Raw genomic sequence first — 92,195 nt, 5'->3', positions numbered from 1 at the left:
GACGGAGGATCCCCGGCAACTGCTCACCCTGCACGGCTGGGCGGCCTCATTGGAGGCCGGTCCCGAAATGGCCTCCGCATTCGGCCCGCTGCTGGCGTTCAGCCCGGCATTCCTGAGTGGACTCGGCCATGCGGGTCTGGCGCAATTGCGCGCCACGAAACCCGAACCCGGAACGCTGCGGCAGATCGAGGTGAACCTCGAAGTGGACATCCGGGACGAGCTGAGCGGTGTCGTCGCACCGACATTGGTATGTGCGGCGGCACTCGGCCCGCTCATTGCCGAGCACACCGACATCCCGGCGGGCGTGCTCAATATCGTCACCTCCGATGACCACACCCTGGGGGCGCGGCTGGTCGAGGATCCGCGGGTCGACATGATCACCTTCACCGGATCGACCCAAACGGGGCGATCGGTGATGGCGGGTGCGTCGGCCTCCCTCAAGCGCACGTTCCTCGAGCTCGGCGGCAAATCTGCCGCCATCGTCCTCGACGACGCCGACATCGCGGGCGCCGCGAGCTATACCGCGTTCTCGGTCGCCCTGCACGCCGGACAAGGCTGCGCGTTGACCACTCGCATGCTGGTGCCGCGCGCGGCCTACGACGAGGCGGTCGCCGCGGCGGCCAAAGCGCTGTCCGGCATCCGGGCCGACGATCCGACCAAGCCCGGGACCGTGTGTGGGCCTTTGATTTCCGCACGCCAGCGCGATCGGGTGGAGCGCTATCTCGACATCGCCCGCGCCGAGGGCGGGCGCATCGTGGTCGGGGGCGGTCGGCCGTCAGGCAAAGACCGGGGCTTCTTCGTCGAGCCGACGCTCATCGCCGGGCTCGGCAACACCGCCACCGTCGCCCAGGAGGAAATCTTCGGTCCGGTGCTCGTCGTGATTCCGTACGACGGTGACGCCGATGCGATCCGGCTGGCCAACGAATCGCCCTACGGTCTTTCCGGTTCGGTGTGGGGCGCCGATCCCGAACGCGTCGACCGGGTGGTCTCTGGCGTGCGCACCGGGACGCTGAGTGTGAACGGCGGGCTCTGGTACCACGCGGACGCGCCGTTCGGCGGCTACAAGCAATCCGGCATCGGCCGGGAGATGGGCGTCGCGGGCTTCGAGGAATACCTCGAAACCAAATTGATCGCCACCCCTGCCTGAACTCACCGACATCCAGCACGAGGAGCTGAACACACATGGCACGTTTCACCGGTCGCACCGCGATCGTCACCGGCGCGGCACAGGGCATCGGCGCGGCGTACGCCAAAGCGCTTGCCGCGGAAGGCGCGAACGTCGTCGTCGCCGACCTCAACGCCGAGCGCGGCGAGGAGGTCGCAAAGCAGATCACCGCCGACGGCGGCACCGCGGCCTTCCAGCGCGTCGACGTCTCCGATCCCGAATCCGCCACCGCGCTCGCGGAATTCACTGTCGCCCAGTTCGGGGCCGTCAATCATCTGGTCAACAATGCCGCCATCTACGGCGACATGAAGCTCGACCTGCTGCTCACCGTGCCCTGGGACTACTACAAGAAGTTCATGGGCGTGAATCTCGACGGCGCGCTCAATGTGACGCGCGCGGTGTGGCAGCCCATGGTCGCCGCGGGCGGCGGGTCAATCGTCAACCAGTCCTCTACGGCCGCCTGGCTGTACTCGGGCTTCTACGGTCTGGCCAAGGTCGGCATCAACGGCCTCACCCAGCAGCTCGCCACCGAGCTGGGTGGTTCGAAGATTCGCGTCAATGCCATCGCGCCCGGGCCGATCGACACCGAGGCCACCCAAACCGTCACCCCCGGGAACATCGTGAAGGACATGGTGTCTCGCATTCCGATCAAGCGCATGGGTACGCCAGAGGATCTAGTGGGCGCCTGCCTGTACCTGCTCTCCGACGACGCGGGCTGGGTCACCGGTCAGATCCTCAATGTCGACGGCGGGCAGATCATCCGATGACGACCGAATCCTCCAGCCTCCCCGTGGGATTCATCGGGCTGGGCAATATGGGCGCGCCGATGGCCAAGCGGCTGTTGGAATGGCCCGGCGGACTCACCGTCTGCGACGTCCGGCCCGAGGCGAACCTGCCGTTCACCGAGGCCGGTGCTCGCTCAGCCGCCGACCCGGCCGCGCTGGCGACGAAGGCGCGGGTGATCTGCGTGACCGTCATCGACGACGCACAGGTCATCGACGTCGTCACGGGCCCAGCCGGCATTCTGAACACCGCCGCGGCGGGCACCGTCATAGCCGTACATTCGACGATAAGCGACCGGACCGCGGAGAACCTCGCCGCCGTCTGCGCCGACCGCGCCGTCGAATTCGTCGACGCTCCCGTCAGTGGCGGCGCGACGGCCGCCACCCACGGCGGCCTGGCCGTCATGGTCGGCGGCAGTGATGCCGCGGTGGAGCGCGTCCGAGCGCCGTTCGGCTGTTTCTCGGATCTGATCGTGCACGCCGGTGCGGTTGGTGCGGGGACACGAATGAAGCTGGCGCGCAATCTTCTTCACTTCGTCGCGTTCACCGCGGCCACCGAGGCACAGCGACTGGCGGAGGCGGCCGGGCTCAACATCTCCGAACTCGGCGAGGTAGTACGGCACTCCGATGCCGTGACCGGAGGACCGGGCGCGATCATGCTGCGCGACACCACTGCGCCCATCGACCCGAACGACTTCTGGTTTCCCATTCTCGGCCACGTACGCAACCTCGGCGAGAAGGACCTGTCCCTCGCGCTCGAACTGGGCGACCGGCTCGCGGTACCACTGCCGCTGGCGCAACTCGCCCTGGGGCGACTTGCCGAGGGGCTCGGCGTCGGAGTGACGCTGCTCGACAAGGAGGCATCATGACTAGTGAAAATGCCAACGACGACAATAGTATCCGGCAGCGTGGACTGGCCAAGATGGGTGAAGTGTACGGCTGGGACTTCGCTGACGGCCCCGGCGACCTATTCGGTGTCACCGCGGATCATCTGTTCGCCGAAATCTGGTCTCGTCCCGCGCTGACGGTGCGGGACCGGCGGCTGCTACTGCTCGGAGCGCTCAGTGCGCAAGGACTGTTCGACGTCGCCGAGATCCAGCTCGGCGCGGCGCTACGCAATGGTGAACTCGCCGAGGAGCAATTGCGTGAGGTCGCGCTGTTCCTGTGTCACTACATCGGATGGGCGCCGGGCACCAAGCTCGACAACGCGGTCGGTGCGGTGCTGGCGCAGGAACGCCGCAAGCAATCGTGAGTGAGCCGGGCGTGAATCATATTGAACCCGAAGCGAGAGGGGCGCAGCCGACCATGTTTGACGCGAATGACCCACAGCCACAACGGGTATCGGATGTCTCCGAGTGGAGCGCCCGCGCGGATGTCGTCATCGCCGGTTACGGCATCGCCGGAGTCTGCGCGGCGATCGAAGCCGCTCGATGCGGCGCCGACGTCCTGATTCTGGAACGCACCGGAGGCTGGGGCGGGGCCGCGGCCCTTGCCGGTGGCTTCGTGTACCTGGGAGGCGGCACGCCGCTGCAGCGGGCGCTCGGATTCGACGACAGCGCGGAGAACATGGAGCGATTCCTGCTGGCCGCCGTCGGTCCCAACGCCGATCCGGCCAAGATCGCCGACTACTGCCGGGGCAGTGTCGATCACTACCACTGGCTCGTCGACTGCGGGGTCAGGTTCAAGGAGGAGTTCTGGGGCGAGCCCGGCTGGGAACCACCTCACGACGAGGGCCTCATGTACTCCGGCGGAGAGAACGCCGCACCGTTCAACACGGTCGCGACGCCCGCGCCCCGCGGTCACGTTCCGCAGATGCAGAACAAGCGTACCGGGGAGAAGGGCGGCGGCTACATGCTGATGAAGCCGCTGGTCGAGACCGCTGAAAAGCTCGGCGTCCGAGTGGAATACGACACCCGAATCCAGCGGCTGATCGTCGACGACGACCGGCGGGTGGTCGGCGTGGTCGCCCGCCGCTACGGTCAAGACCTCACGGTCGCCGCGGACCGCGGTGTCGTGCTTGCCACGGGAAGTTTCGCCTACAACGAGGAGATGGTCGCCGCGTATGCCCCGCGCCTGATCGGACGCCCGGCCGCCGCGATCGAGGAGCACGACGGCATCGGCATCCGGGTGGCACAGGTGGTGGGCGGGCAGGTGCAGGCCATGGACGCCACCGAGGTCGCCTTCTTCGGCGATCCGCAGATGCTCGCCCGCGGCATCGTCGTCAACGGCCGCGGACAGCGCTATATCGCCGAGGACACCTATCCGGGCCGGATCGGGCAGGCCACCCTGATCGAGCAGGACAATCAGGCCTTTCTGATCATCGACGACGAGGGGCATGAAGCGGCGCTGAAAACGGTGACCTCGACGCCGTTCTTCCGGCAGCAGCCAACCTGGGTCGCGGAATCGGTCGCCGAACTAGAAGCCGAGATTGGGCTTTCCGAAAACGCTCTGCAGGAAACGGTCTCGTACTACAACGAACACGCCGCCAAGGGCACCGATCCGCTGCTGGGCAAGAAGCCGGAATGGCTGAAGCCGATCGGGTCCCCGGTGGCAGCGTTCGACATGCGCGGGTTCACCGCGGGATTCCCGCTCGGTGGACTGCAGACCGATCTCGACGCGCGGGTCCTGGACGAATCGGGTGAACCGATTCCGGGCCTCTACGCGGCGGGCCGCTGTACGGCGGGCATCTGCACCGGCGGCTACGCCAGCGGCGCCTCACTGGGTGACGGCAGCTTCTATGGGCGTCGCGCCGGCCGGGCGGCCGCTCGCCGATGACCAAAATGAACACGAAAGAGGTAGCGCCCGTATGCGATTCGGAATAGTAATGTTCACCAGCGACCGCGGCATCACACCCGCGGACGCTGCCAAGGCCGCCGAAGAGCGCGGCTTCCGGTCGCTGTTCGTACCGGAACACACCCACATCCCGGTCAAACGCGAAGCCGCACATCCCTCGACCGGCGATGCCTCCTTGCCCGACGACCGCTACACCCGCACCCTGGACCCCTGGGTGTCGCTGGCCATGGCGGCAGCGGTGACCGAACGGATCGAACTGTCCACCGCCGTAGCCCTGCCGGTTGAGCACGACCCGATCACGCTGGCCAAAACCATCGCGACGCTCGATCACCTTTCCGGCGGCCGCGTCACCCTCGGGGCCGGATTCGGCTGGAACACGGACGAACTCACCGATCATGGGGTACCGCCGAACAAGCGGCGCACCGTATTGCGCGAGTACGTCGAGGCCATGCGGGAGCTGTGGACCCGGGAGGAAGCGAGCTACGACGGCCAGTACGTGAGCTTCGGTGCCAGCTGGGCCTGGCCCAAGCCGCTGCAATCCCACATCCCGGTGCTCATCGGGGCCGCCGGCACCGAGAAGACCTTCCAGTGGATCGCACGCAGCGGTGATGGCTGGATCACCACCCCGACCGAGACCGACATCTCCGCCAGACTCGAACTGTTGCACAAGATCTGGGCCGATGCCGGCCGATCGGGACGCCCCCGGGTCGTCGCGCTGGACTTCAAACCGGATCCGGACAAGCTCGCGCGCTGGTCCGCCGAGGGGGTCACCGATGTGCTCTACGGGCTCCCGGATCGATCCACCGAAGAAGTCCTGCACTATCTCGATCGCCTGAGCGCGAAGCTGACCGCCTTGGATCTGCCATAGCCGCCTGTGACGTACTGACAAGTCCATGTCGCCTGTGTGGAACACGCGGCAGTGAGGAGCGGAGATGTCCGAAGACCAGCTACTTGCCGGCCGTGGGGCCGTTGTCGTGGGCAGCGGCAGCGGCATCGGCCTGGCCGTCGCGAGTGAACTGGCTGCCCACGGCGCGGGCGTCGTGGTCAATTCGCGCAGTGAAACGGCGGTGGGCCGAGCGACCGAAACCATTGCCCGCAGCGGTGGAAGGGTGCTGGGCATAGCGGGTTCCGCAGCGGACGAGGTCGTCGCCGAACGGCTGGTCTCGACCTGCGAGTCAGCCTACGGTGGAATCGATATCCTGGTGAACTGCGCGGGAATCGCCGAATCGTTCGGATCTTCCATACTGACCGTGACCACCGCGGAGTGGCGCGAGCTTCTCGATTCGCACCTGACGACGGTCTTCAACACCTGCCGCGCGGCGGTGCCACTGATGGCGGCGCGGGGTGCCGGTTCGATCATCAATACCGGATCGTTCGCCTACCTCGGTGATTACGGGGGTACCGGCTATCCCGCCGGCAAGGGCGCGGTCGCGAGCCTGACCATGGCGATGGCCGCGGAACTGAAGGACTCCGGTGTTCGAGTGAATGCCATCTGCCCAGGGGCGAAGACTCAGCTGTCCTCCGGCCCCGATTACGAAGCGCATATTCGTCAGTTGCATCGGCGGGGTCTGCTCGATGAGTTGAGCATGCGCGGATCGCTGGACGCACCGCCACCGGAATACGCCGCTGCGCTCTACCTCTATCTGGCCTGCGATGTCGCTCGTGCCGTGACCGGTGAGATCTTCATTGCCGCAGGCGGATTCGTCGGCAGGTTCGAACGCCCGGTGACGACGCCGCTGGGTTACCGCGACCATGCGCACGAGCAGCCGTGGTCGGTGGAGGATCTGAACCACATGATCGGCCGGCGTTGATGCGGTACGAGGTATCGGCTACGTGCATCGAGAAGGCACTTCGAGGACGAGGTAATCAATTATGAGCGAATCGTCGTTCAAGCGGTCCCGGCGTGGGGCTGCGACCGATGCTGACTATGTCGTTGTGGGCGCCGGTAGCGCGGGGGCGATCGTTGCCGGCCGGCTGGCTGAGGGTGGCGCCAGTGTGATCCTGCTGGAGGCTGGGCGCAGGGACAACACGCGGTTGGTCAGCATGCCGGGATCCGTTGCGATGGTTCATACGGTTCCGCAGTTGAAAAAGCGGGTGACCTGGAAGCAGTATTCGACCCTGCAGAAATACGCGAACGGCAGGAAGATCCCGATGACCCGTGGCAAGGTCCTCGGTGGATCCAGCTCGGTCAACGGAATGCTGTTCGTGCGGGGCAATAAGGCCAACTTCGACTCCTGGGCCGCCGAGGGCTGCGCAGGCTGGAGCTATGCGGAGGTGCTGTCTGCGTATAAGCGTCTGGAGAATTGGGAAGAAGGGGCCAGCGAGCTTCGCGGCGCCGATGGTCCCATCGAGGTGACGCGGCAGCAGAATCTGACTCCGATCGCTCGACAATTCGTAGAAGCGGCCACCGCTACCTTCGGAGTCTCTGAGATCGCGGACTACAACGGCGAATCGCAGGAAGGCATCAGCACTTTCCAGCAGAGTGTGCGCCACGGCCTGCGCTACAGCTCCGCCCGCGGCTATATCACCGACCGGCCGAACCCGAATCTGACGGTCGTGACCGGCGCCCATGTGGCCCGGATCGTCATCGCCAACGGCCGGGCAACCGGCGTCGAGGTGATTGACAACAAGGGCCGTTACCAGATTCGGGCCGGCAAGGAAGTTGTCGTGTCCGGCGGCGTCATCGGTTCACCGCAGATTCTGATGCTGTCGGGTATCGGCCCGGAGAGGCATCTGCGTGAGCTCGGCATCGAGGTGCACGCGGACCTGCCGGTCGGGCAGAATCTGCACGATCACCTGTTCGTGCCGATGACGTTCGTGTCCAAGAAGGCCGTGCACCGCAGCACCCTGACTCATTTCGCGCCGGCGATCCTGCGTGAGTTCTACCACCCGGGCAGTTCCTGGTTCGGCCGCACCATGTTCGAGATGGTCGGATTCGTGAAAACCTCCTTCGCTCAGGACATCCCGGACCTGCAAATACACACGCTGCCGTGGGCGTATCCGGTGCCGAATCAGGACGAGGACAAACTTCACACGGTGGACCGGCGAGCGTCGCTGACGATCTTTCCCACCCTGATATACCCGAAGAGCCGGGGCGAATTGAGGTTGGCGTCGGCCGATCCGCTCGATTCCCCGCTCATCGATCCGGGCTATCTGACAGACCCTGCCGATACGGAGTTCCTTATCGAGGGATTGCGGATGATTCGAGAGGCGATGGCACACAAGGCGATTGCCGATGATCTCATCGAGGAGTTCACGCCCGGCCCGGCCTACCAAGACGAGACGGCATTGCGGCGGGAGTTGCCCAACCGGGTGCACTCGGTCTATCACCCGGTCGGCACGTGCCGGATGGGGGTTGACGAGCGCGCGGTGGTGGACCCGCAATTGCGGGTGCGTGGGATCGAGGGGCTACGTGTCGCCGATGCCTCGATCATGCCCAGCATCACGGGCGGAAATACCAACGCGCCGTCGTACATGATCGGCGAGAAGTGCGCTGAATTCATCACCGCTCCTTAGGGTCCAGCGCCGCGATGCGCGGCGGGCTCTACCAGCCGCTGGGTAGTGTCGTGAAGTCGGGTTCTCTGCCTTCGGCGAATGCTGCGAGTGCCTCATTGTTGGCGGGCCCGCCCATTAGTTCGACAAAGCTGTTGTTTTCGCGTTCGCGTGCGGCGGCGATCTCTTGGCGCAAGGGTGCGGTCATGCAGCGTTTGACTGCGATGAGGCTCGATATGGGTTGCGCGGCAAGGATTTCGGCGTGATTTCGGGTGGTTTCGAGGAGGTCGTCGGGTTCGCAGACCTGCCACGCCAGCCCCATGTGGTGTGCTTGTGTGGCGGTTATCCATTGCGAGGACAGCAGTATCCATGCCGCGTTCTGACGTCCGAGCAATTGCGGGAACAAGTAGGACGATCCGGCTTCGGGGGCGACTCCCAGGCTGGTGAACGGGCACTTGAGACAGGCGGTGGAGGCGATGAACGACAGGTCGGCGAAGCCGAGAATTGTGGCACCGATACCGAGTCCGAGCCCGTTGACCGCGCAGATGAGCGGTTTGGGGAAGGCGGTCAAAGCGTCGATGAGACCGAGGAATCCGTGTTTTCCCGCGACGAAGTCCGGGTTGGCGACGCGTTCGGCCATTTCGTTGAGATCGGTTCCCGCGCTGAATGCACGGCCGTTGCCGGTGAGCACGACGACGGCGACGGAGGGGTCGTCGGCAGCATCGTGGAGTGCTTCGGTGAGCGCGTCGTAGAGCGCTTCGTTGAAGGCGTTGAGCGAGTCGGGCCGGTCGAGGGTCAGCCAGCGCACGCGTCGGCTTGTGCGGGTCTGCAGAGTCATTGGGACACAACGCTTCCTGTGATCAGCGGCAGGTCGAGAGCGGTGCGGATGCCGGCGGGGGCGGCAACGACGGCGGGGATTGCGTTGACGATCCGGCCGGCCGCTGCCACGATCGCGGCGTGATTGTGGTCGCCGTGGCGGCTGGTGGGGCAGATGTCGACGGTGTAGGAGGGTTCGCCGACGATCTCGACTCGGTAGGACCCGCCGGGCTGCGCCGGCTGCGGCCAGTCGGGCCGCAGGTCTCCCCGCAGCCGGGTGGTGTGCTCGACGACGATGACGGGTCGTCCTTTCACCAGGCCGCGGATCTCGAAACGTATCGCGGCGACCGATCCCTCGGGGATATGTCCGGCTGCGATGTCGAAGCTCTTCGGCGCCGGTTCGCGTTCGTAGGAATCGGTGATTTCGTCGACAGTGATTCCCAAACCTGCTGCGAGTTGTCGGATCGTCGTACCCCAGGCCATACCCAGCACGCCCGGCTGCAGGAGCATGGGGACCTCGTCGAGGGGTTTGCCGAATCCCATAACGTCGAACATGACCGTCGCGCCGTCGTAGGTTGCGTAGTCGGCGATTTCCGAGCAGCGCACCTGTTCGATGTGCTGGCAGGTGCCGGCGAAGGCGAGGGGGATCAGGTCGTTGGCGAAACCGGGATCGATTCCGGTGATGAACACACTGGTCTTGCCCGCGAGCGCGGCCTCTTCGATGGGGGCGAAGTACTTGTCGGGCAGCACCTGCCAGGGGTATTGCAGCAGTCCGGGAGCGGAACCGACGATGTTGACACCAGCGGCGAGGATGCTGCGGCAGTCCTCCAGTGCTTCTACCAGCCGGGTGTCGCCCATGGCGCAATAGACCGCGCATTCGGGCTGAAGGGCGAGAACGGTTTCGAGGCTATCGGTGGCCTCGATGCCGGTGGTGATGTTCAGGCCTGCGAGCTCACCGGCATCCTTGCCGATTTTCTCCTTTGCCGATACGCACACTCCCACCAGTTCGAACTGCGGGTTGGTGAGCAGGCCGGCCAGCGCGAGTCGGCCGACATTGCCGGTGCCGATGTGCACGACACGGATGGGCATGTTTTCTCCTCGTGTGAACCCACGGCTGTCGCCGAGGGGCGGGTCAGCTGCGCGCAGCCGCGACCATCTCGGCTACCCGGGTGAACTTCATCCGCGGCCGTCCGGCCGCGGCGCCGGCGGCTTTCTCGGCGCGGTCGATCGCGGTCCACCCGTCGCGGTCGACGATGTCGGGGCAACGCTGATCAATCAACGCCGCCAACGCTTCTCGGTCCTGCCCTGGCGCGCTCAGTTGTCCGGACATGAAGTCGTCGACCAGGGCGCTCACCGTCTGCTCGGCGTCACCGCGGTTGCTGCCGATGACGCCACGCGGGCCGCGTTTTATCCACCCGGCCACATAGGTGCCCGGGGTCGGCGTACCAGCATCGACTACGCGTCCGTGATCATTGGGGACGACGCCGGCGGCCTCGTCGAACGGGACATCAGGGATGGGCTTCCCGCGGTAGCCGATGGCGCGCAAAACCAGTGAGGTCTCGATGGTTTCGACTTCCGCCGTCGGCCTCGCGACCAGACCGTCCGGGGTCGGGTGCATTTCGTTGCGCACGCAGTCGATGCTCCTGACCCGGTCAGGGCCGGATAATGCCGCGGGCGAGGTGAGGAATCGGAAGACGATGCGCTTGTCCGCACTTCGATCACGCTTGGCGTAGTCGGTGGCCAGGTCGAGTTTGAGACGCAGCGCGGAATCGGTGGTCGGATCATCGAGCGCCGCACGGACGCCGTCGTCGATATCGGTGGGATCGATGACGATCGCGGTATCGGGCAGGTCGCTCAAGGCCAGAAATTCCGGTCCCGAAAACGAGGCGTTCGCCAGTGGGCGTCGGCCGAGGAGAACGACCTCGCGAATGTTGCTGCGGCGCAGCGCCTCGATGGCATGAACGGCGATGTCGGTGGCCGCGAGCTGGTCGGGATCGGTGGTGAGAATCCGCGCCGCATCCAAAGCGACGTTGCCGTTGCCGACGATGACCGCTCGTTCTCCCGAGAAGTCGAATTCGTAGTCGGCGGAGTCGGGGTGCCCGTTGTACCAGGCGACGAATTCGGTGGCCGACCAGCACCCGGGCAGATCCTCGCCCGGCACGCCCAGCTGGCGGTCGCTGGACGCTCCGACCGCATAGATCACCGCGTGGCAGTGTGCCAACAGCTCGGCGTGCGAGATGTCCCTGCCTACTTCGACATTCAGGTGGAATCGCACCGCATCGCGTTTGAAGGCCGCGGCGAACATGTCGGTGACCCGTCGGGTCTCGAAGTGGTCGGGCGCCACACCGTAGCGGGCAAGCCCCCACGGTGCCGGAAGTCGATCGAACATCTCGATCTCGACGTTGCCGCGGCTGAGCAGATTCTCCGCGGCGTAGCACGCGGCAGGTCCGGTGCCGACGATCGCCACCCGAAGCGTTTCGAGATCCCGGGGCAGCCGCTGTGGCGGGTCGGCGGAGGAGACGGTTGTGTCCAGCGGATTCTGCGCGAAATACGCGGCATTTATCTCGGCATACCGCGCAAGCCGAGTCGGAAGGTCGTCGTCGGCGTAGATCGCATCCACCGGGCACGCTTCCACGCACGCACCGCAATCGATGCAGGTGCCGGGATCGATGTGCAGCATTTCCGCGGTAGCGAATTCAGGGTCTTCCGGACGCGGGCGAATGCAGTCGACAGGACATTCGGTGACGCAGCTGGCGTCGTTGCAGCACCGTTGTGTGATGACGTAAGCCATGGCTCTCCGATAGATCCGACGCCTTCACCACTGTGACGCGCCTCAGTAGCCGGGTTGCCCGGCCTGGACAGCGCATTCGTACGGGTGCGTCGGCGTTCATGTGTTTGGAGCTCTGCCCGGACACAGAGCTGGACATATGTATGGACAGTACTATGGCGGCATTGCAGTGACAACAGGCACCCCGGTGTCGTCGTGCGCTCGACGTTGGAGTTCTGGCAGTTCAGCCGGTTCGAAGTGCGGATCGACAGCGGCCGCGAAGGCGTGAATGCGGCTATCGCGCCCGAGTCCGCCGCCGGCTCGTGTGGTTCCGGGGCCGGTGCTGGATGATCTGCCCGGTATCCGACAAGATTGTCTAGTCATACACAGTGAACTGATGTGTATGATTATGTCTCGACAGTCAGGGCTACAGACAGTGAACAGAAACTCGTTCGATCTTCGCGGCGGCCCTGGCGGCGGCACGGTCATCCGGCGGGCAGTCATCTGCCCGCTGAGCGCGTCATGTGCGAAGGCCGTGCCGATATCGCCGTAGATCAGGAGGTGCATCGTGGCACAGCAATTACTACCCGCAGGTCTGGATTTCGCTGATCCCGACCTGTGGGCCGACAGAACGCCGGTCCAGGAATTCGCCCTGTTGCGGCGCACCGCACCGGTGTGGTGGAACGCGCAGAGCGACGAGATGAGCGCCCCCTACCGCGACGGCGGTTTCTGGGTCGTCAGCCGGCATGAAGACATCCGCGAGATTTCCCGGAAGCCGGATCTGTTCTCCTCCAACGCCAATGGCGCGATTATCCGCTTCCCCGGCGACGTGGAACCCGAGGCGTTCGAGATGACCAAGACCATGCTGATCAACATGGACCCCCCCAAGCACAGCCGGGTCCGCCGGATCATCTCGAAGGGTTTCACCCCGCGTGCCGTCGAGAGCCTGCGCATAGCGCTGACCGAACGGGCCGAGGCGATCGTGCACGCGGCCAAGAAAACCGGCGGCGGAGACTTCGTGGAGCAGGTCGCCTGCGAGCTGCCGTTGCAGGCGATCGCCGAACTACTCGGAGTGCCTCAGGCAGATCGGGGCAAGCTGTTCGATTGGTCGAACCAGATGCTCAATTTCGATGATCCGGAGTACGGCGACCCGGTCGCCGCTACCGCGGAGGTCCTCGGTTACGCATGGCAGATGGCCGAGGCCCGCCGGGAGTGTCCGATGGACGATATCGTTTCCCAACTGGTCACCGCCGATGTCGACGGCGAGTCGCTGACATCGGAAGAGTTCGGATTCTTCGTGATCCTGCTGACCGTGGCAGGTAACGAGACGACCCGCAACGCCACAACTCATGGCATGAAGGCATTCGTCGACCATCCCGAGCAATGGGAGCTCTACCAGCAGCAGCGACCACGCACAGCACCGGACGAAATCGTCCGCTGGGCCACCCCGGTCACCGCATTCCAGCGTACCGCCACCGAGGACGTGGAACTCGCGGGGCAATCGATCCAACGCGGCCAGCGGGTGGCAATGTTCTACAGCTCTGCCAATTTCGACGAGGAAGCCTTCGACGATCCCTTCACCTTCGACATTCTGCGCGACCCCAATCCGCACCTCGGATTCGGCGGCACGGGTGCCCACTACTGCGTCGGCGCCAACCTTGCTCGTTTGCAGCTGGATCTCGTGTTCAACGCAATTGCCGACGTGATGCCGAACCTGCAGCAGGTCACCGAGCCGCAGCGCCTGCGATCGAGCTTCATCAACGGCATCAAACACTGGGATGTCCGCTACCAGTGAGCGCGAACCCGAACCGAGGAGAGCCTCATGGCTATCGTCCGCCCACTCCCTGACTCCGTCGACGGTCACCGTCGCCTCGCGCTGGACAGCCCGATAGATCGACAGCCGATTGACGAGATCGAAGTCGGTACTACCGAGGACGTCGAACGTGTCGTGGCGAAAGCCCGTGTTGCACAGCCTGATTGGGCCGCGCTGAGTGTGCGTGAGCGCGCGAGGATCGTGCGTTCAGCGGTGCAGATACTCGTCGATTGCCGCGAGGAGATCATCGGCACTGTCTGTGCCGAGACCGGCAAGCCGCGGATCGAGGCGCTGATGGTGGAGATTGTTCCCGCCTGCGACTTCCTCAATTACTGGAGTCGATACGCCCACCGGGTTCTGCGGCCGCATCGGCAACGATTGCACGGCTCACTTCGCCCACTGAAAAAGCTCTACATCCATCACCAACCGCTGGGTGTCGTCGGGGTGATCACGCCGTGGAACGCACCGTTCGTGCTGTCGCTCAACCCGGTCGTGCAGGCACTGCTGGCGGGCAACACCGTCATCCTCAAGCCTTCGGAGGTGACGCCGCGATCGGGCGAATGGGTAGCGCGTATCTTGCACAAAGCGGGCGTGCCCGACGATGTGGTCCAAGTGCTGCACGGTGACGGCGAAACCGGCGCAGCGCTGGTCGACGCCGACATCGACAAGGTGTGTTTCACCGGAAGTGTCGGCACCGGGCGCAAGATCGCGGCCTCATGCGCGCCCCGGCTGGTGCCCTGCACCCTGGAATTGGGCGGCAAGGACGCCATGATCGTCTGCGCGGACGCAGACCTCGAACGCGCCGCGGCTGGCGCTGTCTATCTGTCGATGTTCAATACCGGCCAGGTGTGCATGAGCATCGAGCGGGTCTACGTCGTCGACAGCGTCGCTGACGAATTCATTCGGCGGGTAACCCAACGCGCCGCCGCCGTCACCTACGGTGCCGGCGACGCCGATATGGGGCCCTTGTTCTGGGATCGCCAGCTCGACGTCGTCACCCGGCATATCGACGACGCCAAGGCCAAGGGCGCCGATATCGCTGTCGGCGGTGCGCCCGTAGCCGGGAACGGTCTGTACTTCCAGCCCACTGTCGTCGTCGGCGCGACCCACGCTATGCAACTCATGACCGAGGAAACCTTCGGTCCGGTAGTGGCGATCACCCGCGTTCGCGACGAAGACGAGGCGATCCGCCTCGCTAACGACAGCCATTACGGTCTGAGCGGTTCGGTGTTCACCAAAGACAGCGACAAGGCGCGTCGAATCGCTGCGCGGCTCACCACAGGATCAGTTGTCCACAATGACGCGGCAGTGATCTACGGGGTACCCGAAGCGCCGTTCGGCGGGCGCAAAGACAGTGGCGTCGGCCATGTCAACGGAACAGACGCACTGCGCGGATACACCCAGCCCCAGCCGATACTGCTCGATCGCTGGCAGACCGAGCGCGGCAGCGTCTGGTATCCCTACTCGCAGAAGACGATCCAAAGCCTGGAGGCGGTGGTCAAGTACGGCTTCGGTACCAAGCTGGGACGGTGGCTCACGTCCTGATGACGCGCCGTGCGGAGCAGTGCGATCCAGCAATGAGGCGAATGTGCGGCCGAAAGGCTGAGGAGGGCAGTGGGGTTCGATTCCAGTGACATGAATGACCGCGGGACCGCCCATGGGTGGGAATCGCGAAGAGATGCACATATGGCGTTCCCGATCGGTTCGGAGAGTCAGGGTACCAGGCACAGGGTCCCGACTGCTGCCACCTCGGTCCCGCACACTGGTGATATGAGTCGACGACCGGCATGGAACGGATCGCCTCCACGCGATGACGCCGAGGCCAGGGAACGCATTATCGACGCAGCGATGCGGTGTATCGACAGACACGGTGCGCGCAAGGCGACTCTGTCCGATGTGGCGGCCGAGCTCGGGGTGATCCGGCAGACGGTCTATCGCCACTTCTCCAGCACCGAGGACCTGTTCGCAGCGGTGGGGTACGCCGCGGCCGATGGGTATCTCGATCGGCTGCTTGCTCATCTCGCAGGGATCACCGATCCTGCGGATCTGGCTGTCGAGGCTATCGCCTACACAGTTGAACGCGTCCCGCACGACCGATACCTCGGTCTTTTGCTGTCGACGGGCCGGCCGGCAACGTTCTCCCGGGTCGCGATGGGCGAGGCCGCCTTCGAGGCATGCCGCACGGTGCTCGACCGCTCCGACGTCGACTGGGCCGCATCCGGATACACCGGGGATTCGCTGACCGAAATGATCGAATACCTGCTGCGGATCCTGCTGTCATTCGCCGTCGACCCGATGTCTGGTAGTCGAGCCGGTGCCGAATTGCGTCGGTTTCTACGTCGATGGATAGCGCCGAGTATCGGCGTTGCTTCGCAGGTGGCCCCGGCCGCCGTAGATGAGCCTGCGAGCCAAGGAGGACACGTAATCACGGCGAACTCTTGACATCGTCGGCCCGCCACGAGTGCGACCAGTCCGGGCAAGGCGGATTGGGTACACATCGAAATTGTCGGGGCGGGAATATCGTCATGTCATTTGTTGCCGGGCAAGACGCTCGCGCGGGGTGCCCGATCGATGCGTCTGTTCTGTTCGGGTGGTGTCTGCACGATTGACTGTGGGGCCCGGGGGAGCAGGTGGCCCGCACCAGCGGGGGGTAAACGGAGCTGATCACTTTGCGGGGGAGGATTTCGCGGTCACTGCGAGTTCGTCTGGTGGGAGAAATTGTCGTGGCTGCTCCGGATTGTCCCGCTCGTGACAGCGATCTTCGCGGGTCGTTTCGTGGGACCGGAAGGTCGCGGCATCGCTGAGTGTCCGGCTGATGGTGGAGCGGCTCTTGTTCAGTTCGGTGGCGATGCGGGTGGGATTCCAGCCGTCGAGATGGTGATGGGCGAGTGCTCTGGCGACTGGGTGGACGTATGCTCGATCCCATCGCGGCCCAAGCCGGATTGGTTGACGCCACCGAAAGGGGCTACGGCATTGGAGATTACCGCCGGTGTTTGGTCCATGAGCCTGAACTCGAGGCGGTCGCCGACACGGCAGCGCACCCGCTGCGGATGCGTACGCCGAGATCATCGGCACGCAGCCCGAGTGTAATTGGCTGACCCGAGCGTCTTCATTGCGACGCAAGGCCTATGGATCGCCACCCAGGGAATATCGAAATCAGCTGCTGAGATCCGCGGCGTCGGTATCGATCTCAGCGCGTTGATTTCCCTGTCTGGGCGCTCCGGCGCGCAGACCGTCCATGACGAGGTCCAGGAGCCGAGCGGTCTTGGCTTGCCAGTCTCCGCGGGTATCGATCTGCCAGAGGCCGGCGATGGAGAGGATGAAGTCGTCGGCGGTCACCCCGGGACGGATGGTGCCTGCCTCGTGATTGGCCGCGAGCAGAGTCTCGATCGTCTCGACTACTCGTGCGTATCCCGGCTGTGCTGGGGCGTCGGTCGTGCCGATGAACCGACGCATGGCATCCGACAAACCGACCTTGGTGACGGCGAAGCGGGCGAGCCGCTCCATCCATTCACGCAGGGCCTGGTCGGGCACCCGGTTATCGAGCAATTCTGTCGCAGCATCGGTGAGTGGTTGCACCTCATGGCGGTAAATCTCCAGAACGAGCGCTTCACGGTTGGGGAAGTTGCGGTAGAACCTGCCTTGCCCGACCCTGCCTTTTTGGCGATCGAACTCAGCGGGGCATCCGCGTCGCGCGACAACTCGGCCAGCGCCACCGCCAGGATTCGCTCGCGATTGCGCTGTGCATCCGAGCGTTGCGGTCCGTCGTTCCCGGACTTCATTTCGCTCCAACCAGGTTTGGAGCCACAACCTCGCACGGCACCGTCCGAGAACCGGACATCAGTCCGATTAGCTCCACAATAGCGTCGGCTACTGCCGGGGACCGCTCGTGGCCACCCTTGTCGGCAGCGGTGCGCAGCACGCGGATTCGAGGCCGCCACCGGATCGGTCACCGGTGACTGTGTGGGCTCACTCTTGTGTCATGCGAGGTTGGAGAGATCTTCCGGGGTGAGGGTGATCGCCCCGGCAATGTTCTCGGCCAGATGGGGGGAGACCCGGTGCCGGGGATGGCGAGGGTGACGGGGGAGGAGGCGAGGAGCCAGGCCAGGGCGATCTGCGCGACGGTGGCGCCGTGCCGTTGGGCGGCCATGGCCATGCGGTTACCGGTGAGGTCGATCGTGCCGCCACCGAGCGGGAAGAACGGCACAAAGGCAATACAGGCTTCCTCACAAGCCCTCAGGAGCTCGGTGTCGTCGCGTTTCCCAGCGTGGAAATGGCTCTGCACGGCCGCGACGGGCGCGATTGCCCGGGCCTCCGCGAGCTGGTCGGTGTCGACGTTGCTGAGGCCGTGGTCTGCTGCAGTCCGCCCTCTGGGGTCTGCGCCGGGCCGACCTTGGTGGCGACGACCATGTCGGTCGGGTAGGGGTGAAGGTCTCGCGGATCGGGGCATTTGCGCTGACGGTGCCGTCGCTGCTGGCGTAGAACGCGGCAGTGGTCGCGCCCTTCGAGGGCTACACCGACGGCCGCTACAAGCAGATCATCGACGGGTACATGTCCACCGGAGATACCGAGTAAGGGATTCCGAGGGAGATGCCGCAAGCGAATATGCTGCGCGTCAATGGGCACGCTGGGGCCGCCGATCGCTGCCCAGAGGATAGCGAATCGAGGATTTCGTCCCAGTGTAAAACTGCAGGACAGGTATGCATTTTCGTCGTTGGATGGCGGCGGGAATCACGGCGCCCCACCCGGCGTCATTCGACCATCCGCGGTCATGGGAGCGCCGGAGTCAGGACCCGTTACCACCGCCGCAGGCGGCGGGTAGGCCTGCCGGATATCGTCCACTTCCTGTTTTTCACAGGGGATTTCGGCGAGTATTTGCCAGAGTCGTTCGATGAACCGCCGCGGGCGCATCCCGAATTTGATGAAGGTCTCCTCCTCCGGCAGACCGCCGAACGGTGCCCAAAGGCGGGCGAAAGCGAGGAAATCTTCTACTTCTTTTGGGTGTTTGCTGAGCTGTTTCAGGCGATATCGTTCGGCATCTCGTCGTCGTTCGCGCCGTCGACGGTAGCGCCGGATATCTGACTCCACCGGATCGAATCCGCTCGGTACAGCGGTGCCGGAGTGATCCGGGCTTTCCCCCAGGTGTGCCCCCTTGTTGCGTATGGACATTGGTTTCTCTGTTCGGCAGGCAGCTGGCTGTGCGGCCGGTCTGAGGTACGGAAACGGCCGGAGGGCGAGAGGGGTCGGCGCCCGCCCGCCAGGACGGGGTGCGTTCACGAACAATGGTCAGCCTGAACGGGTCCGGTGGGCGATCGGAGTCTGGTGAATTCTCTCCTTCGGTTCTGCGTCGGGAATCATGGTGCCGAGTACGCAACCGATCCGCTGCCAGCGATCATCGGTCCGAGGGCAGAGTCCGCATCCGGCACCGCACGGCACTAGGGCAGCCGTTGGGTGGTGCGGGCTTGTGGGTTGGCCAGGTGTTCGGGACGCAGGATGTCGCCGAGGTCAGCGGCGGTGAGCAGTCTGCGCTCCAGCACGAGTTCGGTGACGCTGCGCCCCTCGGTCAGGGCCTGCCGGGCGATGGAGGTTGCCGCGTCGTAGCCGATCAGCGGGTTGAGGACGGTCACGACTCCGATGCTCGCCTCGACCTGGAAGCGTAGGAAGTCCTTATTGGCGGTGATCCCGTCGATGCAGTGGTCGGCCAGGCTGGTGCATGCGGCGGTGAGAGAGGACAGGCTGGCGAACAGTGAACGCGCAATGATCGGTTCGAAGGCGTTCAGCTGCAACTGCCCGGCCTCTGCCGCCATGGTGACGGTGAGGTCGTTGCCGATGACCTCGAAGGCCACCTGGTTGACCACTTCCGGTATGACCGGGTTGACCTTTCCGGGCATGATGCTCGATCCCGCCTGTCGTGGCGGGAGGTTGATCTCGGCGAGGCCGGCCCGGGGGCCGGAGGACAGCAGCCGCAGGTCATTGCAGATCTTCGACAGTTTCACCGCGACTCGTTTGAGCATCCCCGAGAACAGCACGAAGGCTCCGCAGTCCTGGGTGGCTTCCACCAGGTTGCCGGCCGTCACCAGCGGCAGGCCGGTGATGCGTTGCAGGTGCGTGCATGCACGGGCGGCGTAGTCGGGATGGGTGTTGAGGCCGGTACCGATGGCGGTTGCCCCCAGATTGATCTCATGCAGGTGGACCAGCGCTTCGCGGATTCGACGTTCATCCTCATCGACCATCACCGCATAAGTGCTGAACTCCTGACCGAGGGTCATCGGCACCGCGTCCTGCAGTTGAGTTCTGCCGACCTTCACCACATCGTCGAACTCGACGGCCTTGCGCGCCAAGGCCAGGCGAAGATGGGCCATGGCGGCTGACAACTTTCGGGTGCCCTGGATGGTCGCGATCCGAATCGCGGTGGGATAGACGTCGTTGGTGGACTGGCCCATGTTCACGTCGCCGTTGGGGTGAATCCTGGAGTACTCGCCCTTGTCGAACCCGAGGATCTCCAGTGCGCGGTTGGCGATGACCTCGTTGGCGTTCATATTCGTCGAGGTGCCGGCGCCACCCTGGATGACATCGACCACGAATTGGTCCAGCAAGCGGCCCTGTTCGATGTCCTCGCAGGCCTTACCGATGGCGTCCTTCTTCACATCGTCGATAAAGCCCAGATCGAAGTTTGCCAATACCGCTGCATGCTTGATCTGCGCAAGTGCCTCGACGAGCAGTGGATACGAGGAGATCTCCGTACCGGTGATGGCGAAGTTCTCTCTGGCACGGAGCGTCTGGATACCCCAGTAGGCGGCAGCCGGGATTTCCCGAGCACCCATGAAGTCTGTTTCGATCCTGCGTCCATCGGCTTCCAATGGGGACGGTGCGGTCATCTGTGCCATTGCTCTCGGTTCTCGCGATGGTGGTCTCGGGTGAATTGGAGGGATGCTGCGGGTGGGTGATCACGCGATGTAACGGGCAACCGCCGGTGTGGCGCCGTATTGTGCGGGCCGCCGAATGCACCGAATTCAAGTAGCGGGGACGAATCCGAGCGCCTTGTCCACGACATTTTCCAGTGGTTCGCTATTGCAGAACCGGCATAGATTGTCGACGAAGAGTTGGCCGAGATCGTCCAGATAGTCTTCGGTGTCCCCGCTCATGTGCGGGGTGATGATGACATTGTCCATGCCCCACAGAGCGTGTCCGTCGGGCAGCGGCTCGGGATACACGACATCGAGGGCGGCGCCGGCAATCGAACCGGACGCCAATGCGTCGGTCAGGGCACCGGTGTCCACGAGTTCTCCGCGCCCGACATTGATCAGCCGTGCGGTCGGTGTCATGGCCGCGAGCACGTCGGCGCCGACCACTCCCCTCGTGTCGGCGGTCAATGGCGCCGCCAGCACGATGTAGTCGTACTCACCGGCAATCGTGGCCAAGTCTGCGGAGGAGTGGATCTGGTCGAAATCGGCATCACCGGGCCGGCGGGAGCGGGCGGCGCCGCTGACCTCGATACCCACGGCACGAAAGAGGCGGGCGATTTCGCGGCCGATGGACCCGGTGCCGACCACCAGCGCGGACTGCCCCTGGATCTTGCGGGTAACCCGGTGTTGCCAGCGGTTTTGCTGCTGCAGCCGGAACGAGGTCTGCGCATCCTTGGCCATATCCAGCACGAACCCGAGCGCGAACTCCGCGATGGCCCGGCTCAGCACGCCTCGGGAGTTGGTATAGACGATGTCGCTGGCGACCAGTTCGTCGAACAGAAGTTGACTCACCCCCGCCGCGGAGACATGGACCCACTGCAGGGATGTGGCGGCATCCCAGTTCTCGCGCAGTGTCGGCGAGAACGAATGCCACTGGTACAACACGTCCGCGCCGTCGAGGGCTTCGGCGAGACCGTCGGCTTTGGTCAACCGAACCTCGGAGATCTCCGCGATCTCCGCCAACCGGGGCGGCAGGGCCTCCCGGTAGAGGACAGCGACGACGGGCCGGGTGCGTTCGGCAGCGGTCGTCATAGCACCGTTTGTGTGGTGGCGGCCGCCGGATTCGCGGCGATGGCATCGATGGCGGACAGGACCGCGGACGTGAACTCGGACGTCGACGAGGTTCCACCGACATCGCGGGTACCGAAGCCCTCGCGCAGAGCCGACTCGAAGGCGGCCTGCAGGTGGTCGGCGGCCTCGGGGTGGCCGAGGTGCCCGAGCATCATCGCTCCCGACCAGATCTGCCCCACCGGGTTGGCCAGACCCCGTCCGGCAATGTCTGGAGCCGACCCGTGCACCGGTTCGAACAGTGACGGGAAGTCGCCTTCCGGGTTGAGATTGGCGCTCGGTGCCAAGCCGATGGAGCCGGTGACGGAGCTTCCGAGATCGGAAAGGATGTCCCCGAACAGGTTGGAGGCGACGATGACATCGTAGGTCCAGGGTCGCAGGACCAGATGTGCTGCCAGGGCGTCAACGAGTTCGCTGGTCAGGCTCACCTCGGGGTAGAGCCCCGCGGTCTCCGCCACGACTTCATCCCAGAACGGCATCGTATGGATGATGCCGTTGCTCTTGGTGGCCGACGTCAGGTGCCCTCGGCGAGAGGCAGCCAGAACGGCGGCGTAGTGCGCGACCCGGGTAACCCCGAGTCGGGTGAAGATGGTTTCCTGCACCGCGCTCTCGTGCGGCAGACCGCGGTACATCCGGCCGCCGACCTCCGAATATTCCCCTTCGTTGTTTTCTCGCACGATGAGCAGATCGATGGAGTGCTTCACCGCCAGCGGAGAGGTGACACCGTCGAGGGTTTTCACGGGCCGGAGGTTGATGTATTGCTGGAATTCCCGGCGGATGGGAATCAACAGGCCCCACAGTGATTCGGTATCGGACACCTCGGGTGCACCCACCGCTCCCAGGAAGATCGCATGGTGGTCGGCGAGCTGCTCGAGGCCGTCGGCGGGCATCATTCGCCCGTGTTGCACGTAGTATTCCGAGCCCCAGTCGAAATACGTGAACTTCAGATCGAGAGCATGAATTTTCGCGATACGCTCGAGGCAGGCGATCGCCGCCGGGACCACTTCCTGCCCGATGCCGTCGCCGGCGATGACCGCGATCTTGTGCGTGCTCATGAGGCTGTCCGCTCTGGCCGCCCGCCAAGCAGCTGCAGGCGTGCCTCCGATTCACCGAGGTTGACGATGGTGCTCTTGGGTTCGGTCATCGCGTGGACCGCGTACCGCACTCCTTCGCGGCCGACTCCGGACTTCTTGAAGCCGCCGAACGGCATCGAATCGATGCGGACATCGCTGGTTTCGTTGATGACCACGGCACCGACGTGCAGGTGCTCGGCAATGGTCAAAGCAAGATCCATCGACTGGGTGAAGATGCCCGCTTGCAGTCCGTACTCGGAATCGTTGGCCGCGTGGACGGCGTCGGAGACCTCGACGAAAGGCATGATCGTCACGACCGGGCCGAATACTTCGTCACGGATCACCCGGCACGCCGCCGGAACATCGGTCAGGACGGTGGGTTCGTAGAAGGCGCCCCGCCGCTGTCCTCCCGCGTGGAGCGACGCCCCCGCCGCAATGGCCTCGTCCACCCATTCCTCGACGCGCCTGGCCTCGGCCTCGGAAATCAGCGGACCAACATCGGTGCCGCGGTCGAACTTCGGCCCCATCCGCAGTGCCCGCGTGCCCCGGGTGACCTCCGCGACAACCCGCTCGAAGAGCGAGGTGTGCACGTACACCCGTTGCACCGACAGGCAGTTCTGCCCGGCGACCCCGAACGCCCCGGTGACGATCGCGTCGGCGGCGGAGACCGCATCGGCGTCGGCGCAGACGATCGTGGCATTGTTGCCGCCGAGTTCGGAGAGGACCTTCTTGGCACCGGCGGCGGCGGCGATCCGTTCGGCTGTCCGGGGTCCGCCGGTGAAGGTGATCAGGTCGATCTGATCGTCGGTCACGAGCGCTTCGGCCACACCGGGACCGCCGACGATCGCCGCGATCCGTCCCGACGGCACTCCCGCTTCGAGCAGTAACTGAACCAGGGCCAGCCCGCTCGTGGGGGTCTGCTCGGAGGGCTTGAGGACCACGCCGTTGCCGGCGATGAGGGCGGGGCCCAGCTTGTGCGCGACCAGGTTCAGGGGATCGTTGAACGGTGTGATCGCCGCGACGATGCCCACCGGTTTCCGGCTGTACCAGCCGATCTTGTTCGCGGCCGCGGTGCTGTCGTCGAAGTCCAGGGTCGATCCGGACAGTTCGCTGGCGGCGGCGGCCGAGAGTCGCAGCGTCTCGATGCAGCGGACAACCTCACGCTCGGCCTCGGTGATGGTCTTGCTGCTTTCGGCGGCAATGATGGTGGCGAATCGCGCGGACCGTTCGTCGAGCAGCCGGGCTGCCTTCTCGAGCGCCTGCCGGCGAGGGCGCAGCGGCCACGGATCGGTCTGCAGGTGGCGGTGGATGTGCGCGATCGCGCGCCGCACGTCCTGGGCCGTCGAGCTGCACACCCGGCCGAGCAAAACCCCGTCCTCGGGATCGCGCACGTCCAAGGTCATTTCGGCGGCCTGCCATCGGCCCTCGAGGAAGGCCCCTCCGGGCATAGTGGCAATTCCTGACCGACGAACATCTGGTTCCGGGAGCGCGTCAACGACAGTTGTGGATGAGAGCATGAGATTGCCTCCCTGCCTATTTGATGCGGTCGATGATCTTCGCGGCGCCACCGATGATCGGCAGGAACCACGGGGGCCCGAAATGTCCGGGGACGGGGGGATTCTTCAAGTCTTCCCAGACGTTCGCGGTCTTGTCGCCACTCATGTAGTGGACCATCTTCTTGCCCATGTGGGCGGCCATCTGGACACCGTGGCCGCTGTAGCAGAGGGAGTAGAACACTCCGTCGTGCACGCCGGCGTGGACCATCTGGTCCATGGACAGATCGACCAGTCCACCCCATGTGTAGTCCACCTTGGTGTTCGACAGATACGGAAACAGCTCGATCATGGCCTTGCGCAGAATCCTGCCGCTCTTGATATCGGAATCCGGGCTCGAGAGCGCGAAGCGGGCGCGGCCGCCGAACAGCAGCCGGTTGTCCGGAGTGATGCGGAAGTAGTAGGTCAGCATCTTGCTGTCGGAGGCCTGGCGGCGGTTCGGCAGAATTCGGTCGACCACCTCGCCCGGCAGCGGTTCGGTGACGATGATGAAGCTGCCCACCGGAATCACACGTCGCTGCAGCCACGGCGTCACAGCGCCCGTGTAGCCACTGGTGGCTACCAGCACCTGTTTCGCCCGGACGATGCCGCGGGTGGTGTGCACATCGTGCACGGTCCCCGAGACCTTGTGCAGTTCTGTGACCGCAGCGTTTTCACAAATGACAGCTCCGGCGGCAACGGCTGCCCCGGCCAGGCCGTGCGCGAACTTTCCGACGTGCATCCCGGCACCGAGCGGATCGAGCATCGCTCCGTGATAGAAATCGGAGCCGATCTCACTGTGAATTTCGGACTTCGGGATGGTGAGAACCTCGTAGTCGGCCAAGGCGGCCAGTTGCTCCTGCGACTTCAGCATTCCCTCGTAGTGGGAGGGATGAAAGGCCAGCGACAGTTTCCCGAACCGCTGGAAGTCGCAGTCGATGCCATAGTTGTGCACCAATTTCTCGATGGTGTCGATGGCATCGTTGTATTCCCGGAACATTTTCACGGCCCGGGTGCCCCCGTACCGTTTCACCGCGGTGTTGAAGCCGATCGCCAATCCCGTGGTCGCCATCCCTCCGTTGCGGCCGGAGGCACCCCAACCCACCGTATGGCGGTCGAGGACAACAACGCTCGCGCCGTGCTGGGCGAACTCGACCGCCGCCGAGAGACCGGTGAATCCGGCGCCGATGATGGCGACGTCGACCTCGTCGGGCACCGGCGTCCGGCGGTAGTCGCCGGAGGGTTCGGAGGTGTCCAGCCAGTAAGGGATGAGTTTCACGATTGACCTTTCGCCTTACCCGTGGTTCAGAGGCCGAGGAGTTTGTTGAGCTCGTCGAGAGAATCGACGGTGGTGTAGTCGTAGCCCGCGGTGATGGGGTCATAGCCACGGTCCAGCAGCACCAGGTTCCGGAAGCCCATATCGTGCATCGGCATCATGTCGTACCGCGTGTGCGAGGAGACGTGCAGGAAGTCCTCCGGCTTGGCGTTCAGGGTGTCGAGCATGTACTCGAATGCCTGGTAGCGCGGCTTGTAGGCCTGGGCCTGCTCGGCGGTATGGACGGCGTGGAAGTCGGCACCGAGCTTCGGAACGCTGATGTCCAGGAAGCTGTCGTCTGCGTTGGACAGGATCACCAGCTTGTAGTTATCGCCCATCGTCTTCAGCGGAGCCGGCACGTCCTCGTGGGCAACCCAGCCACGTACAGCCTCAGCGAACTGTGCGCCGGCGCCTTCGGTCGGCCCAATGCCCCACCGCTTGCACACCCGGTCAAAGGAATCCTGAAGGATCTGCTCGTAGGGCTTGTAGTCGCCGCAGACCTCGTCGTACCGATACCCGCGGAACACCTTCTTGAACGCGGGCCACTCGTCCTCATGAAGACGGTCCCCGAGCAGCCGACGGGTGGTGGGATCGATGTCGAAGTTGATCAGCGTGCCGTAGCAATCGAAAGAGACGTACTTCGGCCGGAAAGTCGTGTCTGCCATGATCATCCGTTTCATTGAAGGTGAGGGCGGCGACAGTTCGGGAAGCACTGCCGTTCCGGGGAGGATGCGGAGTTGCGGGCGGTCGTCGCCACCCTCACTCAGGACTCCGTTGCCTGCTGATTCGACCCTAAACCGCAGAATTGTCAATTGTCAACAGTTTGCTATCGGCGTAGTGTGACGCAGCACACCTCCGGCACGAACTGTGAAGGAGATAGCTGTTAACTGTCGACAATCTGGTGTGGAAGTGGTTGTATGAGCCCTATCCGGACGTGCAGATGCCCTGCACGCACACCCCGCCACCTGCGGCGACGGGATACCTGGCCGGGAGTCTGAGAACCCGCGATCCGTTCAGCGAATCTCTTTTCGCTGAGATCCTCGAAGGAAAACCATGAAGACAAGAACAAGAATCCAGGCCGCAGCTGTCGGCTTCGCCCTCCTTGTGACCCTGAGCGCGTGTGGCACCTCCGATAGCGATGGGGCCGCGGGCTCGACGTCGAATACGGGCGATATCTCCGAGGGCGTACAGCCGGACCCGGCCGCTGTCGCCCTGCTGCCCGCCTCCTACAAGGACAAGGGCGAACTGGAGGTGGCGATGGACCTGCACTACCCGCCGACCACTTTCCTTGCCGATGACAGCACCACTCCGATCGGACTCAACCCGGACGTGGCCCGCCTGGTTGCCAAGAAGCTCGGGCTCAGGCTGAAGTTCGTCAACACCAGTTTCGACACCATCATTCCTGGCATCGATGGGGGGCGATACGACTTCACCGCCACCTCCATGTCACCCACACCCGAACGGCTCGAGGTCCTGGACATGATCGACTATTTCAACAGCGGGGTCTCCGTGGCAGTGGCGGCCGGAAACCCGCTGGGCCTGAGCAACGACAATCTGTGCGGCAAGAACATTGCCGTGACGAAGGGCTCGAACGCGCAGCTCAAGCACCTGCCCAACATCTCCGAATGGACGTGCGTGTCGCAGGGCAAGCCGGCGATCAACGGCATCACCCTTCCCAATGTCCAGGAAGCGCTGACCCAGCTGGCCTCCAAGCGGGTCGACGGCGTCTTCTACGACACCTCCGCCCTGGCATGGGCACAGAAGCAGCAGCCCAAAGTGATCGCTGTCCTTACCCCGCAGGTCGACACGCGCTCGGATCACACCGTCACCATCGCCCTCAAGAAGGGATCACCGCTGACTCCCGCGCTGCAGGCGGCCGTTCAGTCGGTCCTCAACAGCCCCGAATACCAGAAGTCGCTCGCCAACTGGGGTCTCACCGCTGGGGCCGTTTCCGACGCCAAGCTCAACTAGGGAGACACCATGGGGCAATCGACTACCCGCGGAAGTAACCCGACGATGGACAAAATGGATCCCGCCCTCAAGCCGAGGCTGAGGCGCAAAAGTGCGTTCGAGTACGCGGCTTGGGTGATATGCATCCTGCTCGCCCTGGGCCTAGCCGTTTCCGTCTCGACCAACCCCAACTTCCAGTGGGATGTGGTCACCAAATACTTCACCAATGAATCGATCCTGCGCGGGCTGGTCCTGACGATCTATCTGACGGTCATCAGCATGGTCCTCGGTACGCTGCTGGGGCTTTTTCTGGCGATCATGCGGTCCTCGAGCATCAAACCAATTGCCGCAACGGCAGGGGTGTACATCACCTTCTTCCGTGGCACCCCGGTGCTGGTCCAGCTGATCTTCTGGTTCAACATCGCCGCGCTGTACCCGAACCTGTCGATCGGTGGCATGGGCATCGACGTCAATGCCCTGATCACCCCCATCACGGCTGCGGTCATCGGCCTGACGCTCAATCAAGCGGCGTACATGGCGGAGATCATCCGCGGCGGATTCTCTGCGGTCCCCACGGGCCAGATCGAGGCTGCCGACTCACTGGGCATGAGCGGCGCGATGAAGATGCGCAAGGTCATCATTCCCCAGGCGATGCCCTCGATCATTCCGGCAACCGGAAATCAGGTCATCGGAATGTTCAAGGAGACCTCCCTCGTCAGCGTGCTGGGCGTCGCCGAGCTGCTCCAGAGCGCGCAACTGATCTACGCCCGCACCTACGAGACCATCCCACTCTTGATCGTTGCCAGCCTGTGGTACCTCGTGATGACTCTGATCCTGAGCTACCCGCAATCCCAGCTCGAGAAGAAGTACTCCCGTTCGGCTTCCCGGCTTCCCTGGAAAGCGAAGCAGGTTGTGCTGACAGACCCGGAAGGTATTGCCCGATGATCTGCGACGGTACTATCCACGGTCGAGGAATCCGTAAATCCTTCGGCTCCAAGACAGTTCTGAAAAACATCGATGTCGATATCGCCAGCGGTGAGATCTGTTGCATCATCGGCCCCAGCGGCTCCGGAAAATCCACATTGTTGCGCTGCGTCAACGGCCTCGAGACCATCGATCTCGGAGTGTTGAAGGTCAACGGAGAACACTTCGGCTACTACGAAACAGACACCGCTTTCCACGCTCTGAGCCGCAAACGCCTGGCCGAGCAGCGCACCAAGGTCGGCATCGTTTTCCAGCAGTTCAACCTGTTCCCCAACATGACCGCCCAGGAAAATGTCATGGCCGGCCCCATACTGGTCAAGCGCGGCGACAAGCAACAGGCAGCCGAGCAAGCGCAGCAACTGCTGGCCAGCGTTGGGCTCAGTGGCTTCGGTGGGCACTATCCCGCGCAGCTGTCCGGAGGACAGCAGCAGCGTGTGGCCATCGCGCGGGCGTTGGCCATGGATCCGCAGATCATGCTGTTCGACGAGCCGACCAGCGCCCTGGATCCCGAAAAGGTAGGTGAAGTCCTCGCCGTCATGAAGGACCTGGCACAAAAGGGCATGACCATGGTCGTGGTCACCCATGAGATGGGCTTCGCACGGGAGGTGGCAGACACCCTGCTGTTCATGGACGAGGGATGCATCGTCGAACGCGGAGACGCCCGCGAGGTCCTCGCCAACCCGAAGGAACGACGGACCCAGGCCTTCCTGGAGAAGGTGCTCTGAACACATGGATGGACAGCTTGCCGTCATCGGCCTAGGCAGCATCGGAAGCATGGCATTGTGGCAGGCTTCCCGCTCGTCCCACTCGGTGGTCGGGTTCGAGGCACAAACGCCAGGCCATGCCCGCAGCGCCGTCGGCGGGGACACCCGCCTGTTCCGCATGCTGTATCGAGGAGCAACTGACTATTACCCCATCCTCGAACGCTCCCGCCGCCTCTGGGCCGAGCTGGAGGCCGACTCGGGTCAACACATTTTGACGCGGTGCGGCGGATTGTCCATCGGGACCGTGGACGGCCCCTATCTTCCGCACCTACTCGAAACCACCCGGGCGAACGGGGCGGACCACGAAATACTCAGCCGCGGCGCGATGACCGAGCGGTACCCACAACATCACCTCCGCCCGGACGACCTCGCGGTGTTCGATCCCCATGCCGGCGCCCTGCGGACCGACCGCGCGGTCACCGCGGCGGTGGCGGCCGCGCAGGCGAACGGGGCAACGGTCCTGGACCACACTCCGATCGACGACATCCGCGAAACCGACGACGGCGTGGTCGTCACCGCCGGCAACAATGCCTGGAAGTTCGAGCGCGTCATCGTCTCCTCGGGCGGCTGGTCCCGCCGCCTAATGCCCGACTACCTGAACGCAGTCACCGAAACACGGCGGATCTTCCTGTCCTGGTTCGTGGCCCGGGACCCCTCCGAATTCTCGCCGGACAGATTCCCTATCTTCATCCGCATCTCTGGAGATCGTTCCATGTACGGGGCCCCCAGCATCGACGGAGTGACCGTCAAGGCAACCCTGGACGGTCGCGGAGCACCCACCCCCCGCGCCGACGCGGTGCCCAGAGATCTCACGGCGGAGGAAATCGCGGAGACCACCGAGACGGTCACCGAGTTCCTGCCAGGACTTTTTCCGAACATCGTCCGCTCCGATGCCTTCCCGGATCTCTTCACCGCAGACAAGAACCCCCTGCTTGGCCGCCCGCGGGAGAACAGCAGAATCTACTGCGCCACCGGATTTTCCGGCGCCGGCTTCAAAATGGCCTCCGGCTTCGGCGAGATCGCCGCGCACGAGGCCCTGGGCACGCGGTCCTTCCACGGACTGGATTTCCTGCGGCCTCAGCGGTACCGATCATCCACAGCGCGCGACTGCCAGGACCCCACCGCCGAGGTGTCCGGTGGAAGCCGGCGCGTGGGGTCATAAGGCTCGACCTAGTCCCGATGTAATCCTGCGAGACAGGACGCGGCTGCGTGCCGCGCCCGCATCAAACCAGCCAGCAAATTGCCGATTGTTGACAATTAACAATTCAGTAGGAAAGTATGAGTCCATGGCAGCTCTCAGTCCCGTTCTCAAGCAGGCCACACCAGTCGTCGTCGACTATGCGGCCGGTAGTTGGGTGTACGCCACAGACGGCAAGAAGTACCTCGACTTCACCACCGGCATCGGTGTGACCAGCACCGGTCACTGCCACCCGGACGTCGTCGCCGCGGCCCGCGAGCAGGTGGGCAAGATTGTTCATGCCCAGTACACGACGGTGATGCACAAGCCGCTGCTCGAGCTCACCGACAAACTCGGCGAGTTCCTGCCCGCGGGCCTGGACAGCGTCTTCTACGCCACCTCCGGCTCCGAAGCGGTCGAGGCCTCAATTCGTCTGGCGCGCATGGCGACCGGACGTCCCAACATCATCTCGTTCCACGGAGGCTTTCACGGCAGGACCGTGGGTGCCGCCTCGCTGACCACCGCCGGCACCAAGTTCCGCTCCGGATTTTCGCCGTTGATGGGCGGAGTGCACATCGCGCCCTTCCCGCACGCATTCCGCTTCGGTTGGGATGAAGAAACGGCAGTTGCATTTGCCCTGAAGGAACTCGATCACCTCCTGCAGACGATCAGCACCCCCGCCGACACGGCTGGGTTCATCATCGAGCCGGTCCTCGGCGACGGCGGCTATATTCCTACCCCTCCGGCCTTCCTGCAAGGTTTGCGGGAACGCGCCGATCAGCATGGCGTCGTGCTGATCGTGGACGAAGTCCAGGCAGGTGTCGGACGGACCGGTAAGTTCTGGGGACACGACTGGGCCGGGATCCGGCCGGACATCGTCATCACGGCGAAGGGCCTGGCGAGCGGATTCCCCATCTCCGCGATAGCGGCCCCCACAGAGTTGATGGCCAAGGCATGGCCGGGCTCTCAGGGCGGTACGTACGGAGGCAACGCCGTCGCCGCCGCTGCCGGCGTCGCGACGCTGGGCGTCATCGCACGCGAGAACCTCGTGTCCAATGCCCAGCTCCGGGGCGACGAGCTGCGCTCGGGCCTGGAAAGCCTCGCGACCGAGTTCTCCGGAATCGGGAACATTCGAGGCCGTGGCTTGATGCAGGGCGTCGAATTCACCACCGCCGACAACACCCCGGACGCTGCCACGGCGCTCGCCGTGCAACAGGCCGCCGTCGACGCGGAGCTGCTGCTTCTCACCTGTGGTCCGTACGGAAACGTCATTCGCATCATTCCGGCTCTCAACGTCACCAGCGACGAAATCCGAGTCGGCCTCACGAAATTCACGCAGGCGCTGAAGACCGCAAACACCTAGACATCCCACATGGATTCCGCCAGACGACGAACTGATCCCCACCTGGGGAACCCGTCCCTCGATCACCGAAAGTGCGACAATGAGCTCCTCCCTTGACCCCACCACTCTGCACACCGACCTGTTCATCGACGGCTCCTGGCGGAAAGCAGCGGGCGAAGCCACCTTCACCGTGGAAAACCCGGCAACGCACGAAGTCATTGCCGAGGTGGCCGACGGTGGGCTCGACGATGCTCTCGAAGCCATCGCGGCAGCCGGTCGCGCACAGGCGACGTGGAGCAAATCCACCCCGCGCGAGCGCGCGGACATCCTGCGCCGCGCCTACGACCTCGTTATCGCCAACACCGACCGGCTGGCCGCCATCATGACCGCGGAGATGGGCAAGCCCCTCGCTGAAGCCAAAGGCGAAGTGGCTTACGGCGCCGAGTTCCTGCGGTGGTTCTCCGAGGAGGCCATTCGTATCGGCGGAGACCACACCACCTCCATCGATGGCAACACCCGAATCCTGATCAGCAAAGAGCCGGTCGGGCCGTGTGTATTGGTGACGCCGTGGAACTTTCCGCTGGCGATGGGGGCCCGCAAGATCGCCCCGGCGGTTGCGGCCGGGTGCACGATGGTGTTCAAGCCCGCCGAGCTGACACCGCTGACATCGCTCGCTTTGGTCGATATCTTCCGGCAGGCCGGACTGCCGGACGGGGTTCTCAATGTCGTGACCACCGCCAGCCCCGCCAGCGTGGTGGAGGCGTGGATGAACAGCGGTATCGCACGCAAGGTCAGTTTCACCGGATCCACCGAGGTCGGCAAGATCCTGCTGCGGCAGGCAGCGGAAAACGTCATGCGTGCCTCCATGGAACTGGGCGGCAACGCGCCGTTCGTAGTCCTGCCCGACGCCGACCTCGAACGAGCTGTCGCCGGGGCCATGCAGGCCAAAATGCGCAACATGGGAGAAGCATGCACGGCAGCGAACCGATTCTTCGTCCACCGTTCACTCGCTGAGGAATTCGGAGAAAAGCTCGCCAAGCGGATGGCCGAACTGCAGGTCGGCAACGGCGCCCTGGAGGGGGCCGATGTCGGCCCCCTCATCGAACAGAAAGCCCTGGACAAGGTCGAGGGATTGGTGGCCGACGCGCTCGCCAAGGGCGCTCGCATCCTCACCGGCGGCAACCGTCCCGAAGGCCCCGGATACTTCTACACTCCCACCGTCCTGACCGACGTTCCCCTCGATGCGGAACTGATGACAACCGAGATCTTCGGACCGGTCGCGGCCATCACCCCCTTCGACAGTGAGGACGAAGCGGTGCGCCTGGCAAACGACACGAACTGGGGACTTGTTGGCTACGTATTTACCGAGAGTGTAGACAAGGCAATGCGTTTCTCTTCCGAACTGGAAGTAGGAATGGTCGGCCTGAATACGGGTCTCGTGTCGAATCCAGCGGCGCCGTTCGGCGGCGTCAAACAGTCTGGCCTAGGACGCGAGGGCGGCAAGGTCGGCATCGACGAGTTTCTCGAATACAAATACACCGCAATAGCGCGTTAGGCGCGCTTTGCGTTCGAGAAGTGGTAAGGAAATTTCCATGGCGTCACCGGAGGGAGTGCTTGTATTAGAGGGACGACCCACAGCACAATTGATTGCCGATCACCTGCGGGAACAAATTATACAAGGGGTTTTCCGCCCCGGGCAGCAAATCAACGAATCCGTCCTGGCAGGTCAGCTGCACACATCCAGGGGCCCAGTTCGTGAAGCACTGCAGCGGCTGGCCCAGGAAGGGATCCTCGTCAGTCTGCGGAACCGCGGCGTCTTCGTGCCTGAATTGTCGATCGATGACATCAAAGAGATCTACGCGGTGCGAGAGGCCGTGGAATCAGCATCCGCGAATATCCTCCTGTCAACCGGACCGGAACAAATCGCTCGCACCTGCCGGTCAGTGGAAGTAACCCTGACAGAAATGGCAGCGCAAGTAGAATTATCGGACTGGCAAGCGCTCACCCGACTGGATATGAAGTTCCACACCTCACTTGTCGAAGGGACAGGAAATTCGCGTTTGATTCGGATTTACGACACATTGGCAGCCGAATCCAGAATGTGCATCCTCAACCTCCGAGTTTCCTATCCCCGAGTGGGTGCCCTAGTGCAGGAGCACCAGAATCTCCTGGACTTATTGGCAGCGGGCGACAGCGAAGGGCTGAAACAGGCCATCAGTCGTCACTTGCGCAAGGCCGTTGATGATCTCACCGCAATAACACTTCAGGAGTAGTCGGGCGAAAGCGTTGGTCATTGCCTGGGCGGGACTGATTCGCCGGTCGGTCCCCGCTCGGACGATGTCACCGGATCGGCTGGCCGGAAGGGGTTGCTGCCGTGCCCAAATCGAATAGCGAAAATTTAAGGGGGAGAAAGCGATTCCAGAACCGAGCTCTAGCTAGATTGTAAAACAATCGCACGGATAGGTTCCGTGCCACCCCAGCCAAGGCATGAGCCACGCGTACCCCAGAAACGGAGTAACCATGGGCAAGGCGACCGTCATGAGTAACGCAACAACCGAGAACCCTGGGAACCACATCCCTAAGGCCACATCCACGACGCCCGGTCAGACCGAAGCCTCCCTGCGGCTTTGGGATGGAAACGGTCTGCGGACAGGAATCTGGGAGGTCACCCCGGGAACGTTCACGAGCACCCGGGATGGCTGCAACGAGATCTGCCAGATTCTCAGTGGAACCGCCACCATCACCGAATCCAACGGCAACAGCTTCGACATCGGTCCGGGTTCGTTGTTCGTGACCCCCGCCGGTTGGGAGGGCACCTGGACCATCCACACGCCCCTCCGCAAGATGTGGGTTGTGCAGGACCTTTCGGGCGCGGTCGACTGATCAGCGAAAATAACAGCACATCGCCGGAGGGCAGCCCAGATCCCGTGGATCGCGCCTGCCCTCCGGCGGTGCATGCCTTGCCCCCAGAACTAGGTCGGCAGACGGAAAACCGACGGCACAGGGGGTGCAGGCGAAATCAGCAAGGGCCTCCCGCGAATCGAACTTGATTGAACGGATTGGGATCTCGGGGACTGGCTCTGCGCCGACGTATCCGCAGGTTGTGCCGCGGTGCGCGGCGGGCCACTGACGCCCTTTGGCGCTGAAGGTGTAATATCGCCAACTGTCAACAATTCACAAGTCAGCAATAGCCGTTCATCAGGCACGGTTGACGGTGCATTCGGGGAAAGGCAGCAGCAACACATGGCCGGCGTCGACAACATGGTCCCCATGCCTCTTCGGGTCACCTCTGCGGTGATCGCGGAGCAGCTGCGGGAACTGATCCTGGATGGCAGCTTCGCCCCGGGGGAGCAGATCAGCGAATCGCAGCTAGCCGCCCGACTGCAGATGAGCCGCGGTCCCGTCCGAGAGGCCGTCCAGCGCCTCGCCCAGGAGGGACTCCTGGTCAACCACCGCAACCGCGGTGTCTTCGTCATCGAGCTCGACATCAGCGACATCGAGGACATCTATCGTGGCAGGCGCGCCGTCGAGAAGGAAGCGGCGAGCACCGTGTACGAACGCGGGATTCCGGCCGAACTCGTGGATCGTCTCCAGGAAATTCTGCAAAACATCGCCCAGTACATGAACGCCGGCGACTGGAAAAAACTCGCCCGCGAGGACCTCCATTTCCACGAAACGATGGTTGAGGCCGCGCAAAGCCCACGGCTGAGCCGTATGTTCTCCACACTGGCCGCCGAGACGATGCTGTGCATGTCGGCTTTTGACGCGCGGTACATCCGGCCGCCTACGGCGATCGAGGAACACCAGCGGTTGCTCGACCGGTTGCTCGGGGGTGATCTCCCCGAGATGCTGGCAGAAATCGATCGGCACATGACCGACGCGGTCGACTCGCTGACAAGTGCACGCCGCGAACGGGACGGCGACGGGTAGGCCCTCGATCTCCTGCCGGGGCAGGGTCGCTCGCGTGTCGCTGGTTCGTCGTCGCAGCGAGATGGTCTCAATGGCGTCCAGCTCGGCGCCCACTCACATCCCCGATCTCCGATTTACCCGGACACACCCAACGACGGTCGGACCGAAGGTGTAGCTGAAGCCATCACCGCGGTCCGATTCGTACGCCAGATTGCCGGACGCAAACCCGGGCGTATACCTCCCGTCCATCGTTCGGCCGTTCTTCCGAATCTCCATAAGGCTCAAGGGATTCGGGTTAGACATGTCGGTCAGCTCTATATCGACACGGTCAGAGTCCCACTGGTGCGCTGAACGACTCACCAGCCGGCCACGGGCGCCACACCTCATCCTGACGGGCAGCAGACATGCCGTAATCCCGCACCCAAACCTCCACGCCGACATGGTCGTCCACGCGGCGATGCAGTGATCCCTCGAGCCCAAGATCGATTTTCGACAATTCAGGTGTGTTCGCCGGTTGCTTCCTACCGGACCGCCTTTGCCAACGCACCTAGGCTCATGTTTACGCCTCCAGTCGTTGACAGCCGACAAGCATGGTGCGTATTGTCGACAATCGACGATCTCGTCGACAATCGACGACAGCCGGACGAAGTAATGGAGGAGTCATGGCATTCGAAACCAAACCGAAGTTCGTTACGTTCGACATGAACGGAACGCTGATCCACTTCCGGATCAATGACGCGATCCGTGAGATCTTGGGCGACCGGCTGCCGGCCGAAATCGCCGATAACTACTTGCAGGCCTGCAAGGCGTACCGGATCGACGAGTGCATGGGCGACTACAAACCATTCCACCAGATCGTCGCCAACTCCATGGAACGCGCCGCCCGTAGGGTCGGCATCGAGTACCGTGCGCGCGACGCACGGGCGGTCTACGAGATCATCCCCACCTGGGTTCCCTACCCCGGTGTCACTGAGGCACTGAACCGCCTGGCCGAGGAAGTCCCGCTGGTCATCATCACCAACAGCGACGACGCGCATGCGACGGACCTGGTGGAGAACCTCCAGGCTCCGTTCGAAGTCGTGATTACTGCCGAGCAGATGGGCGTCTACAAGCCACGGCTCCGTGCCTTTGAGTACATGTTCGACAAGCTGGGCGCGGCACCCGAGGAGATCGTGCACGTCTCGGCGAGCCCGATGTACGACCACCGATCCGCGGCCATCATGGGTATCAAGAACAAGGTGTACGTGGACAGGGGCTTCGAGGCCGACGAGCACTGGCTCGGCTACGAACGGATCACCGACATCGCCGACCTCCCTGTCCTCTTCGGGCTCCCACGTCCTACCGCTTAGTGGATAAGTACCAATGATCGTGATCCACGCAAGGGCGGTGGGGGCGTGAGTCCGCCACTACCTCAAACCGTAAAGGGCGGCTCGGCTTCAGACCGGCTCCGAACCCTCGGTTTGAAGCTTCCCGTCCTCGAGGGTAACGCGTACTTCGTGCATCACCGGGCGGTGGGCTCCAGCATCCATATCTCGGGCCAACTGCCGTTCAAGGACGGTGAGCTGCTGGGGCAGGGCGTTGTCGGCCGGGACGTGGAGCTGGAGACTGCGCAGGAACTCGCGCGTCATGCCGCGCTCAACTGCCTTGCCGCCGCGGCGGAGGCGGTGGGAGATCTGGACCGGGTCCGGATCGTGCAGATGCTGGTCTTCGTGGCCAGTACGCCGGACTTCGGTCTGCAGTCGCGGGTCGCCAACGCGGCCAGTGATTTGCTCATCGAGGTGTTGGGCGAGAACGGACGGCACGCCCGCACCGCGATCGGAGTCGCCGGGCTACCGCTCAACACCCCTGTAGAGATTCAGATGGTCTGCACGCCCGCTTAGGCGGCACGCGGGGGCGTTGTGCGGGACCCGCTGTACGGGTCCCGAACTTGCGGCAATCGAGGGAGTGCCTACGCACTCTTTTACCACTCACAGACAGATTCATGAGGAACAGCGTGAACCGGCTCCAACGAGCACTCGACGCTCTAGTCGAGCGGGTCGACACCCCCGCACCGATTGTGCTGGTCGACGTGATGCAGGGCAACATCGACCGTATGCAGGGCCTTGCCACCCAGCTGAACGTGGACGTCAGGCCACATGTCAAGACGCACAAATGCGTCGAAATCGGTCGGCGCCAGGTCGAGGCCGGAGCGGTGGGAATCACCGCAGGCAACGTGGGTGAGGCTGAGGTCTTCGCCGCAGCCGGGTTCGACGACATATTCATCGCCTACCCGATCTGGCCCGCCGGAACTAAGGGTCCGCGGATCCGCCGACTCGCCGAGACCACCCGGCTGCGGCTCGGCGTCGACAACTTCGCTGCGATCGATGCCATCGCCGACGCGATGGGAGACGAAGCGGAACGGCTGCAGGTCGTGATCGAGATCGACTGTGGCGCACGACGTTCCGGTGCGCCGCCCGAAGTCGCGGGAGACCTCGCGGTCACCGCCCGCAAGCGCGGCCTGGTGCCGGTGGGCGTCTTCACGTATCCAGGTCACGGCAGCTCCAGCCGGGACGCTCGCAAGCGCGCCGCGCGGGACCAGGACGTCGCGCTCACCACCGCAGTGCGCAGCCTCAACGCGGTGGGTATCAGCGCAGAGGTGGTAAGCGCGGGCTCCACTCCCACCGTCGAGTTCTGCACCAGCAGCGTGATCACCGAGATCCGTCCCGGCGAGTATGTGTTCAACGACTTGAACAACACCCGGCTCGACGCTTGCACCGAGGATCAGATTGCTCTGTTCGTCGCTGGCACGGTCGTGAGCGACTGGATCGAGGGACAGTGCATCCTCGATGTGGGCACCAAAGCCCTCGGCCGCGAAGGCAGCCTCGAGATCGGCTACGGTGCCGTCCCCGGCACGACGGCCGTCCTGGCCAAACTCAACGAATACCACGGATTTCTCCCGCTGCCCCCCGGCGATTTCCGCCCCGGCATCGGCACCGTGCTTCCGGTAGTGCCAAACCACGTCTGCCCGGTCGTCCTCAATTTCGAGGAATTGATCATCACCGACAGCACGGGCACGTCGCTGGAGCGGTGGCCGGTCGACGCCCGCGGATTCCTCAGCTAATCCGTCCCGGAGGAAACCTGGACCGAGCAAACAACCCGAGCAACATATCTCACGAAAGGGTGTCTGACATGAGACTTGACAAGGCCACGGCCCTGGTCACCGGCGCCAGCAGCGGAATCGGGGAGGCCGTGAGTTCCCACTTCCGCCGCGAAGGCGCGCGACTGCTACTCACCGGGCGCAAGGAACGAATCGACAGTACCCAGCCTGAAGACCTGTACGTCCCCGGAGACCTCAACGACGAGGCGTTCGTCGAGGGCCTGGCCCGCCAGGCCGCCGAGGCGTTCGGCGCCATCGACGCCGTTGTCCTCAACCACGGTCTGCAGGTCAGTGGCCCGCTCACGGACATGGCCTACGACGATGCGAAGGATGTGCTCCACAGCAACCTGCTCAGCGCCTTCTTGGTGATGAAGCACTTCGCACCGCTGATGCCCGCCGCAGGAGGTTCGTTTGTCTGCGTCGGTTCCCGGCTCGGCATGGTTGGCAAGTCCGATGAAGTCCTTTACTCCGCGGCCAAAGGAGGTCTCATCATGCTCGCCAAGGGCGCCGCGATCGAATGGGCCTCACGCAACATCCGCGTCAACGTCGTCGCTCCAGGGCTGACCGCAACCCCGGTCATCCAAGCATCGTTCCAGCGCAGCCCTGACCCCGAGGCCCAGCGCCGCCGGCGCGAGGCCCAGATACCGCTCCAACGCCTCGCCACCCCCGAAGAGATCGCCGACGCCGTACTTTTCCTGGCATCGTCGGAATCGTCCTATATCACCGGCGCGGTCCTCCCTGTCGACGGCGGGTACACCGCCTTCTGAACACCACGCCGTCCAGCGGAGGACAGCCGGTACTGTGCCGAGGCTCTCTGGGCGGTGGCCCCGTCCGGCTATTAGTTCAACGGTGCCCACGCAGAGAGGACAAGATGAAAGCGCTTGCGGCAACACTCCGAAACGGAGAACTCGGCTACTGGATGGCCGGACTCGCGGACAAGAGGCCCGCCTACCCTCGTTTCACGGACCAGGATTCCGTGGACCTGGCAATCATAGGTGGTGGCTACACAGGCCTTTGGGCCGCGTACTTCGCCAAGAAAATAGAACCCTCACTCTCGGTCGCGGTATTCGAGGCAGAACAGATCGGCTATGGCGCGTCCGGACGCAACGGCGGCTGGCTGTCGGCGCTCATTCCAGGAAATCGAGCCACTTTTGCTCGCATATCCGGGGGCGGCGAGGAAGCGAGCCGTGCACTGCAGCAGGAGTTCATCGCCGGCGTCGACTCGGTGCTGGATATCCTTCGAGCCGAGGGCATCAACGCGGATCAGCACAAAGGTGGCACCCTTACGGCAGCCCACACCCGGGCGGGGCTCGGCAGGCTGGTAACCCGACGTGAAGCCGATTTGAAATATGGGTTGACCGCGGACGAGGTGCAACTGCTCGCCCGGGACGAGTTTCAAAGCAGAATCAACATAGCCACCGTCCATGGCGGTCTCTATTACAAGCATTGCGCGCGGCTCCACCCGGCGAAACTTGTCTATGGCCTTGCTGACACGCTCACAGACATGGGTGTCGGCATCTACGAAGGCAGCCGGGTCCACAGCATCGATGGGACGACGCTCAGCCTGGTCGGCGGGCGGGTGGCCGCGGCTAAAACGTTCATCTGCACCGAAGGATATTCGGGTCAGCTGCTTGGTCGCAGGACTCTGATACCGATCAATTCCTCGATGATCGTGACCCAGCCGCTATCGAAGGACGCGTGGCAGCAGATCGGCTGGAACGGCCTGCAGTGTCTCAGCGACTCAGCACACACTTTCATCTACGCCCAGCGAACATCGGACGGCCGTATCGCGATCGGCGGGCGGGGCGCGCCCTACCGCTACGCGTCCGGCACGGGCGACACCGGTTCCACTGCCCAGTCCATCATTGACCTGCTCTCTGCAAAGCTCGGCTCGTTCTTCCCCGGTATCGATTTCGAAGTGGACCACGCCTGGTCTGGAGTCCTCGGGGTTACCCGTGACTGGAACGGCGGGGTGCATTGGGATCCAGCGTCCGGGATTGGATCTTCTGCCGGCTACGCAGGACACGGCGTGACGGCAGCCTACGTCGGCGGGCGCACTCTGGCGGAGCTGGCTTTCGAACAAGAGACAGAAAGGACGACACTTCCCTGGGTCGGCTACCGCGCACGGAAATGGGAACCGGAGCCCATCCGCTGGCTAGGTGTTCACGCAATGTACCGGCTTTTTGGTCTTGCTGATCAATGGGAAGAGCGCAGAGATTCCCACAAGACGTCGCTCTTGGCCAGATTCGGCAGCAGACTCGCTGGACTTCACGAATAGTGCAACGAACCAGGCTTCCCGCAGCTGCGCGATGCGCTCGAGGTGCGCCCGGACCCGCTTGGGCTCGAAACAGGCGCCATCAGTGATGCCGAGATCGGCTGAGGGAGTAGACCCGTGCTGCCGACAGTTACCGATAGAAATGACGCTAAAATGAGTGAATTGGATCCTGCACTCGAGCCTGGGCTGCAGTCTAGAAGCATCTTTGAATACGTGGCATGGGGCGCCTTTTGCCCGCTTGGCCTGGGCCTCCGCTTTCCGTTGCGACCAATCCGAATTTCATGTGGGGATGCGGCAGCGAAGTATTTCATGCACGAGTCGATCCTTCGCGGCCTGTTGCTCACGATCCTTCTTGCCGACCGCAGAGAAGCCGCCTCGGATGATTTCCGCCTTGTAGGCGGCCTGGGGCAAACCGACCAATGCTGCCGTGATGGCCGCCATCAGGACATTGATGCCCAGTCGTTCCTGGAAAAGGTGCTGTAGAACATGGATGGAAAACTCGCTGTCATTGGCCTGGGCAGCATCGGCAGCATGGCACTGTGGCAGGCCTCGCGCCTGACCGACTCCGTCGTCGGATTCGAGGCACATTCGCCCGCCCACGGACGCAGCGCCGTGGGTGGGGACACCCGTCTGTTCCGCATGGTCTACCGCGGCAACCCCAGCTACTACGCCATTCTGGAACGCTCACGGGATCTCTGGGGCGAACTGGAAGCGGATACCGCACAGGACATCCTGACCCGCTGCGGCGGACTCTCCATCGGAACCGCCGACGGGTCCTACATCCGCAGCCTCCTCGAGACCACCAGAACCAACGGGGCCGCTCACGAAATCCTCACCCGCGGGGAAATGGCCGAACGCTACCCGCAACACAACCTCCGGACTGACGACATCGCCGTCTACGACCCCAACGCCGGGGCTCTACGCACCGATCGTGCCGTCACCGCCGCCGTTACCGCAGCCCAGGCCAACGGCGCGCAAGTCCAGACCCACACCCCCATCGACGCCATCCAAGAAAACACACACGGGGTGGTTGTGACTTCGGGTGAGAAATCCTGGACCTTCGAGAACGTCATCGTCTCCTGCGGCGGATGGTCCCAACGCCTCATGCCCGACCATCTCGCGGCTGCCACGGAAACCAAACGGGTCTTCCTGACCTGGTTCGTCGCCCGCGACGCAGCCGAGTTCACACCGGATCGTTTTCCCGTTTTCAGCCGGCTCTATGAGGACCGCTCAATGTATGGGGCCCCCGCCGTCGACGGGGTCACAGTCAAAGCCACTCTTGACGGCCGGGGGACAGCAACGCCCGACCCCGGCGGCGTCCCCAGGGAACTCACCACAGCCGAAATCACCGAGACCACCGAAACAGTCTCGGAATTCTTCCCCGGACTCATCCCGACGATCGTCCGCTCAGACGCCTTCCCGGACCTCTACACCGAGGACCGGAACCCGCTGGTGGGCCGATTCAGCGAGTCAAGCAGGATCTACTGCGCCACCGGCTTCTCCGGCGGCGGATTCAAAAATGCCACCGGGTACGGCCACATTGCCGCGTACGAAGCGCTCGGCAAACAGTCATTCGAAGGCCTAGAATTCGTACGCCCTCAACGGTTCAAGACGGGCTAGACCACTCTGTCAGTGAGTAGTACGGGTCTGGCATCGCACAGTGTTGCAATACGCCTGTGCTTTCCTCCGAGGACTGCGGGAATGGGCAGACCGGCACGGCCTCGTACATGTCCTCGACGAGGTCCAAGCCGGCGTGGGTCGCACCGGCAAGTTCTGGCCGACGACTGGGCCCTAACGGTATGCGGAGGGCGAGGAGGACAGCTCAAACGCTGCACTCACGATGTCGCTTTGGGCGAGGAGTTGCGGGGGCAGCATGCACTGCAATGCCCGACAGCGGCGCACGACACAGGTCCCACGACGTCGGGGGCCTGTATAGTCGACAATCGACAAAGAGAGGGCCCGATGGACCGCAAGTTCAAGTGGCAAGAGCAGCGGACCACGACGCCGGACGGCGTCTACCGCTTGCTGCGTACCGCCATCCTTGACGGAACTGTGCCTCAAGGCGGACAACTGCGCGAGACGCACATTGCTGAAGATCTCGGGATCAGTCGGTCCCCACTACGCGAGGCGCTGACCAGGCTCGAGGAGGAGGGGCTGGTCGTGAAGATCCCCTTCCGGGGGGCGTTCGTTGTGGAGGTGACTGCACGCGACGTCGCCGAGATCGCATCGATCCGGGTACTTGTCGAGCCGTACGCTGCTGAGCTCTCGGCCGAAAAGCTGTGTGGTCCTGAGCGGCCTCGGCTAATGCAAACCATCGAGGAACTCCACCGCGCCACGGACACGAACGATATCCCGGCCAGCATTGACGCTCATCTTCGCTTCCACCGGCTCTTCTACGACTCTTCGGGCAACGCCGCTCTGCGAAGTCTTTGGAATGGTTGGGAGACCAAGCTGCGTCTCTACCTCGCAGTCGACCATCGTACTTACAGCAACCTGCATGACATTGCCGTTGAGCACGAGAGACTAGCTGCGCTTGTTTTGGAGGGTGACATCGATGGCTTCCGTGAAGAGTTGGTCAGTCAAATGCAAAATGCGCTCCGAGCCCAACTGTAAACGAGACCGACTGTGAATCCGCCCGGTTAGTCCGGGGACTCTGATGTACCCCGGTTTTCGCGGAGTCGGGATGCTGGACTCTAGGCCACGGGTTGGATTGACGGTTGCATCATCTCGTACTCGATCGGGGTGCGCATGCCCAGGGACGAGTGGCGGCGCTGGCGGTTGTGGAAAATCTCGAGGTATTCGAAGATCGCGTTGGCCAGCTCAATTCGAGTTTTCCACCGCTGCCGGTTCAGCAACTCGGTTTGCATTCTGCCCCAAAAGGATTCGATGACAGCATTGTCGTAGCAGTCGCCGATGGATCCCATTGATGGCACCAGCCCGGACTTGCGCGCCCGTTCGGTGAAGGCCCATGAGGTGAACTGCTCAGCGTGATCGGAGTGGATGATCGTGCCCGGCTGCGGTGACCGGTTGGCGATCGCCATCCCGAGCGCGTTGGTGACCAGCGCCGACGTCTGAGTCGAATCGATCGACCAGCCCACGACCCGGCGGGAGTAGACATCGAGCACGACCGCGCAGAACACCTTTCCCTCGCGGGTGTGATGTTCGGTTATGTCGGTGACCCACAAGCGATTTGGTTCGGTCTGGGCGAACTTACGACCGATGAGGTCACCGGCAGTCGGGGTCTGGTGTTTCGGGCGAGGGCGCCGGTTACCGGGGAGCCCCTTGATCCCGGCGCGGGCCATCAGCAGCTCGATTTGGCCATGGCCGACCGCGATCCCGCGGCCGAGGGTCAGCTCGGCGTGCACCCGCAGCGCGCCGTAGGTGCCGCGGGAGGCGGCATGGATGGCGCGAATCTGTTCGAGCAGAAACGCGTGCCGCAATTCCCGCTGCGACGGCGAACGGTTCTTCCATTCGTAGTACCGAGATTCGGCGACTCCGAGTAGCCGACAGGCCCGCTGCACCGGGAGCCCTTCAGCGGCCATGGTGGCTATGGCCGCGTATCGCCTTTTGGGTTGGGCTCCTCCCGCAGCAGCTCACGAGCGCGTTTGAGGATCGCGACCTCTTGTTCGAGCTCCCGGATCCGCCGCTTCGCCGCGGCCAACTCAGCCTGTTCGCCGCGGTTCATCCCAGGCGCTCGGCCGGTGTCGATCTCCTCTTGCCGGCGCCAGGTGTAGATCGTCTGACCGCTGACACCCAGATCCGCGGCGACCTGAGCGATCGGTCGACCGGCCGCCACCAGGTCGAGCACCTTACGACGGAACTCTTCGGGATAACGCTTGGCCACGAACACATCTCCTTCGACGATGCCGTGACCCAGAAGTCAACCAAACCGACTCCGGAAAATCCGGGGTACATCAACCTGTTCACTGGCGGCCAGCAGTGTCGTGATCAGCAGTGCAGCAAGAGGACTGGTGAGGTCGATCGCCCATCGCAGTTCGATCGCCGTCTCGCGGGCCCGGTCGATCACCGATTCGATAGAGCGCTGATCGTTGCCGATCTTGCCCGCCCAGCATGGCTTGCCGCGGTCGTCGACCACGCAAACATGATGGCTGGCCTTGCCGACATCGATGCCGATCCAGACCCGTTGGCGCAGTGCCACTCCCACACTCCTGTCGTCGCAACCCTAGGCCCACGGACAACCCCGCCATCAGGTCCCTAAACAGCGACGATTCGCATCGGATCTCAATGAGTGGCCGGAGCGTCCAGTGCGGCGGGGCGGCCATTCCTTCAGAGCCACAACACCTGCGCGGAGTCGTCAGCCACACCCCACCGCCCTGGGCATCCGGAGCACTCACCCCGGACAGCTACAGAACTTAGGGATGGAGTCGTGTCGAGGAGGAAGTACCCGGCCGAACTGCGTGAGCGGGCCGTGCGGATGTTTGTGGAGATCCGTAATCAGCATGGTCGGAGTGGGCGGCGATGCGGACAGTAGCCGAGTTGTTGGGAATTGGCCACCCGGAGACGGTGCGGATGTGGGTGCGCCAAAGTGAGGTCGACACCGGTGCGCGTCCGGGTGTCCCGACCGAGGAGTCCGAGGAACTGAAGCGACTGCGGCGTGAGAACGCAGAACTCAAGCGCGCCAACGCAATTCTGAAAGCGGCTTTCTTCGCGTCAATGTAAGGATGATCAAGCCTGGCGGGGTTCGCTCGTTTTTCGCTGCCCCGGCTGTTTGATGCTGGTGGCTTGTCACGATGTGCGGCCCCGCCGGGTTCCGGCCGGTGGGGTTCGTGGCCTGATAGGAGCGCGCTCGATGCCCGATTGACGCGTGCCCGTCCTCACTCGGCTCGCCAGATTCCGAGCTCGTGGAGAGGATGAAACCCTTTGAGCCAGGTCGTTGTTGGTGTGGACGCCCATAAGCGGAGCCATACTTTGGTGGCCGCTGACGCGGTCGGTCGCTGACTCGCGGAGAAGACGGTCGGGACGACCAGCGAAGACCATTTGAAGGCGGTCGAGTGGGCCGCGCAGTGGCCGGAGGCGAAGTTCGCCCTGGAGGACTGCCGCCATGTGACACGCAGGCTCGAACGCGACCTTCTCGCAGCAGGATTCGAAGTTGTTCGGGTGCCGACGCACTTGATGGCCGCTGCTCGTCGTGGTGGCCGGGAGCAGGGCAAGTCCGACCCGATCGACGCCCTCGCCGTCGCGCACGCGGCGCTGCGCGAGCCGGACCTCCCGATCGCCCGCCTGGACGGTTCAGCACGGGAGGTGAAACTGCTGTCGGACTACCGGCATGTCCTGGTCACCGAGCGGACGGAGCTGATCAACCGGCTGCGCTGGCACCTTCACGAACTCGACCCCGGTCTCGAGATTCCGGCTCGTGGGCTGCGCCGCTACTGCGTCATTGACGACCTCGCCGAACGCCTCACCAGCTTCAACGGGTTGGTCGCCCAGCTCACGCGAGAGATGACTGGCCGCTGCCGCGAGCTGACCCGTCAGATCAACGATCTGGAACGGCAGCTGCGTGACCGGGTCCGGCTGCTGGCACCAGGCCTGCTCGCCGTCCCGGATGCGGGGTGCTTTCGGCGGCAGTGATCATCGGCGAAACCGCTGGGGCACAACGGTTCCGGAATAAAGACGCCTATGCGCGATTTACAGGGACCGCGCCGATCCCGGTTTGGTCGGGCAGCACGCCGGGCAAGGTCCGGCTCAACCGCGGCGGGAACCGCTGGATCAACTGTGCCCTGCACATGATCGCGCTTACCCAAGCCCGTGGCCTCGGCCCCGGCAATGACTACGTCGACAAGCTCACCGCTCGCGGCAAGACCGCGTCGAGGCTATGCGCCTGCTGTGCCAGCGGCTGTCCGATGTCGTCTACCGCGCTTTGATCACCGACGAGCGAGCCGCCGCTCAGTCGCCATCGAGCTCACGAAACCGGTTGTGTTGCAGGCGGCTTGACATAGGAGCATCGTCGAGATAGACCGGCGACAGCGCTGATAATCGGGTTCATCACCGAACACCAGGGCCGCCGCGAGAGCGGCGGCCTGCGGCGGGGCGTCGAGTCTCTCTGCGCCGGGCTCACCGAGCTCGGAGTGAAAGTCGCCTCATCAACGTATTGCGAATGCCGCAACCACACCGTCACGAGACAGGATCCATGGCCGCCCCGCTCGACACCAGCGGCATCCTCGGATAGAGGTCGGCGTGCTGGCGCCTTGTCTCCTGCTTGCTCGTGCTGACGCAAACGAGCCCCACCAATGCCATTTCGTGTGGCTCGCCTGTGTGCAGTTCCCGACGACGTGCGCGCGGAATTGCTCGTGCATGCGTCCGTCTCAGTCGTGCTGCTGCCCCACGTTAGAGAGGGGGCGAGCGGACTCCCGCTCGCGCACGCAGAGGTGTCGACGGTGACGGAACTGTGTGCTGCGAGCGGCTTTGCTGTCTGATCTCGGCCAGGTATGACTGCCTGAGCGAGGGCGAACGTGCGCGAGGAGGTGATCGAGCACGTATTTGCATCAAATTTGATGCAAATACGTGCTCGAGTAATGCGCGAGAGGGGACTTATAAACGCACTTCGGTTCGCACATGACACATCGGCGTGTTTGAGAATTATTGACTGTCAGCGCTCTTCGGAATTCGAAGAGCGTCGACAATTGACCCTGATCACGATAGGGCAGGAGCAAACCGAGGTCAAATATCTCTCCCTGTCTGGCTCACTTCATGTAATTGGTTGGTAGCATTGCGATTTGACTCTACTTCTGCGCGGACGTCGCGGACTATGTATCGTGCCTCGAGGTTTCCGTTATTGTGTGGCGAATTCGGGTCCGATGTTATGGACGTGCAAAACGACCAGGCCGCCGCCGAGGCATTCTCGCGCATCGGCGACCCATCTGATCATGTGCGGGGCACGGCCGAACAGGTTGCCGGTGACGTCGCGGATACCTGCGAGGGTCGCTTCGACCGCGCTGACCGGATGGACGGGAGTGGTGCTCGATCCGAGTCATGGAAGTCATCAGTGGCGGCGGGTCAGGGCGTGCGTTTCCGGTGCTGCCTTCCCGATCAACGAGGCGTATCCCACCTGTCGAAGACATCTTGTCGAAGCGACCGACCGTCCGCGTGTGCAAGGATCACGCGAGCCATCATGTCGGTCAGTTCCCCCTCCGCCGCGCGTAGTACGACTGCCTCCATTGCCCTCGTCACCGGCTCGTGACGTTCAAGGATCGCCTCCCGTTGTCCGAGGTCTACCTCACTTCGAATTGCCCACAGCGTGAGGCCTATGTATGTCCGCCATGGACTGAGGTGACGGCCATGATGCTCAACCAGCTGGTCCGCCAACGCCGATGAGGCGGTATGGATCGCGGCACCCGGGCTTACCTCGAGATCAACCTGCGAGAGAATTTTCGCAGCCGAGCCATATATTTCTCGCAGCAGATTCTCCTTCGAATCGAAGTAATAGTGGACCAGGGATGTCGGTACGCCGACCGCTTTCGCGATATCGCGCACCGAAGCCGCAGGACCTCGCGCCGCGACTATTTCGATTCCGGCCGCGACCATCGCCGATCGTCGATCGTTCTGTCGAACGGTGAGGCCGCTACGCAACGACGGCACCGAGCTGGCTCGCAGATTCAGACATGCGCAAGATCTCCCGCATGATCGGGCTGCTCCTCGGCTTGCGCACGCAGGCGCAAGTACTGCGCCGAAACCGTCACGACAGCGGCGAAGACGATCATGGCGATCAGCATGCCGATCGAGACCCAGAACATCCGGTCGTAGAGAGCGATGTCGCAGCGAATGATTGCTCGCCGGGCAAAGGTCATCGGGCTGATGTTCTCGAAAGGTTCGAATGCCGATGGCGTCGTCCCCGGCGGGAAAACGCCACCGAAGGCGAAGATCTGGAACATATAGAAGCCGAAGGCAGTGATGCTCCCTGCGAGGCGCCCCAGCAACACCACGAACATATGAGTAGTGACAGCGGCTGTGATGCCGACCAGAATCACGACGGCGATCATCGAAGGCCAATTCTGTGGCTCCCAGCCGACCGATTTTCCATAACCTGCCGCAGCAGCGGCGGTAACGATCCCGGCGACAACTCCTTGAAGTGTCCTGCCGCGTACTGTGTGCAACGCGCGATGCCGGATCGAGCCACCGATCGTGCTGCTGCGCAGCGGTTTCAGCAACATCCACACGACGATCGCAGCGAGAAACGTTGCGAGGATCACGATCACCGGACCCGCGCCGCCGGCGATGATCTTGCGGCTGCGGTCGCCACCGACAACCAGTTCACTGGGCTCCTGATTCCGAACGTCGATCGTGAATGGCTCGCTGAACATCATGGCGGAGGCATTCCTATCTACGACGTGTGGCGCGGCGGCCGACCCATCCCGCAACCCGACGTCCAGTTGTCGCATGCCGTCGTTCAGTTGTGCAGCCCCGCTTTGCAGTTGGTGCCCGCCGACGGAAAGCTGCCGGATCCCGGTGGCGAGTTCATTCATGCCGTGGTCGATCGCGGTCGACCCGTCGCGTAGTTGAGTCGCTCCGTTGGCCAGTGCGAGGACTCCTGCGCGGTAGTCGGCGTGGGGATCGGTCAGTTGTCGTGCGAGTTCGCGTGTTCCGTTGTGCAACTGGGCAAGCTGGGCGGTGATGCTGCTGGGGTCAGCTCGGCGGACCTGGTTGATGAGTGCCCGAAGCTGGGTAGCAGCGGCGGTCAGCGACGGATCGGAGCTGTTCGCCAGCTGATCGAGTACCGGCGCCAATTCTGTCGTGAGCTGATCCAGGGGATCGAGGACGGCGAGTACCGGCGTGACGATCTGGTCCACCCCGTCCTGTATCTGGACGGCGCCGGAGCCCAGTTGGTCTGTGCCACCGACCAGCTGAGTCGCCCCGGTCGCCAGCTGCGCAGTTCCGGCTCTGAGCTGGCCTGTGCCATCGACCAGAGTTGTCGCGCCGACGAAAGCCTGGTCCAGTCCGGTCGCCAGCTGAGCGGAGCCGTCGGCGAGCTGATTGCTGCCAGATGCTGCTTGGGATACTCCCTGCGACGCGTCACTGAGCCCCGCCCCAAGGCGGTTGATACCGACGAGAAGTTGTCCGGCATATTCACGTCCGATCGACGCGGTGATCTGCCGTTCGGCGTCCGCTACCACACCGTTGGCAACCGAGGGCCCCAGCGTTCCGTTGAAGTCGTTGTACCACACCATGATTCGCGCGTGGACCGGCTCGGGGTCTGTAATGGTCGAGATGTCGCGTGTGAAGTCGCTGGGAATGATGACGGAAAACGCGTACCGGGATTCGCGCAGTCCGTCCAGTGCCTCGGCGCTGCTGACGCGGTGGAACTGCAGATCGTTGCCCGATACGAGACTGTCCAGGATCCCCGCGCCGATGTTCTCAGGTTTACCGTCGACTACGGCACCGAGATCGTCGCTTGCGACCGCGACGGGAACCTGTCGCAGGTATACCTCTGGATCCCACATCACCCACATGTAAATGGCGGAAATCAGCGTCGGCAATACGAGCCCCAGAATTAACAGCACGCGGGCGGGGCCGGATTTGGGGAATGCTTTGAGCCAACTTCCGACTCGAGTTGCGAGTGAATTGCGCGCCATGACGGTCCTTTCTGCGCCCAAAAAACATGTGGGTTATCCGCGGTGCCCCGGCCCAGCAGAATGATGATCAGCCGACTGTTGGCGATTTTCGTCATCGGGCGCCATCGGACCGCCCACGACGCTAGTGACGCGGAACACCGGCGGGTGCACCGAGGACGCCATGTTGGCGGAACTGCCCCTCTCTGTGTCTCCTTTGCCCCTGCGGCGGATCAGAAGTCGTGGCCACCCGAAGATATGGAATCCGGCGCGGCTGCCGATTCGAGCTCGGCTCGCCGCTTTACGAGTGGGCTGCCCCCGCTTGGTATTCGCTCGGTTGCGAGATGTAAGGAAACCGATGCCAGCGTGAGCCAGTCGAAGCTGGAGTGGCGGCGGTGCCGCCTCACTGTTACCTGAATACGCGTGGGTGTGGTCGTCCCAGCATTTAGATCCCTGAAACGATCACTCGGTTGCCTACGGGTCGCCCGCCCCTTTCGTCAAAGAATTATTTCAAGGGCTCGTCGGCCGCCAATGCTGTTAAGTATCACGTGGAAGGCCCTGCAGGTCGGTGTACCGTCGCCGGAGAATGCGAAGCATTTGAGGTTCGATGGGGTTCAACGAGCAGTACAGGCGAACAGGAGATCGGTTCCTTTCCGGGTTCCTGAATCGCATATGACAGTGTGGAGGCGATGCGATGTCCGATATCCCGGCACCGGAATTCTCGGGTACCAACCGCAGCACCTCGGCCACGGTGCCGCCGACCATCCTGCGATACCTCGCCGTTACCGCCATTGAGGACGGGGTCGATCTGCGCCCGCTGTTCGCGAACGTGGGCCTGGACGAATCCGTGCTGCGCTCGCCCGCCTGGCGGGTCTCCTACCGGCAGGGCGCGGCGGTGATTCAGCGGGCCTTGGCGCTGACTGGGGATGAACATCTGGGTCTGCGGGTGGGTTCGGTGCAGGGTCCGACTTCATGGGGATTGCTCGGCTTCGCCATGATGGCCTGCGATACGTTGGAGCACGCAATCTCGGTCGGCGTGAAGTATCAGAATCTGTCGGGTGCGATGCTTATGTGGTCGGCGTCCTGGGAGTCCGATGGGTTCGTGGTGCGCGTGGAATTGCCCGATCCGGCCCTGTACCCCGCTGTGGCGGTCTTCCTGATCGAGGAGGCATTCGCCAGCGCTGTCGCTCTCGCGCGACTAACGGTGGGCCCACAGTTCAGTCCGCGGCGCGTTGGCTTCACCTTCCCGACCCCGCGCGAGACAGAGCCATTCAGCCGGTTGTTCGGCTGTCCGGTGGAGTTCGGAGCGGCACACAACCGCTTCGTGTTCGGTCGGGCTTGGGCTCGCATGGTCCTGCCGGGCCATGACCCGGTCACCTTTGCATCGACGCTAGAGCTTTTGGACGCTGAAATGGCTGCCCGCCGCGACCGCCAGGAATTGCTGGAGCTGCTGGAGGTATCGATCGCCCAGTCCTTGCCGACTGTCCCCTCGTTCGCCGAGCAGGCTCGCCGTAACTCTGCCAGCGAGCGCACGTTGCGCCGGCGGCTGGCCGAGTGTGGTACGACCTACGAACAGTTGGTGGACGGGGTCCGGCGGGAACGGGTGGAGTTGCTGCTGCGCCGACCGGAGCGCACGCTGCGCGAAATCGCCCACCAGGCTGGGTTCTCCGACGAGCGGGCGCTACGGCGGGCGGTGCGGCGGTGGTACGGCATGGCACCCTTGGAATTGCGCAGGCAGATCCAATAATCGGACCGAAAAGCCAAGCCGCGGTGCGTGATTCAGCGAGTGCGGATCCAGACCGTCTTTTCCCTGGTCCATTGATCGAAAGCCGTCGTGGACTTCTCCACGCCCCCGAATCCGGATTGCTTCCAGCCACCGAAGGGCGCCGTGATGTCGCCCTCGCTGTAGGCATTGACGGAAACCATGCCAGCTTCGATGCTCCGCGCCAGGCGCAAAGCGATGTCGAGGTCACGAGTCCAGACAGAGGCCGCCAAGCCGTACGCGGTGGAGTTGGCCAAGTGGATCGCTTGGGCTTCGGAGTTGAAGGTCTGCAGGGTGACCACTGGTCCGAATAATTCGTCGGTGAGAACCGCGCTGCCGTCCGGAACCTGGGTCAGGACAGTCGGTGGGTAGTAGGCGCCGTGTGGGTGCAGACCGTCGGGCAGCTCTTGTGCGTGGACGTCGGCTCCGGCGGATCGAGCTGCGTCCACCGCTGCCGCGACCCGGTCGCGGGCGGCTCGGTTGATAAGCGGTCCGATGCGGGTCGTGGGGTCCGCGGGATCGCCGATCGTGAGTTCCCCGGCCGCTGTGACGAACCGTGCCAGCACCTCCTCGGCGATGTCCCGGTGGACCAGGATCCGCGAGCCAGCGGTGCAGTTCTGGCCCATCGTCAGGAAGGCCGCCTCGATCATGTTCTCGATGAGTTCGTCACCGAAGTCGAGCGCATCGGCCATCAGCACCTGGGGACTCTTGCCACCCATCTCCAGGGATACCCGCTTGAAGTTGGTGTCGGCGGCTTCGGTGAGGATGCGCCGTCCCGTCGCGGTGGAGCCGGTGAACGAGAGCGCGCCGACCAGGGGGTCTCGGGCCAGGGCGGTACCGGTGACCGGCCCGGGGCCAGTGAGAACGGTGAGCACTCCGTCGGGGATTCCGGCTTCGGTCGCCAGCCGGGCCAGGTGGAGCGCGGAGCGGGGGGTTGCTTCGGCGGGCTTGAGCAGCAGGCTGTTACCCGCGGCCAGGGCCGGTCCGATCTTCCAGGCCGCCATGGCCAGCGGATAGTTCCACGGCAGGATTGCCGCGACTACGCCCATCGGCTCCCGGGTGACCAGTCCGAGATGCTCCGGTCCTGTTGGAGCGATGCGGCCGAACAGCTTATCGGTTGCTTCGGCGAAGAACCGGGTCGACTCGATCGCGCCGGGGACATCGCCCACGAGGCACTCGGTGATCGGCTTGCCGGCGTCCTCGCTGTCCAGCCGTGCCAACAACTCGGCATCGCGTTCCATGAGTTCCGCCAGTCGCAGCAGGACCGCGGCTCTTTCCCTTGGCGGACGCCAGGACCAGACCCCCGAGTCGAATACGTCTCGGGCATGCGTGGTTGCCGCAGCGACCTGTACGGCGTCGAATATGGGAACGGTGGCCATGACTTGCCCGGTGGCCGGGTTGACAACATGCATCCCGGTGGGATCGGCTGTTTGTGCCGGGGTCATGCTTCCTCCACGAGTTCCCAGCGTCCGTCGGTCTGGCGGGCCAGCCCGCGGCGGCGCAGTTCGTCCAGGTAGCGGGCCATTCCGCGCGCGCCTTTCTTGCGAAACAGTGGGATGAGCCGTGGTAGCAGGTTTGGTTCGAGCATGGCCAGGCGCACCAGGTAGGACTCGCTCGACTTGGGGTAGACCTCGAGCACGGGGCGGTCCAGCAGCCGCTGCACTGCCGCCACGACGTCGGAGGGTTGCTGGGGCGGGTCCTGGAACTGCAGGACGTTGCCGCCGTCGACGGCTTCTTCGCGCAACATGCGAGTGTCGGTCGCAGACGGCAGTACCGATCCGGCTGTGATCCCTTTGTCCCGCAGGTCGAGAGCGATCGAGAGCATTGCACCGCGCAAGCCGAATTTGGAGGCGCTGTAAATAGGAGTTTCCCCTTGCGGGAAGATGCCGGCCAGCGAGACGGTAGTCACCACGCGGGGGTCGGGTGCGGCGCGCAGCAGCGGAATCGCGATCCTCGTTGTGATCAGCGGGGAGAGCAGGTTCAGCTCGATCTCCTGCCGGATACTCGCGACACTTCGCACGTCGAACCGTTCGGCACTGGTCATGCCCACGTTATTGACGAGTACGTCCAGTCTGCCGTGGGCGTCCGATACCTCGTCGAACAGCCGCTCCACCGCCGTCTGGTCCAGAAGGTCACAGCCGATCCCGCTGTGCCCGCCGCCCGGTAGTCCGTTCGCGATCCGCTCGGCGCGGGCCTGGTCGATGTCGACAACGAGGCACACCGCCCCCTGGGTGGCGAATCGGTGACATAGGGCGCTGCCTATACCACCGGCGCCGCCGGTCACCAAGATCACTTTGCCGCGGAATTGGTAGGTCATGGCGCGACCACCAGTGACCCGGCCGGTTGCGCCGAGGGCGCCTGCCCCTGTGTGCGCCAGCCCATCCGCGAGGCGACCTTTGCCAGGTACTTCACGAAAGCGCCGCTGTCGACGTATCCGGTGTGCCGGGGTGAGTCGACGAATTTCAGACCGCTGGTCAGGTCCGGGCGGTCGGTACGGATCATCTCGGCGAAGCGGCGGGCGCCGGGCCGCTGGTGCCGCTGGTCGTCGATAAATCCTGCGATCAGCTGAGCCTGGGTGTCGAACAGTTGGTAGGCGCCCGAGTTGGTCTCCACGAAGCCCCCTCCGAACAAGCCCTGGTGCTCACGGGAGAACGCCGAGAGGTACAGGTCGGGGTGCTGCTCGCCACCGAAATACTTCTGAGCTACCGGCACCTTGTGGACATAACCGGTGGCCAGCAGGATCAGGTCGAACTCGTCACTGCTGCCGTCGGTGAAGTAAACCGTGTTCCCCGCGGTACGCTCCAGGCCCGGCTTCGCGGTGATGTCCCCATGCTGTAGGTGATGGATCAACAGTGAGTTGACGGCCGGGTGCGTCTCGAACAGTTTGTGATCCGGCTTCTGCAGCCCGAGTCGGAGAGGATTTCCGTTGAGCAGACGCAGCAGAGCGCCGAAGACACGCTGTTCCAGCCACATCGGAAGCTTCGGACCGACATGCGCGAGCGTATCCACCGGGCGGCCGAAGACGTGCTTGGGGATGAACCAGTAACCGCGGCGCATGCTGATCACGGCGTGGTCGGCCGACCGCGCCGCGTCGCAGGCGATGTCGCAGCCCGAATTGCCGGCACCGACAACCAATACCCGCTTGCCGCGCAACTCGTCCGCACTGCGGTAGGAGGCTGTATGCCGAATCTGTCCGGCGAAGTTGCCGGGCAGCTCAGGAACGTTGGGATGCCACTGCGCGCCGGTGCAGACCACGACCTGCCGGTGCACGGTTACCCGGCCGTCGTCCCGGGTCACCGTCCACGTGGAGTCGGCGTTCTTCTCCACGGACCGCACTGCGACCCCGAACTCGATCCGCTCGGTGAGCCCGTAAGCATCGGCGAAGGACCGCAGATACTCAATGATCTGCTGCCGCGGCGGATAGTCGGCGAAGTGGTCCGGCATCGGATATCCACCGAAGCCTGACAGGGTTTTGCTGGAGATGAAGTGAGCCGACTCATACATCGGGCTGCCAGGGTTTTCGATGTCCCACAGACCGCCGACACCGGTGTGACGCTCGATGTGGGTGTAGGGGAGATTCCGCTCCGCCAGAGCCCTGGCCACTGCCAGTCCGGCCGGTCCCGCCCCGATTACGCAGGTGTCATACGTTGGGTCCGACATCGTCCCCACCTCCTTCTTGCTGTGCATTCGGATGTGGGATGACTTTATGTACGCGACGCCGGGAGAGAACTGGCTCGCGCGGCCACTCAGGGGGCCTCAGCGGCCATTTCCCTGCCGACACCCAGCAGAGGGGCATCTCAGATCGGCGCGAACATCGACCATCCAACCGATCACCGTTGGGTCGATCGAGTAGTCGTTACCCAGAACACGCAAGTAGGCGCGGCAGGTGAACTCAACCGCTGGGCCAATCGGCGGCAGGGCCGTCATCGCGGCTCGGTCAGTGTCGACCAGTTCGGTCGGACGCGTCGAAAGTCGCCGGACGCGACGGGAATTCGCGATCGGCAGCCAGTAAGTGAGCTGGATGTTGAAGTCGGCCGGGGAATCGAATGACCGGCCCGGCAGAAACCAGGTCTCGAGTTATCCGTTGACCCGCTCCACGATGCCTTTCGAGAGCAGACCGAACCCGTGGCTTTGCCTAGGGTGATCTGTTACGATCTGGTCAGGCGACCAGTTGGCTGGCAAATGCTCGCGGATTCGTTGCCGACGGCATGCGGGAGGTGCATGCTGTGTTCCGCGCCGCGCCCTCCGAACAGGTCGGGGCCGTCGACGCGACCAGCACCGACAACCGACGCAATGGATGCTGTCGGCACAACGCAGGTCCTGCCAAGGCTCGCGTAGACACGCCAAGAGCCAACACTCTTGGCTCAACGTCCAAATGGCTGCCGACATCCGAGGATATCGGGGCCATGCTAGAACCAGGATTCCGCATATGCCGAGTCGCAGCCATACCACGAACGTGGGCCTTCGCCCGGACGATGACCCGACCCTGCACGACGCACGAATCCCCCCGAGCGTTATCACCGGCGTCCTCGATCTCGGCGAACAGCGGGAGATGAACACAGAGTCGTGGTTCGCCGGAAGCGGATTCACACGTTCTCAGTTCGACCTACCAGAGACTCGTCTATCGCTCCGCCAAACATTGATGATCTTGCGTCGCGCACTGCGCGCTCTGCCTTCCGGGCCAATAGGCGTCCATATAGGCACTCGCGAAGTCTTCAGTCAATGGGGCCTGCTCGGTTTCGCCATGCGGTCAGCGGGATACGTCGCAGAAGCCGTCGACATCGGACTACAACTACATCAAGCCTCAGGCAGTCTGCTCAACTACGAATTCGAGCCGGACACAAGGGAATTCGCAGTACGAATCGACGAGCGGACTCCTCAACCGGAGTTGCTTCCTTTCTTGTGCGAAGATACGTGCTGCTCGATGCTCGTGTTGGCGCGGTCGATCTTCGGTGGCCAAGTTGCGCCGACCCGGCTCGAATTCGCTTATCCCCGAATGCCGTATTCGGATGTGTACAGCCGATTCTTCCAATGCTCAATTCGATACAACGCTCCGGTCACGCGCATCTACTTCAGCACTGAGTTCCTGAATCGACCGATTCCGACGGCCAATCCTGCTCAACTCGCCATAGCCATCGAGGCGGCCCGCCTCATCGCCGACCCCGGCGGCCACCGGCCAGATATTGTATCGGCGGTGGAGGGCGTACTTCGTCAGAATCTGCGTCAACCACTGCCAATGGCACTCGTTGCGGAACGGTTGATGATCAGCGAACGCACGCTACACCGACGGTTAGCCGAAGCGGGCCTGATGTTCGGCGAGATCCGTGACCGAGTGCGTCTGCAGCGGGCGAAAACCCTGTTACGCGAATCGAGTCTTCCTGTCGCAGTGGTCGCCGCCGAAGTTGGATTCAGCGACAGCCGCGAGTTCCGCCGTGCATATCAGCGTTGGACTGGTCAAGCCCCGAGCGCCGAGCGCGGCACACCTTCCTTCCGAGGAACCGGCATGCTGCGCCGCAACGTATTTGAGCAGTTTCCGGTCCAGTTGCGACATCAATCTGACACGGATACAACTGATTCCGCCATCCGCTCGGCGGTTGGACCCTGACCGCCCACTTGTCGTTCTCCATCCGATACTGATGCCGGTCGAGTGCACCACGCAGGCCGCCAGGGACGAGCACAGGCGAATTTTCTCCCTGATGGCTGACAATCACCCGGCCGCAGCCGCGCCGCTCAGCAGTCCGTTTCGCCCATGAGCGCATCGCCCGTCAGTGACCGATATAAATAACGCCCTCAATCAGGCTGGCAGTGAGTACATGCTCGGTGCCATCGCGGGCACCATGGCCGACGCAGTGATTGGACTCGTCGACAGGTGCATCGTCGGCGCGATTGTCGGCACAGTCGGGGCTGCTTGCCTGGGCGCCGCTCTGGGCCTCATCATCGGTGGGTCAGTTGTCAGCATCCAGCGGGGATCGCCGGGCTGATTCAGGCGTGCAACACCCCTGCACGATGCAAGGGCGAACTCTTCACTCACGTCTTTGGTCAGCTCGACTCGGCGGCCAGCACGCCGATCAGCGACGGGCACCACAACGTGGACTGCCTCGCCGGAACGGTGCTCTCAAACCTCGATATTCGACCTCAACAATCCGAATTGTTGCGATTCAGAGCACCTTTCGCCATTGCAGGGCCACTGCCGACTCATCTTGGGGCTGGCTGAGGTTGGCGCCCTCAAGTGTGTACTGATCGGCTCCGTTCGGCGACCCAGGCGGCGATCTGGGCGCGGTTGGTGAATCCGAGTTTGGTCAGGATGTGTTCGACGTGTCCGTCGGCGGTGCGCGGGGAGATGTGCAGTCGGGCGGCGATGGCTCTGTTGGTCAGGCCGTTTGCGACGAGGTCGGCCACCTCCCGCTCCCGGGTCGTCAGATCGGATGGACCCGGACCGCGAGCCGCAGCCTGCCGTTGCTCGCCCAGGGCATAGCCGATCGCGGCGTCGAGATCCATTGCGGCGCCTTCGCGATAGGCGACTTCGAAGGATCGCCGTCCGAGCGTGCGACGGGCCGCTCGTTCGCAGTCCTCGCCATGGACCACCAAGCTCGGGAAGAATACTGCGGAAGTGCCTGCCAACTGGTTCATTGCGTTCGTCGCGCCCAGCAACACGGCGGCGAGCCGCGCGCTGCCGGCCTGGACTCCCACAATCCACGCCAATGTTTCCAGGGCTGTCGAGGCCATGAGCGGGTCTTTCTGCTGCCTGATCAGTTGCAGCCACTGCCGCAGCTGCCGCAGCGCACCGTCGCGATCACCGTGGTGCCACGCGGCAACCGTCGTGCCCCACAAGGCATATGACCGATATGCGGAATCGCCATATGATTCGGTGATCGCGAGGGCCTTCCCATGGTACGAGAGAGCCGCTGCGCTGTCTCCCTGCGATTCGTGCGACCATCCAAGCCCGAGCAGGGCAAAGACCTGCCCGTGGACGTCGTCCTGCGCAGTGAACGACTCGAGCGCGGCTTCGAGAGGTGCGCATGCTTGCCTCGGGTCGCCGCTGCGAAGCGCATGGAGGCCGAGAGCAAGATTCGCGAATGCGTGCACGATCGGGCGCTCGGTCCGTTCGGCCAGCGCCTGCACCTGTGCGACCAGTGCGGACGCCGCGGTGCGGTCGTTCTGGGCTTCGGCCACCAGGACGGCACGCCACAACCCCTTGGCGTGCACGGCAGTAGCGGTAGTGGGCCGCCCGGCGAGGGCGAGGTCGAGCCAGTGCCGCGCCTCACCGACCTGGCCTCGGGAGAACCAGAACGGTTGCAACGCAGACGCTATCGACAATGCAGCGTCGGATTCCGCTTCGGTGTCGGTCAGGCAGAAGTCCAGTGCCTGGCGCAGGTTGGGTTGTTCGCGGTCGAGGCGGGCGATCCAGTCGAGTTGGCGGGGGCTGATCCAGTCGGCGTCGGCGTCCAAGGCGAGCTGTCGGTACCAGTCCAGATGTCGGCGCCGCAGGTCCGTGTACTGGCCCGCTTCATCGAGTTTGTCGAGGCCGTAGTCGCGCACCGTCTCGAGCAGCCGGAATCGCACCACCGAATCCGACTCCTCTCGGATCAGGATGGACTTGTCGACCAGGGCGGTGAGTACATCGAGCAGGTCCTCCGCTGCGAGGTCATTCCGGCACACCTGTTCGGCGGCGTCGAGTTCGAAGCTGCCGGCGAACACCGACAACGGGGCCCACACCTGTTGTTCGGCCGGGGTGCACAGCGAGTAACTCCAGTCGATGCACAACCGCAGGGTCTGCTGGCGGCTCGGCGCGCTGCGGCTGCCGCGGGTCAGCAGTGCGTATCGGTCGGTGAGCCGCGCCAGGATCTGTTCTGGTGACAGAGCCCGCAGCCGGGCCGCTGCAAGCTCGATCGCCAACGGCAGCCCGTCGAGCTGGCGGCAGATCTCGGTCACCGCGGCGACATTGTCCTCGGTGAGCGCAAAGCCCGGCACCGCGGCGGCGGCCCGTTCGACGAACAAGGTGACCGCGTCATAGCGGGCCGCACTTCGCAGCGAGGGCTGCCGATCCGGATCAGGAACGGTCAGCGGCCGCACCCATAGTAAAAGTTCCCCGCCGACACCGAGAGGCTCGCGGCTGGTGGCAAGGATCCGAAGGCGCGGGCAGGCGCGCAGCAAGATTTCGGAGACCTTCGTTGCCGCATCCACTATTTGTTCGCAATTGTCGAGCACCAGCAGCAACTGCCGCGAGGCCAGGTATTCGATCAGCATGTCGAGCACCGGCTGCCCTTGTACGCGCACCCCTAGAGAGGCAGCGATCACCCCCGGCAGCAGCGCGCCGTCGTGCAGCTGCCCGAGTTCGATCAAGCGCACCCCGTCGGCGAATTCTCGTTGCGCGCCGGTCGCCGCTCGTAACGCCAGTCGGGTCTTACCCACTCCACCGATCCCGGTCAACGTCACCAGACGGGAACTCGCCAGCAGATTCTTTGCCTCGGTCAACTCGGTACGGCGGCCGATGAAGCTTGTCAGCTCGAGGGGAAGCGGTCCGTTTGCGCTGACCGACGAACCGACCGGCGGAGCGTCGGTGTCCCGCGGAAACAAAGGAACCGGCGCATTTTCTTGCTGCTCGGCACTCGCTGCCGGCCGTACCGCCATCTCGTCGACCGGCCACCCGCGCCCGGCCTGCAGATTCTGCAGCTGCTCACCCACCGCCGCCGCGGAGGGCCGCTGCTCGCGCGGGCGAGCCATGGCATGTTCGATCACCGTCGAAAGGTCCTCGTCGATGCCTTCCTCGCGTAGATCCGGGACCGGCTGTGTGGTGATCCGCAGAAACTGGGCTACGACCTGTTCGCCGCTGCGCCGCTCGAACGCCGCGTGCCCGGTCAACGCGGCGAACAACGTCGCGCCGAGCCCGTACACATCGGCTGCGGGGGTGGGTGGCTCCCCGGCCAGGACCTCCGGCGCGATGAACGCCGGCGAACCGGTAACCGTGCCGGTAATGGTGTGGAATTCATCGGGGACGCGCGCGATCCCGAAGTCGGTCAGTGCCGGTTCACCGTAGTCGCTGATCAGGATGTTGGCGGGTTTGACGTCGCGATGCAGGATACCGAGTCGGTGCGCGGCCTCGAGGGCCCCCGCAAGCTTCACCCCTAGCCGCACCGTCTCCGGTACCGACAGGGGACCGTGCCGGCGGATCCGGGCGTCGAGGGAGTCCTGCGGATAGTAGGGCATCACCAGATACGGCAGCCCGGATGTGATGGTGCCGACCTGCAACACTCCCACGATGTTCGGGTGCCCCGTCAGCCGGCCCATCGCCCGCTGCTCCCGAATGAACCGCTGCCGGTTTCCCTCCTCCAGGGCTGCGGTGAGCACCTTGATCGCCACCGTCCGGTCCAGGGCCGCCTGGGTGCAGCGATACACCACACCGAACCCGCCGCGCCCGATCTCCTCGGCGTCGGTGAATCCTGCTTCTGCCAGTTCCGCCGTGACCGCCGGGATCACGGCGCGCTGAGTCTTCAACGGGTCGATGTCGCCCATACGCCGGTCCTGCTCCGTGATGTTCTTCACGATACCGCCGGGTCGGCTGCGGCAGTATTGCCCTGTGGTAATCGCTTCCAGCGAGACAGCCCCGCCAGCTGCGACTTCACTACACCGGTGGCAAACCGATGATCACATTTTGCACACCCCGGCCCGGGCATGCTGAAGCGGCAGGTTCCTGCCCAGTTCTGACATCGACGCCAAGTCAGTGACTACCGCTTACGCCGGTATGGTTCGGCAGGCACAGTCCCTGATGCGGTTCCCACCCGTGGCCTGCCGACCGACTGCGCCTGCACCAGGCGTGTGCTCCGGCGGGTTTTCCCCCCTGGGTGGCCGACATTCCCCTATGGCTCGGGACATATGGCTGATTGAATTTCGCGACAGCAAACCTCGAGCCGGATTCCTTTAACGGCACACGAAGCCCGACACACCTACTTGAAGTCCAGCGCCTATCAGGCGGCCTGCGACTTTTCGGAATCAGCTCTTTCGACGACTTCTCATCACCGTAACTGGTATTCACACGGAGGAAATGTTTCGTGAATCACACAGCTCGAACACGCCTGGGAATTGTTGCTGCAGCGGCAGCGATCGCCGTTGTCTTTGTTGCCGAAAACGGGACCGCGAACGCTACGACTGTGGATCAGGAACCGATCACTGTCTTAGCGAGGTCTGAAGGCGCCCCGGAGCAGGGCGCGCCGACGACGCCGCTCGCCCCTGTCGCCGATGCTGCCAGCTATCAACTGCTCGACGCCGTGGCGGCGCCCATGGAGCTCTTCCCCATTGCGACGCCCACCCCTCAGGTCCCCGTCGCGCCTGCAACCGCTACACCTGTGGATGCGCAAACCGACATCAATAATGCTCTCAATCAGGCCGGCAATGAGTTCATGCTAGGTGTCACCGCGGGCAGCATGGCCGGTGGCGTCATCGGGCTCGTCGGCGGTTGCATCGTCGGCGCGGTGGTCGGCGCGATCGGAGGGTGCCTGCCCGGGCTGGCGCTGGGCGCCGCTCTGGGCCCGATCATCGGAGGGGCTGTCGTCGGCATCCCGGCCGGGATCGCGGGACTGATCCAGGCGTACAACACACTTCACGACGCCGGGGAGATCAGCGCGTCGATCCCGGCCGCGTCCTGACACGGAATCCCGCCCGGCGTGCCGGCGAGCCGCGGCTCGCCGGCACGCCGCCTTCAATTGCTTGCTCGGGTCGGCCCGAAATTCTTCCGACCTATCCGGACCAGGCTGTATGTCCCCCGTTTCCCGCCGGGGACTCGTTGGTCACTGAGCGAACTGCGCACCATCTCGCACGACCGAAAGACAGCAATGAACGACATGCATATCCCGGCCGCAGCCACACCGGACCGAGCCGATATCGCGCCAGGTGCCGCTCGAGGCCCTGATCGACAAGTCACTGTCGGCTGGATCAGCGCTTTCGCCCTCGGGTGGCTCGGAATCTGGATGGCGCAACTGACGTCGTTCCAGCTGATCCTGCCTGAGCAACTGAACTCGGCGCTGGGCATCGGAGCTGTTCTGCGCCAGGATAATTGGCAGCGCAGCGTGGTCGACTTCGGTATTATCTCCGGCTTCGCCGCGCTGTGTTCCGCGGTCGCGTTCCCCGCGGCGGGGGCGCTCAGTGACCGCACGACTAGTCGTTTCGGTCGCCGTCGGCCGTGGATCATGGGTGGAACCCTCACCTTCGCGGCCGCACTCGCGACCCTGAGTGTCCAACACACCACAACCGGGGTCGCCATGTTCTGGTGCCTTGCGAACATCGGTTTCAGTGTCGCGTCCGCAGCCCTGACCGCGATGATCGGTGATCAAGTGCCGAAGTCCCAGCGCGGCGTGGTGTCCAGCTGGATCTCGGCACCCCAGGCGTTGGGGCTCATCCTCGGAATCGTGCTGATCTCCGTCCTGGTGCTCGACGTCGGCCCTTCCTATCTGCTGATCGCGGCGCTATTGATCGTATGCATCGCACCGTTCGTCCTGATGACACCCGATCCGCCGGTGCGAATCGACCACACGGGACGGCGGTCCGCGCTGCATCTGCTCGCCGTGCACGACTTCCGGTGGACATTGATCGGACGTGTGCTGGTCAACCTCGGGAACGCGGTCGGGACGGCGCTCACCCTGTATTACTTGCAATTCGGGCTCGGGGTTCCGCACCCGGATACCGCACTCCTGACATTGACCGGTAGCTACATGATGTGCGTTATCGGCGTGTCAATCGCCAGCGGCTGGTTATCGGATCGTATTCAGCGCCGCAAACCGTTCGTCTTCGTCGCGGCGATTCTGCAGACCATCTCGGCCATCGTCATCATCTGCACCGGAACGGTGTCAGGGGCAACGATTTCCGGGGCGATTACCGGTGCCGGCTTCGGTTGTTTCATGTCGATCGACCAGGCTCTGGCCGCCGACGTCCTTCCCGACGGTGAACATAACGGCCAAGAACTCGGAGTGATGAACATTGCGATGGCTGTCCCGCAAGCCCTCGGTCCGCTGGTCGGGGCGTGGGTGATCGAGCTGAGTGGCGGCTTTTCAGGACTGTTCGCCGTGGCAGCGATCTTGACCACTCTCGGCGGTTTCTCGGTGATGAAAGTGAAGAGCGTTGCCTGATCAATCGTGCTGATCGGCTCGCCGACAACAACGAATACGGGCTTGCCGCATCGGTATGGACCAAGGACATCGATGTGGCTCTCCGCCTGGCGCGGGGCGTGCAAGCCGGTGGGGTTTCGGTGAACGCCTACGGAAGGCGACATCACCGTGCCCTTCGGCGGCTGGAAGCAGTCCGGGATTCGGCGGCGCGGAGAAGTCCACGTCCGCCTTCCACCAGTGGACACGCGAGAAGACTGTCTGGATCCGTATTCAATGATCCCCGGGCCCTTCAATCGCCGGCCAAGGGTTTCCGGGCAGAGCTGGGAGACAGCTGGGGGGGGCAGCTTTCCGACATGACGCAGGGATAGGTATGAACCAGTGACTGTTAGCGTTTTCGACCTCTTCTCGGTCGGCATCGGACCTTCCAGCTCTCACACCGTAGGGCCGATGCGGGCGGCAGGTCGGTTCGTGGACGAGCTGACAGTGACGGGCGGGCTTGCCGCCACCGCAATGATTCGGGTGGACCTCTACGGCTCGCTGGCGGCGACCGGTCTCGGCCACGGCACGTTTCCGGCGGTCATGTTGGGGCTGGAGAGATTCAGGCCCGAGACTATCGATTCCGAGCAGAGGGAGGCGCGACTCGCGACGCTACGTGTCGAGGGCGTGATACGTCTCGGTGGACTCGTGCCAGTGCCGCTGACCGAGGACGACATCGTCTTGCATCCGCTGACAGTGCTCGATCGTCACCCGAACGCCATGAGGCTCACGGCCTTCGACCAGCATGGTCGCGAACTGTATGCGCAAACCTACTTTTCGATCGGGGGCGGGTTCGTCGTCACAGCCGACGAATTCATCGATGGCCCGGGAAACCGAGGTATTCGGCCCCCGATGGCATTCAACTCCGCATCGGAGTTGCTGCGGCTCACCGCCTCACATCGGATGGCGATCAGTGACGTCATGCTCGCCAACGAACTCATCAGGCATACCGAGCCGGAGATCCGGGCTCGGCTGCTGCACATTCGTGACGTGATGGTGGCGTGCTACGAGCACGGCATCTCGCGGGACGGATTCCTGCCCGGCCCGTTACGGGTGCGCCGCCGTGCCCGAAACTGGTACGAACGCCTGTCCAACGAGGATCCGAGCCGTGATCCGGCCAAGGCCGAAGACTGGGTGAATCTGGTTGCGCTGGCGGTGAACGAGGAGAACGCCGCAGGTGGGAGGGTGGTGACCGCGCCGACCAACGGTGCCGCAGGCATCATCCCGGCTGTCCTGCACTACGCGACGAATTACACGCGAATGGGTCAACAGGATCCGGAGGAAACAGCCGTCAGATTCCTGCTCACTGCTGGCGCTATCGGGTCGTTGTACAAGGAACGAGCTTCTATCTCGGGTGCAGAGGTCGGTTGCCAGGGCGAGGTAGGCTCAGCGGCCTCCATGGCTGCCGCCGGTCTGGCCGAAATCCTGGGCGGCACATCGGAACAGGTGGAGAACGCTGCTGAGATCGCGATGGAACACAGCCTCGGCCTCACCTGTGACCCCATCGGTGGACTGGTACAGATTCCATGCATAGAACGCAATGCGATCTCGGCGGGCAAGTCCATCAACGCCGCCCGCATGGCGTTGCGCGGCAATGGCATTCACCGCGTCAGCCTGGACGATGTCATCGAAACGATGAGATCCACAGGCCGGGACATGAGCGCCAAGTACAAGGAAACATCGACCGGCGGCCTAGCCGTCGTCGTCACGGTCAACCATGTCGAATGCTGACACCGCCCCTACAGCCGCCGACCGGATTCCAAGGTGCCTTGACTCGCAACCAGTGGCGTGGCGTCATCGACTTCGCCAGCGCGATAAACGCCAAAATCGTGTCGTCGTTCGTCATCAGCGACGGCGTACGCGACGAATCAGGTCGGTCACCCGAGCAAGCGCAGCGCTGGCTGGAGTTCACCCCGGTAGGTGGAGCGCGCGACCCGATCGCCTTGCACGCCAACCGTTCCGACATGCTCAACACGCCTCGAGCATGTCCACGGTGCAGCGCTTGGCGGCCGGGCTCAGAATTTCCTTCGCCACCTGTTAGAGGAGTGCGGAAAATTCACTCGAACGCCTCGCGGTGCCATCGGTGACACAAACGCGTGCGTCTAGCGGCGTTGCTGTCTTGTCTGCGCCACGCCTCCGGGGGCCCGAGTGAGCTGGAACGTCGTCTCAGAGGGTGTTCGAACACGGATTTGCGTCATGAACCGCTCCATGCACATCGAGGCTGGTGGCCGGGGTGGGTCAGGCGATGGAGACGATGATCGCGCTGTGGATGACGGTGACGATGAGACCGGGCAGATGCTGGGCAATCATCGCGACGATCGGCTGAATATGGCGATCGCGGCGGGCCACGACGGCGACCGTGCGCGAATCGATGACGTGGATGGAAGCCAGATCGCCCACCGTGGCGGCCCGGACGGTGTCCCCCGGGAGGAGCGGGGCAGGCAGCGCGCCCACCGCAGCCGGCACCGGGGTGATCACACCGGCCTCACGCGGTCGGGTCCCGGCGGATCGATGGATGGCGGGCGGGGAGAGAGTCGCAGAGGTCGTCATCGCATTCCTAGCAATCGCTGAAGGGAACTTCGAAACTGGCAGATGTCTCAACTGACACCCGAATGCAGAGCCGCACCAGAACACTGATTCAGCTACCGCATATGCACAGCCTGTCCGACGGCAAACGCGCAGGCCAGGGCAATTCGGCCCACATCGCAGGGGACCTATGTCAGCTGAAATCCGTGCCGCGCATGGATACGATCCAGGGCGGAAGGGCCCACCGGGCCAATAGATAAACGGGACGTCACTCTCATCCTGGATGACCCCAACAGGCGGTCGGCGACGCGCTGGGAGGCAGCGAACCAGAAGGACTGCACGATGCGGTCGATGTTGCGATTGTCGCGCGACCGGGCCACGCAAACGGGGCGGTTGAGGTCAGGGCCCCGCGGGTTAACGACAAGCGTGTCGATGCGGAGACAGGCGAGCGCAGGCGGTTCTCCTCGGCGATCGTGCCGCCGTGGTGCCGCAAGTCTCCGAAGATAAGCGAGGTGCTCCCGCTGCTCTACCTCCACGGCCTGTTCAGCGGGGATTTCGTACCTGCCCTCGCCACGGTCACCCGGCTCACGCAGCAGTGACAGGCCGACCACAAGGCGTTCGGCGAGCGCGACCTGTCTGTAACCGACTACGTGTATATCCGGGCGGACGGCATCCATCTGCGCATACGTCTGGTCGAGGTCAAGTCCTAGGTCCTGGTGCTCATGGGCGAGCGCGCCGACGGCGCCAAGGAGCTGATCACCATGGCCGACGGCTACCGCGAATCGGCCGACTCCTGGGCCGACCTTCTGCGCGATTGCCAGCGCCGGGGCATTCACGCCCCCGTCCTCGCCGTCGGCGACGGAGCCCTCGGTTTCTGGAAGGTTATCGCCGAGGTGTTCCCCGAGGCCCGGCATCACAGGTGCTGGGTTCACAAGACCGCGAATGCTCACACAGCTCGACCGGGTACTTCCTCCTCGACGACACGACTACATCACAGAAGACCAAGTCCCCGGACTCACGGGGGGACTCAATCTGCGACCAGACCCAGGGCGTGCGACTGCTGGAAGCAGCGTTTGCTATGCGGATCCGAGCCACTATCCCACTAGTTCAGCCGTTCGCTGGAGATACGCTGTTATTGAGGAAGTGTGGACACACGTGCTACCCGTTACGGGGGAACACGCCTGCGAATGGTGTCGAGCCGATGAGTGAGGACGATCCGGTGCGGACAGTTCGTGAGGTGTCTACGCATGTCACTGAGGAGTTGAGCGCGGCCGGGTTCACCGATGCCGAGGAGATCGGGCGTGGCGGCTTCGGTGTGGTCTATCGTTGCGCCCAGCCCGACCTGGATCGGACGGTGGCGGTGAAGATCCTCACCGCCGATCTGGACGAGGAGAATCTGAAGCGGTTCTTCCGGGAACAGCGAGCGATGGGCCGGCTGACCGGGCACCCGAACATTGTCACAGTGTTGCAGACGGGTACCACCGTGGGCGGGCGGCCCTACCTGGTGATGCCGTATCACCCGCAGGATTCGCTGGATGCACGGATCCGCGGGCAGGGCCCGCTGCCGACCGAAACCGTGTTGTGGATCGGGGTGAAGATCGCTGGAGCGCTGGAGACCGCGCATCGGTTGGGCATTGTGCATCGGGATGTGAAACCGGGAAACGTCCTGCTCACCGATTACGGTGAGCCGGCATTGACCGACTTCGGCATTGCGCGCGTGCCAGGGGAGTTCGAGACAGCCGCGGGTACTGTGACCGGGTCGCCGGCGTTCACCGCGCCGGAAGTGCTCGAGGGCGAAGCTCCCACCCCAGCTGCGGACGTCTACGGGCTGGGTGCCACCCTGTTCTGCGCGTTGACTGGGCATGCGGTGTTCGAGCGGCGCAGCGGTGAGAACGTGGTCACCCAGTTCCTGCGCATCGCCACCCAACCGGTACCGGACCTGCGCGAGCACGGCATCGCCGCCGACGTGTCCGCGTTGGTGGCGACGGCGATGAGCCGCGACCCGAGCCAGCGGCCCTCGGCGGCAGCGCTCGGGGAGGCGATCCGGCAGGCGCAGCGCCGCCACGGGTTTGCGGTCGAGGAGATGGCACTGCACACCGAGTCGGCTCGTGAGCATCCCGGTCCGAACTCGTTATCGCAGGTGCGGCACCCGCCGGCGGCGCCGGTGATAGTTCGGGGCGGCGGTCTACCGCTGGAGTTGACCAGTTTCGTCGACCGTCGTACCGAGGTGGTGGAGGTGAAGAATCTGCTGTCTGCGGCCAGGCTGGTGACGCTGACCGGGACCGGTGGTGTCGGCAAGACCAGGCTGGCGCTGCGGGCCGCTGCGGCCGTACACCGGAAGTTCGCCGACGGGGTGTGGCTGATCGAGCTGGCCGAGGTCTCCGACCCGGAGCTGCTGATCAACGTGGTGGCAGTCACCCTCGGCCTGCGCGACGGGGCGGTGCGGCCGTTGCATGAGGTGGTGGTGGAGTTCTTGTCCGCGCGCGAGTCGCTGCTGGTGCTGGACAACTGCGAGCAGTTGGCAGCCGCGGTGGCGGAGCTGGTCGAAACCTGGCTGCGCGCCTGCCCACACTTGCGGATCATGGCCACCAGCCGCGAACCATTGGACATCGGCGGCGAGGCGGTGTTACGGGTGCCATCGCTGACGGTGCCGGACTTGGATCGTGAGCCGTCACTGCGCGGACCGGCCCGGTACGACGCGGTGACATTGTTTGCCGACCGCGCCACCGCGGTGGTGCCTGGCCTTGAACTCTCTGACGACGACAAGGTGACCGCGGCTCGCATCTGCGCCCGGCTGGACGGATTACCGCTGGCGATCGAACTCGCCGCGGCCCGGATGCGCACGATGTCACCCGAACAGATCCTACGGCGCCTCGACGACCGATATGCGCTGCTGACCCGCGCCAGCCGCACCACGCCCACCCGGCAGCAGACCCTGCGATGGTGTATCGACTGGAGCTACGCATTGTGCACTTCCGCGGAGCAGCGGATGTGGGCCTGGCTGTCGGTATTCGCCGGGGGCTTCGAACTCGACGCCGCCGAACAGATCTGCGGTGCCGATCCGGCTTGTGGGAGTCCGGTCGATATGCTGTCCTCGCTGGTGGACAAGTCGATCCTGATCCGCGGCGAGTCCAATGGCGTGGTGCGGTTCCGGATGCTGGAGACGGTGCGCGACTACGGTTGGCAGAAACTGCGGGAGTCCGGACAGGAGCACCATGTGCGGCGCCGACACCGGGACTGGTGTCAGCGGCTGGTACTGGACGCCGAGGACGGCTGGATCAGCGACCGGCAACTCGACTGGCTCGCCCGACTCGACCGTGAGCAACCCAACCTTCGCGAGGCACTCGAATACTGCCTGAGCCAGGATGACCAGGAGGCGGCCGAAGCCGGGCTGCGCACCGCAAGCGGACTATTGATCTTCTGGATGTTCCATGGTCTGGTCGATGAAGGTCGACGCTGGCTCGACCGCGTCCTTGCCCGTCCGTGCGCCCGCTCGATACCCGACCGCGTCAAGGCGCTGCACGCCGGCACCGTGCTGGCGGCGATACAGGACGACCGCCAAGCGGCGACCGCTTTCGTGGAGGAGGTGCACGCGCTCGCCGGACAGGCTCGCACCCCCGTGGCCAACGCGCTCGCCGCTTACGCCGATGGTGTCCTGGCCTTCATTCATGGGGATCTTGCTTTGGCGTCCCGTTCCCTCGAACGTGCTGTCGAGGTGTTCGGTGCGAATCGGCCAGCGTGTCTGCGCATTGCTGCACTCTCCCTGCTTGGTTGGGTACAGGCTATGCAGGGCGATACACAACGGGCGATCGAGGTCAACGAGCAGGTATGTTCGGTCACCGAGCGGTGCGGCGAACCGGGCTTCCGGTCGGCCGCGCTGTGGGGCCTGGGCATTACGGCATGGCGGCAGGGCGAGCAGCAACGGGCACGAACGTTGATCGAGGAAGGATTGCGGGTCAACCGGCAGGTACACAGCCCTGTCGTGGCCGCCTTCGGGCTCGAGGTGCTGGCCTGGGCCGTCGTCGCCGACGGTGCCGCCGAACGCGGGGCCGTGCTGGCCGGGGCCGCGCAACAACTGTGGCGGTCCGGGGGTAGCGCTGAGCGCATCCTCCCAGGACGATCGCACTATCACGACGAATGTGACCGAATCGCGCGGGCGACCCTCGGTGCACGCAGGTTCGAGGCGGCCTTCCGGCGCGGCCAGGCGATGACGTTGGACGTCGCGGTGGCTTACGCCCTCGGGGAGCAGTCCGCGGACACGACCCCCACCCCAGGTTCGTCCGTGGGTCTGACCAAACGGGAGCAGCAGGTCGCAGACCTCATCGCGCAAGGCCTCACCAACAAACAGATCGCTGCCGAACTGGTGATTTCCCAACGCACCGCCGACGGCCACGTAGCGCACATCCTCACCAAACTCGGATTCACCTCCCGCGCACAAATCGCGGTCTGGGTAGAACAAGGCACCGAACACCAGGATCGTGGCACTGTCTGATCAGGACCCAGGGTGCAGGCCGACCAAAGCGCCCGATCCCGACGCTGCGGCCCAGATAGCCTTCGCCGCGGGTTCCTCTGTTCTCGTCCTTCGGGTCATCTACCGCCCCGGATTCGCAACCTCGATCACCGCTGACACCCTCATGGAGGGTCCTACGGCGCTGGTCCAGTGCTATCTGTTCGCCTGTGCGGTGATCTCTCAGCGCGCGGTGCCGAGCCCGGCGAAGGTGTCCGCGACCCAGTCGGCGATGAAATCGCGGACGTGCGGCAGGTGGTCCAGGCCGATGTGCTCGGTGCCGCCCTCTTCTGCGGTGAAGATGCGCAGTTCCCGTTTCGGGCTGTTGACCGCCTGGTCATAGGACCGATGTGCGTATTCGACCGGGATCTGCCGGTCACCTTCGCCATGGCAGATGAGGAACGGAGCCGTGATCTGGTCGACCACGCCGTCGAGGTGGACGCCATCCGCGTACGCGATGAATTCGTCGAGATCGTCGAATCCCCAGACCCACAGCACGTGTTCCCAGTAGTGCGGTACCGGACGCTCGCCTTCGCGTTCGAGGCGGCGGCGCTGGACAGCACCCCAGTTGTGGTTGGCGCCCCAGGCGACCACCAGGGCCAGGCGCTTCTCGAATGCGGCCGCGCGGGGGGCGTAGTAACCGCCCAGCGACCAGCCGGCCAGGCCGATGCGTGCTTCGTCGACATCGTCGCGGGTCTCCAGGTAGTCGACGCAAGCCGTCGCCCAGCCTTCCGTCGCGATCCGTGCGGTCAACCCACGCAGGCGCAGTGCCTCACCACTTCCGGGGGTGTCGACGATGAGGGTGGAGATGCCGCGGGCGGCGAATTCATCCTGGACGCCGGAGGCGTAGCCGTGTTCCTTGGTGCTGTCCAGGCCGTTCCACAAGATCATCACCGGTGCGGGGGCGTGGGCGGCGGCCGGCGCCTTGGTGAAGTAGCCGGGCAGCGTGGTTTCCTCGAAGGGGATTTCCACCTTGCTGGTGCGCGGGTCGTCGTTGTCGAATGCCTTCTGCTGCAATTCCAGCACGCGACGGTAGGTGTCCAGGCGCTGCGGGGCGGAGGCGTTCTGCATACGTTCGGCCTGGCACAGGTAGTTGGTCGCGCGTCGGTACAGTTGCCCTGCGGTCCGGTGGTGGCCAGCCTTTTCCGCTGCCTGGGCCTGGCCGACGAGCAAGTCGGTCAGGTCGGTCCAGGCCCGCAGGAAATCCGCGGTCCCGGCGTCTTCGCCGCGCGTGGCGGCCTCACGGATCGGGCGGCAGGCGCGGTCGACCTCGTCGATCGTCCCGCCGCTGTTGAGGGTGGCGACGACGCTGAGGTTCCAGACGTAGTTTCCGGGGAAGTATTCGAACATCAACATTTCCTTCGGTGGGGAGGAGTGCGGGGATTGGGTCTCACGATCCACGCAGCGCATCGCTAACGGATTTGACACCGCCGTGCGCGGTCATTCCGCCGTCGATGGGGATTTCAGCACCCGAGATGAACGACGCGGCGTCGCTTAGCAGAAACGCGACCAGAGGCGCCACCTCGGCCGCGGTGCCGCCGCGGCCCAACGGCGTCTCGGCGATGTTGGCGGCCCGGAAGGCCGGGTCGGCCGACTGCGTCATGGCAGTGTCGATATAGCCAGGATGCACGGTGTTGACGCGGATGCCGTATGGTCCCAGTTCCAGGCAGGCTGCCTTGGCCAGGCCTCGCAGCGCCCACTTGCTGGCGGTGTAGGCGAGCGGGAAGTGACCGGTCAGCGCGGCGGCCGAACCGACCACCACGACCGATCCACCGGCACCGTGCGCCCGGCCGGGCGGAGCCGTCGCTCGCATGAGTGGCGTGACGGCCTGGATCGCCAGCAGCGTGCCACGTACGTTCACCGCGTGCACCCGATCCAGATCCGCGGGTCGCAGTTCGGTCAGCCGGGCTCGCCAGGTGATACCGGCATTGGCGACGAGGCCGTCCACCCGGTCGTGGCGGTCGGCAAGTTCGACGGCCAGCGTGGCCCAGCCGGTCTCGTCGGCGACGTCCAGTTGTCGGTACTCGATGCCATCGAGGGGCTCGGCCGGTTCCGAGGTGCGGTCGAGAGCGACGACCACGGCCCCGTTGTCATGCAACAGCCGGGCCTCGGCCGCCCCCATGCCGCGACCGGCACCGGTGACCAGCACCACCTTCCCGGCGAGCCCCGGTGATGTTCCCGAAAGTGACTGTGCCATAACGACTTACACCGGCGGGGCGATGAACAGGCCCTTGTCGGGGTCGTTGAACGACTTGCGGGCGACGAATTCGTTCATCTCGTTCGCGGTGCCCCACTGGTCGGTGACCTCCGGCGCGGAGAAGTCGTGCAGGTGGGGATGCCAGGTGTCCTCGTCGATCAGTTCGAGTTCGGTGGTGTACTCGACGGTGTTGCCGTGCGGGTCGAGGAAATAGCTGAAGGTGTTGTTCCCGGCCAAGTGCCGACCTGGTCCCCAGACCTTCTCCACGCCGGCCCGCAGCGCGCGGCCGGTGCCGCGCAGGTATTCGTCGATGCCCCGCATCTCGAAGGAGGCATGGTGCAGCGAGGGGTGCGGGCCGCGCGCGATGGCGAGGCTGTGGTGCCAGGCGTTGATGCGCAGGAAGTACATCATCTCGCCCATGCGCGGATGCATGAGGATGTCGGAAAGCTGGAAGCCCAGGTGCCGTTCGTAGAAGGCTCGGGTCTCCTCCGGCTTGGGCGAATTGATGACGACATGCGACAGCCGCACCGGAATCGCCTCGCCCGCTTCGATTTTACGGTGCGCACGGGGGGCCACGTCGGCGCTGATCTCGAGGGTGCGGCCCTCGTTGTCGAAGAACCGGAACCCGTAGCCGGCGCCGGGGGTGGCAAGCGTGCCCGGTGCGCTGATCAGCTGGACACCGTCGGTTGCCAGCCGGGTCGCGAGGGCGTCCACATCGGCGGGTGTGGCGGCGCCGAAGGAAATCAGGTCGATGCGTTTGTCGGCGGATTGCCGCACCCTCACCACGTACTGTTCGGGTGAGCCGGCAGCGGCTAGGAAGGCGATCCCGGTGTCGGTGTGCTCGGTGACCAGTCCCCAGGTGCCCGTGAAGAAGTCGAGTTGGCGGGCGAGGTCGGGTACGGCGAGATCGACGTGCCGCAGATGGGTGATGAGCCGCTCGGTGGTGAACGGGGTCGGGGTGGCGAGTTCAGCCATGGTGAATTCCTTATCGCACGGGGAGATCAGGCGGGTATGGTGCACAGCCGGGCTACGCCGTCCATCAGGCCGGGCACATCGCCGCGTTCGTGGGCGAGTAGCCAGCTGCCGAGCTGGTTGGAGGCGTCCACCACTGCCTTGGCCCGTAGATAGCGGCGGGCGGTCAACGCCGACCACAGCCGATTGTCGAGATTTGTTGCCGCCAGCAGCAATTCGCTGAGCACGGCGGCATCTTCGAGTGCTTGTGCGCCGCCCTGGGCGAGGGTGGGCGGACAGGTGTGGGCGGCGTCGCCGATCAGCACCACGCGGCCGCGATGCCATGGCGGGGGCAGCACATGAGTTTCGAAGCGGGTGTAGTGCACCGTGCTCGGATCGACCAGAGTCTCCCGGATGTCGTCCCACGGGCCGTGATAGGGGGCCGACAGTTCGCGCATGATCTTCAGGCGCTGCTCAGGGTCCTTGTCGCTGCGGTCCCGGGCGCGTTCGACGATGTAGGCGTAGAGCGAGTTCTCCCCAGTGGGGCTGTACCCGGCGATGTAGCTCGGGCCACCGTAATAGAGATCGGTCCGGGTCACCGATGCCGGGCGAGGCCCGAAGACCCGCCAAATACCCATTCCGGTCTCGCGGGGCTCGAGGTCGATGCCCACCAGGCTCCGGGTCGCCGAGCGGACGCCGTCCGCGCCGACTACCAGATCGAATCGTCCGGCGGTGCCGTCGACGAAGACGACGTCGACACCATCGTCGTCCTGCGTGAGTATTGTTGCGGTACAGCCGAATCGGATCGTGACGCCGACGGCGGCAGCCTGCGCGTGCAGGATGCGGGCAAGCGCGGGGCGTGGCATGCCGAAGGTGGCGGGGAGGTTCGGGCCGCCCATCCGGGCGTCCGGCATCTCCATCAGCAGGGTGCCTGTCGGGTCGGGTGCGCGCAGTCCGAGACTGTCGAAGGCGTAGCCGTGCGCGGATACCTCGGGCCAGACGCCGAGGCGGCGGAGTTCGCGCAGTGCGTTGCCCTGCAACGTGATTCCGGATCCGACCGCAGCCACGCCGGCTTTCGCCTCGATCAGCTCGACCTCGACCCCACCGGTCGCGAGCGCGATTGCCGTGGCGGTGCCGGCCAAGCCGGAGCCGACCACGAGGACCTTGTCGACTGCTGTCACAAGGGACTCCTTCGTCCTGGAAAAGAGGTAGGGAAGGTGGAAACCGGCGAGTTACTTGACGGCGATGGGCGCCACCGGAGCGCCGACCGCGCCGGTGACCGGCAGCGGCGTTGCGGTGAGCCAGAACTCGAACACGCCGTCGGCGGCGCAATCGTCGGCCAGTGCGTCGAGGTCCCACATCTCGCCGATGAAAAGGCCGATGTGCGGGATCGCGACCTGGTGCAGCGGTTGGAATGCGTTCTCGAACTCGGTCGGCCGAACCTCGAAACCCCAAGTGTCGGTGGCAATTCCGGCGATTTCTGTGCCGTGTAGCCAATCCGCCGTGGTGAACGACAGACCGGGGGCGGCGCCACCGGCGTACTCGCCCCACCCCTCCCGCCGGGCCCGGGACAACTGCCCGGTGCGCACCAGCACGAGGTCACCGCGGCCGAGGTGGGCGGTGTCGCCCTGCGCGGCGATGGTGGCGTCCAGGTGCTCGGGAGTGATCGCGAAGCCGTCGGACAGCTCACCGTCGGCGCCGATGACCCGGCCCACGTCGAGGAGCACTCCCCGACCGGCAATCAGTCCGGCGGTGGTCTCGATGCCGGTGACGCCGTCACCTTCGCTGGTGACCACGTCGCCGGCGCGGCGGCCGTTGTAGGCGAAGCCGTGGTCGAAGATGTGGCCCAGGCCGTCCCATTGAGTGGATGCCTGCAACGGCATGAAGATTACGTCGTCGGCGCCGCCGATGCCGTGCGGGAAGCCCTGATTGCCGCGCTCGGCGTCGACCCCGGTGTCCAGCATCGTGTGCACCGGATTGGTCCGGCGCCGCCAGCCCCGCTGCGGGCCATTCATGTCGAACGACTGTGCCAGCGAGAAACTCGCACCCCGGCGGACCAGTGCCGCGCCCGCACACCGATGCTCGTCGTCGATAAAATTGAGAGTACCCAGGACATCGTCGTTACCCCAGCGCCCCCAGTTGGAGCAACGCTTCGCGGCGGCGGCGACGGCACCCTCCGGATCCTGCGGATCGAGGGATTCGGGAGAGAAGTAGGTCAAAGTTCCTCCTTGAGACACGCATCACTGTGGCCGACTGGCCTTCTATCAGGGAATACGGATCTGATGATGCATGGTATCCATGTGATAAATACTTGCCGATTCCTCAATGCCAGGCGTGGGTAGTCGACCGGTCGGACCGATCCGCATGCACGGGCGTGCACGTCAGATAAATGCAGGCGATTCCTCGTATCAATAGAATTTGTTTCCCAGATCATGTACGGCGCGTCATAGTGAACGGCGTCTCGTACCGGCGACGCCCGCAGGCGGCGGACCTCATCCTGAATCCGGCACGGGGTTACCGAGAAAGGAGCACGTTGTGAAATTTGCGCGGCACATGACCGCGAACGGCCCTCGGGTGGCCGTTCACGACGACGCGGGTGACCTGGTCGACCTCGCCACCGACCGGCAACTGCCACAGTTGTTGGCCGAGGACGGGCTGTTGGTCGACATGGGCGGGGCAGCACTGCGGCGGCGTGCAGTGGTCACTGCCGAGGCCGATGCGCGGCTATTGGCGCCGTTGGATCCGCCCACGGTCCGTGACTTCTCGACCTTTCCCGAGCACACGGCGGGAATCGTGAAGCTGTCCGACTCGAATGCCGTGGTGCCCCATGAGTTCTGGGAGATTCCGACCTTCTACTTCTCCAACCCGTACGCGATCACCGGCCCCTACGATGATGTGCCGGTGCCGCCAGGTTGCGTACAGTTCGACTTTGAACTGGAGGTCGCGGCCGTGGTCGGACGCGCCGGCCGCGACCTGTCGGTGGACGAGGCCGAAGACCATATCGCGGGATATGTGATCCTCAACGACTTCTCCGCGCGTGACATCCAGTTCCACGAGATGCGGCTGCGCCTCGGGCCGGCCAAGGGGAAGGATACGGCCACAGCGCTCGGCGCCCTGTTCGTGACCGCCGACGAGCTCGCCGACCGCCGCCGTGGATCCTCCTTCGATCTGCGCATGCGGGTGTCGGTGAATGGTGAACTGCTGGGTGATGATTCGCTGCACAACATGGCTTGGAGCTTCGGCGCGCTGGCCGCCTACGCCTCCCGCGGTACCTGGATCCGGCCGGGTGATCTGCTCGGCTCGGGTACCTGCCAGGGCGGCTGCCTCGCCGAACTGTGGGGGCGGTATGGCCTGGGCTTCCACTCGCCGCTGCAACCGGGCGATGAGGTCCGTACCGAGGTGGAGCTGCTGGGTGAAACCCGCAACCGGATCGTCGCGGGCCCGAAGGCCCGCGACATCCGCCCGTGGCAGGCATGAACCGAACAGTGATCGGCGACGGCGACAGCGAGCATCCTGCCGATCCGAGAACCCGTCCATCGTGCAGGTGGATCTGCTCGATGGCGGTATTCACTGCCTGGATAAGATCGATGAGTGAACTTGGTTCGCCTGGACCTCAACCTACTCGTCTCCCTCGACGTCCTGTTGCAGGAACGTAGCGTGACGAACGCTGCCGCGAAGCTCGGCCTGAGCCAGCCCGCGGTATCCGCGCAGTTGGCCCGGTTGCGTCGGCACTTCCAGGACGAACTGCTGGCCAGAATGGGCAACCAGTACCGGCTGACCCCGCTCGCGCTCCAGCTCAAGGATCAGGTCCGGATCACGCTGGGCGGGGTCGAGCGTATCTTCGCCGCCGAACCCGGATTCGATCCCTCCTCGAGCACTCGTGAATTCTCGATGCTGGTCAGCGACTACAGCGTCGCCGTCCTCGGCAGCCGCATCGGCGCGATATTGGCCGCCGAGGCACCTGGTTGCCGACTACGGCTGACGGCCAGTACGCCGCGGCTGATCGACATCGTCGAGCAGGTCCTCGTCAGTACGGACCTGGTACTCATGCCGAGGGGATTCCTCGACAATCTGTCGTATCGCGACCTCTACCGAGACGAGTGGGTGTGCTTGGTGTCCGCGGACAACGTCGAGGTAGGCGACGCACTCACGGTGCGCCAACTCGAGACAATGCCGTGGGTTGCCACCTACTACTCGCCGACGGCGTCCACACCAGCGGCGCGACACATGCGCATGCTCGGGATCGAACCACACGTGCAGGTTGTTACCGAGCACTTCCTCACCGTGCCGTCCCTTGTAGCCGGTACCGGCCGGGTTGCGCTGTACCAGCAATTACTCGTCGACCTCATCCCCGAGACGTTGCGGGTCCGCGCACTGCCATGCCCATTTCCGGCCGGCCCGCTGCTCGAGGCGATGTGGTGGCATCCGCTACACGACGAAGACCCCGAGCACCGCTATCTCCGAGAGGTCGTGGTCCGCGCCGTCGCAGACCTCGCGTTGCCGGCCAACATATAATTTCGCCGATACGGATTACCACATTTATCGATCTCACATTCACGCCGTCGAGGCGACTCCTAGATCTTCAGTAATCCGTGGTGCTGTTCGACGGCTTTGATGGTGCGCTCGATGTCGCCAGCGATAATGGATTCGACCAATTCGCTGTGGATGGCCACCCGGTGCTGGTAGTAACCGGCGTCGTCGGTGGGAGTTTCGGGGTCGGCATGTGCGGATAGGTCTTTGATGCAGGCTGTCATGCTCAGGTAGACCGCGCGGGCCATGTGGTTGGTGGTGATCTCGGCGATGCGTTCATGGAGTTGCCAGTTTGCGCGCATGAACGCGTCGACGTCGGAGGTCGCTTGCTTGAGCTTGGAAAGCAGGGTGCGCAAGGCGACGATGTCGTCGGGGCCGCGGTGGCGCGCGGCGTCGGTGTCGACGAGGAGTTCGAGTGCGTCGCGGACAGCGATGGCGTCGGCGACGGTCGTCGGCTGCTCTCGGACGGTCAGCAGGGTGTGCCGCAGACGGACGACCGGGCTGAGATTGGCGACGAACAAACCGCCGCCGCGTCCGGGCCGGATCTCGATGTTGCCTCGGTCGGCGAGCAGTCGCACGGCTTCGCTAACGGTGGAGCGCGTCAGCGGGAGCGCCCCGCTTCCGTCGGGCACATCCTTGGCTATCGACGCCGACGGCAACGTGGTCGGAAACGTCTCCGGTGGATGTGTGGAGGCCGCGGTGTACGAGACGTGCATCGAACTGCTCGCCACGGGCGGTCCGGCCGTGCGCACCCGATTCGGCTACTCCGATTCCGACGCCTTCGCCGTCGGACTTACCTGCGGCGGCGAGATCGACATCCTCATGCACCGGATGGATTCCTGGGCACTCGCGCAGCTCACCGCTGCCATCGCTGACTGGGACCACCATGTTCCGGCGGCTCTCGTCCAAATCGCCGATGGCCCAAACGAATTACTCGGCCGCACCCTCCATGTTCGCGCCGATGGCAGCCACAGCGGCACGCTGCGCGATCCCAACGCGGACCGCGCCGTTCTGGCACACACCGTGGCCATGCTCCGGGCCGGCCGGGCCGGGCCGATGCACATCGGCGGTCCCGGCGACGACTGCGCCCCGCTGGCCGCCCTGGTTCACCACCGCCCGACCCGCCCCCGCATGCTGATCTTCGGCGCTGTGGACTTCGCCGCCGCCCTGAGTGAAGTCGGCCGATTCCTCGGCTATCACGTCACCGTGTGCGACGCCCGCGCCACCTTCGCCACCCGTGCCCGCTTTCCGCATGCCGACGATGTGATCGTCGACTGGCCGCACCGCTACCTGGCAGGCGCCGACGTGGACTCCCGCACCGTCGTCTGCGTTCTCACTCACGACGCGAAATTCGATGTCCCGCTGCTGGAAACCGCCCTGCGCCTGCCCGTCGGATACGTCGGCGCCATGGGTTCCCGGCGCACCCACGAACACCGGCTGGAACTCCTCCGTGCGGCGGGTGTATCCCCGAATCAATTGGCCCGCTTGCATTCTCCGATCGGCATGGATCTCGGTGCGGCCACACCCGAGCAAACCGCGATCTCCATCGCCGCGGAGATCATCGCCGTGGCCAACTGCGGCAGCGGCAGACCCCTGAGCCGGATCTCCGGACCTATTCACAAGACATCCCGCCAAGACATATCGCGCACCGAGAGCGCTGTTGCTTGAGATCGGCGACTGAGGCTGGGGCGCCGGCTCGCTCGGATGACCAGATGCTCTGAGGGGTGCCGACAGTACCCCTCTGACCGCCGCCTCCCACGTTCCTCGATCGTGCCGTTGCATGGTTGTCGACCAGGAATCCCCAAAGCGACAAGCAACGGAGGAAGTGGCGATGCCGCTGCGAGACGAAGGGGCGCCAAACACTCGGATGCCCGGAGTGGTGTACGTGATCGGCGTCGGCATTTTCCTGATGGGGACAACCGAGTTCATGATCGCGGGTCTGTTGCCTGAAGCGGCCGCTGACCTTGGAGTGGATGTCGCGCGGGCCGGGCTGCTGGTCACCGCCTTTGCGATAGGGATGATCATCGGACCGCCGGTGATGGCGCTCGCGACCTTGCGGCTGCCCGCCCGAGCCACTCTGGTGGGCGCGCTTGCCGTGTTTGCCGCCGGGCATGTCGTAGCTGCGGTCAGCGATTCATTCGCTGTTGTGGCCTCTGCTCGGGTGATCACGGCTCTGGCCACCGGCACCTTCTGGGCTGTCGGCGCGGTGGTGGCCACCACGGTCGCCGGGCCGGGAGCCAGTGCGCGTGCGCTGGCGGTGATGTCGGGCGGACTGAGCCTGGCGGTGGTCGCCGGAGTGCCGTTGGGGACTTTCGCCGGCCACCTCGTCGGCTGGCGAGGCCCGTTCTGGATGCTTGCCGTGCTGGCACTCGTGCCTATCGGAGCCGTCTGGTGGCTAGTGCCCGTAACCCCGAAAACCTGCGCGCAGGTGTCGATCCGCGCGGAGCTTTCGAAAGTGCGGCCGTGGCGGATGTGGGTGGTGCTCGGCGCGATCGTGCTTGCCCAAGCCGGGTTCCTCGGGGCGTACAGCTACATCAGCCCGTTGCTCACCGATCGCGCCGGAATCCCGGTGCCGATGGTTCCAATGGCACTGGCAGGCTTCGGGATCGGCGCCTTGGCCGGAACCGCGCTCGGTGGCCGCGTCGGTGACCGGCGACCGCTTGCCACCATCGTCGCCGCGGTCTTGCTCACCTCGACCACCCTGCTGGCCCTCGCGGCTACCGCCGGTCACTCAGCGATCGTGGTCGGGCTGATCGTGCTGCTGGGCGCATCCGGGCTCGGCGCGAACCCGGTGCTGATCGCCCAGACGCTGCGCCTTGCCGACCGCGGCTCGACGCTGGCGTCATCGCTGGCCACCGCCGCATTCAACTTCGGCACTGCCGCCGGATCGGCACTGGCCGGAGCCACCCTGTCCACCTCGCTCGGTGTGGTCGGCCCAGCCTTGCTCGGCGCGGCACTGACCGGATCGGCACTGATACCAGTAGCACTGCTCACTGTTACCGCTGCAAGGCGATCCACCACCGAGGCAGCCGATTGCCGCGCCGAAGAAGCTGTCCGAGCATTCGCCCGCGCTGACTGATCGGCGCGACGAAACCACTGTTGTGCCACAGTGGGTTGTCTCGTACGTTGGCAGCCATGCCTTCGAGCAATAGCAATGTGGGTGCTGGGGTGCGCGGAATGCATTGTCGGGCTGTGTGTGTCGCCGCTCGGCACTCGGGCGTCCGCGTTATCGCGGCCTCGACGCGACTTCTTGGATGAGGTGCAGCAGGGCGCGAACAGCAGTCGGCGTGAGGTCAGGTGGACCCTCCGGGACGATAACCTTGAGTTCCATTGAACTCGCGCTGCCATGCGATGGGTGTGGGGGAGTCGACTGGGCGGTCTGGACCGAGGAGCCAACCGGGCGAACGTTCTGCATACGGCCACCTTATGATCGGTGTGGCGAGTGGGGCCGCATCTCAGGGGAGGGCCTCGACCGATATCCGCAGAGCTGGACAGACATCCGTGACATGACTGTCCATGATCCGCCGGGTCGACGCGCCCGCTTCTTTGGATTTTCTCAGCTGAACCCGAATTGAACCCCCACAGGGCCTCTACCTGTGGTTCTGCACTAATGCGGCTCAATGCCATCACCGACCCTTCCTGCATAACCGCAGGTAGAGCGGACGACGTAGCGTACTGGTTGTGTCCGGAGGGGGACTTGAACCCCCACGCCCGATAAAGGGCACTAGCACCTCAAGCTAGCGCGTCTGCCATTCCGCCACCCGGACCGGTGTTGCTGAGCAAGGGTAACGGATGGGTGGGGAAGTGTTGAAATCGGTTGGGTCAGTGGGTGCCGGCGACTCGTTCGATCACTGGACGCCAGGACTCGACGGAGACGATTCGAAGGCCGACCACCTTGCCCGCGTCGTCGGCGCGGCGGAGGGGCTCGCCCGAACCCGGTCCGCGCGGCACCGGGTTCCGAGATCGATGTGGCAGGCTGGCCGCATGCGTGTTGCCGTTGTCGCCGGGCCGGATCCCGGCCATGCGTTTCCGGCGCTGGCGCTGTGCGAACGCTTCCTGGCCGCCGGTGACGATCCGGTGCTGTTCACCGGACCGCGTTGGTTCGACGCCGCCAAGCAGGCGGACATCGCGGTGCGCAGACTCAAGGGGCTCGCGCCGCGCACGGTCGACGACGACAATGATGCCGGTCAGCGCATTCATGAGCGTGCGGCGCATATCTCGACCGAAATCCTGCCCGATCTGAGCGCGATGCTGCCGGAGCTCGTGGTGTCGGATGTGCTGACCGCGGGCGGCGGGATGGCTGCCGAGCGACTCGGGGTGCCGTGGGTCGAGCTGTCGCCGCATCCGCTGTATCTACCGTCGAAAGCGTTGCCGCCCATCGGAAGTGGCCTCGCGCCGGGGGAGGGGGTGCGCGGCCGCCTGCGTGACGGCGTGTTGCGCACCATGACCGCCCGTGCCGTTCGTAACGGTCTGCGTCAGCGCGAGCAGGCCCGTGAAAGCGTCGGATTGCCCGGCACCGATCCGGGCCCGGCGGCCCGCCTGATCGCCACCCTGCCCGCCCTCGAGGTGCCGCGCCCCGACTGGCCCGAGCACACCCACGTCGTCGGCCCGCTGCTGTGGGAGCCGACTCCGGAAATCCTCGAGCCACCGCTCGGCGATGAGCCGCTGGTCATGGTCGCACCATCGACCGCGCATACAGGGGTCGCGGGCATGGTCGAAACCGTGCTCGCCGCATTGGACGGAGCGGGCGTCCGGGTGGCCATTTCCATGCTCGACACCCCGCCCACCGACCTGCCGCCATGGGCAACGGCCGGACTCGGCCGTCAGGACGAACTGCTCACCCACGCGTCGGTCGTGGTAGGCGGCGGCGGCCACGGTCTGCTCGCGAAAACCCTGCTCGCGGGTGTGCCTATCGTGACGGTCCCCGGCGGCGGCGACCAATGGGAGCTCGCCAATCGCGCTGCCCGCCAAGGCAGTTCGATCCTGGTCCGCCCGTTGACTGCCGATGCGGTGCGTACCGCGGTCCTCGATCTGCTCAACACCCCCGACTACACGGCCGCGGCGCAACGAGCGGCCGTAGGTATCGGGCAAGTCACCGACCCGATCCGTATCTGCCACGACGTTCTCAGCGTGCGGACCCACTAGCGGGGTTTGGCCTGTTCGCCCATTCCCGAGCTGATTCCGCGGAATTCGCGCAGGAAATGGGCGCTGACGTCAATCGAGCGGCCCGAGTGAAGGCCCCCAGCGGCGCGAGTATCTTGAATACGGTGCGGTTGACCGAGTTCCAGGAGCTGTTGCACACCGAGTTCGGTGTGTCCCGCGGCGATGCGCTGCTCAGGGACCACACCATCCCGGCATTGGGCGGGCGGACGGGCGCCACCGCCATCGAGGCGGGCATCGACCCGCGTGACGTGTGGCGCGCGCTCTGCGCCGACTTCGACGTACCGAGAGCACGCTGGTGAGCGATCACGGATACCGCTTCGACGAGCGGCTGCGCATGATCCCCATCGATCATGCGCAGCTGGCCGCTCGCGTTGCGACCGCGCGGCCCGTCGACTTCGCCGAATTCCGCAAGATCGGTATCGAGCTGATGCTGCTCGGGCGCTACGCCGAGGCCCTCGATCACCTCGATCGCGCCCTCGAACTCGCCGATAGTGACTATCGCCGGATGTCGGTCTGGATCAACCTCGGTGATGTCTACCGCTATTGGGGTGACACAGTCACCGCCGAAGCGCTGTATCGCCGAGCTGTGGACCGAGCCGGCGACTCCGAGGTGCTCTCCTTCGCGCTGCAGCACCTGGGCAAGGCCCTTGCCGAACAGGGCAGACTCCCCGAGGCCAGGGCGCGGCTCACCGAGGCGTTGAAACTGCGCGTCGTCGAGGGGGATGCCGAGCTGATCGAAGCCACCCGCTCCACCCTCGACCTGCTCGATGACCTGCCGACGACCTTGCCGCCGAAGGTTGCCGCGGTGCTGGGTGCGGACCCCGCGTGGTCGGAGGAACACGAGGGAATGAGCGGCGGTGTCGCGCACGTCGACGGCGCGTATTGGGTGAAGCGGGGACCGAGGGCCGTGGCCGAGTATGCGCGGCTGAATTGGTTGCGGGACAAAGGGATTCAGGTACCCGACGTTGCTGTGTTCGAAGAGGATGTGCTGGTTCTCGCCGACGCGGGTCTGCCGAGTCTGGCTGCTGAACCCACCGAATCGGTGGGCGCGGTCATGGGCGCGCTGCTGCGGTTTCTGCACGACATTCCCGTTACCGAGTGCCCGTTCGACGGCAGGTTGGATGTGATGCTGACCCAGGCGCGGCGCCGCGTGCTCGAGGGTTTGGTCGATGTCGACGACTTCGACGACGACAATCGAGGGCAGACGCCGGAACAGATCCACCAACGACTGCTCGCCGAACGTCCGCCGGACGAGGATCTCGTTGTCGCGCATGGTGATTTCACCCCGTCCAATGTGCTGGGCGGCGGTGTGCTGATCGATGTCGGCGGTTTGGGTGTTGCGGATCGGTACCGCGACCTGGCCCTGGTCGAGCGCGACCTGCGCGAGGACTTCGGTTCCGACGAATTGAGCGCGTTCTACGCCGCCTATGGGCTCGCCGAGCCGGACCGGCGGCGACTGGACTACTACCGACTGCTCGACGAGCTCTTCTGAGCTCAGGCCTTTTTCGCGTAGTGGCGTGCGGCCTTGGTGCGGTTGCCGCAGGTCGCCATCGAATGCCATCGGCGGGTGCCGTTTTTCGAGGTGTCGTAGAAGAACAGGACGCAGTCCGGATGGGCGCACTGGCGGATCCGGTCCGGCGCCTCGGCCAGTAGCCGCAGCAGGTTGTCGGCGGCGAGCCAGCCGGGGAGCCAAGTGGTTTCGGGTACGTCGACGATTTCGGCGGGGCCGGTGTCGGTCAGCATGCGTCGGATCCTGCCGTGGTCGAGGACCTCGTTGAGCGCGGTGTGTGAGGTGTGTTTCACGGTGTCGTAGATGGCGGTGCGCGCGGCGAGTACCGCCTGCAGGGTCCGCTCGTCGGCATTCGCGCGATGGTCGAGTCCGGCCGAGGTCAGCCATATGCCCAGGCCTGCGACGTCGGTGAGCAGATCCTGCGGTCCGTCCTGGATCCACCGGGTGTTCAGCAGGTCGAGTGCCAGCGGTTCACCGAGGTGGGGGCGTGGATCGGGCATACCTGAGGGTAACGATCTTCCGTTCGTTGCCAAGGCAACCACCGCCGTTCTAACCAGTTAAATCAATTTTAGAGGTTGAAGTTCTTCTGGCTTCTAGCTATGTTCTAACTGGTACAGCTGCTTAGAACGGTTACAAATTCCGAGGAGGATCACGATGACCACAGCCATCGCGCCCCAACTGGCCACCGGACACATCGGCCTGAACGTCTCCGACCTGGACCGATCGGTGGACTTCTATCGCCGCGCATTCGGTTTCGAGCAGCTCGCGGCCAGCGCCGACGACGACGAAAAGCGGTGGGCCTTCCTCGGCGCAAACGGCAAGCTCGTGCTGACCCTCTGGCAGCAGTCCGGCGGCGCGTTCTCCACCGAAACCCCTGGTCTGCACCATCTTTCGTTCCAGGTCGACACCATCGAACACGTGCGTTCGATCGAGGCGCTGCTGCGCGAACTCTCGGTGAGCTTCGCCCACGACGGGCTGGTGGCGCACGGCGAGGGTGTCGCCTCGGGTGGCATCTTCTTCGTCGACCCCGACGGTATCCGCCTCGAGATCTACGCACCCACGGGCGCCGAATCCGCTCCCGCGCCCAGCGGTGCCGCCCCGACGTGTGGATTCTTCTGAGCCCGGACGCTGTTGAACACTGTGATGTCTCATTTTCATGCGGGCGAGGCTGCCGTGCAGCAGCGAATGGGCCAGGCGCATATCGCCGACCGGGTGGGACGGATGATTCGTACCGACATCCCGGATATCGCGGCGGGTTTCCTGGCGGAGCAGCCGATGGTCGTGATCGCGGCTGCGGACCTCGACGGACGGATGTGGGCAGGCGCGGTGGTCGGGTCGCCGGGATTCGTGCACGTCGTCGATGCCGAGACGATCGCAATTGATGCATTTCCGGCAGCGGGAGATCCGCTACACGAAGCACTGACCAGCCCTGCCCGGATCGGCATGATCGCGCTGCAGCCTGAGCGGCGCAGGCGAATGCGCGTCAACGGATTCGCGGCTGCGACGGAGGCGGGACTACGGATTACCGTCGAGCAGGTGTATTCGAACTGCCCGAAGTACATCTCGCGCAGGCAGATCGAATCGTATCGCCCCGATATCGCCCTACCAGCGCCCCTGCATGGCACGGAACTCGATGCGCGGCAGCGTGCACTGATCACCGTGGCGGACACCTTCTTCGTCGCCACTGCGGATGCCGACGGCAATGCCGACGCCTCCCACCGTGGCGGGAATCCCGGCTTCCTACAGGTGCTTTCGCCGACTCGACTGCGATGGCCGGACTACCAGGGCAATTCGATGTTCATGACACTCGGGAACATAGCGGTGAACCCACGCTGCGGCATCCTGATCCCGGAGTGGACCACCGGCGGAACACTCCAACTCACCGGAATCGCCGAATTGTCCTGGGCGCCGGAAACCTTCACCGCCGGAGCTCAGTGCTCGATCGACTTCACCATTACGGAAGTGATCGAAATCCACGGCGCGGGCCCGCTCCGCTGGGGTCCCGCCGAACTTTCCCCGGTCAACCCCTGACCCCGATCCCCGAGAAGAGAATTGCAATGCGACCTCCGCTGCCACCATTCGACCTGGAATCCGCCAAGGCCAAGGTGCGCGCCGCCGAGAATGCCTGGAACACCAGGGATCCCGAGCGCGTCGCCGCCGCATACACCGAGGATTCGGTGTGGCGCAATCGTGACGAGTTCTTCACCGGCCGCGCCGCCATCGTCGATTTTCTCACCCGAAAGTGGTCCATCGAAAACGGTTACGCACTGCGCAAGGATCTCTGGGCATACGAAGGCAACCGCATCGCGGTCCGCTTCCAGTACGAATGGCATGACGAATCCGGCCAGTGGTGGCGCAGTTACGGCAACGAGCAGTGGGAGTTCACCCCGGAAGGCCTGATGTCGCGGCGCGAGGCCAGCATCAACGACGTCCGCATCGACGAATCCGAGCGTCGCATCCCCGGCCCGCGCCCGGAAGGCGACGAATCCGTTCTGCCGCAGCAGTAACCGGCAGGTACCGGGCACCCGTTGCCCGGCCGGGCACCGCGTGTACCGGGTGTCCGGTTGGTATACGGGGTGCCCGGCCATGCCTGATGGTCGCGCCGGTGGGGCTCAGGCGGCGACGGTCTCCGGCTGAACCGCGGCATCGGCAGCCTGTCGCTGACGGTGGAACAGCCCGAATGCGATCACCCCGAATACGATCCCGACTCCCGCCGCGACACCGAATGCCGCATCCAACCCATCCACGAACCGCGACAAGGTCATCGGGTGACTGTCGTCGGCGACTTCGCGGAATACGGTGCCCAGCACCGCGACTCCGAGAGCGAGGCCGAGCTGTCGTGCGGTATTCACCGCGCCCGCGGCGATCCCGCCCTGCTGCGGCGGCACCGCCGCCATCCCCACCGCGACCAGCGCAGGTGCGTTGACGCCGATCCCGGCGCCGATCACCACGAATCCAGGAACCAGTGCGGCCCAGGATGATTCGATATCGATGATAGTGAGCAGTCCGGTGCCGATGCCGACCAGCACCAGACCCGCTCCGATCGTCCACTTCGGCGAAACGTCGTGCAGCAGTTTGCCGAATGCCCCGGCGACCACGAACGCTGTCGCCGCCATCGGCAGCATGGCCAGTCCGGCGTGCATGGGTGACATATGCAACTGCTGCTGCAGCCAGAGCGAAATCAGGGGTGTGGCGGCGAAGGCAGCGAACGTCTGGCCGGACGCGGAGACAAGGGTCGCCCCGAAGTTGCGATTGCCGAGCAGTGCCAGCGGGAACATCGCGGCCGCACTGCGGGATTCGACGAATACGAAGGCCAGCAGCGCGACCACACCGAGCGTCAGGGCGAGCAGCGTAGGGCCATCGGACCAGCCGTGTTCGCCGCCGCGGATGACGCCGTAGGTGACCGCCGTCGCGGCGGTCGCGAACGCGAGCATGCCCGGCACATCGATGGCCCGATCCGCCCGCCGCGGCGACGGCTGGAACACGATGGCGGTCAACACGATCGCCAGTACCGCGATCGGCAGATTGACGAAGAAGATCCACCGCCACGACAGTGCCTCGGTGAGCACACCGCCGAGCACCACACCGATTCCGGCGGCCGCACCCGACACCGCACCCCAGACGCCGAAGGCGACACCCCGATCACGGCCGGTGTAGGTGGAGTGCAGCAGCGACAGTGTGGTCGCGAACATCGCGGCCCCGCCGATGCCCTGAAGTGCGCGCGCCGCAATGAGACTCGCCGAGGTGTCGGCGATCCCGCAGATCAGCGATGCGATCGCGAAAACGACTAGTCCGGCGAGATAGGCGCGCTTCGCGCCGACCCGATCGGCCAGCGAACCGAGCACCAGCAGCAGCGCGGCCAGTGCGAGCGCGTATCCGTCCATCACCCACTGCAGTCCGGACAGACCGGTGCCGAGATCGGCGGCGATGTCGGGAAGCGCGACATTGACGATGGTGACGTCGATGAGCAGCATCAGCGTGCCCAGGCACGCGGCGAACAAGGGCAGCCATTTTCTCACGGGAGCCTCCGAGGCGATTCGAACGATATCGACACTCAGGGTGCGGCAGGCGTTGATATCCACATAGTCACGTGGCCATATGCGTTAGATTCCTCCTATGCAATCCGAAGACGGCGCGGATTCCTCCGTACTCGATGTCCTCGAGAAGCAGATCCTGCACGCGCTGGTGACCGATGCGCGCATCCCGTTCACCAAGCTCGGCGCGATCCTCGGGGTTTCGGAGCAGACGGTGGCGCGGCGCTACCGATCGCTGCGGCAGCGCGGCATCCTGCATGTGGCGGGACAGGTCAACGCGGTGCCGCTCGGGCATGCGCGCTGGGTGATCCGGCTCCGATCCACTCCGGACAAGGCGGCGCGGCTGGCCGAATCGCTGGCCCGCTTTCCGGATCTGAGCTGGGTCACCCTGCTGTCCACCGGATCCGAGGTGACGTGCGTGAGCAGGCCGCGCTCGGTCGAGCGGCGCGACAAGTTGTTGATGCAGACGTTGCCCCAGGCCAGTCAGGTGATCGGACTGACCGCCCACGAGGTGATCCACCGCTTCCCGCTCGACGAGGAATGGCCGCATTTCGGGCACCTGTTCACCGCAGCGCAACTGCGCGAACTCGGCCCGCGGCCGCTGTGGCGGGCCGATACGGGACCGGAAGCGCCGGTGGAACTTTCGGCGCAGGACGAGGCGATGCTGGCACTGCTCGGTCGCGACGGTCGCGCGCCGTACGCGCAGATCGCCGCCGAAATCGGTTGGACCGCGACGAAAGTGGCGCGTCGCATGGCCGAATTAGTCGAATCCCGGGTGCTGTACTTCGATCTCGATTTCGCGATCGAACGGATGGGATATGCCGTGCGGGCGGCGCTGTGGCTGCGCACGCGACCGGCGGATCTCGAGGCCGTGGGCACCGCGATGGCGACCCATCCGGAGATCGTTTTCATCGCCGCGACCACGGGGCCGACCAATCTGATGGCGTCGTTGATGTGCCGCGATACCGCACACCTCTACCGGTACGTCACGCAGCGGCTGGGTGCGCTCGACGGGATCACGGATGTGGAGGTGACGCCCGCGTTGCGGGTGTACAAGCAGGCGCAGACGTTGCTGGACAGTGATCGCATTTCGCTGGGGCGGTGATGGGGGTCTTCGGCGCGCGGAAAGGGGCTGCGAGCAGCCGTAGCGCGGCGGTTGCCGTGTTCGGGAAGTTCGCGGCGCGTGTTGTCGGGCGCGTCGCTTGACTCGAACATCTGTTCGTCTAGGCTGGTCGCCAGAACTTGTCGGTGCCGCCCTCTAATGTGGGCGCCAACCAAGAACGAGACTTACCCGTCGAGAAGGGGATCAGGATATGGCACCACAGGCGTACGACCGTGATAAGGCGCTCGAGCTGGCGCTGGCTCAGGTCGAGAAGAGCTTCGGCAAGGGCGCGGTCATGCGTCTCGGCGAGGAGGCCCGCCAGCCCATCTCGGTGATCCCGACCGGATCCATCGCCCTGGACGTGGCGCTCGGCATCGGCGGTCTGCCGCGCGGCCGCATCGTCGAGGTCTACGGTCCGGAGTCCTCGGGTAAGACGACCGTCGCACTGCATGCGGTGGCCAATGCCCAGGCCGCGGGCGGTGTCGCCGCCTTCATCGACGCCGAGCACGCGCTCGATCCCGATTACGCCCGCAAGCTGGGTGTCGACACCGACGCACTGCTCGTCTCCCAGCCCGACACCGGTGAGCAGGCGCTGGAAATCGCCGACATGCTGGTGCGTTCGGGCGCGATCGACATCATCGTCATCGACTCGGTGGCCGCGCTGGTACCGCGCGCCGAAATCGAGGGCGAGATGGGTGACAGCCACGTCGGTCTGCAGGCGCGCCTGATGAGCCAGGCGCTGCGCAAGATGACCGGTGCGCTGAACAACTCCGGCACCACCGCCATCTTCATCAATCAGCTGCGCGAGAAGATCGGTGTGATGTTCGGTTCGCCCGAGACCACGACCGGTGGTAAGGCGCTGAAGTTCTACGCCTCGGTGCGCCTGGATGTGCGCCGCATCGAGACGCTCAAGGACGGTAGCGATGCGGTCGGCAACCGCACCCGCGTGAAGGTCGTGAAGAACAAGGTCTCGCCGCCGTTCAAGCAGGCCGAATTCGACATCCTCTACGGCCAGGGCATTTCCAAGGAGGGCTCGCTCATCGATATGGGTGTCGAGCATGGCTTCATCCGCAAGTCCGGCTCCTGGTACACCTACGA

The 92,195-nt window shown here is 64.5% G+C and carries 75 protein-coding genes, 1 tRNA gene and 5 pseudogenes; 51 read left to right on the top strand and 30 right to left on the bottom strand.

All coding sequences use genetic code 11. The features are described 5' to 3' along the window. The 8 genes from ON44_RS45665 to ON44_RS45630 form a co-directional block, all read left to right on the top strand. A partial coding sequence (locus ON44_RS45665) for an aldehyde dehydrogenase family protein (protein ID WP_218007790.1) occupies window positions 1-1,147 on the top strand: 1,147 nt, incomplete at its 5' end. A gap of 35 nt (window positions 1,148-1,182) precedes the next feature. Continuing rightward, window positions 1,183-1,932: an SDR family oxidoreductase gene (locus ON44_RS45660; RefSeq protein ID WP_040701692.1), complete on the top strand. Its 750-nt coding sequence runs from the start codon at window positions 1,183-1,185 to the stop codon at window positions 1,930-1,932. Next, a complete protein-coding gene (locus ON44_RS45655; protein ID WP_040701691.1) occupies window positions 1,929-2,816 on the top strand; it encodes an NAD(P)-dependent oxidoreductase in 888 nt (295 codons plus the stop codon). Before ON44_RS45660 ends, ON44_RS45655 begins: the two co-directional genes overlap by 4 nt. Further along, window positions 2,813-3,199 (top strand): carboxymuconolactone decarboxylase family protein, encoded by a 387-nt coding sequence (locus ON44_RS45650; protein WP_040701690.1) that lies wholly within the window; start codon window positions 2,813-2,815, stop codon window positions 3,197-3,199. The genes ON44_RS45655 and ON44_RS45650 overlap by 4 nt, the downstream gene beginning before the upstream one ends. A 53-nt stretch (window positions 3,200-3,252) precedes the next feature. After that, window positions 3,253-4,722, top strand: a complete 1,470-nt coding sequence (locus ON44_RS45645; RefSeq protein WP_040701689.1) for an FAD-dependent oxidoreductase — start codon at window positions 3,253-3,255, stop codon at window positions 4,720-4,722. 31 nt (window positions 4,723-4,753) lie between these two features. Further along, on the top strand, window positions 4,754-5,608 hold the full coding sequence (locus ON44_RS45640; RefSeq protein WP_040701719.1) for an LLM class F420-dependent oxidoreductase: 855 nt from the start codon (window positions 4,754-4,756) through the stop codon (window positions 5,606-5,608). Window positions 5,609-5,672: 64 nt separating this feature from the next. Further along, window positions 5,673-6,551: an SDR family NAD(P)-dependent oxidoreductase gene (locus tag ON44_RS45635; protein ID WP_051183425.1), complete on the top strand. Its 879-nt coding sequence runs from the start codon at window positions 5,673-5,675 to the stop codon at window positions 6,549-6,551. Window positions 6,552-6,612: 61 nt separating this feature from the next. Beyond that, complete coding sequence (locus tag ON44_RS45630) at window positions 6,613-8,256, top strand: GMC family oxidoreductase (RefSeq protein WP_040701687.1); 1,644 nt, start codon at window positions 6,613-6,615, stop codon at window positions 8,254-8,256. Between the two features lie 28 nt (window positions 8,257-8,284). Here ON44_RS45630 and ON44_RS45625 read toward each other — a convergent pair whose 3' ends face one another. The 3 genes from ON44_RS45625 to ON44_RS45615 are packed head-to-tail and all read right to left on the bottom strand — an operon-like array spanning window position 8,285 to window position 11,839. Further along, window positions 8,285-9,070, bottom strand: coding sequence for an enoyl-CoA hydratase/isomerase family protein (locus ON44_RS45625; RefSeq protein WP_040701686.1), 786 nt, complete (start codon window positions 9,068-9,070; stop codon window positions 8,285-8,287). Then, window positions 9,067-10,137, bottom strand: a complete 1,071-nt coding sequence (locus tag ON44_RS45620; protein WP_040701685.1) for an NAD(P)H-dependent amine dehydrogenase family protein — start codon at window positions 10,135-10,137, stop codon at window positions 9,067-9,069. The genes ON44_RS45625 and ON44_RS45620 overlap by 4 nt, the downstream gene beginning before the upstream one ends. Window positions 10,138-10,180: 43 nt before the next feature. Next, window positions 10,181-11,839 (bottom strand): FAD-dependent oxidoreductase, encoded by a 1,659-nt coding sequence (locus ON44_RS45615; protein ID WP_040701684.1) that lies wholly within the window; start codon window positions 11,837-11,839, stop codon window positions 10,181-10,183. Between the two features lie 544 nt (window positions 11,840-12,383). Here ON44_RS45615 and ON44_RS45610 point away from each other — a divergent pair. The 3 genes from ON44_RS45610 (at window position 12,384) to ON44_RS45600 (ending at window position 16,070) form a co-directional block, all read left to right on the top strand. Beyond that, window positions 12,384-13,610: a cytochrome P450 gene (locus ON44_RS45610; RefSeq protein WP_040701683.1), complete on the top strand. Its 1,227-nt coding sequence runs from the start codon at window positions 12,384-12,386 to the stop codon at window positions 13,608-13,610. 27 nt (window positions 13,611-13,637) lie between these two features. Further along, a complete protein-coding gene (locus tag ON44_RS45605) occupies window positions 13,638-15,173 on the top strand; it encodes an aldehyde dehydrogenase family protein (protein ID WP_040701682.1) in 1,536 nt (511 codons plus the stop codon). 225 nt (window positions 15,174-15,398) lie between these two features. Beyond that, window positions 15,399-16,070, top strand: a complete 672-nt coding sequence (locus ON44_RS45600) for a TetR/AcrR family transcriptional regulator (protein ID WP_051183424.1) — start codon at window positions 15,399-15,401, stop codon at window positions 16,068-16,070. A 714-nt stretch (window positions 16,071-16,784) separates the two neighbouring features. Here the strand turns inward: ON44_RS45600 and ON44_RS45595 are convergent. The 9 genes from ON44_RS45595 to ON44_RS45555 form a co-directional block, all read right to left on the bottom strand. Beyond that, window positions 16,785-17,207 (bottom strand): SbtR family transcriptional regulator, encoded by a 423-nt coding sequence (locus ON44_RS45595; protein ID WP_218007789.1) that lies wholly within the window; start codon window positions 17,205-17,207, stop codon window positions 16,785-16,787. Between the two features lie 370 nt (window positions 17,208-17,577). Continuing rightward, window positions 17,578-18,078: an aldo/keto reductase gene (locus ON44_RS54370; RefSeq protein ID WP_218007788.1), complete on the bottom strand. Its 501-nt coding sequence runs from the start codon at window positions 18,076-18,078 to the stop codon at window positions 17,578-17,580. A gap of 281 nt (window positions 18,079-18,359) precedes the next feature. After that, the gene (locus tag ON44_RS45585; RefSeq protein WP_245567583.1) at window positions 18,360-18,716 is read right to left on the bottom strand and encodes a hypothetical protein; all 357 of its coding nucleotides are present in this window, start codon (window positions 18,714-18,716) and stop codon (window positions 18,360-18,362) included. Window positions 18,717-19,063: 347 nt separating this feature from the next. Further along, window positions 19,064-20,515: an aspartate ammonia-lyase gene (aspA, locus tag ON44_RS45580; RefSeq protein WP_051183423.1), complete on the bottom strand. Its 1,452-nt coding sequence runs from the start codon at window positions 20,513-20,515 to the stop codon at window positions 19,064-19,066. A 126-nt stretch (window positions 20,516-20,641) separates the two neighbouring features. Continuing rightward, window positions 20,642-21,625 (bottom strand): D-2-hydroxyacid dehydrogenase, encoded by a 984-nt coding sequence (locus ON44_RS45575; RefSeq protein ID WP_040701680.1) that lies wholly within the window; start codon window positions 21,623-21,625, stop codon window positions 20,642-20,644. Next, entirely contained in the window at window positions 21,622-22,716 is a 1,095-nt protein-coding gene (locus tag ON44_RS45570; protein WP_040701679.1) for a tartrate dehydrogenase, read from the bottom strand. The genes ON44_RS45575 and ON44_RS45570 overlap by 4 nt, the downstream gene beginning before the upstream one ends. Next, window positions 22,713-24,182 carry an aldehyde dehydrogenase family protein gene (locus tag ON44_RS45565; protein ID WP_245567582.1) on the bottom strand — a complete coding sequence of 490 codons (1,470 nt, stop codon included), beginning with the start codon at window positions 24,180-24,182 and terminating at the stop codon, window positions 22,713-22,715. Before ON44_RS45565 ends, ON44_RS45570 begins: the two co-directional genes overlap by 4 nt. Before the next feature lie 85 nt (window positions 24,183-24,267). Next, window positions 24,268-25,545 (bottom strand): NAD(P)/FAD-dependent oxidoreductase, encoded by a 1,278-nt coding sequence (locus ON44_RS45560; protein WP_040701677.1) that lies wholly within the window; start codon window positions 25,543-25,545, stop codon window positions 24,268-24,270. Between the two features lie 26 nt (window positions 25,546-25,571). After that, a complete protein-coding gene (locus ON44_RS45555) occupies window positions 25,572-26,252 on the bottom strand; it encodes a haloacid dehalogenase type II (RefSeq protein ID WP_040701676.1) in 681 nt (226 codons plus the stop codon). 382 nt (window positions 26,253-26,634) lie between these two features. Here ON44_RS45555 and ON44_RS45550 point away from each other — a divergent pair, with 382 nt between their 5' ends. The 18 genes and pseudogenes from ON44_RS45550 to ON44_RS45470 all read left to right on the top strand — a co-directional run bounded on the left by ON44_RS45550 (window position 26,635) and on the right by ON44_RS45470 (window position 43,731). Then, complete coding sequence (locus ON44_RS45550; protein WP_040701675.1) at window positions 26,635-27,552, top strand: ABC transporter substrate-binding protein; 918 nt, start codon at window positions 26,635-26,637, stop codon at window positions 27,550-27,552. Window positions 27,553-27,606: 54 nt separating this feature from the next. Next, window positions 27,607-28,476 (top strand): amino acid ABC transporter permease, encoded by an 870-nt coding sequence (locus ON44_RS45545; protein ID WP_245567581.1) that lies wholly within the window; start codon window positions 27,607-27,609, stop codon window positions 28,474-28,476. Continuing rightward, window positions 28,473-29,240 carry an amino acid ABC transporter ATP-binding protein gene (locus tag ON44_RS45540; RefSeq protein ID WP_040701673.1) on the top strand — a complete coding sequence of 256 codons (768 nt, stop codon included), beginning with the start codon at window positions 28,473-28,475 and terminating at the stop codon, window positions 29,238-29,240. Before ON44_RS45545 ends, ON44_RS45540 begins: the two co-directional genes overlap by 4 nt. A 4-nt stretch (window positions 29,241-29,244) precedes the next feature. Then, window positions 29,245-30,441 (top strand): N-methyl-L-tryptophan oxidase, encoded by a 1,197-nt coding sequence (gene solA / locus ON44_RS45535; protein WP_040701672.1) that lies wholly within the window; start codon window positions 29,245-29,247, stop codon window positions 30,439-30,441. A gap of 124 nt (window positions 30,442-30,565) precedes the next feature. After that, complete coding sequence (locus ON44_RS45530; protein ID WP_040701671.1) at window positions 30,566-31,819, top strand: aspartate aminotransferase family protein; 1,254 nt, start codon at window positions 30,566-30,568, stop codon at window positions 31,817-31,819. Between the two features lie 79 nt (window positions 31,820-31,898). Further along, a complete protein-coding gene (locus tag ON44_RS45525; protein ID WP_040701670.1) occupies window positions 31,899-33,353 on the top strand; it encodes an NAD-dependent succinate-semialdehyde dehydrogenase in 1,455 nt (484 codons plus the stop codon). Window positions 33,354-33,390: 37 nt separating this feature from the next. Then, window positions 33,391-34,071 carry a GntR family transcriptional regulator gene (locus ON44_RS45520; protein WP_051183422.1) on the top strand — a complete coding sequence of 227 codons (681 nt, stop codon included), beginning with the start codon at window positions 33,391-33,393 and terminating at the stop codon, window positions 34,069-34,071. Window positions 34,072-34,318: 247 nt separating this feature from the next. After that, the gene (locus ON44_RS45515) at window positions 34,319-34,681 is read left to right on the top strand and encodes a cupin domain-containing protein (RefSeq protein WP_040701669.1); all 363 of its coding nucleotides are present in this window, start codon (window positions 34,319-34,321) and stop codon (window positions 34,679-34,681) included. Window positions 34,682-35,041: 360 nt separating this feature from the next. Then, the gene (locus ON44_RS45510; protein ID WP_083898586.1) at window positions 35,042-35,728 is read left to right on the top strand and encodes a GntR family transcriptional regulator; all 687 of its coding nucleotides are present in this window, start codon (window positions 35,042-35,044) and stop codon (window positions 35,726-35,728) included. Between the two features lie 641 nt (window positions 35,729-36,369). Next, complete coding sequence (locus ON44_RS45500; protein WP_040701667.1) at window positions 36,370-37,056, top strand: haloacid dehalogenase type II; 687 nt, start codon at window positions 36,370-36,372, stop codon at window positions 37,054-37,056. Window positions 37,057-37,101: 45 nt separating this feature from the next. Beyond that, the gene (locus ON44_RS45495) at window positions 37,102-37,587 is read left to right on the top strand and encodes a RidA family protein (RefSeq protein WP_040701666.1); all 486 of its coding nucleotides are present in this window, start codon (window positions 37,102-37,104) and stop codon (window positions 37,585-37,587) included. A 101-nt stretch (window positions 37,588-37,688) separates the two neighbouring features. Next, window positions 37,689-38,807, top strand: a complete 1,119-nt coding sequence (locus ON44_RS45490) for an alanine racemase (RefSeq protein ID WP_245567579.1) — start codon at window positions 37,689-37,691, stop codon at window positions 38,805-38,807. Window positions 38,808-38,875: 68 nt separating this feature from the next. Beyond that, a complete protein-coding gene (locus tag ON44_RS45485) occupies window positions 38,876-39,610 on the top strand; it encodes an SDR family NAD(P)-dependent oxidoreductase (protein WP_040701665.1) in 735 nt (244 codons plus the stop codon). 104 nt (window positions 39,611-39,714) lie between these two features. Next, complete coding sequence (locus tag ON44_RS45480) at window positions 39,715-41,121, top strand: NAD(P)/FAD-dependent oxidoreductase (protein ID WP_040701664.1); 1,407 nt, start codon at window positions 39,715-39,717, stop codon at window positions 41,119-41,121. A gap of 150 nt (window positions 41,122-41,271) precedes the next feature. Further along, window positions 41,272-41,601 (top strand): hypothetical protein, encoded by a 330-nt coding sequence (locus tag ON44_RS51600; RefSeq protein ID WP_169338174.1) that lies wholly within the window; start codon window positions 41,272-41,274, stop codon window positions 41,599-41,601. A gap of 3 nt (window positions 41,602-41,604) precedes the next feature. Then, entirely contained in the window at window positions 41,605-42,738 is a 1,134-nt protein-coding gene (gene solA, locus ON44_RS45475) for an N-methyl-L-tryptophan oxidase (protein WP_040701663.1), read from the top strand. A 58-nt stretch (window positions 42,739-42,796) separates the two neighbouring features. Beyond that, window positions 42,797-42,895, top strand: a pseudogene (locus ON44_RS49345) (aminotransferase class III-fold pyridoxal phosphate-dependent enzyme); the annotation flags it as partial. Between the two features lie 185 nt (window positions 42,896-43,080). Beyond that, the gene (locus tag ON44_RS45470) at window positions 43,081-43,731 is read left to right on the top strand and encodes a GntR family transcriptional regulator (protein ID WP_040701662.1); all 651 of its coding nucleotides are present in this window, start codon (window positions 43,081-43,083) and stop codon (window positions 43,729-43,731) included. An 80-nt stretch (window positions 43,732-43,811) separates the two neighbouring features. Here ON44_RS45470 and ON44_RS45465 read toward each other — a convergent pair. Beyond that, a pseudogene (locus ON44_RS45465) lies at window positions 43,812-44,962 on the bottom strand (IS3 family transposase). 36 nt (window positions 44,963-44,998) lie between these two features. Next, window positions 44,999-45,277: an IS110 family transposase gene (locus ON44_RS45455; RefSeq protein ID WP_040701660.1), complete on the bottom strand. Its 279-nt coding sequence runs from the start codon at window positions 45,275-45,277 to the stop codon at window positions 44,999-45,001. 276 nt (window positions 45,278-45,553) lie between these two features. Here ON44_RS45455 and ON44_RS51220 point away from each other — a divergent pair. Both ON44_RS51220 and ON44_RS45445 read left to right on the top strand, forming a co-directional pair. After that, window positions 45,554-45,780, top strand: a pseudogene (locus ON44_RS51220) (transposase); the annotation flags it as partial. Between the two features lie 219 nt (window positions 45,781-45,999). Then, window positions 46,000-47,092, top strand: a pseudogene (locus ON44_RS45445) (IS110 family RNA-guided transposase). 1,073 nt (window positions 47,093-48,165) lie between these two features. Here the strand turns inward: ON44_RS45445 and ON44_RS45440 are convergent. Next, window positions 48,166-48,660 (bottom strand): TetR/AcrR family transcriptional regulator, encoded by a 495-nt coding sequence (locus ON44_RS45440; protein WP_040701659.1) that lies wholly within the window; start codon window positions 48,658-48,660, stop codon window positions 48,166-48,168. 71 nt (window positions 48,661-48,731) lie between these two features. Further along, complete coding sequence (locus tag ON44_RS45435; protein WP_040701658.1) at window positions 48,732-50,705, bottom strand: YhgE/Pip domain-containing protein; 1,974 nt, start codon at window positions 50,703-50,705, stop codon at window positions 48,732-48,734. 670 nt (window positions 50,706-51,375) lie between these two features. Here ON44_RS45435 and ON44_RS45430 point away from each other — a divergent pair. Then, window positions 51,376-52,428 carry an AraC family transcriptional regulator gene (locus tag ON44_RS45430; RefSeq protein WP_040701657.1) on the top strand — a complete coding sequence of 351 codons (1,053 nt, stop codon included), beginning with the start codon at window positions 51,376-51,378 and terminating at the stop codon, window positions 52,426-52,428. A 32-nt stretch (window positions 52,429-52,460) separates the two neighbouring features. Here the strand turns inward: ON44_RS45430 and ON44_RS45425 are convergent, their stop codons facing one another. The 3 genes from ON44_RS45425 to ON44_RS45415 are packed head-to-tail and all read right to left on the bottom strand — an operon-like array spanning window position 52,461 to window position 56,103. Further along, entirely contained in the window at window positions 52,461-53,888 is a 1,428-nt protein-coding gene (locus ON44_RS45425; RefSeq protein ID WP_051183420.1) for an aldehyde dehydrogenase family protein, read from the bottom strand. Further along, on the bottom strand, window positions 53,885-54,760 hold the full coding sequence (locus ON44_RS45420) for an SDR family NAD(P)-dependent oxidoreductase (RefSeq protein WP_040701656.1): 876 nt from the start codon (window positions 54,758-54,760) through the stop codon (window positions 53,885-53,887). The genes ON44_RS45425 and ON44_RS45420 overlap by 4 nt, the downstream gene beginning before the upstream one ends. Further along, window positions 54,757-56,103, bottom strand: coding sequence for a flavin-containing monooxygenase (locus ON44_RS45415; protein ID WP_040701655.1), 1,347 nt, complete (start codon window positions 56,101-56,103; stop codon window positions 54,757-54,759). The genes ON44_RS45420 and ON44_RS45415 overlap by 4 nt, the downstream gene beginning before the upstream one ends. Before the next feature lie 769 nt (window positions 56,104-56,872). Here ON44_RS45415 and ON44_RS45410 point away from each other — a divergent pair. After that, window positions 56,873-58,048, top strand: coding sequence for an AraC family transcriptional regulator ligand-binding domain-containing protein (locus ON44_RS45410; RefSeq protein WP_051183419.1), 1,176 nt, complete (start codon window positions 56,873-56,875; stop codon window positions 58,046-58,048). A 620-nt stretch (window positions 58,049-58,668) separates the two neighbouring features. Here the strand turns inward: ON44_RS45410 and ON44_RS45400 are convergent. Beyond that, window positions 58,669-61,956: a protein kinase domain-containing protein gene (locus tag ON44_RS45400; protein ID WP_040701653.1), complete on the bottom strand. Its 3,288-nt coding sequence runs from the start codon at window positions 61,954-61,956 to the stop codon at window positions 58,669-58,671. A 536-nt stretch (window positions 61,957-62,492) separates the two neighbouring features. On the opposite strand from ON44_RS45400, the gene ON44_RS45395 reads away from it, so the two are divergent. The 4 genes from ON44_RS45395 to ON44_RS45385 all read left to right on the top strand — a co-directional run bounded on the left by ON44_RS45395 (window position 62,493) and on the right by ON44_RS45385 (window position 66,308). Then, window positions 62,493-63,086, top strand: a complete 594-nt coding sequence (locus ON44_RS45395; protein ID WP_157187648.1) for a hypothetical protein — start codon at window positions 62,493-62,495, stop codon at window positions 63,084-63,086. Between the two features lie 321 nt (window positions 63,087-63,407). Continuing rightward, window positions 63,408-64,562, top strand: a complete 1,155-nt coding sequence (locus tag ON44_RS45390) for an MFS transporter (RefSeq protein WP_245567578.1) — start codon at window positions 63,408-63,410, stop codon at window positions 64,560-64,562. After that, the gene (locus ON44_RS54365; protein WP_218007786.1) at window positions 64,457-64,909 is read left to right on the top strand and encodes an aldehyde dehydrogenase family protein; all 453 of its coding nucleotides are present in this window, start codon (window positions 64,457-64,459) and stop codon (window positions 64,907-64,909) included. The genes ON44_RS45390 and ON44_RS54365 overlap by 106 nt, the downstream gene beginning before the upstream one ends. A gap of 10 nt (window positions 64,910-64,919) precedes the next feature. Then, window positions 64,920-66,308, top strand: a complete 1,389-nt coding sequence (locus tag ON44_RS45385) for an L-serine ammonia-lyase (protein ID WP_040701651.1) — start codon at window positions 64,920-64,922, stop codon at window positions 66,306-66,308. A 507-nt stretch (window positions 66,309-66,815) separates the two neighbouring features. Here ON44_RS45385 and ON44_RS45380 read toward each other — a convergent pair. Beyond that, window positions 66,816-67,127 carry a hypothetical protein gene (locus ON44_RS45380; protein WP_040701650.1) on the bottom strand — a complete coding sequence of 104 codons (312 nt, stop codon included), beginning with the start codon at window positions 67,125-67,127 and terminating at the stop codon, window positions 66,816-66,818. A gap of 308 nt (window positions 67,128-67,435) precedes the next feature. Between ON44_RS45380 and ON44_RS53315 the strand changes: the two are divergent. Continuing rightward, window positions 67,436-68,065, top strand: a pseudogene (locus ON44_RS53315) (transposase); the annotation flags it as partial. 239 nt (window positions 68,066-68,304) lie between these two features. Further along, window positions 68,305-71,595 carry a protein kinase domain-containing protein gene (locus tag ON44_RS45370; protein ID WP_040701648.1) on the top strand — a complete coding sequence of 1,097 codons (3,291 nt, stop codon included), beginning with the start codon at window positions 68,305-68,307 and terminating at the stop codon, window positions 71,593-71,595. Window positions 71,596-71,793: 198 nt separating this feature from the next. Here ON44_RS45370 and ON44_RS45365 read toward each other — a convergent pair whose 3' ends face one another. Genes ON44_RS45365 through ON44_RS45345 form a run of 5 tightly spaced genes read right to left on the bottom strand, consistent with a single transcriptional unit; the run spans window position 71,794 to window position 76,977 of the window. Next, window positions 71,794-72,960, bottom strand: a complete 1,167-nt coding sequence (locus ON44_RS45365) for an alpha/beta hydrolase family protein (RefSeq protein ID WP_040701705.1) — start codon at window positions 72,958-72,960, stop codon at window positions 71,794-71,796. Window positions 72,961-73,000: 40 nt separating this feature from the next. After that, the gene (locus tag ON44_RS45360; protein ID WP_040701647.1) at window positions 73,001-73,807 is read right to left on the bottom strand and encodes an SDR family NAD(P)-dependent oxidoreductase; all 807 of its coding nucleotides are present in this window, start codon (window positions 73,805-73,807) and stop codon (window positions 73,001-73,003) included. Between the two features lie 6 nt (window positions 73,808-73,813). Further along, window positions 73,814-74,782, bottom strand: coding sequence for a VOC family protein (locus ON44_RS45355; RefSeq protein ID WP_040701703.1), 969 nt, complete (start codon window positions 74,780-74,782; stop codon window positions 73,814-73,816). Window positions 74,783-74,808: 26 nt separating this feature from the next. After that, window positions 74,809-75,939: an FAD-dependent monooxygenase gene (locus tag ON44_RS45350; RefSeq protein WP_040701646.1), complete on the bottom strand. Its 1,131-nt coding sequence runs from the start codon at window positions 75,937-75,939 to the stop codon at window positions 74,809-74,811. A 51-nt stretch (window positions 75,940-75,990) separates the two neighbouring features. Further along, complete coding sequence (locus ON44_RS45345) at window positions 75,991-76,977, bottom strand: cyclase family protein (protein ID WP_040701645.1); 987 nt, start codon at window positions 76,975-76,977, stop codon at window positions 75,991-75,993. A gap of 316 nt (window positions 76,978-77,293) precedes the next feature. On the opposite strand from ON44_RS45345, the gene ON44_RS45340 reads away from it, so the two are divergent. Both ON44_RS45340 and ON44_RS45335 read left to right on the top strand, forming a co-directional pair. Further along, window positions 77,294-78,235 (top strand): fumarylacetoacetate hydrolase family protein, encoded by a 942-nt coding sequence (locus ON44_RS45340; protein WP_040701644.1) that lies wholly within the window; start codon window positions 77,294-77,296, stop codon window positions 78,233-78,235. 114 nt (window positions 78,236-78,349) lie between these two features. Next, the gene (locus tag ON44_RS45335) at window positions 78,350-79,273 is read left to right on the top strand and encodes a LysR family transcriptional regulator (RefSeq protein WP_040701643.1); all 924 of its coding nucleotides are present in this window, start codon (window positions 78,350-78,352) and stop codon (window positions 79,271-79,273) included. A gap of 59 nt (window positions 79,274-79,332) precedes the next feature. Here ON44_RS45335 and ON44_RS45330 read toward each other — a convergent pair whose 3' ends face one another. Beyond that, entirely contained in the window at window positions 79,333-79,866 is a 534-nt protein-coding gene (locus ON44_RS45330) for a FadR/GntR family transcriptional regulator (protein ID WP_051183417.1), read from the bottom strand. Here ON44_RS45330 and ON44_RS45325 point away from each other — a divergent pair. Together ON44_RS45325 and ON44_RS45320 are read left to right on the top strand one after the other, a co-directional pair. Further along, window positions 79,838-80,956, top strand: coding sequence for an XdhC family protein (locus ON44_RS45325; RefSeq protein ID WP_051183416.1), 1,119 nt, complete (start codon window positions 79,838-79,840; stop codon window positions 80,954-80,956). The genes ON44_RS45330 and ON44_RS45325 overlap by 29 nt on opposite strands. 163 nt (window positions 80,957-81,119) lie before the next feature. Beyond that, complete coding sequence (locus tag ON44_RS45320; protein ID WP_083898589.1) at window positions 81,120-82,367, top strand: MFS transporter; 1,248 nt, start codon at window positions 81,120-81,122, stop codon at window positions 82,365-82,367. A 603-nt stretch (window positions 82,368-82,970) separates the two neighbouring features. Here the strand turns inward: ON44_RS45320 and ON44_RS45310 are convergent. Further along, window positions 82,971-83,055: transfer RNA gene (locus ON44_RS45310), tRNA-Leu, on the bottom strand. 217 nt (window positions 83,056-83,272) lie between these two features. On the opposite strand from ON44_RS45310, the gene ON44_RS45305 reads away from it, so the two are divergent. From ON44_RS45305 to ON44_RS45295, 3 genes are all read left to right on the top strand, one after another. Continuing rightward, a complete protein-coding gene (locus tag ON44_RS45305; RefSeq protein ID WP_174415273.1) occupies window positions 83,273-84,433 on the top strand; it encodes a glycosyltransferase in 1,161 nt (386 codons plus the stop codon). Between the two features lie 122 nt (window positions 84,434-84,555). Further along, entirely contained in the window at window positions 84,556-84,750 is a 195-nt protein-coding gene (locus ON44_RS45300; RefSeq protein WP_040701695.1) for a DUF3046 domain-containing protein, read from the top strand. Further along, entirely contained in the window at window positions 84,747-85,943 is a 1,197-nt protein-coding gene (locus tag ON44_RS45295; protein ID WP_245567577.1) for a phosphotransferase, read from the top strand. Before ON44_RS45300 ends, ON44_RS45295 begins: the two co-directional genes overlap by 4 nt. A 2-nt stretch (window positions 85,944-85,945) precedes the next feature. Here the strand turns inward: ON44_RS45295 and ON44_RS45290 are convergent, their stop codons facing one another. Then, window positions 85,946-86,461: a CGNR zinc finger domain-containing protein gene (locus tag ON44_RS45290; protein WP_040701641.1), complete on the bottom strand. Its 516-nt coding sequence runs from the start codon at window positions 86,459-86,461 to the stop codon at window positions 85,946-85,948. A 154-nt stretch (window positions 86,462-86,615) separates the two neighbouring features. Here ON44_RS45290 and ON44_RS45285 point away from each other — a divergent pair, with 154 nt between their 5' ends. From ON44_RS45285 to ON44_RS45275, 3 genes are read left to right on the top strand one after another with little or no spacing between them, the layout of a single operon-like run. Further along, window positions 86,616-87,080: a VOC family protein gene (locus ON44_RS45285; RefSeq protein ID WP_040701640.1), complete on the top strand. Its 465-nt coding sequence runs from the start codon at window positions 86,616-86,618 to the stop codon at window positions 87,078-87,080. A gap of 24 nt (window positions 87,081-87,104) precedes the next feature. Continuing rightward, window positions 87,105-87,992 carry a pyridoxamine 5'-phosphate oxidase family protein gene (locus tag ON44_RS45280; protein ID WP_040701639.1) on the top strand — a complete coding sequence of 296 codons (888 nt, stop codon included), beginning with the start codon at window positions 87,105-87,107 and terminating at the stop codon, window positions 87,990-87,992. Between the two features lie 26 nt (window positions 87,993-88,018). Further along, the gene (locus ON44_RS45275) at window positions 88,019-88,468 is read left to right on the top strand and encodes a nuclear transport factor 2 family protein (RefSeq protein WP_040701638.1); all 450 of its coding nucleotides are present in this window, start codon (window positions 88,019-88,021) and stop codon (window positions 88,466-88,468) included. A 105-nt stretch (window positions 88,469-88,573) separates the two neighbouring features. On the opposite strand, the gene ON44_RS45270 is transcribed toward ON44_RS45275, so the two are convergent. Further along, window positions 88,574-89,980 carry an MFS transporter gene (locus ON44_RS45270; RefSeq protein ID WP_245567576.1) on the bottom strand — a complete coding sequence of 469 codons (1,407 nt, stop codon included), beginning with the start codon at window positions 89,978-89,980 and terminating at the stop codon, window positions 88,574-88,576. Between the two features lie 97 nt (window positions 89,981-90,077). Between ON44_RS45270 and ON44_RS45265 the strand changes: the two genes are divergently transcribed. After that, window positions 90,078-91,100 carry an Lrp/AsnC family transcriptional regulator gene (locus tag ON44_RS45265; protein WP_040701637.1) on the top strand — a complete coding sequence of 341 codons (1,023 nt, stop codon included), beginning with the start codon at window positions 90,078-90,080 and terminating at the stop codon, window positions 91,098-91,100. 208 nt (window positions 91,101-91,308) lie between these two features. After that, window positions 91,309-92,195, top strand: an 887-nt coding sequence (gene recA / locus ON44_RS45260; RefSeq protein WP_040701636.1) for a recombinase RecA, incomplete at its 3' end; no start/stop codon positions are given.

Source organism: Nocardia vinacea NBRC 16497 (assembly GCF_000308835.1).
Lineage (GTDB): Bacteria > Actinomycetota > Actinomycetes > Mycobacteriales > Mycobacteriaceae > Nocardia > Nocardia vinacea.
The sequence above is the reverse complement of the archived record's forward strand: the minus strand, read 5'-3'. Positions and strand labels throughout refer to the sequence as shown.

Bases quoted from the DNA above. Each gene is read 5' to 3' on its own strand.
- ON44_RS45660 (WP_040701692.1), top strand. From the start codon at position 1,183: ATGGCACGTTTCACCGGTCGCACCGCGATCGTCACCGGCGCGGCACAG.
- ON44_RS45655 (WP_040701691.1), top strand. From the start codon at position 1,929: ATGACGACCGAATCCTCCAGCCTCCCCGTGGGATTCATCGGGCTGGGC.
- ON44_RS45650 (WP_040701690.1), top strand. From the start codon at position 2,813: ATGACTAGTGAAAATGCCAACGACGACAATAGTATCCGGCAGCGTGGA.
- ON44_RS45645 (WP_040701689.1), top strand. From the start codon at position 3,253: ATGTTTGACGCGAATGACCCACAGCCACAACGGGTATCGGATGTCTCC.
- ON44_RS45640 (WP_040701719.1), top strand. From the start codon at position 4,754: ATGCGATTCGGAATAGTAATGTTCACCAGCGACCGCGGCATCACACCC.
- ON44_RS45635 (WP_051183425.1), top strand. From the start codon at position 5,673: ATGTCCGAAGACCAGCTACTTGCCGGCCGTGGGGCCGTTGTCGTGGGC.
- ON44_RS45630 (WP_040701687.1), top strand. From the start codon at position 6,613: ATGAGCGAATCGTCGTTCAAGCGGTCCCGGCGTGGGGCTGCGACCGAT.
- ON44_RS45625 (WP_040701686.1), bottom strand. From the start codon at position 9,070: ATGACTCTGCAGACCCGCACAAGCCGACGCGTGCGCTGGCTGACCCTC.
- ON44_RS45620 (WP_040701685.1), bottom strand. From the start codon at position 10,137: ATGCCCATCCGTGTCGTGCACATCGGCACCGGCAATGTCGGCCGACTC.
- ON44_RS45615 (WP_040701684.1), bottom strand. From the start codon at position 11,839: ATGGCTTACGTCATCACACAACGGTGCTGCAACGACGCCAGCTGCGTC.
- ON44_RS45605 (WP_040701682.1), top strand. From the start codon at position 13,638: ATGGCTATCGTCCGCCCACTCCCTGACTCCGTCGACGGTCACCGTCGC.
- ON44_RS45600 (WP_051183424.1), top strand. From the start codon at position 15,399: ATGAGTCGACGACCGGCATGGAACGGATCGCCTCCACGCGATGACGCC.
- ON44_RS54370 (WP_218007788.1), bottom strand. From the start codon at position 18,078: ATGCCCCGATCCGCGAGACCTTCACCCCTACCCGACCGACATGGTCGT.
- aspA (WP_051183423.1), bottom strand. From the start codon at position 20,515: ATGGCACAGATGACCGCACCGTCCCCATTGGAAGCCGATGGACGCAGG.
- ON44_RS45575 (WP_040701680.1), bottom strand. From the start codon at position 21,625: ATGACGACCGCTGCCGAACGCACCCGGCCCGTCGTCGCTGTCCTCTAC.
- ON44_RS45570 (WP_040701679.1), bottom strand. From the start codon at position 22,716: ATGAGCACGCACAAGATCGCGGTCATCGCCGGCGACGGCATCGGGCAG.
- ON44_RS45565 (WP_245567582.1), bottom strand. From the start codon at position 24,182: ATGCCCGGAGGGGCCTTCCTCGAGGGCCGATGGCAGGCCGCCGAAATG.
- ON44_RS45555 (WP_040701676.1), bottom strand. From the start codon at position 26,252: ATGATCATGGCAGACACGACTTTCCGGCCGAAGTACGTCTCTTTCGAT.
- ON44_RS45550 (WP_040701675.1), top strand. From the start codon at position 26,635: ATGAAGACAAGAACAAGAATCCAGGCCGCAGCTGTCGGCTTCGCCCTC.
- ON44_RS45545 (WP_245567581.1), top strand. From the start codon at position 27,607: ATGGATCCCGCCCTCAAGCCGAGGCTGAGGCGCAAAAGTGCGTTCGAG.
- ON44_RS45540 (WP_040701673.1), top strand. From the start codon at position 28,473: ATGATCTGCGACGGTACTATCCACGGTCGAGGAATCCGTAAATCCTTC.
- solA (WP_040701672.1), top strand. From the start codon at position 29,245: ATGGATGGACAGCTTGCCGTCATCGGCCTAGGCAGCATCGGAAGCATG.
- ON44_RS45530 (WP_040701671.1), top strand. From the start codon at position 30,566: ATGGCAGCTCTCAGTCCCGTTCTCAAGCAGGCCACACCAGTCGTCGTC.
- ON44_RS45525 (WP_040701670.1), top strand. From the start codon at position 31,899: ATGAGCTCCTCCCTTGACCCCACCACTCTGCACACCGACCTGTTCATC.
- ON44_RS45520 (WP_051183422.1), top strand. From the start codon at position 33,391: ATGGCGTCACCGGAGGGAGTGCTTGTATTAGAGGGACGACCCACAGCA.
- ON44_RS45515 (WP_040701669.1), top strand. From the start codon at position 34,319: ATGGGCAAGGCGACCGTCATGAGTAACGCAACAACCGAGAACCCTGGG.
- ON44_RS45510 (WP_083898586.1), top strand. From the start codon at position 35,042: ATGGCCGGCGTCGACAACATGGTCCCCATGCCTCTTCGGGTCACCTCT.
- ON44_RS45500 (WP_040701667.1), top strand. From the start codon at position 36,370: ATGGCATTCGAAACCAAACCGAAGTTCGTTACGTTCGACATGAACGGA.
- ON44_RS45490 (WP_245567579.1), top strand. From the start codon at position 37,689: ATGAGGAACAGCGTGAACCGGCTCCAACGAGCACTCGACGCTCTAGTC.
- ON44_RS45485 (WP_040701665.1), top strand. From the start codon at position 38,876: ATGAGACTTGACAAGGCCACGGCCCTGGTCACCGGCGCCAGCAGCGGA.
- ON44_RS45480 (WP_040701664.1), top strand. From the start codon at position 39,715: ATGAAAGCGCTTGCGGCAACACTCCGAAACGGAGAACTCGGCTACTGG.
- ON44_RS51600 (WP_169338174.1), top strand. From the start codon at position 41,272: ATGAGTGAATTGGATCCTGCACTCGAGCCTGGGCTGCAGTCTAGAAGC.
- solA (WP_040701663.1), top strand. From the start codon at position 41,605: ATGGATGGAAAACTCGCTGTCATTGGCCTGGGCAGCATCGGCAGCATG.
- ON44_RS45470 (WP_040701662.1), top strand. From the start codon at position 43,081: ATGGACCGCAAGTTCAAGTGGCAAGAGCAGCGGACCACGACGCCGGAC.
- ON44_RS45440 (WP_040701659.1), bottom strand. From the start codon at position 48,660: ATGGTCGCGGCCGGAATCGAAATAGTCGCGGCGCGAGGTCCTGCGGCT.
- ON44_RS45435 (WP_040701658.1), bottom strand. From the start codon at position 50,705: ATGGCGCGCAATTCACTCGCAACTCGAGTCGGAAGTTGGCTCAAAGCA.
- ON44_RS45430 (WP_040701657.1), top strand. From the start codon at position 51,376: ATGTCCGATATCCCGGCACCGGAATTCTCGGGTACCAACCGCAGCACC.
- ON44_RS45425 (WP_051183420.1), bottom strand. From the start codon at position 53,888: ATGACCCCGGCACAAACAGCCGATCCCACCGGGATGCATGTTGTCAAC.
- ON44_RS45420 (WP_040701656.1), bottom strand. From the start codon at position 54,760: ATGACCTACCAATTCCGCGGCAAAGTGATCTTGGTGACCGGCGGCGCC.
- ON44_RS45415 (WP_040701655.1), bottom strand. From the start codon at position 56,103: ATGTCGGACCCAACGTATGACACCTGCGTAATCGGGGCGGGACCGGCC.
- ON44_RS45410 (WP_051183419.1), top strand. From the start codon at position 56,873: ATGCCGAGTCGCAGCCATACCACGAACGTGGGCCTTCGCCCGGACGAT.
- ON44_RS45400 (WP_040701653.1), bottom strand. From the start codon at position 61,956: ATGGGCGACATCGACCCGTTGAAGACTCAGCGCGCCGTGATCCCGGCG.
- ON44_RS45390 (WP_245567578.1), top strand. From the start codon at position 63,408: ATGGCGCAACTGACGTCGTTCCAGCTGATCCTGCCTGAGCAACTGAAC.
- ON44_RS45380 (WP_040701650.1), bottom strand. From the start codon at position 67,127: ATGACGACCTCTGCGACTCTCTCCCCGCCCGCCATCCATCGATCCGCC.
- ON44_RS45370 (WP_040701648.1), top strand. From the start codon at position 68,305: ATGAGTGAGGACGATCCGGTGCGGACAGTTCGTGAGGTGTCTACGCAT.
- ON44_RS45365 (WP_040701705.1), bottom strand. From the start codon at position 72,960: ATGTTCGAATACTTCCCCGGAAACTACGTCTGGAACCTCAGCGTCGTC.
- ON44_RS45360 (WP_040701647.1), bottom strand. From the start codon at position 73,807: ATGGCACAGTCACTTTCGGGAACATCACCGGGGCTCGCCGGGAAGGTG.
- ON44_RS45355 (WP_040701703.1), bottom strand. From the start codon at position 74,782: ATGGCTGAACTCGCCACCCCGACCCCGTTCACCACCGAGCGGCTCATC.
- ON44_RS45325 (WP_051183416.1), top strand. From the start codon at position 79,838: ATGTTGCCTCGGTCGGCGAGCAGTCGCACGGCTTCGCTAACGGTGGAG.
- ON44_RS45320 (WP_083898589.1), top strand. From the start codon at position 81,120: ATGCCGCTGCGAGACGAAGGGGCGCCAAACACTCGGATGCCCGGAGTG.
- ON44_RS45305 (WP_174415273.1), top strand. From the start codon at position 83,273: ATGCGTGTTGCCGTTGTCGCCGGGCCGGATCCCGGCCATGCGTTTCCG.
- ON44_RS45290 (WP_040701641.1), bottom strand. From the start codon at position 86,461: ATGCCCGATCCACGCCCCCACCTCGGTGAACCGCTGGCACTCGACCTG.
- ON44_RS45285 (WP_040701640.1), top strand. From the start codon at position 86,616: ATGACCACAGCCATCGCGCCCCAACTGGCCACCGGACACATCGGCCTG.
- ON44_RS45280 (WP_040701639.1), top strand. From the start codon at position 87,105: ATGTCTCATTTTCATGCGGGCGAGGCTGCCGTGCAGCAGCGAATGGGC.
- ON44_RS45275 (WP_040701638.1), top strand. From the start codon at position 88,019: ATGCGACCTCCGCTGCCACCATTCGACCTGGAATCCGCCAAGGCCAAG.
- ON44_RS45265 (WP_040701637.1), top strand. From the start codon at position 90,078: ATGCAATCCGAAGACGGCGCGGATTCCTCCGTACTCGATGTCCTCGAG.